This window comes from Pseudomonas linyingensis (assembly GCF_900109175.1).
GTDB classification, from domain to species: Bacteria; Pseudomonadota; Gammaproteobacteria; order Pseudomonadales; family Pseudomonadaceae; genus Geopseudomonas; species Geopseudomonas linyingensis.
This window is the reverse complement of record NZ_FNZE01000007.1, coordinates 1-109166: the sequence shown is the minus strand read 5'-3', so window position 1 is coordinate 109166 and position 109166 is coordinate 1. Positions and strand designations below refer to the sequence as shown.

The following is a 109166-nucleotide window of genomic DNA, read 5'->3' as shown; positions in this document are numbered from 1 at the left end:
GCCGGCCAGCGCCAGGCTCAGCGCCAGCAGGCGTGCTGGCAGCCAGTCGAGTGCCTGGCGCAGGCGCACCGCGTGGCTGCGCAGGACAGCGTCGCCGGCATGCTCCGCCAGCAGCGCCAGCAGGCGATAGGCCAGCGCCAGCAGCGGCCCGAGCAGCGCGTACCAGAAGATCACCGCAAAGAAGCCCTGATAGGCCTGCCAGAGCAGGAAGCCCTGCACCTGCCTCAGCAGTGTGGGCGGGTCTTCGGCCTGCACGCCCAGATCGCGACGGGCGTCGAGATACGCCGCCTCGGCATCGCCGCGCTGCCAGCTCGCCCGGAACGGCGCGAGGCTGCGCTGCGGATCGCCGCGCCCGAGGCTCCACAGCAGCACCGCCACATGCAGCGGCAGCAGCAGCCAGCCATAGGCCAGCGGCGCCAGGATCCACAGCAGCAGACCGACCAGCAGCAACGGCGCCCCCAGCACCAGCAGCTGGCGCAGCGGTCGCCCGGCCAGGCGCGGGTCGCTCTCGATCCGGCCCAGGGCACGCAGGAACAGATCGTCGCGCTGCAGGCGTGCGCGCCAGCCGCTGGTCTTTTCCAGCAGCAGGATCAACAGCAAGACCAGAAAGTTCATGCCTGCACCTCGGCGGCCAGCGAGCCCAGGTAGCGCGCCCAGTCGAACGCCGGGCCCGGATCGGTCTTGCGTCCCGGCGCGATATCGCTGTGCCCGCAGATCCGTTCGGGGCTGAGGTCAGGGTAGACCCGCAACAGCTCGCGGGTCAGGTCGCGCAGGGTGGCGTACTGGGCGTCGCTGTAGGGCAGCTCGTCGGTGCCCTCCAGCTCGATGCCCAGGGAGAAGTCGTTGCACTGCTCTCGCCCGGCAAAGCACGACACCCCGGCGTGCCAGGCGCGGTCGTTGCAAGACACGAACTGGATCAGCGCGCCGTCGCGCTCGATCAGGAAGTGCGCCGACACCTGCAGGTGGGCGATGCCGGCGAAATACGGATGCGCCTGCGGGTCCAGCGCGTTGCCAAACAGCGCCTTTACCTGCCCCGTGCCGAACTGCCCCGGCGGCAGGCTGATGTTGTGGATGACCAGCAGCGATACCTCGCCGGCTGGTCGTGCATTGAAGTTGGGCGAAGGGCAGTGCTGTGCGCTGCTGCACCAGCCGGTCCCGGGGTCGATCTGCATTGGCGGCTCCTTGGTTGCCGCCACTCTAGAGCAGCCCGTCGTCCAGGCCAAGCGACGGCACGGCCAACCCGCCGCTACTTGCCGCGCTGCTCGCGCAGGTTGCCGATGATCGCCTCCAGCGCCCGGTCGAAGGGCTGGGCATTGTCCCTCAGGCGCGCTGCACCACTGGCAAAGACCAGGGCAAGGGCTTCGCGATCGAAGCTGGCCACCTTCGCGCCGGCGCGGTTGACGAAGATGAACTGCCCGCTGACCCGGATGAAGGCGGCCAGCTTACAGCGCTGCTTCGCACCGTCCTCGGCGTACAGCTCCACCCAGCTGCCGACACCCAGGTTGTCGACCAGCGCCAGGTGCTCCTCACAGACAATCGGTGCGCCCTGTGCCTCGGCACTCGCCAGCACTTCGGTTGCGGCGACGCTCTCCACGCCAGCGTCCTCCACCACGACCGCTGCCGGCACCTCGACCGCCACCGCGACGGCGCTCTCCCAGCCGGAGAACTGCGACGGCTCGACGACCGACGGCTGCGCAGCGGTCTGGTGGTCTGCGGACAGCGGCTCGCCAACAACCAGCACCGGGATATCGGGCATGACGTCAACCGGCCCAGGATCGACAGTCTGCGCAGGCTGCTCGGCCTCGACCGCCAGCGGATCGACATCTACCTCGGCGGCCACCTGCGGCGCCGACACCGTCTCGACCGCCTGCGGCGCCTCCGGCGCAGGCGCAACTGCCACACCCGCACGAAAATCGCTGAGCAGCTTGCGCTGCCATTGGCTCAGCTCCTCGAAGAAACGCTGCTGCTCGAACGGATCGTAGGCCACCTGCTCCAGGCCGCGACGCAATTCGCTCAGCAGCTCCTGGCGATGCGAACCCAGCAGCAGGCGCGCCTCCTCGGCGCTGCGCAGCGGGGCCACCCGCAGGAGCAACTCATCGAGGGTAGCCAGCGCCTGGTTCCAGGCAGCCGACTCGTCGCCCTCGCGCAGCAGAATCAGCTGCAGCAGCCGGCCCCAGCCTCGTTCCAGGCCCTGAACGATGGCCGTCGGCAGGGTCAGTCCCTGCAGCCGCTCACTCAACAGGCTTTCGATCTGCTGGCGGGCATGCTCACGCAACGCCCGCGCCTCCTCCGCCTCGAGCAGACGCTGCTCGAGCAACGCTGCGCGCTTGTGTTCGCTGGCATTGAAGCGGCTGAAATCCTCGAGCAGGCTGGCAAATACCTGGGGATCGTCGGTGAACTCGTCGCGCAGGCGCTGCGACACCTGTTCGATCTTGCTGCGCAGCCGTTCGCGCTGCATGTCCGCCAGGTCCTCGCTGTCCCGGGCGGCCACCGTCACCTCGTTCAGCAACTGGCGCGCCGGGTGGGCCTGCTCGCCGAACAGGCGCTGGTCGAGGATCGCCGCCTTGAGCAGCGGCACCTGCATGTTGCCGATGGGGCCGCGCAGCGGTTCGGGCAGGGCGTCGTCGCCGAGCACCTGCTCGAACAACATCGTGACCAGGGTGATCACATCTTCGTCGAGCCTGCCGATCACTCGCGGGCGCGGGCTGTTGGCGCTGGCGCGTGCCAGCAGGGTGTCCAGCTGCCGGCGCAGGTCCGGCGTCCCCGCTGCGGCCACCGGCTGGCGCTGCAGGAACGACAGCAGGCGGGTCAGATCGTTCTGGGTGACCGGCACGGCATCCGCGGGCGCCACTGCCGCCGAAGCACTGCCCCGGGCATTGCCCAGCAGCTCGCGCAACTGACCGAGGACCGCCTGCGGCTCCAGCGTCGGCGTCTTCGCCGCACCGGAATCGACCGCCGCCGGCGCGGCAACCTGCGCACGCGCGGCAGCGCGCGCAGGCCGAGGGGTGTGCAGCTGCAGGTTCGGCAGCACCCCGGCCGCGATCAGGCTGTCATTGGCCGCGGCATACAGCTCGCCGACGCCCTTGAGCAAGTGTTTCTCGAACAGCTTGAGCAACAGCAGGCGCACATGGATCTTCAGTTCCAGCGGCCGCAGGGCACCGACCATCAAGTTGCACAGCGTGCGCGCCGACAGCGGGTTGTTGTCCTCGATCACCGGCGAGCCGACCAGGGCCTGCAGGCGCTGCTGCAGCGGGTTTAGCTCGGCGCCGTTCTCGCTCAGCGAACGCATCACCATGGTCTTGATGGCGACCGTCTCTTCCAGCTCGTCGTGGCTCACCAGGGTCAGCAAGCCGGTCGGCAGGACATCCATCGCGGCATGTCGCTGGGCGGCCCCCATCTCGCCAAACGCCTTGTCCAGTCCAGCCAGGACCGCCTTCTCGATCCCCTCGCGCTTGAGACGCAGCGCGCGCATGGCCTCGAACAGCTCCTGCTGAGCGGCACCACTGGCAGCGCGCTCGCCCAACTCGAACAGGCTGTCGTCCAGCGCATCGAACACGCTCTGCAGGCCCTGCTTGAGGAACTCTCGTGACTGCTCGCGCAGCGGCTGCAGACCGGTAGGCATAGAACGCTCCTTGGTCGGCGAGCGCACAGCAGACCCGGCAGGCAGCGGAACGACTTTCGCTCCAGTGGTCATCACACTTCCCTCGGGCGGCGGCCCGATGTTCGGGTCGGCGCGACGCACTCCATTGTTGGGGCCTGCGCAACGATCCTCGTTGTCACAGGCGACGGCGGATTATAGGGAGGCGCGCGCGCCAGCAGAGCGACTGGTTTGCCGGACCCTGCGGCAGATCACACAAGCGCCATGATCGCCGTTGCTTTTCGCGTAACCACCCACCCCTGGCGAAAAGCCTATAATCCGCCGAAAACGTACAGGGAGCCCGTCATGCCCAATCTTCGCCTTGCCGACCTCGGCGCCGAAATCACCGCCAACGTGCGCGCCGCGCTTGCCGAAGACATCGGCAGCGGCGACATCACCGCCCAGCTGATCCCCGCCGACCGCCTGGCCCGGGCGAAGATCATCACCCGCGAAGCCGCCACCATCTGCGGCACCGCCTGGGTCGACGAGGTGTTCCGCCAGCTCGACCCGCGCGTGCAGGTGACCTGGAACGTCGCCGACGGCGAGCGCGCCATGCAGGACCAGACCCTGTTCAGCCTCGAAGGCCCGGCCCGCGCCCTGCTCAGCGGCGAGCGCAGCGCGCTGAACTTCCTGCAGCTGCTCTCCGGCGTCGCCAGCCGCTGCCGCGAATACGCCGACCTGGTCGAAGGCACCGCCGTACAGCTGCTCGACACCCGCAAGACCCTGCCCGGCCTGCGCCTGGCGCAGAAGTACGCGGTCACCTGCGGCGGCTGCCACAACCACCGCATCGGCCTGTACGACGCCTTCCTGATCAAGGAAAACCACATCGCCGCCTGTGGCGGCATCGCCCAGGCCGTCGCCAGCGCCCGGCAGATCGCCCCCGGCCGTCCGGTGGAAGTGGAAGTGGAAAACCTCGAGGAACTGCAACAGGCGCTGGACGCCGGCGCCGACATCATCATGCTCGACGAACTCGACGATGACGACATGCGCACCGCCGTCAGCCTCAACGCCGGCCGCGCCAAGCTGGAAGCCTCCGGCGGGGTGAACCAGACCACCCTGCGCGGCATCGCCGAAACCGGCGTCGACTACATCTCCATCGGCACCCTGACCAAGGACGTCAAGGCCATCGACCTGTCGATGCGCCTGAGCTTGTAAGCGGGCCATTTCGGCAACGCAAAGCAAAACAGCCCGTTGCGCATCACTGCACAACGGGCTGTTTTGTCTGAAGCAATGGTGCCGGTGAGAGGAATCGAACCCCCGACCTTCGCGTTACGAGTTAGATGCTCTATAGTTTTCCCCGCATTCACCAACATTAACAAACCTATACAGAATGCGGCCCCCAGCCTATCCTTGCCTTCACGGGCTATCACGAAAAGCGACCAAATTTGATAGCCCATGCTAGCCCGGCGATAGCCCGGCGCTAGCCCGACAACGCCACAGAGCAGTCGAGGGATGGGCATGGCGAAACTGAAATTCACGAAAACGGCGCTGCTGGCGCTGGCCCCACCGGAGGCCGGCAAGCGCCTGGCCGTCTACGACACCGAAGTGCCGAAGCTGGCCATGCGGATCACCGCAGCCGGAAGCCGAACCTTCTACGTCGTGAAGCGTGCCGGCGCATCGATGGCCTGGGTGAAGCTCGGCGCATTCCCCGAGATGACCGTCGAGCAGGCCCGTACCGAAGCGCAGAAGATCCTCGGCGAGTTCGCCACCGGAGCAAACCCGGCCGCCGCACGTCGAGCGATTCGTGGGGAGCCGACCTTTGCCGAGGTGTTCGAGCAATATCTCGACGAGAAGAAAAAGCGCGACGGCACCCCATTAAGCGAGCGAACCAAGCGCGACTACCGCGACGTGCTGCGCATGTACCTGGGGCCGATCAAGGCCAGCAAGCTGTCAAAGATCACCCGAGCCGAGGTGAAGGCCATTCACACGCAGACGACAAAGAAAAGCGCCGCCCAAGCAGACCGCTCGGTTATCGTCATCTCCTCAGTCTTCAATTTCGCCGCCGACCTGGAGTTGTTCGAGGGCACCAACCCTGCCGGCCGCATACAGAAGAACCCGGCACCGTCGCGCGACCGTTTCGCCCAGTCCACCGAACTGCCTCACCTATTCGCCGCCATCGCCGAATCGAGCTTGTGCGACTTCTTCCTGCTGTCGCTGCTGACTGGCGCGCGCCGCTCGAACGTACAGGAAATGGCTTGGCGCGACCTCGACCTCGACGCGGGCATCTGGCGAATCGGCATGACCAAGAACGGCACACCGCAGAACGTCACCTTGTCACCCGAGGCTGTCGCAGCCCTGCGAGTCCGCAAGCGCACGACCGGCACCTCGGCTTTCGTGTTTCCCGGCACCGGCCAGACCGGCCACATCGTCGAGCCGAAAAAGGCATGGGCTACCATCCTGCGCCGGGCCAGCGTGCGCCGCCTGCTCGACCACCTGGAAAGCCTCGGCAAGCTGACTGCCGAGGAGCGCAAGCGTGCCGACAAGCAACTGCTCGAAGCGCCAGCAGCCGCCGAGAAGCGTTATCGCACCATCGCCGACGCGCTGGAAATCGACCCAGCGCTCTATGACATGACCGACTTACGCATTCACGACCTGCGCCGCACCCTCGGCAGTTGGCAGGCCAAGACCGGCGCATCACTGGCAATCATCGGGAAGTCGCTCAACCACAAGACCCACCAAGCCACGGCGATCTATGCGCGCCTCGACCTCGACCCAGTGCGCCAGTCCGTCGAGACGGCTACGCAGGCCATGCTCGAAGCCGCAGGCGTCAAGCAGCCGGCTGACGTGGTGAGGCTGCCGACACGCAGCTCGAAGCAGAACTAGAGCGTCCATCCAACCGAGAATAAGCCAGCCTAGACGCGACTGAGTAAATGCGGACATTGGAGAAGGAAGATTGAGTAAATTCCTAAAGTTCAAACAAGTTCTAAGCTACGCAGAGGCCATCGAACTTCTTGAAAGGCTCACAGGAACGCCCCCAACCGAAGATGACTTCACTGGACTGATAGCACATGGATATTTAACCCCCATACAGGGATTCGGGCGCCCGCTAGTCGGATTCTCGCTTGAGCAGCTTAAAACATTGGTGATTGGCGACGCGACCAAACCGCTCGCCTCTAGCCATATTGGAATCACATCCATAGGACACACGTCAACAAATGGAATTTCCGCAGCCCAAGTAAAAACAACAGAAAACACCTCCCTTTACTTTTTTGCTGTAAAGCCCCGAGGCGGAGCAGTTTTCACCAAAATTGAATACTCAACGGATGACTTAGAGCCTCTTCATTACTCCTTTTCCCACGAACATAATCACTACCTCGCCGAAGAGATATTCGCTGTCGCCACGCAAGCAAATAACGACGAACTTCCCTCCTTAGCAGGACCTATCGGAAAGAAATGCATCCACATAAACTGGGAAAGTGGTGATCGCCACCTATTTCCGCCTTCCGTTACTGCGCTTTACGGGTTTAATGGAGCTTCTGGAAGCAAAAGCTACAAGCCTTCTGAGGCCCCACCCCCTCCTCAAGAAAACCGCGAGCTTACAGACAGGCCTGCCCATCGCTTGGCTGTCGCAGCATTGCTGGACTTGCTGAATGAACCTAGTCGCAATGCGCGCAACCAATCCGCAGTCATAGCCGAAATCCAAGAGCGGCACCCCAACAGACGGGGCCTCAGCAAGCGCAATCTTGAAGAAATTTTCGCAGCAGCCAACAAGGCCAAAAAAGAGATCGAATAAAACCAATCGCTGTAGCCCTACCGCAATTGCGATTATCTTTTCCGCAGTTGCGGTGATTGCCAGCCCCCTTTTCCAGACCATAGCCCCGTCACATCAATCCACACGGGACTATTCACATGACTACCACCGACGCCGCCGACATTGTCGCGCTCAAGTCTGAAATCGCCGCTCAACTCGGCTTCGATCCGAAAAACCCGCCCGCCACGGTAGCCGACAAGCTGGCAGCCGAAGCGCTGGGCGTTAAGGCGACCACCCTCGCCGTCTGGCGCTCGACCGGCCGCTACAACCTGCCGTTTCTCAAGGTCGGCCGCTTGGTGAAGTACCGAATCAGCGACCTGGCCGAGTTCCTGGCTCGCCGTACCGCCAACCATACCGGCGAGGTACGCGCATGAAAAAGGCCGCCCCCCAATACCAGCAGAGCAGCCCGTCGCAAGGCCAGTCTATCAGCTTCCTGTCGCTGTTTTCCGCCGAGGAGTTCGTCGGCGTCCTGATCCCGCTGGCGCTGGTCGGCCTGTTCTGGCTCTGCGAGGTGACAGCATGACCAAGATTGCCACCATCCTACGTCTGCTGCTCGACGGCCACAGCATCAACCGCTTCGAAGTCGAGCACGTCGGCGACCACTGCCTTCACTCGACCATCAGCACCCTGGCAAACGACTACGGGCTGACCTTCGCCCGTGTCTGGGAGCAGGTTCCGAACCGCTTCGGCGGCAAGACCCGCGTCATCCGCTACAGCCTGCCCACCTTCGAGCGTTTCCGCGCCGCCCAAGTTTTCAAGCTGCTGATGAAGCGAGGCCGCTAATGACCCACACCGCCCACGGCGATCCGCTCGACCTGCTGCTCGACCGTCTGCAAGGCGTCAAAAAGCACGGCGAGCGTTACGCCGCCCGCTGTCCTGCGCACCAAGACAAATCCCCTTCCCTGAGCCTGTCGCGCGGCGAGGATGGTCGCGCCCTGGTTCACTGCTACACCGGCTGCGAAACGCGCGACGTGCTGGCCGCTGTCGGCCTGGAGATGCGCGACCTGTTCCTCGACAACCTGAGCCAAGATCAGCGCCAGCAGTACCGCCGCAACAAGCTGGAAGCCGAGCGCCGTTTCGAGCGACTGATCTTCGAGGCCGCAAAAGCGGAAGCCAAAGCTGGCCCCCTGAGCGCCGAAAGCACCGTCCGGCTTGCCTTGGCTCAAGAACGCCTCGACCAGCTCGACCGCCAGCTCGCCGAGATCGAAGCGGCAGCAGCCGAGCCGGACGGAGATCAGCTAGACGACGATAAGCAGAGCCAAGCGTCGCAACTGGTCGCCTATGTCGAGGCCCGCGTCGAGCTGTTCCACGACGAAAACAAAGACGTGTTTGCGAGGGATCGCTCGACCGGCGAGGTACGTCGCATCGATGGCCGCCAGTTCCGTGACTGGCTGGTGGCAAGCTTCTACCGCGATGCCGGCAAGTCGGCGCGTGACCAGTCCGTGCGTGAAGCCTTGTCCACCCTCGCCGGGCTGGGTCGCTTCAACGGCGAGTGCCTGCCGGTTCACATCCGGGTCGCCGGATCTGCCGGCCGCTACTTTCTCGACCTCGCCGAACCCGGCCAGAGCCGCGCCATCTGTATCGAGGCTGGTCGCTGGCATATCGTCGAGTCACCCGAGGCGATGTTCACCCGCCCTGAGGCGCTGCAACCGCTGCCGACGCCGATCACCGGAGGGTCGATTGAACCCCTGTGGCAAATCGCCAACATCCCCGGGGAGCAACGTCTGCTGGTGCTGGCCTGGCTGGTCGAGTGCCTGCGCCCCGATACCCCGTTCCCCTTGATCGAGCTTATGGGCGAGCAAGGCACGGCAAAGAGCACCACCCATACCGCCCTGCGCCGCCTCCTCGACCCTAACGCCTGCGACCTGCGATCAGCGCCCAAGAGTGCCGAGGATGTTTTCGTCGGCGCGGGAGCGTCGTGGATCGTCTGCTATGAAAACGTGAGCCACCTGTCGGCGCAGATTCAGGACGCCCTTTGCACCGTCGCCACCGGAGGCGGCTATGCCAAGCGCAAGCTGTTCACCGATGCCGACGAAAGCATCATCAACGTGAAGCGCCCGGTCGGGATCAATGGCATTTCCGCTGCCGTCACGGCTCAGGATCTTATCGACCGCACCATCTCTATCGAGATGCCTGTCGTTCGGGAGCGGGTCGAGGTAACGGGCCTGTGGCAAGCGTATGAAGCCGAGCGCGGCCTGCTGGTCGGCGCATTGCTCGACATTGCGGCAAAGGCGCTGGCGCGGCTGCCGTCCGTGCGCCTGCCTGCCGGCGACAAACCTCGCCTGGTCGAGTTCGCGCTGCTCGGCATGGCGGTAGCAGAAGCGGTCGGCCAGTCCGGCGCGGCATTCATCGCGCAGTTCACCGCCAGCCGCCAAGAGAGCATTGCGCGCACCATCGATGCGAGTCCGGTCGCTGGCGCTGTTCTGGAATGGTTCGAGCGCAACCCGCGCGGGAGGCGAGCGTCGGCGAAGTCGCTGATGAGTGAAATGGAGCAGTACCGGCCACCCTACTGCGATGCCTGGCCGAAGTCGGCCAAGGGCTTTGCCGATGCCATGCGACGCGCCGCGCCAGCCCTGCGCCAGCTAGGAGTCGAGTGTCGCTGTCTCGGCAAGATCGGCGGATCGGTTCAATGGGAGATCACCCAAAAAGAACAAGGGTCGAATCAATGTCCTGAAAGTCCTGATGTCCTGGTGAATGACCACCCCGAGCAGGACATTAGGACATTCAGGACTTCGAAACAGCCCTTGTTCTGCGAGGAGTCGCCCAAAGCGCCTGCCGAACCCGAATTTGTGGACTTCTGAGCATGGCCGCCCTGGACTACCTGCGCCGGGTCGGCCTGTCGGTCGAGGCTGTCGGCGACAAGCTGCGAGTCACCCCGGCGAACCTTGTCACCGATGCCATCGGCCAGTTCGTGCGCGACCACAAAGCCGAGATCCTGGTCGAGCTGGCCGGCACTGATGCGAGTCAGGTCGCCGACACGATCCGCAGTAGCCCCGCATGGATCGACCGTCCGCAGCGAATCGAGCAGCCGGTCGAGATCCGCGTCGAGGAGGAGGAAGGCAAGCCGCAGCGCATCATCCACACCGCTGCAACGGCGTCACCAGCGTGGCTAGAAGCCGATGCGGCATACACCAACCACCTGATGACCTGTCGCGCCTGCCATGCCGCCACGGGCCGCTATTGCGCTTCTGGGGCTGATCTGCGCCAGCGGTATATCGCCACACAAATGGAGGCCAGCGAATGAGCGATGCCTTGGAAGTGAAGTTAGCCAAGGATGAAACCGAGGGGCAGGCATTGGCCCGCGCCTGTCTGGTTCCGGAGAACCTGAGCGCCGCAGTGATTACCAGCAGCAACATGCTCGGCAAGGCTCCGATTACCGAGGTCGCCCGTGAACTCAAGCGGCAGACGGCTGCAATCAACAGCGGCGACATGACCCGAGCGGAAAACATGCTAGTAGCACAGGCGCACACCCTGGACGTTCTTTTCGGCCAGCTCGCCAGTCGCGGCATGGCAGCCAAGCACCTAGACACGATGGATGGCCTACTGCGGCTGGCGCTCAAGGCGCAGAACCAGAGTCGTGCGACCTTGCAGACCCTGGTCGAGCTGAAGACACCGAAGCAGGTCGCTTTCGTGAAGCAGGCGAACATCGGCAATCAGGTACAGGTCAACAACGGCAACGCACCCGCGCGCACGCGGAAAACGGAAAAGCCGCAGAACGAACTATTGGAGGCGGAGCATGGCGAACGGCTGGACACCCGAGAGGCGGGCACGGCAGGCGGAGCTGATCCGGCGATGGCGACCGTGGGAGGAAAGCACCGGGCCGCGAAGCGTCGAGGGTAAGGCCGTCGCATCGCGCAATGCCTGGAAGGGAGGGCTTCGGCCATTGCTGCGCCAAGTGGCTTTGCTGATGCGAGAGCAGGATAAGGCCCGTCGAGAACTAACGGACTGATTCCCACCGCCAAGGATGGCGCATCACATCCACGTCGAGGCCGGCGTCGAGCTGGCCGTCGAGATCATCACCGGGAGCCGGTCGAGCTGATCGTTGCCCCGTAGCGGATCCTCCCAAAACCGATGCGGACCCAATGGCAATTCAGCCAGTTCGGCCCGACGTGTTCGAGGCGCTGAGGATCATGGAGTCGCCGCGCTGGAAGTGATGCGCGAGCGCTCTAAGTAATCGGGCGATCTGGTACAGTCCCAGTACATCATCTGGGAGGGATGCCCATGTTTGCTGTCCGACTTATCGTTTTGTTGCTGCTGACTGCGTACAGCTACGGCATGGGCACAGAGCCAGGCGAGCTGAACGCATTTGGCAAGACCGTGGCCGGCAGCTTCTTTTTGCTGGCCCCGGCTCTCTATTTCCTGCCTTCATATGAGGCGTGGCGCCAAGATCATGTGAACCTGACACCAATCGTTCTGATCAACACTTTCCTCGGCTGGACGCTGATTGGCTGGGTTGTCTCGCTGGTGTGGTCGCAGAAGAGGAGCGAGCCGGTAGAGGTGGCAGTTGTGACGCCACAAAGGCAGACCAAAACTTGCCCATACTGCGCCGAGGAGATTCTGCTCGCCGCGAAGAAGTGCAAGCATTGCGGCAGTGAAGTAGCCGCCGCATAGCGCACGAAAACGAATATCGAGCCCGGCCAAGTGCCGGGCTTTTTCATGCCCGGAGAAAAGCATGGTGGACATTGCCAGCCTGGCCACAAGGTCGACACCAGTGATGCGGCGCGCAATCTCGAAAGCAGCCTGACCGAGGCCGCCAAGGCCGCCGGCGTATACGTCGACGAGACCGGCAAGATGCGCGAGCGGGCGAAGTAGGGCGTCGCATGGTACATTCCAAAGAATTCATCTGGGAGGGATGCCCGTGACCCTGTTCTTGTTCTGGGTGGCTGTCGCCATCGTTACCGGCCTGGCGGCGCAAAGTCGCGGTCGCAGCTTCATGGCGTGGTTCGCGCTCGGCTTCCTGTTCTCGTTCCTGGCGCTGATCGCCGTGCTGGTGATGAACCGGGTGGAGACGGCCGACGATGTTGACCGGACCAGCCAGGCGATCGCCAGCAAGCACGGAATCTCCAAGTTCTACCGCAAATGCCCGGCCTGCGCGGAGGTTGTCCGTCGCGAAGCCAAGAAGTGCAAGCACTGCCAGTCGGAGCTAGAGCCCGTTACCGACTGACCAGCGCAGCAATCCACAAGCCCGCCAAGTGCGGGCTTTTTTATGCCCGGAGAGGCCGCAGGAAGCGCGCCGACTGATCCGCTGGCGATGGCATGGCCTGATCCCGTTCGCGCTGCTGCTGGCCAGCCTGGGGGCGCTTGGGGGAGGGGTAAGGCGAAAGTCTGGAAGTGTTGCCCGCAGGAAACCGCGTCCAACCGCACGCGCAGAATTTGCCCGGTTAACGGGAGACGTTAACCCTTAACGGGAGGGGGTAGCCGGAAACTCCAGCTCTGGCGGCCTCCCAACGGGAGGGTGAGCCATTTTCCCGCTTCCCCAAAATTCGCATTCCGGGTTCGCTGCCGGCGACTACCTGGGCGGACGTTGAAAAACAATCACCGAATATCAAGCCGACTGGCTGGCACACTACGCCGACCAGACCACCAGCGAGGGCACGCCATGCGCGGCAACACCTACGGGCGCGAGTACGAGAAGCAGCCGGAATTTCCAAAGGAGCTGGCCCTGCTGATCGCAAGGAAGGCGCACAGGATGGCCGAACGCTTCGAGGATCAATGCTTGGACACGATGATCCGAGACGCCAAGCGAGCACTGAGGCGCGGCACCGATCCGTTGGTTATCGCAACGCAGATGGAACTGTGACCACCGTTCGCGGCCTGGTCGGACTACTACGAAATTTTCGTAATAACAGACTGATGCTGATCCACCACCAATGGTGGATGACCCCGGCTCAGGTACGCAGGCCGCTGGTACGCAAGCCGGTACGCACGGAAAGCGCACTGCCGGCGAGATCGACGTCGAGGAGCTGCCCACTTCCCCGGTGAGGGATGAAGGCGTGTCGAGCCGGCTTTCGTGCTGGCGCTGGGAGCGTCGAGGAAGTGCCGTTTCCGTTCTGGTGATAGCCCGGTGATAGCCCGCCCCGAAAATGAAAAAGGCCCGCATCGCTGCGAGCCTTGATTTTACTGGTGCCGGTGAGAGGAATCGAACCCCCGACCTTCGCGTTACGAGTGCGCTGCTCTACCGACTGAGCTACACCGGCTTGAAACGTGGCGCGAAGGCTATCACTGAGCCCGGCGCAGACGCAAGGCGGGCGCGTAGGGCGCAGGATCGACAATCGGTGCCTGGCCCAGCAGCAGGTTGGTGAGCAGCTGGCAGGACGCCGGCGCCAGCACCAGACCGTTGCGGAAGTGCCCGCAGTTCAGCCACAGCCCGTCATGCTCCGGCACCGGGCCAATGAACGGGATACCGTCCGGCGAGCCGGGACGCAGGCCGGCCCAGTGCTTGACCACCTCGGCATCGGCCAACGCCGGCAGCAGCTCGATGGCCGAGGCACGCAGGCTCTCCAGCGCCGCTTCGGTCGGCGTCTTGTCGAAGCCTTCGTACTCCAGTGTGCTGCCGACCAGGATATGGCCGTCGCGGCGTGGGATCGCGTAGCGACCGTTGGCCATCACCATGCTCGGCAGGAAGTCCGCCGCACACTTGAACAGGATCATCTGCCCCTTCACCGGCTCCACCGGCAGCTCGAGGCCGAGGCTCTTGAGCAGCTCGCCACTCCAGGCCCCCGCCGCGACCACTACGGCATCGGCGCGCAGTTCGCCCTGCGCGGTCTGCACGCCGACCACCCGACCGTCCTCGCGCAGGAAGCCCTCGACCGCGCATTGCTCGCGGATCTCGACATTCGGCAACTGCTCCAGCGCCGCGCGCAGCGACTTGAGCAGTCGCGGGTTGCGCACGTTGGCCACCCCGGCCATGTGGATCGCATGGTGGTAGCCGTGACGCAGCACCGGCACCGCCGCCTCCACCTCGTCCATTGCCACCTGCCGCAGCGGCCGGCCCTCGCGCGCCGCCCAGGCTAGCGCCTCGGCCTCGTCCTCCAGATCCAGCCAGTACAGCCCGGTGACGTGCACCTCGGGATCGACCCCGCCCTCCTCGATCAGCCGTTGGCCGAGGCGCGGATAGAAATCCTGCGACCAGTGCGCCAGCGCCGTCACCGCCGGGCTGTAGCGCCACGGATACAGCGGCGAAACGATCCCGCCGCCGGCCCAGGAAGCTTCGCTACCGACCGCGGATTGATCGAGCAGGGTGACGGAGCAGCCGGCCTGCGCCAGCAAGCGCGCCGACTGCAGGCCGATGGCCCCGGCGCCGATGATGAGGATGTTCATAGGTAACCTTTCAATACCTGCATACGCGCACATGCGCGCCTCGACGGAGAACGAAGTCTACGCGCCTGCAGTTGGCACACGTCAAGCGCAGAAACAACATAGCCAGCCGGGATGGGCTGGCCATGTTTCATTTCATCGCAGATATAGCATTAGCGATCTATATCGCTGCTCCAGTAGACCCGCTTGCGAGAGTCGTTGATGGTCGGCACGATCGGCGTGGGCTTCAGGCCCTTGCAACCAATGCAGATCGTTTCAGTCACGGTTTCACAAGCCGTGCCCTGGCAGTCAGGGTCGACCTTAATGTTGACCGTACTGATCGTCGGCGCAATCGGCATGCCGCCGCCGGCAATTTCCTCAGAGCGCTGCCTGCCACAGGCCGAACCGTTGAACAGGCTCATCTGGTATGCGGTCGCGACACCGAGCGGGCGACTGCACATACCCACTTGGGTACCGCCCGGGCGATAGGAGTTGAACAGCACGTCACCACCAGCAATAGCTCCAGGGTTGACGATCTGTTCGCCACGGCCCGGCATGCTCATGAACCAGCCCTTCTTGGCGCCTCCCGGATAGATACCAGTGGCATCGCAGGCCGGTTCGGTGGTCGCATCGATCATGAAACCATCGCTCCCCTCTGTATCGTCCAGATCAACCGCGGCAGCCGCCGCCCCCGGCTGGTCACGCAGCACATAGAAGCGATCGTCCACACCATTTGGAGCATTGGTCGTATAGGGATAGTTGCTTTCCAGCGGACGCTCGCGGTTACCAGAGCCCAGTGCCAAGTAGACGTAATCGTTACCACTATCCGTCAGGGCGAGAAGAGTCGGCGTATTCATGAACCTTCGGCCATCCCCACTGGTAAAGGCGATCTTGGCGATGCTCCAGTCATCCACATTGTCTTCCGGAGTACCACTTTCAGGCACCACGGGCGCAGGGAAGCTCACTCGCCAGATATTCCCCCCCGTATCCGCCGCATAGGCATAGTCGATCTTGCCATCGAAGTCGACGTCCACCGTATTCACATCGGAAACCACGGCGTTGTCGGTTGCAAAACTCTCGATCAAGGCACCGGTACGGGCATTCAGCACATAGATGCCACGGCCCTTGTAGGCGTCGCCCTTAGCACTGCAGGTGGTGTTGACGTGATCCGTATCCTCACAGGTGTCGTAGCCACCACCGAAGATGATCACCGGGTCGCCTGCATAGCCTGCGAGCTTCCCAGTACGCGGGGTCGACCAGATCTGTCCGATGCCCGCAAAACCGGCATCACAGTCAGTATCGTTATCCAGGCTTGGACAACCCTTGCGCCACAACAGGGATGGCGAGTCCGGAGTGGTCACATTCAGAGCATAAAGCATACGTCCACCGCGACGCATGGTCGGGTAGATGTAGGCCAGATCGACCTGATTGCTGGTGTTGTTGTAAGTCACGTACTGCCCCACCGGACCATCGAAGAAATAGTCCTTGGGTAATGGCTCGGCATCATCCTCTGCATATTCCTTGCCTGGGAAGGACACCTTGGGCGAGTTGTCATGCAAACGTTTTATCGTGTCGTACTCGACGCCCTCCTCGTCGCTTTGGCTGAGATGCTCGGGCGCCAGCAGGGCCCACAACTCCTCGCCATTGCTCGACTTAACGGCGCGGAACAGCCCGTCGTTAGCCCCGTAGTAGACAACGGTGCCGATCGTGCCGCCATAGTTGACCGGCAATGGCCGGGAATGGATTACATCGCCGTGGATGCTGGGGCGCTTGCCATCACTGCCCAGCACCTCTGTTGTGCCGGTATCAGTCAGGCCACCTTGGGAACCAATAAAGTAGTTGTAATAAGTGTCGCCACCAATAGCAGCACTGGTCAGGTTGACCAAGCTAGTGCCGCTGACTGTCTTGATGAGACGATCAGAGGTACGCCTGCGAATCTCCTGAGCAACGCCGCCCTTCTCCACGAATGGACCGTCGGGAAGATCCGACCAGACACTGTTGAGCGAGGAAAGGCACTGACTACGCGGTGCTGGCGTAATCCCCAACCCTTCCCAGTAGGCGTCCGAATGGACCGTCCAGAAGCTCTCCGCACACTCGGCGGCAAAACCGGTCTGCGGGTTGACAGCCTGGTTTCCATTGGCATCAGCGAGCTCGATAAGATTGTTCGCGAACATGCCCACCTGATAGCGCTTGAGGTTACCGAACCACCGCGGCCTGGCCTTCTGGTCAGGCCGGAACATGCCGATAAACACCTGGTTCTCGTTCTGCGCACGGTTGGTGGCACTCAGGGGCAGTGTCACTGCCGCGTAAGTGGTGCTGATCGAGAGAATATCGGACAGTACCGACTCGATGGCCGCCTTGATCTCGTCAGCGCTGGTCGCGGCGAAATAACGACCACCACCGACCTCTTGGGAGGCGCTGTAGAGCAGCGCCGTGTGGTCGGCATTGGGCTGCTTGTTGTAGACGTCGATGGCGTAGGTGATCACCGAGTGGCGGGTGCTGTCGGTGACTGAGCGCTCAGTCTCGACCATTTCCCCATCCACTACCTCTGTGTCTACGACGGTATAGGTCAGTGTAACGGGCACACCATGATTGAAGAGAAATTTCGACCAGTCATCCAGGTTCCAATCCCCGCCGGAAACGGTATCTTGCTGGCCTGTCGGCTCATTTATCGTAGTGATCTTCGCCTGACGAACCTCGAAGTTCACCGTTTGTCCATTACAGCCTGCACTGGAGGTATTATCTGCATTGCAGGCGCAATTGGAGAGCAACTCATTTCCCGCTGCATCCCAACACATACCCCCCACAGCGGAAACATCAGCATTGCAATCACTCAAACCAGTGCTATTTTTCCCAACACTGTAACACTGACCCCCAGTCTTTTCCGTAAACCCCAAACTAGCCACATCATCAGTGACTTCATATGAGTTAATCTCCGGCAGCGGCAGCGGCACACCAGAGCCATCACCAGCCAGTCGATCCGGAGTAGAATTTACTGCAGCATAGAGTTCACGCAAGGCCGTACTGTTTGCCGAGCTATCGGTGCTTGGTCCATTAGAGTTCGGGTTGCCGATAAAAATCAGATAGGTTGGACTACAGAGATTATCCTGACTCAGCGGAGAGCTAAATTTTGACGGCATTATCTCATAAGCGCCAGAATCTGCCAGAGTAGTTGCCGTACCGACCCCATCATGCGTTACCGCCAACCCTCCAAGATAATTATAGACATCACGCATCAGGTTTCCGTATGGAGTACCCGAGTTCCGTTTTTCAGTCGGCCCATTGATGTCGGCATAGATTGCATCGAGGCGCGAATTCAACGTGGCTTGGCTGGTTGTCGTCAACTTCTGCAGATCGAAACGAACGTAGCCACCATCCTGATTGGCAGTCCCCTGAGTCGTGAACTCCACAATCCCGACATTGACCTTTTCGGTCAGCCCACTCAATGCATCACGAATGGCCCGCACCTCGGCCTGTCCCTGCTGAATACCCCCAGGCCACTGCTGACTCTGCCGCGCCCAGTTAGAGGTGTTGTCCAGCACGAAGATGACATTCGGCAAGGAGGAATCCGTCTGCCCGCCGACAAAGATATCGATATCCTCTGCCTGGCCCACTCCGGGCAGGGCCAGGAGTAGCAGAAAGCCCATGCAGGATCTCAGCCGTCGTCCAATACTCGCCATCATTCTTTCTCCTTTCCTGCCTTAGTCAGTTAGGGCAGGCTGTATCAACATCATTGAGAAGCACCATCAGCGCCACACCCTGGCGGACTTCAGCCCTAGCGCCAGTAAGGTTGTCCACCGCCGTAGCACGCAATTCCCAGACAGACTCTGCACACATCGAATATTCGCTATCCTGAATCACGCAGGACACCTGCTCCGGCAGATCCAGCTCACTGGTACGCAGCGGCTTGACCGTCTGACAGATGGGCGGGGCAAAGCTGACTTCGATATCATTGACGCCATCGCCATTGATGTCATAGCAGCGCCGATTGGCTGCACCGCAGGGCGAAAGCACCATACTGCCCGGATTGGTGACGAACAGCGTCGAACTCAACAGCTCCTCTAGCCCGTCCGTTGCTGCCGAAATCACCTGATCCCGGTGTTCCATATTGCCGATCACCATCTGGTTTCCCTGGCTGATCTTGTAGCCACTGACAGCCATCAGGGTCACCAGCAACAGCATGATCAACGCCACGACAAGAACCGCGCCATTTTGCTGACGGGCATAATTAAATCCAGTCATTCTCAAGTCACTCCCGCCGACCAGATACACTATTCACCCTAACAACTGCCGAATAAAGCTGCCGCTTGAAACCATCATTTGGTGTATATGTGACGCCTCCCGGAAACGTGTAGGTATTTTCATCTACATACCCCGGCGTCACTTCGAGAGCACGAGCCAGCAAACTAATACGCACAACAACTACGTCACTCCAACTTTCCCACTCAGGGTCAGTCGCCGCAACACTGCCTACATACTCATCCGCGACACCATCACCAGTGTTATCCAACCCATACTCAAAGTGGAGACGCTCGATCCCTTCAACCATAGGCGTTTTCTGATATCGTGGACTTACCGCTGGATCTTGCAACTCCGAACGAACTAGAACATCATCATTACGAACATAATAAACACGACTCAGATAGCGATAGATTGGCGCCTTTATTGAGGCGCAGGTTCTGGACAGCGCAGTCATGTCCGTCGAGGCTCTGGCAAGCACGATATCACCTACCGCATGGGATGTTATGCTTCCCGTAGCATCCCGGCATGCGGCAACCTGCATATGAAAGTGATTGCTGCGAAAATCATCGCAACCTGGCGTACCTACAGCGCAGGTAGATGACCGCCGGATAGCAATATAGTCATTCCTTCCTTTGTAGCTTGGTAGGCAAACGGGGGCAGCCGTGGCAGCAATATTGTCTCCACCAACAATCGGGAGGGCTATTGAGCCAAGCACATCCGACTCGGCACGCAAGCATACCGCTGGCGCGGCGGCCGGCAACGACGGCACACCACTCTCGCCAAAGAAGCCCGCATTGGCAATTTCATCTGACAGCAACTGCAGAGCAAAACGTCCATTCTCGACCTGCCGACTGACTCGCTCAATCTCCGAGCGCGCCTGGCTGTTGTTCACGAAGATCTCGGATACCGCCAGCATGATGACCAGACCGAGGGCCATGGCCACCATAAACTCCACCAGGGTAAAGCCTCGCTGTCTATTGCGATAACTCACATATGGCGACTTGGATTTTTCAGCTGAATACATTCCTCAACCTCCCAGATACGCCAGACTCACCAGCATCGACACTGTCCGACGCAAGCTGTCATCTGTGCCGTACAGACCTTGACCGCAGGCCAGCGAGGGCACCGCGAGAGGCGCCATCCCCTGCCAGGCGACCGTGACTCGCAGCACGACTGCTGTGGTAGCCGTACCAGTCAGTCTCTCGATACACCCACGCGCGCCCATGACTCCGCCGATAGCAACATCATCGCTGGACTGGACTGCTGCTCCCTGTAAGGCCAGATTCCAGTTGCAGAGGTCCTGGGTATGTCGCTGCGCAGTAGTACTGCACCCAGAAGCTCCCAGGGTATTGCCCACTCCATACACTGCGTCGCCGCTGTAGTTGGAAGCCCGACCTGCTGCCGGATTGGCCTTGATGCGGTTAGCCATGTTTTGTGCCAGCAGCATGGCCTGGGCACGCTGGTAAGTTTCGAATTCGGTAACCAGAATCCGACTCTGCAGTCCAGCCAGGCCGAGCAACCCTACGGACAGGATGAAAAGCGTGACCAGCACTTCAATCAGGCTGAAGCCACACTGCCTGCTTCTATTCGTCATAATCAGCATCCCCCCACCTTGGTGTTTGCCCGCCCATCCAGGCTGACCGTCACACAGCGCTTCCTGCTGCTGTCGGTCGCAGCGGTCAGCTCGAAGCTCGCACTGCCGGAAATCCGCCCGGAAGGTCGGAAAACGAGGGAGGCTGTCGAGCCGGCAGAGACGGTGGCTCCAGCAGCAAGACGCTCGCGATGCACTGCTGCGCTGTCCGCAGGCGCTGCAGCAGTGACAATCAGCCAGCCGTTGCTCCAGGTTTCTCCCGTAGCCGGCCGCAAGGTCACATTGGTATTGCGCTTCACCGCCTCGGCTCGCGCCTGAACGATGCTGGAGTGCAGAGTTTCCGCAGCAGCTCGCACACTCTGGTTCGCCACCATGTCGCGGAATGACGGCACTGCAATGCCGATCATGATGCTGACCACCGCGATAGTGATCAGCAGCTCCAGGAGTGTGAAACCAGCCATGGAGGTACGCCCCACGTACGGCATGCCTTTTCCGCTCGGATAGCTATCCATCGAGTTCACTACCAAGCATTCCCTTTCCAGAGTTTGTTTTCCGCCTGATCGATGGAAAGGTTTCCATCACTGGTCTGGGAGGTTCCGCTCTTGGGGGTTGCCGTGGCAGTAAAGGTCGGCGGCGGGCCGCCCGCACTGGTTACCGTCACATCGTAGGAGCGCGCAACATTAGCCGGAACGCTAAGCTGCAAGGCGCTCAGGGCATCATCCCCCCCCGCGTAGCTGCGAGTCACCATCAGACGCTGCTGCTGCTTTTGCGCCACAGTCATGAGAAACGCTTGGGCGTCCGTGCGGTTGGTCTTGACGATATGCTGCTGATAACTCGGATAGGCGATGGCGGCCAAGATGCCGATGATCGCCACGGTGATCATCAGTTCGATGAGGGTGAATCCACGTTGTCTTTTCCGTTCCACTTCGCCACCTGTTGCGATCCGGGTATTCATTGGGGTGAGTCTGCCATCTGTTGCGTTTGCGGAGCTTGATCGAACCGGCATTATCGTCGACTGCTTGCCAAGCTCTCGTTGATCAGTGACATCCGCACCGATCGAGCTTCTGCGGCGGATGATTGCACTCAATCGAAATTAACGAGAGCCCGCAGTCGACGGTCGGTTGATTTGCCCTCTTGGCTGGCAAGTCACTGTGAAGCAGTGCAAATTTTCGCCACGGCTGGCTCGGGGTTACGAGCGCTGACAGGCCCGCTTGGCTAACATGCCACGCACCTCCCGCAGGACGCAGGAGTCTCCTCCCAGCCAGGCAAGGATGCCAGGTCATGCTCAAGCAAGGTCGCGGCTTCACACTTATCGAAGCCATGGTGGTGCTGGCGTTGTTGGCCATTCTGGCCAGCATCGCCACTCCCGGTTTCACCCAGATGATCCACGCCCAGCAGCTGCGCAGCGCCAGCATCGACCTGGCGCTGGCCTTCACCACCGCGCGCCATGAGGCGATCACCCGGCAGCGGCCGGTGCTGATCGACAACGGAGATGGCGAGTGGGCCAGCGGCTGGCGGATCTTCGTCGACCAGAACGCCAATGGCGCCCTCGACGAAGGGGAGCTGGTGTTGCGCACGGGGGATGCCAGCACGGCAGGCGTGCGCATCAGCGGCAATACGCCGGTGAGCCGCTACGTGCGCTATACGCCCAGCGGGCTGGCGAAGATGCAGAACGGCGCCTTCCAAGCCGGCACCATCACCTTGTGTCACGCGGACGGGGAGCAGCCCATCCGTAAGCTGGTGCTCAGTGCGACCGGACGCCTGCGTACGGTCAAAGAAGCGGCGGGCAGTTGCTGAATGCCGCACTAACCTTGCGCGCATCTTCGGATCGATGGCGGTTGCAAGGGAAAGGCAAAGGGCTTAGCGTAATGACGTTCGCCATTACAAATGGAGCGCCGAGATGGCTTCAATCAATATCCGCATCGACGACGAACTCAAGGCCCGTTCGTTTGCACAACTGGAGAAGCTCGGGGTCACGCCATCCGAGCTGCTCAGGCAAACGCTGCAGTATGTGGCCGAGAGAGGCAAACTGCCCTTCAAGCCGGTGCTGTTGACCGACGAAGACGAAGCACTCATCAACTTGGCCAAAGAGCGTCTGGCCTCTCCACAGCGGGTGAAGGTCTCTCTGGATGACCTATAGCCTCGAATTTGATCGTCGCGCCCTGAAGGAGTGGCAAAAGCTGGGCGACACTATCCGACAGCAGTTCAAGAAAAAGCTGGCAGATATCCTCGAAAACCCACGCATAGAGGCCAACAGGCTGCGAGACCTGCCGGACTGCTACAAGCTCAAACTGCGCAGCTCAGGTTATCGCCTGGTCTATCAGGTGCTGGACCATGAGGTGGTGGTGTTTGTCGTGGCTGTCGGCAAGCGTGAGCGGGAAGAGGCGTACCTGAAAGCGCATGACCGTCTTTGACGGCCTGCGCCCCTCCCCGTCGAATCAATCCTCCTGCACCACCCGCAATTCCTTGGGCATCGAGAAGGTGACGTTCTCCGAGCGCCCATCCAGCTCGACCACCGCACCCGCGCCCCACTCGCGCAAGCGTTCGATCACGTCCTGGACCAGCACTTCCGGGGCGGAGGCGCCGGCGGTGATGCCGATCTTCTGCTTGCCGGCGAACCAGTCGCGCTGGAGGTCCTCGGCGCCGTCGATCAGATAGGCCGGGGTGCCCATGCGCTCGGCCAGTTCGCGCAGGCGGTTGGAGTTGGAGCTGTTGGGGCTGCCGACCACCAGCAGCAGGTCGCAGCCTGCGGACAGTTGCTTGACCGCGTCCTGGCGGTTCTGGGTGGCGTAGCAGATGTCGTTCTTGCGCGGGCCCTGGATGGCGGGGAACTTGGCGCGCAGGGCGTCGATCACCTTGGCGGTGTCGTCCATCGACAGGGTGGTCTGGGTGACGTAGGCCAGCGCTGCGGGATTGCGCACCTCGAGTTTGGCCACATCCGCCTCGTCCTCGACCAGGTAGATGGCGCCGCCGTTGCGGGTGTCGTACTGGCCCATGGTGCCCTCCACTTCCGGGTGACCGGCGTGGCCGATGAGGATGCACTCCTCGCCGTCGCGACTGTAGCGGGCCACTTCCAGGTGCACCTTGGTGACCAGCGGGCAGGTGGCGTCGAACACCTTGAGGCCACGGCGCGCGGCCTCGTCGCGCACCGCCTGGGAGACACCGTGGGCGCTGAAGATGACGATCACGTCGTCCGGAACCTGGTCCAGCTCCTCGACGAAGATGGCGCCACGGGCGCGCAGATCCTCGACCACGAACTTGTTGTGGACCACTTCATGGCGCACGTAGATCGGCGGGCCGAACACTTCCAGGGCGCGGTTGACGATCTCGATCGCGCGGTCGACGCCGGCGCAGAAGCCGCGGGGGTTGGCGAGGGTGATTTGCATGGGAAGTCTCGGCACGCGGGGATTCGGAGGGGGCCACCGCCAGCAGGAGCAGATTCATCTGCGACCAGCACAGGTCGCGAATGAATTCGCTCCTACAGGAAGCACATCAGGCGGGCTGCACGTCGACGATTTCCACGTCGAAGGTCAGGCGCTTGCCGGCCAGCGGGTGGTTGAAGTCGATGGTGACCTGCTCGGCATCAAACTGCTTGACCACGCCCGGCAGCTCGGCCTTGGCGGCGTCGTTGAAGATCACCATCAGGCCTTCGGACAGCTCCATGCCCTCGAACTGGCTGCGCGGCATGACCTGCACGTTCTGCGGGTTGGGCTGGCCGAAGCCGTGTTCCGGCTCGATGGCGATGCTGCGCTTGTCGCCGGCCTTGAGGCCGTAGAGCGCCTGCTCGAAGCCGGGCAGCAGGTTGCCGTCGCCGACCTTGAAGGTCGCCGGACGCTTGTCGAAGGTGCTGTCGACCACGTCGCCCGACTCGAGCTTGATGGCGAAGTGCAGGGTTACCTGGCGCTCGGGGCCGATACGCTGTTCAGTCATTGCGGTCTCCGCTTTTGTCGGATTTGAACATGTCCAGGGCCAGCAGCACGGCACCGACGCTGATGGCGCAGTCGGCGACATTGAAGGCCGGGAAGTACCAGCGCTGCTGCCAGTGGACCAGAATGAAGTCGATCACGTGGCCGTAGGCCACGCGGTCGAACAGGTTGCCCAGCGCACCGCCCAGCACCAGCGCCAGGCCCATGGCCAGCCAGCCCTGGCCTTCGCGCGGCAGGCGCTTGAGCCAGACCACCAGCACGGCGCTGACGCCTACGGCGATCAGCGCGAACAGCCAGCGCTGCCAGCCGCCGTGGTCGGCGAGGAAGCTGAAGGCGGCGCCAGTGTTGTAGGCCAGGGTCCAGCTGAAGTAGTCGGGAATGATCACGATCTGCTGGTACATCTGCAGGCTGGCGTCGAAGTACAGCTTGCTGGCCTGGTCGAGCACGAAGACGATCGCGCTCAACCACAGCCAGGGCAAGGCACTGGAGCGCCCCGCATCAGGCATGCTCGCGCACCTCGCCGGCACCGTGCACGTTGTCGATGCAACGGCCGCAGATCTCCGGATGCTCGGCGTGCTGGCCGACATCCGCGCGGAAGTGCCAGCAGCGCACGCACTTGCCGTGCGCCGACTTGACCACGCGCAGCTTGAGACCCGGCAGTTCGCTGTCCACCGCATCGACCGGAGCGTCGGCGAGCGGCGCCAGGCTGGCGTAGGAGGTGATCAGCACGAAGCGCAGTTCGTCGCCGAGCTTGGCCAGCTGGGCGGCCAGCGCGTCCTCGGCGTACAGGGTCACTTCGGCCTGCAGGCCGCCACCGATGGTCTTGGCGTTGCGCTGGTTTTCCAGCTCCTTGTTGACCGCGACCTTGACCGCCATCGCCTCGGCCCAGAACTCGCGGCCCAGCTCGGCGTCGGCGTCCAGCTCGAACAGGCCGTCGTACCAGGTGGTGAGGAATACCGACTCGCTGCGCTCGCCCGGCAGGTACTGCCAGATTTCCTCGGCGGTGAAGGCGAGGATCGGCGCGATCCAGCGCACCAGCGCCTCGGCGATGTGGAACAGCGCGGTCTGGCAGGAGCGGCGCGCCTGGCTGTCGGCCGCGGTGGTGTACTGGCGGTCCTTGATGATGTCGAGGTAGAAGCCGCCCAGCTCCTGCACGCAGAAGTTGTGCACCTTCTGGTAGACGTTCCAGAAGCGGTACTGGTCGTAGGCCTCGGTCAGCTCGGCCTGCAGGCGCGCGGCGGCGTCCACCGCCCAGCGGTCCAGTGCCAGCATCTGCTGCGGTTCGAGCAGGTCGGTGGCCGGATTGAAGCCGCTCAGGTTGGAGAGCAGGAAGCGCATGGTGTTGCGGATGCGTCGGTAGGCGTCGGCGCTGCGCTGCAGGATCTGCTTGGAGACAGCCATCTCGCCGGAGTAGTCGGTGGCCGAGACCCACAGGCGCAGGATGTCGGCGCCCATGCTGTCGGTGACTTCCTGCGGGGCGATGACGTTGCCCAGCGACTTGGACATCTTGCGGCCGTTCTCGTCGACCACGAAGCCGTGGGTCAGCAGGCCGCGGTATGGCGCGTGGCCGTCGATGGCGGCGCCGGTCAGCAAGGAGGAGTGGAACCAGCCGCGGTGCTGGTCGGAGCCTTCCAGGTACAGGTCGGCGCGCGGGCCCTGGTCGTGGCCCATCGGGTGCGAGCCGCGCATCACGTGCCAGTGGGTGGTGCCGGAGTCGAACCAGACGTCGAGGGTGTCGCTGATCTTGTCGTACTGGGCGGCCTCGTCACCGAGCAGCTCGGCGGCGTCGAGCTTGAACCAGGCCTCGATGCCTTGCTGCTCGACGCGCAGGGCGACCTGCTCCATCAGCTCGACGGTGCGCGGGTGCAGCTCGCCGCTTTCCTTGTGCAGGAAGAACGGGATCGGCACACCCCAGTTGCGCTGGCGCGAGATGCACCAGTCGGGACGGTTGGCGATCATCGCGTGCAGGCGCGGCTTGCCCCAGCCGGGGTAGAACTCGGTCTGCTCGATGGCGCTCAGCGCGCGCTCGCGCAGGGTGGCGCCTTCGGCCGGCTCGCGGTCCATGCCGACGAACCACTGCGCGGTGGCGCGGTAGATCAGCGGGGTCTTGTGCCGCCAGCAGTGCATGTAGCTGTGGCTGATGCCTTCGTGCTTGAGCAGCGCGCCGACTTCCTGCAGCTTGGCGACGATCTGCGGGTTGGCCTTCCAGATGAACTGGCCGCCGAAGAACGGCAGGTCCTTGACGTAGACGCCGTTGCTCTGCACCGGGTTGAGGATGTCGTCGTTGCTCATGCCGTACTGCTTGCAGGAGCGGAAGTCGTCCTCGCCGTAGGCCGGCGCCGAGTGGACGATGCCGGTACCGGCGCCCAGCTCGACGTACTCGGCCAAGTAGACGGGGGAGAAACGCTCGTAGAACGGATGACGGAAACGGATGTTTTCCAGCGCCGCGCCCTGAGTGCTGGCGATCGCCTCGCCCTCCAGGCCGTAGCGGGCCAGGCAGGATTCGACCAGTTCGGCGGCCAGCAGCAGCAGCTTGTCGCCGACGTCGACCAGCGCGTACTCGAATTCGGGATGGACGTTGAGCGCCTGGTTGGCCGGGATGGTCCACGGCGTGGTGGTCCAGATCACCGCGTAGGCGGTCTTCTCCAGGCTGGACAGGCCGAAGGCCTCGGCCAGCTGGGCGGCGTCCTCGATGGCGAAAGCCACGTCGATGGCGTCAGACTTCTTGTCCTGGTACTCGACCTCGGCCTCGGCCAGCGCCGAGCCGCAGTCGAAGCACCAGTTGACCGGTTTGAGGCCCTTGAACACGAAGCCGCCCTTGACCATCTCGGCCAGGGCGCGGATCTCGCCGGCCTCGTTGGCGAAGTTCATGGTCTTGTACGGGTTGCCCCAGTCGCCGAGCACGCCGAGGCGGATGAAGTCGGCCTTCTGGCCCTCGATCTGCTCGGCGGCATAGCTGCGGCACAGCTCGCGAGTCTTGTCCGCCGGCAGGTTCTTGCCGTGGGTGACCTCGACCTTGTGCTCGATCGGCAGGCCGTGGCAGTCCCAGCCCGGCACGTAGGGGGCGTCGTAGCCGGCGAGGGTCTTGGAGCGGACGATGATGTCCTTGAGAACCTTGTTGACCGCGTGGCCGATGTGGATGTTGCCGTTGGCGTAGGGCGGGCCGTCGTGGAGGACGAACTTCGGCCGCGTGGCGCCCAGCGCGCGCAGCTTGCCGTACAGATCGATGCTGTCCCAGTGCTTGAGCATTTCCGGCTCGCGCTGCGGCAGCCCGGCCTTCATCGGGAATGCCGTGTCCGGCAGGTTCAGGGTCGCTTTGTAGTCGGTCATTTCAGGTTCTCTAACGGTTGACCCTGCCAGTGGGCACGGGCGGCGGCGATGTCCGCGTCGATCGCCGACTTCAGTGCCTCCAGGGAGGCGAAACGCTGCTCGTCGCGCAGCTTTTGGTGGAACTGCACCACCAGGCGGCGACCGTAGAGGTCACCGGCAAAATCCAGCAAATGCACCTCGAGATGGGCGCGGCCGTCGCCCGCCACGCTCGGCCGCGTGCCGATGTTGGCCACGCCGGGCCAGCGCTGGCCATCCACCACGGTGCTGACCAGGTAGACGCCATTGAGCGCGGCGCGCAGCCGGTTGAGGCGTAGATTGGCGGTCGGCGCACCCAGCTGGCGACCGAGCTTCTGGCCATGCAGCACCCGGCCACTGATGCAGTAGGGGCGGCCGAGCAGGCGTTCGGCCATGGCGAAATCGCCGGCAGCCAGCACCTCGCGCACCCGCGTGCTGCTGATCCGCTCGCCGTCCAGCTCGATGGTGCTGGCCGACTCGACGGTGAAGCCTTCGCGCGCACCCGCCTCGACCAGCAGGTCGAAGTCGCCGGCACGGTCGCAGCCGAAGCGGAAGTCGTCGCCGACTTCCAGATGCTGGACGCCGAGGCCCTCGACCAGGATCTGGTGGACGAACTGATTGGCGGACAGCTCGCGCAGACGTCGATTGAAGGTCAGGCACAGCACCTGGTCGACACCGGCCTCGCGCAGCAGCTCGAGCTTCTCGCGCAGGCTGCTGATGCGCGGCGGCGCTTTGTCCGGCGCGAAGAATTCGCGCGGCTGCGGCTCGAAGATCACCACGCAGCTGGGCAAACCGGCCTCTGCTGCGCGCTCGCGCAGGCGCGCCAGGACGCCCTGGTGGCCAAGGTGCACGCCGTCGAAGTTGCCGATGGTGGCAACGCAGCGCCGCTGGCAGCAGCGCAGATTATGGAGACCTCGGACCAGTTGCATAGGGCGCATCTTGTTCACAAAGTGGTCGATTATACCCATGCGCGGACGTCAGGCGTAGGCCCTGTTTCCCCGCTCAATGACGCAGGTGACGCAGGCGCAGGCCCAGCGACACCATCGCCGCGACGTAGACGGCGATGCCGCCGCCGACCAGCAGGCTCAGCTCCCCGGCGCGGCGCTGCCAGCCCCAGGCAAACCACTCCGCGGCCGGGGCATTCAGCCACCAGACCAGCGCCACCATGGCCGCACAGCCGGCCAGCAGGCGCAGGCCGAACAGCCACCAGCCCGGCGCCGGGCGATAGACGCCGATCTTGTACAGCCCCCAGAGCAGCAGGCCGGTGTTGAGCATCGACGACAGCGAGGTGGCCAGCGCCAGACCGACATGTTGCAGCGGCCAGATCAGGATCAGGTTGAAGGCCATGTTGGCCACCATGCACTGCACGGCGATGCGCACCGGGGTCTTCAGGTCCTGGCGGGCGAAGAACGCCGGCGCCAGCACCTTGATCAGCATGAAGGTCAGCACGCCCAGCGAATAGGCTTCCAGCGCATTGGCCGCCTGCACCACGTCGTTCTCGGTCATCTTGCCGTAGTGGAACAGGCTGGCGATCAGCGGTTCGGAGAGGATCGCCAGGGCCAGCGCCGCCGGCACGCCGACCAGCAGCACCATGCGCAGCGCCCAGTCGATGGTCGCCGAGAAGGCCTTGGGATCGCCACTGGCATGCAGGCGCGACAGGCTGGGCAGGATCACCGTGCCGATGGCGATGCCGAAGGCTCCCAACGGCAGCTCCGACAGGCGGTCGGCGTAGTACAGCCAGGACACGCTGCCGGTCTGCAGGAAGGAGGCCAGCACGGTATCCAGCAGCAGGTTGATCTGGCTGACCGACACGCCGAACAGCGCCGGCAGCATCAGGGTCATGATCCGCTTCACGCCCTCGTCCTTGCGGTTCGGGCGCGGAATCGGCAGCAGCTGTATGCGCACGAGGAACGGCAGCTGGAACAGCAACTGGGCCAGGCCTGCGATGAACACGCCCCAAGCCAGCGCCATGATCGGCTGGTCGAAGTACGGGGTGAGCAGCACCGCCGAGCCGATCATGCAGATATTCAGCAGCACCGGGGTGAAGGCCGGCACGGCGAAGCGCCCGTAGCTGTTGAGGATGCCGCCGCAGAAGGCGGTCAGCGAGATCAGCAGCAGGTAGGGGAACGTGATGCGCAGCAGGTCGCCGGCCAGGGCGAGCTTTTCCGGGTCGCCGCGAAAACCCGGCGCGAACAGCATGATCAGGTAGGGCGAGGCGACCACGCCCAGCGCGGTGATCGCGGTGAGGGTCAGCCCCAGGGTGCCGGCGACCCGGTCGACCAGTTGCTTGACCTCGGCCAGGCTGCGCTGCGCCCGGTACTCGGAGAGCACCGGCACGAAGGCCTGGGCGAAGGCGCCCTCGGCGAACAGGCGGCGCATGAAGTTGGGAATCTTGAAGGCGATGAAGAATGCATCGGCCGCCGGACTGGAACCGAAATAGGCCGCCACCACCATGTCGCGGACCATGCCGAGCACCCGCGAGAGCAGGGTCATCACACTGACAACGGCACTGGAACGCAACAGACCGCTTTTGGCCGACTCACCGGACATGCTTTAATCCCCACCCTGCAAAGGTCGGCGAGTTTAAGCTAGGGCTAGCCCGTCCGACCAGCAATCGACGGCCGCCTTTGGCGCTTGACAATGGAGTCAGGCATCGGCATGATTCGCGGCCTTATTATTTGGTATCCCCCAGTATTCGAGGAGCTCGACGGTGGCAAACTCCCCCTCCGCCAAAAAACGCGCCAGACAGGCTGAGAAGCGCCGCAGCCACAACGCCAGCCTGCGCTCGATGGTGCGTACCTACATCAAGAACGTGGTCAAGGCTATCGACGCCAAAGACCTGGCCAAGGCTCAAGTCGCCTACACCGCTGCTGTACCGGTGATCGACCGCCTGGCTGACAAAGGCATCATCCACAAGAACAAAGCTGCTCGTCACAAGAGCCGCCTGAACGGCCACATCAAGGCCCTCGCTCAGGCTTAAGCTTCTGTTCCGACAAGAAACCGGCTGCGGCCGGTTTTTTGTTGCCTGCAGGAAAGTGCTTGCCGACCCCAGACAAGCGGTCGGCGCACCCGGCATCCGGGATGCGCCCGCTACTCTCGGCTACACCGCCCCCTCCTCCACCACCCCGGGATTGGCGATATCCGGCCGGTACTGCGCCGTGCGCCAGGCCACCAGCAGCGCACCACTGGCACACACCAGCATCACCAGCGCCATCGGCCGCGCCGTGCCATCGTGCAGCACACCGACCAGCGACGCGGCCAGCGCGGCAATGGCGAACTGCAGGCTGCCGAGCAGCGCCGAGGCACTGCCGGCGTGCGCACCCTGCCCGGCCATCGCGCAGGCCGAGGCATTCGGCAGCACCATGCCGAGGGTGGCGATGCAGCAGAACAGCGGCACCAGCAGCGACCACAGCGCCGCCGGCTGCCACAGCGCCACGCCGAACAGCGCCAGCGCACAGAGCAGGTAGAACGCCACCCCTCGCGGCACCCAGAACCCCGGCCCGCGCCGCCGCAGCAGGCGCGAATTGAACTGGGCAACCAGAACGAAACCGGCGGCATTGCTGCCGAACAGCCAGCCGTACTGCTGAGCCGGCACCCTGTAGAGGTCGATGAACACGAACGGCGAGCCGGCGATATAGGCGAACATCGCCGCCATCGCCAGACCGCCGGTCAGCGCATGGCCGATGAACGCCCGATCGGCCAGCAGCCGCCGATACTGACCGAGCGCCCCAGCCAACGGGGCCGGAGGCGCATCCTGCGGTCGCGTCTCCGGCAGCCAGAGCACCACCAGCAGCAGACAGAGCGCCGCGAACAACCCCAGACAGACGAAGATCGCCTGCCAGCCGGACAGCGCCAGCAGCGCCCCGCCCGCGGCCGGCGCAAGAATCGGCGCCAATCCCATCACCAGCATCAGTTGGGAGAACACCTTCGCCGAGCTGACCGGATTGCACAGGTCGCGTACCACCGCACGCGCCACCACCATGCCGGCACAGCCTCCCAGGGCCTGGACGAAACGCGCAGCGATCAACCAGTCGAGGCTCGGCGCCAGCGCGCAGACGAACGAAGCCAGGGTGAACAGCGCCACGCCGAACAGCAGCGGCGGGCGCCGGCCGAAGCGGTCGGCCAGCGGCCCGTAGAGCAACTGACCAATGGCCAGCCCGATGAAATAGGCCGCCAGACTGTACTGCACGTGCTCGACGTCGGTGGCGAAGGCCTGCGCCAGCGCCGGAAAACTCGGCAGGTAGAAATCGATCGCCAGCGGCGCAAACGCCGTCAGGGCGCCAAGGATCAACAAGAGACGTAACGGCATCAGAACTCCAGGACGGGGATAGCGCAACGCCGATGCACTGACGCAGCAAGACCGTCCGTTTTATATACATTCGAGCATGTTTGTAAATAGCCGCGCGATGGCAATGCCTCGCCCACTCAATCAGCGCGCGCCTCGCTGCCGAACGACACCCCCGCAGATGATCGACGCCCAGCTGCACGACTGGCCGGCGCCCTCCCCCACACCCAGGCAACAACAGAAGATCTGAAAGACATTGCCGCACGCACCCACCGACAAACGGCACACTTATTGCTCGCACGTTCGCACGACTGTAACTCGCACACGGTAAATAGCTGCCATGGATTCACGGAGCAGTGTCATGTCCACCCTCACCGAACTGGCCACCCAGATTGCCGAGCTGTATCCGCTCAAGGACAAAACCGCCGGCAAGCGCTATCGCATCGTCAACCAGCTCGCCGGGCTGACCGAGCTGGAAGAGGTCAGTGGCGAGCCGCGCTACATTCCTACCCATACCCTCAAGGACGACCGCCTCTGGGACCTGGCCGGCTGAGCCGGCGTCTTCAGCGACGGGCCTTCCCCACCGCGGAGAGATCGAGCGTGCCCGCATCGCTGAAGCGACGGCCGCCCAACAGGCCGCCGCCGAGCTTGCCGCGCAGCACGTAGGGCAGGCTGTCCAGCCGGGCGTTCTCGGCCAGCCCCAGCGCCTGACGCACGGCGGCAAACGCCGAGATGCTCACCGGCACCACCAGCACCGTCTCGCCAAAGCGCGGCACGCTGCCGCTCTGGGCACTCACCCCGCGAGCCAGCGACCGCTCGTTGACCTTCAGTTCCAGCGCAATGCCGTCGTAGTCGATCGGCGTCGTATTGGGATTCTGCACCCGCAGCTTCACCGCGAAGCGCATTTCCAGGCCCTCGCCCGGCAAGGGCTCGACGCCGACCACCTGTATGTTGAGAGGGTCACGGACACCGAGTGCCGCACAGGCACTCAGGGTCAGCACCAACAGAGCGCCCAGCAGGAAGCGGACGGCGCGGGCAACAGGCGGAGCAACGAGACTGGACATGGGGCGACTCTCGCAAAGGGATGGCAGGGAGCAACCCTGACAAGTATCCGTCGCCCAGCCCGATCCTGCCTGTGCGCCGGCACTCATCGCCGCCACTCGCAGCCCTCCAGTCAGCGCCGCCAGGCCTGGTAGCGCAACACAACGATCGCACCAAAAAAGCGCACACCTACCTCTAGCCTACCCACCACCCGGCAATCGCCAGCGCAACACCCGCCCGAATCCGCGCAGTAATGGCATGGTAAAACCACAGAAACAATGTGGCATTAGACTTGCTTTGCAATGGATACCGGACCCACTCCGTAACACTCAAGTACTCAGCGAGGAAGAGCCATGGCAATTGCGATCAGCTGGACTGCCGACTTTGAAACCGGCATCGACATCATCGATGAGCAGCACAAGCGCATATTCGAGTACCTGAAGGAGATCGATCAGGCCATCTCCCGCAAATCCGTCGAGCAGATCGAGCACGTCATCAAGTCACTGATCGACTATGCGATCGCCCACAACACCTTCGAAGAAAGCCTGATGGAAAAGGCCGGCTACCCGATGCTGGATGCACATCACGAGGTGCACGAGCGCTTCAAGGAACGCGCCGACTCCTATCGCGTGCGCTTCGGCAGCGGCGAGGATCCGATCCGTCTTGCCCGCGAAGTGCGCAGCGACATCGGCCTGTGGCTGACCAACCACATCAAGCGCGACGACAAGCACTACGTCAATTACGTCAAGAGAAGCCTCGAAGGCGGCTTCGTGGCGCGGATGCTGGGCAAGTTCTTTGGCTGAGAGGTCACACAGGGAAGAGCGCTGCCAAAGCAGCCACGCCCACTCAAGGAACGCGATGGTTCAGCAACCCGCCAGGGCAGCAGGAAAGCGCCGCGGCGGTTGAACATCAGGAAGATGCGGCAGGCTGCATGCCGAGCAACGGCGGACCTCATGCGGAGGCGATCTACCAGCAGCGCGCCGGCCGAAAACGACAGACCCAGACAGCGCAAAGCCCCGGAGTTCGGGGCTTTGCGTCAGGTTTTGGTGGAGCCGGGGGGATGGTCAACCGTAAGCTTTTCTCCCCCTGCAAGCCGCTAAATCGTGTGCTTGAGGCCCCGCACCACCATCGCGATGTCACACCCAGGTGGAGCTGGTTGATGGTTCAGTAAGAATCTACGTGGCCGTCAGTTGGGTGGCAAGCCCCCCAGGTGTGGATTTGAACCTGCATCCTGATGCGCCGCTTTTTTGGTTTCTTTGGATGCGTTTTGCGATCATTCGGTCTCGGGGTACGGGAGAAAACTTAGGGATTAATGATGCTAGCTCGACTGTATTTGAGGGCGGTTCTTGGCGCAGTTCTGGTCAGAGGCTGAGGGATTGGTGCCGGCTAGGTTGTGGAATGAGGCCGTTACTTACAGCAAAACCAAATCGAGTAAGGCGCGCACCGCGCCGATTGATCCCGCCCTGGAGTAGCTGACTCGCAATCACTGGAAGCGTCACCATCGTCAGCGTCAACGCTTTTCGCCGAGCCCTGGATCGCTCCGGCATCGAACCACCCCAGGGCAAAGCCACCCACGCACTCCGCCACACCTTCGCCAGCCACTTCATGCAGAAGGAGGGGAACATCCTCACTCTGCAGAAGATCCTGGGCCACTCCAGTTTGGCCATGACTATGCGCTATGCGCATTTGGCTCCAGAGCATCTTACGGAGGCGGTGAGGTTGAGTCCGCTCGCGGGACAGGCATTCGGAGCGACTTCTTCCGCTCCTAGTCTGGGAGCAGAGCTTCTGAGAAGATAGAGCCTTATTGCTATCGATGGTCGGAGGGACTCAATGGACGTCGAGCAGATTCAGCAGCAACTGCGTGATTTTGCACGAGAGAGAGATTGGGAGCAGTTCCATACCCCGAAGAATCTTGCTTCTGCATTGGCTGTGGAGGCGTCTGAGCTGCTCGAGATTTTTCAGTGGCTGACTGATTCTCAGGCGGCGGCGATCAAGGGTGACGCCGAGAGCATGCGCAAGGTTGAGGAGGAAGTGGCTGACGTCACCTTGTATCTACTGCGCTTCGCCGACGTGCTTTCCCTGGATTTGCAAGCAGTGGTGGATCGGAAGCTACGTATTAACGCCGAAAAGTACCCAGTCGAGAAAGCTCGTGGGAATGCCAAGAAGCACAATGAGTTATAACTAATATGGACATTACCACTCAAATCATTGAGACCATAAAAAGCGGCCAAGCTATCAAGGTATGCGGCAATATTGAGCATTGGCTAACGACGTTGGCCACAGGCTTCTGGGGATTTGATACCGACAAACAGGACTTTTGGGGAAAGCTAAAGCCGGGAGATGTATTTATTTTTCAGGCTTCGCGCCCAAATTTGACGTTTGTTACTAAAAGCAAGCCCTCACCTGACGCTTCAGGCTTCATCGGGGCAGGCATCGTCGGCAGCACCTCGAGGAAGACTGAGCCGCGATGGCTTTCTGAGGTGATCGAGAGCAACTTCAACGAATCCCCCAGAATATGGCCGAATCTTGTGCATTTTTCGGACGTTCTATGGTTCGGCGATGTTGATCAGATACCGGCTCAGGCAGTTCAGGAGGCAATTGAGCGCTGCAAAGAGCGCCAGCTTGATTTGAACGTTCATATCCATCACTTGGCTAGGAATCGCCTGACCCTAAAAGAGATGGCAAACAAGGGGTTTACCTACGCACCTGCGAGCAATGGTCAGCGGCTACTGAACAAGACCGACAAGCTGGCAGATATATTCAAATCCCATGCTACTTCTGCAACTCGGCGCAGCTACTACCTACCGGAGCCGCTAGAACTGCCGATAACGCCCCCACCTTTAGATGCGTCTGACTATGTCTGTATAGGTAATTCATCTCCTACTAGAAGAATGGCTCGCCCATCGACTAAGTCTGCCAGCCGGAAGGGTGCTACTCGAAGCAAGGACTACCTACAAGAAGCTGCGGCAAACCAAGCTCTCGGAAGGCTGGGAGAGAAAATCGTCCTGAAGCGAGAGATTGAGCGCGTCTCAGTCGAGCTTGGTGAGGAAAACAAGTTCCGGGTTGTCGATGTGCCTCATGTAGAGGGTGATGGGGCCGGTTATGACATCCGTTCGGTTAGGCTCACCCAAGATGGGATATCTATATATTTCATTGAGGTTAAGACCACTACTGGTGATGCGAATACCCCTTTCTTCCTTACAGAGAACGAACGGAATTTCGCCGCCCTCAATGCTGAGCAGTTAGAGGTTGTTCGTATTCACTCCTTGGACCAGTCCAAGGGGGAGTATCAGGAGTATCGCCTGACAGGCAGTCAGCTTCTCAATATGGTCATGACCCCAATCACCTACCGGGTAGAGGTCGGTATAGAGCCTGCTGCTCAAGGCGATCTGAATTCTGAGTAAGGTATGACACTTTCGGAACAGTCGAAGGGTGTCGAAAGCATAAGCCCCTGATCTTCGCTCGGAAAATCAATGGCTTATGCTGCTCTGACATAATGGGGCCGGGGGAGGTACGACTTTCGCCACTACCCAACCATAACTGCCTGATTCATAAGGGGTAGTCGTCCGCTATCACTCGCACAGTGCCACACCCTCATAGAGGGCGGTGGATGGTGCAGGCGAAAATAGCGCCTACCAGCCTGGCAATCAATCAGGATTTTAACCCGCGAACCATTGCCACTAGAGCGCCGCAACCCCACCCACTACCACCCCATGCAGCTTTCGTTGATCGTTACTGCTGGGCGGCATTCAGGAGCTACCTGGACCTATTCCGTCACGCACCCTCGATCAACAGGCATTCGCTGGCGCTGCCGAGGATGATGTAAGCCGTTCCGGCCTGAAATACCTGCGCCAGCCCGAGCGCCGCCACTTCGGTTGCGTTGTGGCGCTCGATGAGTTCACAGGCTTGTTCGTAGGTGATGTGCTGATACTGCATGGTGGATTACTTCTGGCTGTTGTGGTGGCACACATTAGCCGGGAGCCTTGAGAATGTGCAGACTGGTTTATTTCGACGAAGTTCGATACAATATCCATCGTCAATTGCTGAACTTAAATAGGTAGTTAGTTACTAACTGCCTATTTTTTTTGCCCTGAATAAAGTCAGCAGGTAGTGGTAAGCCATCGCCGCATGCCATCGTACAGCTCGCGGGCTGCCCTCTTGGCACTCTGGCTGGCATAGCATGGGCTGCGCCCTTTCAGCCGGTGGGTGGTCACGTCGATATCCTTGGTGATATACACGCCCCACGCTCCCGCCGTCCTGAGCGGCTGCACGTCGACTGCCCTGTTCTTGTACCGTTGCCGGTAGTCCAGCGCCAGCGCCTTCCGGAGCTTGCTTGGCTTTGGCTTTCCATCAGCGCCAATCGGCTCCCTGGTCAGCTCTTCCAACAGGTCAGCCGAGATGATGGCTGAGCAGTGAAGATGCCACGGGCTATTCTCGCTGCTTTCTCTGTCGCTGCGCTCCAGCACGAAAGCCAGCTCGGTCACGCCAAGCCTTCGGAGAATTGCCGAGAGGTAATCGGCCTGGCCTTTGGCGGCGGTAAGCGCCGCGCCGGCCACACCAGAATCTAGCCGGATGGTGATTGCGTAGGCGTCACGATGAGAGGCGAAGCCGATCAGAGTGAAAGCCCGTTTCAGTTCTCCAGGTACGCGCCTCCACTCGTGAAGTTCGGTGCCGGAGGCAACGGACTGAGCGAGTCTCTGCGCGTATCTGTTATTGGCTTCCAGCTTGGTGATCCTGGTCTGTACCTGCTCCCTCCCTTCCTGGTCGGTAGCTAGTCTAAGTTCTCTGTATAGATTTCCTAATACTGCTACGTTGTCCTGGTGGCCGAGGTAGAGAATCGCCAGAAGCCGCGCCGCGCTTGGCCTGAGTGGCTTTTTCGTGGCGCTGGCTCTCGTGATGTTTTTTGGAAAAGTTCCGCTTCCGGAAAACGAAAACTCGACCGACTTCAATTCATCAGCCAATTCATCAGGCGACAGCATGGCCAGCTCGGCGTCTACGTCCACCCACAGCGATGCCTGCTCGGAAAGCGAAAACTCGGTGTTAATCATGTCAATTGCCTTGCAATGCTTCTCGACTCTCTTGCCACTGTCGTCCCGATTTTCAAAATCCGGTTACGCTCGTTGACGGCATAGGAGTCGATGTAAGTCGTTAGTTCTAAGGGTTTGACACTTGGGGGCTGTTCGCCTGGTGTTCAACCTCTGGTCAGTCATCGGTCAGCTCGATCACGTCGTCATCATTGCAGTGCTGCTCTTCCTGATCGTTCTCTCCAGGCATTGCGAGCAACCCACACCTGCCGCCATTGATCCGCTCTGCTGCTTCCTGGCGCTGCTGCTCCCGGAGTTCGCGCACGTCATCCGGCCCCATGATGTGAATGGTCAGCTCTGGCAGCTCTTCAACCGAGGCAGCCCGCTCCAACTTGTCGAGGGGAAGGGCTCGGCGTTGCACGTCCTGAGTCACCTTGAGGGCGGTTGCAACTGCGGCAAGTGCCCTGGCGGACTGCATAGCGTTATCTGCCGTCACTTCGATGGCATCGAGGACTGCAGCGGCTTTCTGACGTGTGCGCTGGGCTAGGTCGAGGTCGTCATGCACTAGGCTGGCTGCGATCTTCTGCACTGACTCCAGGCCGTAGGCGGCGGCGATCATCTCGTCACGCGCCCTAGCGATCATCTCGTCAGTAGCAGCGCCAGCAACCGCGCCACGTTTCTTGATGATCCGCTGAACTGAGCTGATGCCGATATCGAGGCGGGTAGCTATGGAGGCGAGCGAATAGCCCGCCTCTCTGAGTGCCACCACCTGCGCCTGTACGTCCGGTGCTATGGCTGCTCCCGGCATGGTTACAGCCCCGCCAGCTCGTTAAGTTCGGCTTCCAGGTCGTGCCAGTTGTTGCGGACTGTGCAGAGGGGAACGCCGGACAGCCGGGTAACGTCCTTGAGATTGACCGGAGCAATATCGGCAATGGTCTTGCCGCTGACGCTGAGAGCTTCTAGGAGGGCCGTGGTGATGCGCTGGCGCGTATTAGCACGGAGGGTATCGGCTGCCGCCGGCTGCGCCTTACAGCGGAGATTAGAGCGAATACCGTTGATGCGGCATAGATGGTATGCGCGATCTCTTGTCCAACTGCCGTCTGTTTCCGAGCGAAAGATATTCAGATGGCCGGCCAGCTTGGAATAGCTGCCGTTGTCGTCCCGCATGAACTCGCGAGCGAGAGATACTGCTTCTTCCGAATAGTACATTCCAATATTCCTAGAATTTATTCATACGATGTGTGCTCCTCTTTTTTTGCCTACGGGTCATGGGTTGTCCTGGTACAGCGGTTAGTTATTGGGAGTCGATTTATTCGACCCCTATATTCTATATCGTCTTACGTCTCATTATCAATTAGATAAATCGCAAGCGAAATTACGGAAAGGTAATGCCAAGCCGGTCGGCCAGTCGCTTGACGGCGGTCGGCGTGAACTCTGCGCCACGGCGAGTCTTGATCTGGTGGCGATTCAGATAGTCAGCGCAACCGCTCAGGGTAGTTATGCCGTCAAAGCGAGCGGCCTTGATGTGATTCGCCATGCTGGTAGCGTAGGCATTGGCGGCAGCTTGCAGACTGGCAACAGCGCCAGCATTGCCGACTTCGTGGGCTTTCTTGCGACCAGCATCGCGGCGGGCGACTTTCCCCAGGGCGTCGGCGTCACCTTGTTCCGCGCGACTTTTGAGAGCCCCGAGGGCATCACGGGTACGGGCGGCGATGAAGTCGCGCTCTTGCTGGGCAAGGGCCGCGTAAATATGGAGCTGGAAGGCGTCAGCGGTCGGCATGGTCGCCACCTTAAACGGCACCCGCTTCACCATCGCGGCGATGTGTTCAACGTCGCGGCTCAGTCGGTCGAGTTTGGCGACAACCAGCAGCGCACCCAGCCCCTTGGCCGCATTGATTGCCTTGATGCACTCCGGGCGCTCGGTCGGGGCAATGGTTCCCGATGCCATGTCGATGAACTCGCCCACCACCTCCCAACCTTCGGCCTTCGCTGCCTGGGCGATGTACTCGCGTTGCGCCTCGATGCCCAAGCCGCTGTCACCCTGCTTCTTGGTCGATACGCGAAGGTAGGCGATGACTTTGGTGGTCATGGTTGGCGCTCCTTGTAGTCCCGTGTAGTGTCTTGCGCACCAATTTATCATATTGCTGACGGTCGTCAATGATTTGATAATAGCAGCTATCAGGTGAAAGCGCCCTTCCCTACCTCACTAAGCGGGCGCTTAATGCGACGGCGAGGGTTTGGCTCTGGCAGCCATTTTGACACGCCTCTTCGCTACACTGGATGTGATATGAATTGCCGATTCCGGGGGATATGATTCGCCCTAGTTCACATGGCTGGGCTCAGAGTACCGATCGAATGGCGATGCTCGACTGCCCACTACTATCTCCAGGTGTTGACCTGCCACTAAGCTAAAAAATGGAGTTCCTAATGAGTAGTATTGCACTGGAAGATGAAATTGCTGCGGCTGTTGGCGAGGTTCGAACAGACTCCTTTGACATGACCTTTGGCGAGATCGCCAATTTACATGCCAACAAAGAGCTAGTTATTCAGCCAGAGTATCAGCGCTTATTTCGCTGGTCCGTCCAGCAAAAATCCCATCTGATCGAGTCAATACTTCTAGAGCTTCCAGTCCCGCAGATCTTTGTTATTGAAAACCCGGATGGCGTTCTTGAACTTATTGACGGACTGCAAAGGGTTAGCACAATACTTCAGTTTATTGAACCCAGCAGCATCGGCCTAGATCAACTTGTGCTGGATGGCTGCTCGCTTATTCGCGGACTAAACAACCTAGCATTCCCAGACTTGCCGCTTTCGCTAAGACTTCGCCTTAAGCGCTCCCCCATAAGAGTTGTTGTTATCAAGAAGCAGAGCAAAGGATTCTTGCGCTACGAAATGTTCAAGCGATTGAACACTGGCGGATCCAATCTGGAACCACAAGAGATTCGCAACTGCTCCGCCAGAATGGTGGGCGAGGCGGGCATCAATTTCTACAACTTCCTGGTTCGCTTGTCTGGAAGTGTTGATTTTGCTGCGTGCGCTGAGTTTCTTTCCCAGCCCGACAAAGAAAAGAAAGCTGCCGAGGAGCTTGTCCTGCGCTTCTTTGCCGTCAAAAATTACATTGGAGAGTTCAAAGGCAGCGTAAGGGATTGGCTCGACAACTACATGGAAGGGATATTGCTTGAGGACCTTCCATTTGATTATGCGAAGGAAGAAGCAGACTTTATTCAGACTTTAGCTCTAATCCGCAACAAGCTGGGTGATGCTGCATTCTTACGCCACCGGGGAGATACTCCCGTGGGGTCTCTGCCGCCGGCGTATTTTGAAGCCATCGCAATGGCCTTTTACTCCGAGTTTGATAAAGTTAAAAACAAGACCCCCAGTGCATTGCGAAAGGCTGTTTCCGAACTTATTCAAGGAGAAGAATTTAGATCGGTTACCGGCCCAGGCGCCAACTCCAGGGATAAGATGAGAGCCCGAATCAACTTGACGACTCAAGCAATTTTGGATGCCTGATGAGTTTCGATCAATCTATCGAGAACGACCTCAAGTGGAGAGAGGCTGAGTTAGTCTCTCTTAAGCGCCTGGCGATTACCGCCCCTGAGGGGAGCATCTCAAGGAGAAGCATCTTGCGGGCCATGTGGGCCATTCTTTACGCCCACTATGAGGGATTTACTAAATTTTGCTGGGATACTGTATTCGACCATATACAGTCGGAGGGGATCCCAAAGAGGGAGCTGTCTGAAAACTTCTCATTGATTTCTATGGAGCGCGCCTTCAAAGACCTAAGAGGCAGGATGGATAGCGCATCCCTGCTACGCTTCTTCGGCGGCGAACTTTCTGCGATCATGGCGGAAAAGGCAGAGTTTCCCGAGGACTTTCGACTCAAAACCGAAAGCAATCTTTGGCCGAATGTTTTTGAGCGCGAGTCATCCAGGATTGGCCTGGTCTGCGCCGAGCTGGACAATCATCGCGCCCGAATTAAAACCCTAGTTGGCCGCCGAAATGAAATCGCACACGGAAACGGGGTTTTCATAAACACTCTAAATGAGTATAGCGAGTATGAAAATGCGACTATCTGTCTAATGCATGACTTAGCATTGAGAACCATCGAACTCCTAGAAGAAAGATCGTATCTAGCAGAGCGACAATCACCTAACAACTAGAAAGCAAAGAGCCCGCCTACTGACGGGCTCTTTTTTACTCAAACTTCTCTGGGACGTCTACGCCGGTGACTCTTGATGCTCTTAGCAACTATGTCTCCAAAGCGATCCACGAAGTCAACTCGGTAACTGGTTAGCCCCCGAACGGCCTCAGGCATGGGCAACATCAGCAAAGCACTCAGTTTGTGCTGCACTGTAGCACCGCGATCGTAGTGCCTCCCCCCCATATCCTGGGCAGCGCGCCCAGCGATTGCGTTCGCAATAGTTTTGTCCACCCCGCCATTCACCTGAGCTTCAGGAGCATGCCCTGTAATAGCATCAATAACAACTTGAGGTGCATTTTTTCCTTCGCGACGAGCATCTCGCAAATTTGTCTCAAGGGTGTGCCGGAAGGAATATAGACTTTTCCCGTCATAAGCTTCGTGAACCCCTATCTCAACCAAATAGCCCTTCGGGGTCTCATTAAAAAATTTACTAGCGCTCTTAGCCCAGCCCTCCTTGTTATGATCAAGGTCTTCCTCCCTCGGCGGGAGGTATGCAAGCCCGTCACCAAAGAGCTTCTTCTGCCTATCTGCACGCTGGTCTTCCACATAGTCGAGAAAGCCAAGCTCTATCAGCCGAGGATGAATCGGAACCTGCCTGGCCTCTTCTGTTTTAACTCGCTTCGCCTCAAAGGCTTTCGGGTCATCAGGGCAGAAATCAAAGCAGGGAATCCCCTCAACCTCTCGAATATCCGAAGTATCGAGTTGTGCAATTTCATTAGTCCGAGCGCCAGTAAAATAGGCAACCAACGGAAGCCAGAACCAGAATGGATATGCCTTGGTTCTGTTGGCGGGTAGTACGCCTTGGTATATATAGCCAGAGAAAATGGCCTCCACCTCTTCCATCGTGAACGCTTTTTCACCCGTTCGTGTACGAGGCGTCTCCCGCTTCTGCACTGGCTTGACGAGCAGATCGTCTGGCCGAATGGTGGTGAGGTCGAGAAAGCGCGCGTGTTCTTGGATTTGCCTCATCGATCCGATGAGAGAGCCCACGCGCTCATGCCCCACCATTTGGTCGGGATCATCCGTCAGGAACTCATCAAGAGGCGTAGGCGGATCAATTGAAGCCTTGGCACCTGCCTTCATCACACGGGCCGCATCATAGGCGGCCTGCCAGTCATTCTTGGTCATTTGGCATACCGGCTTGTGCTGCGCCAGAACGGTCATCGCTCGGGCACGGCGCTCGCGCTCTGCCAACGTACCGCCGTGCTTCGCCTGCCCTCCCCTTGAAGTCGGGTCAGCTTTGTCGCGTGCTAACTGGTGCTGCCAGACCTGATACAGAGTCCAGTCCGCCATCTCCGGGTCATAGCTGGGCTTCGCGGCTGGCGCTGGCTCTGCTGCGGATAAAGCGCCAGCAGGGGCAAGGCTGGCCTTCACCAGTTCATCCCGCAGCCTGGGCAACACCTGCCGCAACTCGGTCGGCTGGTAGGAGCGCGAAAGCGCCAACAGCCTCTGTGCGAGCGGGTCACTGTCAGCCGGTATTGGCCGGTCGCCTCTGCCAGTCAGCAGCTCGGCAATGCTGTACTGGCGCAGGCGCTCTTCCAGCTCGGCATCGGTAAGCGTCGGCTCTGGCTCTGCTTTCGACTCTGGCGGGCGGCCATAGCCCCCCGAGGTCTGTAGCTCCAGCAGCTCCAGAAACTCCAGATCAGAAACGGACAGCTCTTCATCGTTTCGCGCAGTCACAGCCAATACCCTGTCAAAGACCGATTCAAACCGCACAGCATGCTGCCGGGCACGCTTGAGCGCTAGCCTTTCGCTATCAGTCTTGAGGGAGCGCCGGACCTCCCGCTTGCCGTTGACCAACGGGCGCAACGGGGCAGGGATCACCATGCGGAAGTAGAAGGTTCCGTGGCGGTTCCGGGTCAGGTAGGAAGGGGCAGGCTTCATGCTGGGCACCTGTCGATGCCCCACGTCGATGTGACCTGTCAGTGGCACACCTGCCGAAAACGGCAGGCCCAGATAGCACAAAGCCCCGGAATCCGGGGCTCTGCGCTTGTGTTGGTGGAGCCGGGGGGATTTGAACCCCCGTCCGCCAGCTCTCCGCTATCGGTTCTACATGCGTAGCCATCTCTATTGAGTTAACTCCTCGCGACCCGAGTGGCAGGGTGCTTGGAGCGAGCTGCATAAGTTTTAGCCGTTACGTCTGCAGCGAACTTGGCGGCGATCCTGTTCTATATGACTGACCAAATCTTCGGGTTTACAGGCATCCCCTAGGGTCAGCTAGCGGCCCTTAGGCGGCTAGAGCGTAGTTGTCGTCGTTGGCAACTATAAGTTTGTAACAGCGGATTTACGAGATCTGTTACCAACTCGGCATGCCCCTCAAGTTTTGTTACCGGCGTCGAATCCTGATCGGCCCCTGGGTACTTCTGCTTGCAAGGTTCGAGTGGAGTGTACGGCAAAGGTTCCCAACGGCCAAGTCTGATGTAGAGTAGCCAGGCGCTTCCGCCCGGCTAATGGACGGATGGCGGCGAAGCAGGCCATAGGCAAAAGCAATCCAATCGATTCGACCAATCAATTATGCCTAACCACCTACGCCAAGTAGGATTCTCTTCGTCAACCAGCTTTCAACCCTGAAGGAGTCAGCGAATGTCCCTCATCAACACCCAGGTTCAACCGTTCAAGGTCAACGCTTTCCACAACGGCAAGTTCATCGAAGTCACCGAAGCCGACCTGAAGGGCAAGTGGTCCGTGCTGATCTTCATGCCGGCTGCCTTCACCTTCAACTGCCCGACCGAAATCGAAGACGCCGCCGAAAACTACGCCGCGTTCCAGAAGGCCGGTGCCGAGGTGTACATCGTCACCACCGACACCCACTTCTCCCACAAGGTCTGGCACGAAACCTCCCCGGCGGTCGGCAAGGCCAAGTTCCCGCTGATCGGCGACCCGACCCACGTGCTGACCAACGCCTTCGGCGTGCACATTCCGGAAGAAGGCCTGGCCCTGCGTGGCACCTTCATCATCAACCCGGAAGGCGTGATCAAGACTCTGGAAATCCACTCCAACGAGATCGCCCGTGACGTCAGCGAGACCCTGCGCAAGCTGCAGGCCGCCCAGTACACCGCCGCTCACCCGGGTCAGGTTTGCCCGGCCAAGTGGAAGGAAGGCGCCGAAACCCTGACCCCGTCCCTGGACCTGGTCGGCAAGATCTAAGCAACCTCTCCAGGTTGTCGCCTCGCGGGAGCTGTCACCCAGCTCTCGCGAAGCCCCGATGCCCGGGTGCGATCCGCCCGGGCATTTTCATATGCGAATTTAGCGAAAGGGATACCGTCAGCATGTTGGACGCCAATCTGAAAACCCAGTTGAAGGCCTACCTCGAGAAGGTCACCCAGCCGTTCGAGATCGCCGCGTCCCTCGATGACGGCGCCAAATCCCAGGAAATGCTCGCCCTGCTGCAGGATATCGTCAGCCTCAGCGACAAGATCACCCTCAAGACCGACGGCAACGACAGCCGCACGCCGTCGTTCAGCCTCAACCGCACGAACGGCAACATCGGCCTGCGCTTCGCCGGCATCCCGATGGGCCACGAGTTCACCTCTCTGGTGCTGGCCCTGCTGCAGGTCGGCGGCCATCCGTCGAAGCTGGCGACTGAAGTGATCGAGCAGATCAAGGGCATCGAGGGCGAGTTCAGCTTCGAGACCTACTTCTCGCTGTCCTGCCACAACTGCCCGGACGTGGTACAGGCGCTCAACCTGATGGCGGTGCTCAACCCCAACATCAAGCACGTAGCCATCGACGGCGCACTGTTCCAGGACGAGGTGAACCAGCGCCAGATCATGGCGGTGCCGAGCATCTACCTCAACGGCGAGCCGTTCGGTAACGGGCGCATGGACGTCGAGGAGATCCTCGCCAAACTGGATACCAACAGCGGCGCCCGCGACGCCGAGAAGCTCAACGCCAGGCCCGCCTTCGACGTGCTGGTGGTCGGTGGCGGCCCGGCCGGCGCAGCGGCGGCCATCTACGCTGCACGCAAGGGCATCCGCACCGGCGTCGCCGCCGAGCGCTTCGGCGGCCAGGTGCTGGACACCATGGCGATCGAGAACTTCATTTCCGTGAAGGAAACCGAAGGCCCGAAACTGGCCCGCTCCCTGGAAGAGCACGTGCGCCAGTACGAGGTCGACATCATCAACCTGCAGCGCGCCAGCAAGCTGATCCCGGCCGCGACCGAGGACGGCCTGCACACCGTGCAGTTCGACAACGGCGGCGAGCTGCAGGCCAAGACCGTGATTCTCGCCACCGGCGCCCGCTGGCGCGAGATGAACGTGCCCGGCGAGCAGGAATACCGCGGCCGCGGCGTGGCCTACTGCCCGCACTGCGACGGCCCGCTGTTCAAGGGCAAGCGCGTGGCGGTGATCGGCGGCGGCAACTCCGGTGTCGAGGCGGCCATCGACCTGGCCGGCATCGTCGCCCACGTCACCCTGCTGGAGTTCGGCGAGCAGCTGCGTGCCGACGCGGTGCTGCAGAACAAGCTGCGCAGCCTGCCCAACGTGACCATCATCACCATGGCGCAGACCACCGAGGTGCTGGGCGACGGCCAGAAGGTCAGCGGCCTCGTATACAAGGATCGCCACCACGACGAAGTGCACACCGTCGAGCTGGAAGGCATCTTCGTACAGATCGGTCTGCTGCCCAACAGCGACTGGCTGAAGGGCAGCGTCGAACTGTCGCGCGTCGGCGAGATCATCGTCGACGCCAAGGGCCAGACCAGCATCCCCGGCGTGTTCGGCGCTGGCGACGTGACCACCGTGCCGTACAAGCAGATCGTCATCGCCGTCGGCGAAGGGGCCAAGGCCTCGCTGTCCGCCTTCGACTACCTGATCCGCCAGGGCTGACCGCCCTGCCCGGCCATACGCCGCGCCGCTCTGCCGAGCAGCGCGGCGTTTTCGTTGGCGCCGGACGATTCTCGCGCCATCCGCCGCAGCCCGCAAAAACCCTCATGCCCCGCGGGGCGCTTAGTGGCGAGCGCGCAGCGCCGCATTGAGGTTGTCGACCACCTCGGCCCAGTCGGCATCCTCGAGGATTTCCTCGCGCAGGAAAGTCGCCTGCGCCGGCGACCAGAAGGGCGCATCGGCCAGCTGGATATCGTCGGCCAGCGGCGCATGGCGTTCGATGAACTGGCGGATCGAGTCGTTGTCGTTGGGCAGACCAAGCTGCCCGAACAGATGATGAAAGGCGTGGACCGGCTGTTCCATGGAATCCTCCCGCAGTGGCTGCGGCACGGTTGAGAACAGCACAGAGTATTGCCCAGCACGGACGAACCTGCCGGCGCGCGGCGGACAATTGCCGCCCAATGGCGCGGCAAGCAACAAAAGATCCCGAGCCCTGAGCAGAGTTCAGGACAGACCCAGAGTCACCGCCGTCAGCGCCGCATAGCGCGCACCCTTGGCCAGGGTGACGCAGAGCAGCACGATCCAGAACGACTCGCGCATCACCCCGGCGACCACAGTCAGCGGATCGCCGACCACCGGCAGCCAGCTCAGCAGCAGCGACCAGCGGCCATGGCGCTGGTACCAGTGCTGGGCGCGCTGCAGATGGTGCTCGCGCACCGGGAACCAGCGCTTTTCGCGGAAGCGCTCGAGATACAGGCCCAGCAGCCAGTTGAGCAGCGAACCGAGTACATTGCCGACGGTGGCTACCGTCAGCAGGGTCAGTACCGGATGGCTCTCGGCCAGCAGCAGGCCGACCAGCAGCGCCTCGGATTGCAACGGCAGCAGGCTGGCCGCGCCAAAGGCGGCGAAGAACAGGCCTATATAGGTACCAAGATCAAGCATGGACTGGGGCTGCCTGCCAGAAGGTGCGGCGAAAGGGGCGTCTTACTGGGCGTCGTCTTCGCGGATCAGCGCGTAGTCGAAACCATAGACATCGCTGAACCACACCGGGTTTCCCTCGGCCAGGCCACCATAGGTGATGCGCAGGGCCAGCAGGCTGGCACCGTAGCCCAGGTCCTGCAGCCGCTGGGCAAACAGGTCGCGGTAGAAACTGCTGGCGTCTTCATACGCCTCGCTGGCGCGCGCCTCGTCGTCGGGAAAACGGGCATCCAGCTCAGCATCGAAGCGGGCGAAGCGCTCGGCGAAATCGTCGGAGGCGTAGACGAACTCGTCCTCTTCGCCGCCGAAGACGAAGGCCAGATGTTCGCAGGGGGTTTCCAGATACTCGTCGTCCTGCTCGACGAACTGCTGCTGGCCGCAGATCGGGCAGTGCACCTTGGGCGGCTGCAAGCCGAACGGTTGCTCGATGGCGACATAACCGACCTGACCGGCGGCTGCCGGGGAAGCATTGTCCTGCATGAAATCCTCACTGAATCGACCCGGAACGAAACGGGGCGACCCGATGGCCGCCCCGCGGGTGATGCGAAGTTTAAGGGTTCATGCATGGATGTGGGCGGAAAATCGTCGCCGCGTATCCGCCGGATCAGAGTTTCCAGGCGTAGGCGATGCCGACACTGTCCTGCTGCATCTGCAGATCCACCTCGCCGCCGCCAAAGGCCTGCGGAATCGAGTTGCTGCCCTTGAGCTCCTCGCTGAAGGCATGGGCGTAGAACACGCTGATCTCGTGGCCGGCCTCCGGCACCCAGGTAGCGCCGAGGGTCAGGTGCTCACGCACCACGCCGGGGGCCAGGGTGTTGAAGAAGGTTTCGCCCTTGTCCAGCGCCTGGTCGGCCCAGCTGTAGCCGCCGCGCAGGGTCAGCTGCGCAGTGACCGCGTAGCTGGCGCCGAGCTTGTAGACGCGGATGTCCTCCCAGCCGAAGTTGGGACCGTCCTCGGAGCCGAGTAGATGACCGCTGAACAGCACGTCCACCGAGTTGGAGATCGCCTTCACGTCGCTGTAGTCGATCTGCTGCACGTCCGCCGCCAGGGTCAGCCGCTCGGTGGCGCGCCAGGCCAGGCCGATGCCGTAGTTTTCCGGAATGTCGAAGCTGCCGTGGTCGGCGAACAGACCTTCGTAGCGCTCGAACTTGCCGGTCTTGATCTTCGACGACCAGGCCACGCCAACGCTCAGGCTGTCGGTGAGCTGGCCGTTCCAGCCCAGGCGCAGGCCCCAGCCGTCGGAGTGATCGTGGCCATCGTCGCTGACATGCTCCGGCGACTCGGACATGCGGGCAAAGCCATCGATACCACGCGCCTCGAAGCGCTGGTAGGCGTAGTTGAGGCCGATGCCGAAGCTGTGGCGCTCGTTGACGCGCCAGGCCAGCGACGGGGTAACGAACACCTGAGTCAGGTCGACGCCAGCGTCGCCAGTGCTGCCGTAGGCGCTGAAGGGATTGCGCTGATAGTCGGTGTTCATGCCGCCGTTGCCGTACACAGCCAGACCGAAGGCGAGGCGTTCATTGAGCTGGCGGGTGTAACCGAACTCGGGGATCAGGAAGGACTCGGTATCGTTGCCGTCGTAACGGCCATTGGCACCCGGAACGGGGGAACCGCTAATTTCCACGCTGCGCTCGGGCTTGAACCAAGTGACGCCCAGATCGAGGCGGTCGCCCACCAGCGCGATGCCAGCTGGATTGCTGGCGGCGGCCAGGGCATCCTGCGGCAGGGCGTAGCCGACGCCGGCCATGCCGAGGGACTTGATCCCGTAGCCGTGGGCGAAGTAACCGTTGGTGGCGAAGGCCAGCGGGCTGACGGCGGCACTGCCGGCGAGCAGCGCGGCAAACAGCGGCTTGTTGAACGACATGCGGATTCCCCCAAAAACTGTCGGCTGCCAGCGGCAAACCGGAATGGAGGCAATCTTAAACAAAATACATAATGTGCAATTATAATATTAGCTTATGTTTTGATTCACTTTTGTTCTATGCGGCCGAGCTACAGCCCCGTCAGGCCTGCGGACAGTAGAGCTGGTAGAGGGTACCGAGCAGCACCAGCAGCTTCGGCTCGGCGATCGAGTAGAACATGCGCTTGCCGTCGCGCCGCGTCTGCACCAACCCCTCGTTGCGCAGCACCGCCAGCTGCTGCGACAGGCTCGGCTGGCGCAGGCCGAGCATTTCCTCCAGTTCGCCCACCGAACGCTCGCCCTGGCTGAGCTGGCAGAGCAGCAGGAGACGATCCGGATTGCCCAGCGTGCGCAACACCCCCGCCGCGTGGGCAGCGGCAGCACGCATCAGCTGCATATCGAGTTCGGCTTGGGCTTCGGCCATGGTGCGGAGGTTCCTTGTTTCACGGATCATCGGGGACGCTGCGCGACAGTATCGCCCGAACATCCCGCCACGACCATGCCCGCCATCCGCGGCGGATCACTATCCAGATGCCCTGCACCGGCCTATAATGCGCGCAATTACTGTATAAAAAACCAGCCAATCAAACATCATGCAGGCAGATGGGGTGGCACATGGCCGTCGAAGTGGTTTATCGCAGCAGCCGGGATGTGGAGCGTTTGTTCATGGATAAGGCCGAAGCCGATCGTCACGACCGCATGCTGGAACTGGCCGAAAAGCTGGCCGACGTGCTGCAGCAGGCGGTGCCGGCGCTCGGCGAACGCCAGGCCGAGGAACTGGGCATCTACATGGCCAGGCACCGCGACGTGTTCGCCAGGGCGTTCAAGAACCAGGCGGATGCGCTGGACGAACTGCGCAGTCCGCCGGCCGCCGAGTAACGCTGCGCTCGACACGAAACACCCGCCAGCGCGGCGCTCAGCCGCCGGTGGCATTCATGAAGCGCAACACCTGCACCTCGCCGGACACCGCGAACTCGTGGCGCAGCGGCTTGTGCTGCAGCGCCGCGCCGATGGCCTCGAGCAGCGGGCGATCCTCGGTCGGATGGCGGCGTACCAGACCGCGCAGATCCAGCGAATTCTCGTGACCGAGACACAGCAGCAGGCGCCCTTCGGCGGTCAGGCGCAGACGGTTGCAGCTGCTGCAGAAGTTGTGCGAATGGGGGGAAATGAAGCCGACGCGGGTATCCGGATGGCCCTCCAGGCGCACGTAGCGCGCCGGGCCGCCGCTCTGCTCGGGGCTGTCGAACAGGTTGTAGCGCTGAGCGACCAGTGCGCGCACCTCGTCGCTGGAGCAGAATGCCTCGCCGCGGTCGCGGCCGACCTGACCGAGCGGCATCTCCTCGATGAAGCTGATGTCCAGACCGCGGGCCACGGCGAAGTCGACCAACGCGGCCACCTCGTCGTCGTTGCGTCCCTTCATGATCACGCTGTTGAGCTTGATCCGCGCGAAGCCGGCGGCGCGCGCCACCTCGATGCCGGCCAGTACCTGCTCGAGATCGCCGCTGCGGGTGATGGCGTGAAATTTCGCCGCATCCAGGCTGTCGAGGCTGATGTTGAGGCGCTTGACCCCCGCCTCGGCCAGCGGCACGGCCAGCTTGCCCAGTTGCGAGCCGTTGCTGGTCATCACCAGCTCGCGCAGACCGGGCAGCGCGGCTATCTGCCGGCACAGGTCGACGATGCCGCGGCGCACCAGCGGCTCGCCGCCGGTCAGGCGAATCTTCTTCACCCCCAGGCCGACGAACAGTCGGGCGATGCGCACGATCTCCTCAAAACCGAGCACCTGCTGGCGCGGCAGGAAGGTCATGTCCTCGGCCATGCAGTAGACGCAGCGGAAGTCGCAGCGATCCGTCACCGACAGGCGCAGGTAGTCGATCTTGCGACCATGGCCGTCCAGCAGCATGGCATCGTTCATCTCGGGGTCTCTCCTCGTGGCCGCACCGCACGCTCGGCTGGCATGCCCACCCGATGCAAGGACTGCACCAGCGCTGCGATCGCCTGCGCGATGCCCATCGCCCCTTAGTTAAGCACGTCCCCCGCGGGTTGGCCGAGCCGCGCGCCGCCGCGAGAGCGCACCAGATCGAGGCGCACCGCGTTGCAGGGCGCCAGCAGCGCACCATCGCGAGGCATGAGCACGGGTCAGTCCCAGCGCCGGGCGGCGCTCTGGTCGCTGTCGCGGCCATCGACCCAGCGTGCACCTTCGGGCGTGTCCTCGCGCTTCCAGAACGGCGCGCGGGTCTTCAGGTAGTCCATGATGAAATTGCAGGCGTCGAAGGCGGCCTGGCGATGGCTGCTGGCGGTGCCGACGAAGACGATCGGCTCGCCCGGCAGCAGGTGGCCGACGCGGTGGACGATCTCCACGCCGAGCAGCGGCCAGCGCTGGCCGGCCTGCTCGACGATGCCAGCCAGCGCCTTCTCGGTCATGCCCGGATAGTGCTCGAGGGTCAGCGCCGCCACTGCGTTGCCGTCGTTGTAGTCGCGCACGTAACCAACAAAGCCGACCACCGCACCGATGCCGGCATTGGCGGCGTGCAGCGCCTCCAGTTCGACTCCCGGCTGGAACGCCGCGACCTGCACCCGTATCGCCATGTCAGCCTCCGGTCACCGGCGGGAAGAAAGCCACCTCGTCGCCATCGGCCAGCGGCTCGGCGAGACTGCACAGCTCCTGATTGCGCGCGCACATCAGGCCCTTCTCGGCCAGCACCTGCCAGGCCTCGCCACGCGCCAGCAGCTGGCGACGCAGGGCGTCGAGGCTGTCCAGCTCGGCCGACCAGGCCAGGCTCTCGCCGTCGCTATCCAGCGCCTCGCGGTAGCGGGCAAAAAAACGCACTTCGATCATGCCGGCTCCTCAGCACGGTAGTCGCCGCTCTTGCCGCCGCTCTTCTCCAGCAGGCGCACGCGCTCGATGGTCATCCCCCGATCCACCGCCTTGCACATGTCGTAGAGGGTCAGCGCGGCGACGCTGGCGGCGGTCAGCGCCTCCATCTCCACGCCGGTCTGTCCGGCCAGCTTGCAGCGCGCGACGATGCGGACGGCGTCCGTGCCCTGCGGCTCCAGCTCGACGCGGATGCCGGTGAGCAGCAGCGGATGGCACAGCGGGATCAGCTCGTGGGTCTTCTTCGCCGCCATGATCCCGGCCACCCTGGCCACGGCGAAAACGTCGCCCTTGGGATGGTCGCCAGTGACGATCAGCTTGAGGGTTTGCGGCTGCATGCGCACCAGTGCCTCGGCACTGGCTTCGCGGCTGGTGGCGGCCTTGTCGGTGACGTCGACCATGTTGGCCCGCCCCTGGGCGTCGAGATGGGTCAGCACGGCGCTTGTCTCGGATGAAACCTGAGGGACAGACTTAGCAAGAGTCATGCCCGCTGCGGCCGAACCCCGCGCGGAGGATCCTTCGTTGGGCGCGCCCGGCATCGCCCCGGGCGGAGCGGCCGCCGTCAGCGCCTCGAGCGTATTCAGATTGGCCAGCCGCGGATCGTCCTGCGCGCAGCCCAGCACCTGGGCATCGGCGCCCAGCAGGAAACGCAGCGGGCTGCGCTCGCCGGCCTGCCAGACGCGCTCCAGTTCGCCCTGCAGGCTGCGCGGAATCATGCAGAACATCGGCTCCCACTGCGCACCGCGGCGCAGCAGCAACGGACGCTGCGGCTCGCTCATCGCCTGGTGGCGCATGGCCGAAAGCAGATCTTCGTCGATCTGCGGCGCATCGCAGGGCAACACCAGCAGCCAGTCGTGGCGCATCGCGGCGAGGCCGGCGCGGATACCGGCCAGCGGACCGGGAAAATCGTCGCTTTCGTCGCTCACCAGACGGTCGGCCCAGAGCGCGTAGCTCTCGGCGTTGCGGTTGCAGGAGATGATCAGGTCGTCGGTCAGCGGCTGGACCCGCTCGCTCATCACCGAGATCAACGGGCGGCCGGCGAACTCCACCAGTCCCTTGTCCACCCCGCCCATGCGGCGCCCTCTCCCGCCGGCAAGCAGCAGTACGGAACAGGGGGGCAGGTCAGCGGCAGCAGACATGGTGATACTCCAGGCGAATGATATTGCTGCGATGTTACACCGCCACGCGCGCGCCGCCAGCCGACCGGTTCCGCAATCTATGGCCCCGACGCCCGACGGGCGCGGGCAGGCGTGCATTCATGCGCCTCCGCGCAGCATCCGCAGGGCGCGGCCCCCCTCCCCGCCCCCGCTGCGCCACTCGCCTGGCTCAGCCCTCCGGCTGCTCCAGCGCAGTGACCAGCGCCTTGAGGAAGCGCCCCGCCTCGCCGCCGGTGACCGCGCGGTGATCGAAGGTCAGCGACAGCGGCATGACCGGGTGCACCGCCACCTGGCCGTTCACCGCCACCGGCTGGTCGCGGATCACCCCGGCACCGATGATCGCCACCTGCGGCGGCACCACGATGGGGTTGGCGTAGCGCCCGAACAGGGTGCCGAAGTTGGACAGGGTCAGGGTCGCGCCCATCATCTCCTGGGGCGGAATCGAGCGCGCCTTGACCGCCTCGCGCAGGCGCCGCATGCCCTCGCGCAGGTCGTCGGCATCGCGCGCGCCGACCCTGTGCAGCACCGGCACGAACAGGCCGTCCGGGGTGTCCACGGCGATGCCCAGGTTGAGTTCCTCGTGGCGGCGCACGGCCATGGCCTTGCCGTCGAACCAGGCGTTGAGCCCCGGCTCGGCGCGACAGGCGACGGCGATGGCCTGGGCCAGGCGCACCAGCGGTTCGCGGGCGGCTGGCCAGCGGCTGAGGTCGGCGTCCTCGACCAGCATCACCGGCACCACCTCGGCGTGGGCGCGCGCCATGTTCAGCGCCATGCTGCGGCGCACGCCACGCAGGCGCTCGCCGCCGAAGCTGGTACGCGCGCTCTCGGCCGCCGCCTCGACATCGGCGCGGGTGATCAGGCCGTCGGCACCCGAGCCGCTCAGGCTGGTCAGCTCCACGCCGAGCTGACGCGCCAGCTGGCGCACCGCCGGGGTGGCGCGCGGCGCCAGGTGCTCGCGGGTCGAGGGCGCGGCGCCGACGAAGAAGCTGTCGCCCGCCCCGCCCTCGCCGGCTTCCAGCTTGCCGACCACGGTGCCGGTGTCCTCGCCCTCGCCCTCGTAGGCCAGCAGCGGCTCGCCGACGTGAAGGATGTCGCCCTCGGCGCCGTAGGTCTTCAGCACCACGCCGTCGTAGGGCGCCGGAATGTCGACGATCGCCTTGGCGGTTTCCACCGAGACCAGCAGCTGGTCGGCCTTGACGCTGTCGCCGGCCTTGACGTGCCACTCGACGATTTCCGCCTCCTGCAGGCCTTCGCCGAGGTCGGGCAGCTTGAAGTGTTTCATGCATGTTCTCCTCTGCGGTGCGCACTGCGCACCTGCAATCCGTGTGGGAGGCGCGACCTCGCGGCGATGCGGACCAGCGACCCGCCAGGCGGACAGTGCATCGCCCCGCGGTCGGGTCGCCCACCAAAGCCGCTCGGCATCGCCTTCAGGCGTAGTCCAGCACCGTTTCACAGGCGGCGAGGATGTCGCCGACATCCGGCAGGTAGTACGACTCCAGGCGGTACAGCGGCGGCGGGATGTCCGGGGCGGCGACGCGCTGGATCGGTGCGTGCAGGTCGAGCAGCGCGCGCTCGTACAGGCTGGCGGCGATCTCCGCGCCCACCCCGCCGCTCTTCGGCGCCTCGTGGACGATCACGCAGCGGCCGGTCTTGCGCACCGAGGCCTCCAGGGTGTCGAGATCCAGCGGCTTGAGGCAGGCGACGTCGATCACCTCGGCGCTGACCCCGCGCTCGGCCAGCGCGGCGGCCGCCTGCAGCGTCTCGTGCACGCTGGCGCCCCAGCTGACCAGGGTGAGGTCGCTGCCCTCGCGCAGGGTGAAGCAGCTGTCCAGCGGCAGGCGGCGGCCGTCGTCCTCCAGCGGCTGGGGGTTCATCCGGTACAGGCGGGTCGGCTCGAGGAAGATCACCGGGTCGGGATCGTCGATGGCCGCCAGCAGCAGACCGTAGGCGCGCGCCGGCGACGAGGGGATGACCACGCGCAGGCCGGGAATGTGCGCGAACAGCGCCTCGGTGGACTCGCTGTGGTGCTCGGGCGCACGGATGCCGGCGCCCATCGGCGAGCGCAGCACCAGCGGGCAGGTCAGCCGGCCGCGGGTGCGGTTGCGCAGGCGACTGGCGTGCGACACCAGTTGCTCCATGGCCGCATAGATGAAGCCGAGGAACTGGATTTCCATCACCGGCTTGAGGCCCTGGGCGGCCATGCCGATGCTCAGCCCGGCGATCATGTTCTCGGCCAGCGGCGTGTCGATCACCCGCTTGAAGCCGAACGCCTCGCGCAGGCCGAGGGTGGCGCGGAACACGCCGCCGTTGACGCCGATGTCCTCGCCGAGCACCACCACGTTGTCGTCCTCGGCCATCGCGCGGTGCAGGGCCAGGTTGACCGCCTCCAGCAGGGTGTACTTTTTCTCACTCATGGTCGGCTCCTTGCGTGCGGCGGGCGATGCGCTCGGCGAACTGCTCGCGCTGCTCGGCCAAGGCCGGCGGCCAGCTGGCGTAGACGTGACGGAACACCTCCTGCGCATCCTGCGCCGGAGCCGCCTCGTAGCGTTCGATGGCCTGCTGCAGTTCGACCTGGCATTCGGCCACCAGCGCCTGCTCCTGGGTCTCGTCCCACAGGCCGCGCGCCACCAGGAAGTTCTGCAGGCGCTTGACCGGCTCCTCGTGCCAGGCCTGGTTGACCTCCTCGGCGCTGCGGTAGCGGGTGGCGTCGTCGGCGGTGGTGTGGTCGCACAGCCGGTAGGTGATGCACTCCAGCAGCGTCGGCCCCTTGCCGTGGCGGGCCTGCTCGAGGGCGTGACGCAGGCGCTCGACCAGCGCGATCACGTCGTTGCCGTCCACCTGCTCGCCGGCGAACCCGGCGCCGAGGGCCTTCTGCGCCAGGGTCGGCGCGCCGCACTGGATGCGCCGCGGTACCGAGATCGCCCACTGGTTGTTGTTGACCACGAACACCACCGGCAGCTGCCAGGCGCCGGCGACGTTGAGGGCCTCGAGGAAATCGCCCTTGCTGGTGGCGCCATCGCCGCAGGTGGTCAGCGCCACGCGGTGCTCGCCGCGGATCTTGAAGGCGCTGGCCACCCCGCAGGCATGCAGGGCCTGGGTGGCGATCGGCACGCACAACGGGAAATCGCCACGCGCCAGCGGCGCGGCGAAGTCGCTGCCGCGCTCGTCGCCGCCCCAGTACAGCAGCATCTCGCTCATGCTCACCCCACGCAGCAGCTGGCTGGCGGTGTCGCGGTAGTAGGGCAACAGCACGTCGTCGTCGCGCAGCAGGGTGCCGATGGCGGTGCCGATGGCTTCCTGACCGAGGCTGGAGGCGTAGGTGCCGATGCGTCCGGTGCGCTGCAGGGCGATGACCTTCTGGTCGAACAGGCGTGTGCGCAGCATGGCGCGGTACAGCGCGACCAGCCGTGCGCCCTCCTCCGTCCAGTCGGGCAGCGGCCCGAGCGGACGGCCCTCGGGATCGAGGTAGCGGGTGAAGGGCAGTTCGATACGGCTATGGGGCATGGCATCCTCCCTGGCACCTTGCGGTGCGGTGGCGGCCGCGGCTCGGCGGCGCAGCGACTCAGGAACCGTAGATCAGGCGCTCGGCGAGCATGTCGGCCACCCTCGCCGGCGACCGGCGCTCGGCCTGCGCTTCGGCATAGATCTCGCTCAGCCGCGCGCCGATCCGCGAAAGGTGGGCGGTAATCTCGGCCGGACTCAGCCCCTGGTGCTGCAGGGCGACGAAGATCAGGCCGCCGGAGTTGATCACGTAGTCCGGGGCGTAGAGGATCCCGCGCGCCGCCAGTTGGTCGCCCATCTCCGGGCTGTCGAGTTGATTGTTGGCCGCGCCGGCGACGGCCGCACAGCGCAACTGGCCGACCGTCTGCGGGTTGATTGCCCCACCCAGGCCGCAGGGCGCGAGGATGTCGCAGGGCATGCCGAGCAGCACCTCGCTGGACACCGGCTGCGCGCCGAGGCGCTCGACCGCCCGCTGCAGGCGCCCCTCGTCGATATCGCTGACCAGCAGTTCGGCGCCGGCGGCGCTCAGGTGCTCGGCCAGCGCGTAGCCGACATGGCCGAGGCCCTGCACGGCGATGCGCAGGCCCTTGAGGTCGGCGCTACCCAGTCGCGCCTCGGCGGTGGCGCGGATGCCGGCGAACACGCCGAGGGCGGTGTGCGGCGACGGATCGCCGCCTTGGGTGGTGCTGGTGACGTGACGGGTGTGGCGGGCGATGCAGTCCATGTCGGCGCTGGAGGTGCCGCTGTCCACCGCGGTGATGTAGCGGCCGCCGAGCTTGTCGACGAAACGGCCGAAGGCCTCGAACAGCGCCTCGCGACTGGCCAGCTGCGGCGGGCTGATGATCACCGCCTTGCCGCCGCCGAGGGCCAGGCCGGCCAGCGCGGCCTTGTAGCTCATGCCGCGGGCCAGGCGCACGGCGTCGCGCGCCGCGCTCTGCTCGTCGGCATAGGCCAGATAGCGACAGCCGCCGAGCGCCGGGCCGAGGTTGGTGTTGTGAATGGCGATGATCGCGCGCAGCCCCGTTTGCGGGTCGCTGGCCAGATGCAGCTCCTCGACGCGCGCGGCTTCCATGGTGGCGAACATGAGACGAACTCCTGACTGGTCGATGAGTTCGGCGTCGTCAGCAGGATCGCGTATCAGGCGGTGTCTGTGCCGAGTGGAGAGCCGACCCGACACACATCCGCCCGCGTCGCGATCCGCGTGGTCCAAAGGCCAACGCGACGCTTCTTTCGTCTCAGTATAGGCAGCGCTCGCCCCGCTGCCCGGCGATCAGCGCAGGTTGGCCACCAGGCGCGCCAGCCACGGCTCGGCGTCCTCGGCCGGGGTTACCGTCTCGCTGGCATCCAGCTGCAGCTGCGACTGCACATCGCGCATGCCCAGCTTGAGCAGCAGCGCATGGGCCTGCAGGGCGGCGGCACAGAAGTTCTCGCCGTAGTTGGAGTCGCCCAGGCCGATCACCGCCACCGGCCGGCCACGCCAGTCGGGCTGCCAGCCGTCGATCTCGTCGAGCAGCGCCTGCAGGTCGTCAGGCACCTCGCCCATGCCGGTGGTCGAGGTCACCACCAGCAGCGCCTGCGGGTCCAGCGCCAGCAGCGCGTCGAGGCCGATGTCCGGCAGATGGCGCGCGTCCAGGCCGGCAGCGCGCAGCTGCGCTTCGGCATGGCGGGCCACCTCTTCGGCGGCGCCGAAGGCAGAACCTGAAAGAATGGCGACTTCGAGCATGGAGGCTCCCGGGCAAAAATGGAAAGCCACCATTATGCGCCAATGCACCGCCGCTGCGACGGCATGGCAAGCCGATGGGGATGGATTAGAATGCCGTCATCACCTACAGGACAGTTCCGATGATCAACGCCAAGCTGCTGCAACTGGTAATCGACGCCTCCAACGACGGCATCGTGGTGGCCGAACAGGAAGGCGACGACAACATTCTCATCTACGCCAACCGGGCCTTCGAGCGCCTGACCGGCTATGCGGTCGACGACATCCTCTATCAGGACTGCCGCTTCCTGCAGGCCGGCGACCGTGCCCAACCCGGCCTGGACGCCATCCGCCAGGCGGTCCATGAGCATCGCCCGTGCCGCCAGGTGATTCGCAACTACCGCAAGGATGGCACGCCGTTCTGGAACGAACTGTCGATCACCCCGGTGCTCAACGAGGCCGACCAGCTGACCTACTACATCGGCATCCAGAAGGACGTCACCGAACAGGTCGAGGCCCAGCAACGCGTGCGCGAGCTGGAAGCCGAGCTGACCGCGGTCAAGGCCGAACTGGAAGCCCTGCGCGCCGGCAAGGCCTGACGGCGCGTACCGCCCGGTCCTGCGCCAGCGATCGGCCCGCCAGGCGCCGGTCTGAGGCGCACAAACAGACAGCCATCCAGCACCGCAGATCACGGCAGGCCGACGAGACGGAAAATAAAAAACTCCGGCAGCCAAAAGGTTCGCGACGGCTGCCGGAGTGCGCAGGCAGAGTGCGGCGTACAGGCTTTCAGGGGGGTGGACTGTACGGCGCGCATTTCTGTATAGCTTTTGTATAGGAAATTGCCGTACACAGCAAGCATTCCTGTACAGCGCGCACAGTATTTTTTCGCCGACAGCCCAACACGCCACCCGGGCATGCCCGGGCGACGGCATTCGAAGCAATCGAATCAGGGGAAGCGGCCCGGGCAGCCGGGCCGGCAGAACGCGCCCGTCAGGTATCCAGATGACCGGCGAGGAACTGGCGCAGACGCCGCGGCATCAACCGCCCCTCGCTGCCCAGACAGGCGATCGGCGTTCCCTGCAGGGACTCCTCGGCCAGCTCGGCCACCTCGCCGGCCAGCGCCAGCGGGCAGTCCAGCGCCAGCACCAGACGACCGAGCTGGCGCGGCAGCTCGGTTTCCGGCGGACGATTGGAGAACAGCACCAGCGCCTGCGGCTGGATCTTCTCGCACACCAGCGGCAACTCGTCGAACGGCTGACCAATGCCGAGCAGGCTTACCGCCAGGTCGCTGCCGGCCAGCAGCAGGCCGGTGACCAGCAGCTCCAGCTCGTGACCATGGCCGGGCAGCGCGGCGAGCAGCACGCGCTCCTCGCCCTGCGCGCGGCTCAGTTGCAGGCGCTGCAGGGCGCGGCCGCGCAGGAAGGTGTCGAAAAACAGCCATTCGCTGGTCTGGCCAAAACCGTCCTGGCGCAGCAGCAGCTCCTGCCAAACCGGCAGCAGCACGTCCTGAAACACCACCGCCAGCGGGTAGCTGGAGAAAACCTGACCGTAGAGACGCTCCAGGCGCCCCTCGTCGAAGTCCGCCACGGCGCGGCGCAGCTGCGCCTGCCACTCGTCCCACTCGCCGGCGGCCACGCCGTCGTAGGCCGGCGCGCTGGGCGCCTTGGCCGTATTGCTGCGGGCGAGAATCTTGCCGACCTTGCTGACCGCCACGCCGCGCTCGATCCAGGCCAGGATGCTGCGCACCGCATCGATGTCGGCCAGCGAATACAGGCGATGGCCACTCTCGGTGCGGGTCGGCTGGATCAGCCCGTAGCGCCGCTCCCAGGCCCGCAGGGTAACCGGGTTGACGCCAGTCAGGCGCGACACCTCTCGGATCGGATACAGCTCTTCCTCGCGAGGCACGGCGGGGACGCTGACGGAGGTGGCGGAGAATTCGGGCATGGCATGGGCACCGCACGGCGGATGTGAGTGGCGATTGTAACCCAGGCCATTGCCGGCTTAAATTGTACAAGACATGTACATATCAAGGACGTTCGCCATGCGCCACCCTACTGCCTGGCCACTGACGCTCTACTACGACGGCAGCTGTCCACTGTGCGCACGCGAGATTCGCGCCCTGCGCCGGCGCGCCTCTCCACAGCGCCTGCAGCTGGTCGATATCGACGCCCCTGACTTCGATCCCGCCCCGCTGGGCTTCAGTCGCAGCCAGCTGCAGGATCGCCTGCATGCGCGCTTCGCCGATGGCCAATGGGTCAGCGGCCTCGACGCCACCTTCTGGAGCTGGTGCGCCGCCGGCCTCGGTCGCTGGGCCGCGCCGTTGCGCTGGCCGCTGTTGCGGCCGCTGCTGGAGCTCGGCTATCGACTGTTCTGCCGCCTGCGCCCCTACCTGCACTGGCTGCCCCACCCGGACGGGGCGGCGCGCTGCCGCGCAGGAGTCTGCGAGCTGCCGGACACAAGCGGCGACAAGGACCGGAATTGAGACCCCAGGCGCTGCAATGACCGAAAAGCTGCCAAAAACATGTACAAAAAATAAAATTTAGTACAACTAAAGATCGCTTCAGAAAGCCCGTACAGCCGCGGAAAACGGCGTTTTATACGTACTTACCGACCAGGCAGCCGACAAAAAACGCCTACCCACACGCCTCGCATGGTTGTACAAGATCGAATACTGATATAACTTTGCCCCTGGTTCAGTCGGTGCCCCGTCCCGCACTTGTCAGGTACCCGGCGGCCGTGCCGCTGAACCATCCTTTTGCCACGAGGCCACCATGAGTCAGTCACCCGCTCCCATCCTGATCACCGGCGCCAGCCAGCGGGTCGGGCTGCACTGCGCACGGCGACTGCTCGACGCGGGGCAGCCGCTGATCGTCAGCTACCGCAGCGAGCGCCCGGCGCTCGACGAACTGCGCCAGCGCGGCGCGCTGACCCTGGCGGCCGACTTCTCCAGCGAAGCCGGCATCCTCGCCTTCATCGACCAGCTCAAGCAGCACACCGAGCGCCTGCGCGCCATCGTGCACAACGCTTCCGACTGGCTGCGCGAGGAGCCCGGGCACGAGGCCGAAGCCTTCACCCGCATGGTCAACGTGCACATGCTGGCGCCCTACCTGATCAACCTGCACTGCCGCGAACTGCTGGAACGCTCCAGCCCGGCCGACATCGTCCACATCACCGATGACGTCGCCCGCCGCGGCAGCGCCAACCGCGTCGCCTATTGCGCGAGCAAGGCCGGCCTGGAAAACCTGACCCTGTCGTTCGCCGCGCAATTCGCCCCGCGGATCAAGGTCAACGCCATCGCCCCGGCGCTGGTGATGTTCCAGGCCGACGACGATGCGATGTACCGCGAGAAAACCCTGGCCAAGTCGGCCCTCGGCATCGAGCCGGGACCGGAGGTCATCTACCAGAGCCTGCGCTATCTTCTGGACAACCCCTACGTCACCGGCACCAGCCTGTGCGTCAACGGCGGCCGCCACCTGAAGTGAGCCCGCTAAAGTGAGCCCGCTGACAATGAGCCCAAACCAGGCCGCCACGAGGAATCGAACATGAGCGATCAACTGTCGCAAATCACCCACCATTACCACGAAATTCTCAAAGGCCTCGGCGAAGACCCCGAGCGCGAAGGCCTGCTGGACACCCCCAAGCGGGCCGCCAAGGCCATGCAGTACCTGTGCCGCGGCTATGAGCAGTCGCTGGACGAGATCGTCAACGGCGCGCTGTTCGCCTCCGACAACGACGAGATGGTGATCGTCCGCGACATCGAGCTGTACTCGCTGTGCGAACACCACCTGCTGCCGTTCATCGGCAAGGCCCACGTCGCCTACATCCCCACTGGCAAGGTGCTCGGCCTGTCCAAGGTGGCGCGCATCGTCGACATGTTCGCCCGTCGCCTGCAGATCCAGGAAAACCTCACCCGCCAGATCGCCGAGGCGGTCCAGCAGGTAACCAGCGCCGCCGGCGTGGCCGTGGTGATCGAGGCGAAGCACATGTGCATGATGATGCGCGGGGTGGAAAAGCAGAATTCGGTGATGACCTCCTCGGTGATGCTCGGCGCCTTCCGCCAGTCGACCAACACCCGCCAGGAGTTCCTGCAACTGATCGGACGGAGCAAGTAAATGCCTCGACTGGAGCCCGGCATGGCGCGCATCCGCGTCAAGGACCTGCGCCTGCGTACCTACATCGGCATCAAGGAGGAGGAAATCCTCAACAAGCAGGATGTGCTGATCAACCTGACCATCCTCTACCCGGCGCAGGACGCGGTGCAGGGCAACGACATTGACCAGGCGCTGAACTACCGCACCATCACCAAGGCGGTGATTCTCCATGTCGAGGAAAACCGCTTCGCCCTGCTCGAGCGGCTGACCCAGGAAATCCTCGACCTGGTGATGGCCAACCCGGACGTACGCTATGCCGAGGTGGAGGTCGACAAGCTGCACGCCCTGCGCTTTGCCGAGTCGGTGTCGATCACCCTCGCCGGGCATCGCTGAGCGCCCTCCGCTCCCGCACATTCGCGGCCGCCCCGGCATTGTCCCGCGCGGCCGCGGCTTCTATCATCGGCCGTCTTTTCACCGACCGCCGCGAGAGCAGCCATGAGCGAACAACCCGCCATCACCGACCAGCAGCGCCTCGAACTCGAAGCCGCCGCCTTTCGCCGCCTGCTGCAGCACCTCGGTGAACGCAGCGACGTGCAGAACATCGAGCTGATGAACCTCGCCGGCTTCTGCCGCAACTGCCTGGGCAAGTGGTACAAGGCCGCTGCCGACGAACGCGGCATCGAACTGTCCGCCGACCAGGCGCGCGACACCATCTACGGCATGCCCTACGCCGAGTGGAAAGCCCAACACCAAAAAGAGGCCACGCCCGAGCAGCTGGCCGCCTTCGACCAAGCGAGCAAGAAATGACTGCACTGACCGACTTCCGCGCCGCCCTGCGCCGCGACGCGCATCCCTTCGCCGACACCCTGGCGTTCATCGCCGCCCACTACGACTACCAGCCGCAGCCCTTCGTCAACGGCGACGTGGAGAGCGCCGCCGGCCAGAACGAAGGCTCCTGCAAGCTGCTCGGCCTGGCCCTGCTCGAAGGTCTCTCCGTCGAGGAAACCCTGCTGGCCTTCGGCGAGCACTACCGCAGCGTGCAGGCCACTCCCGAGGGCAACGACCACGCCAACATCCGCGCCCTGCAGGCCAGCGGCCTGGCCGGGGTGCGCTTCGCCGCGCTGCCGCTGACGCGCAAGGGCTGAGCTGCCCCGCTCCGCCGCCACATCGCCAGGCCCCGCACTCGCGGGGCCTGGCGTTTCCGGGCCCCGGAACCCGCATGCTAAGGTTGCCGCGTGTTCCCCTTGGAGTCGCCCATGCCCCTGCAATCCCTCTCCGGCCCCGGCTATCTGGCTGCCGGCCTGAAACTGATCCTGCGTCCCGGCCTGCGCCTGTTCGTCCTGCTGCCGCTGACCATCAACCTGCTGCTGTTCATCGCTCTGATCGTCCTCGCCGTGGGCGAGTTCGAGGGCTGGGTCGCCAGCCTGATGCCCGGCCTGCCGCAATGGCTGAGCTTTCTCGAATACCTGCTGTGGCCGCTGTTCGTGGTGCTGGTGTTGCTGATCCTGTTCTTCAGCTTCACCCTGCTGGCCAACCTGATCGCCGCGCCGTTCAACGGCTTCCTCGCCGAGAAGGTCGAGGCAGTGGTGCGCGGCCAGGACACCTCGCCGCCGTTCAGCTGGGGGGAACTGCTGGCGATGATCCCACGCACCCTGGGCCGCGAGCTGCGCAAGCTCGCCTACTTCCTGCCGCGCGCGCTGGGGCTGCTGGTGCTGTCGCTGATTCCGGGAGTCAACCTGGTCGCCGCGCCGCTGTGGCTGCTGTTCGGCGTGTGGATGATGGCGGTGCAGTACATCGACTACCCGGCCGACAACCACAAGCTGGGCTGGGACGAGATGCTCGCCTGGCTGCGCGCCAAGCGCTGGCAGAGCATGGGCTTCGGTGCCGTCACCTACGCCGCGCTGCTGGTGCCGGGACTGAACATCCTGCTGATGCCCGCAGCGGTGGCCGGGGCGACGGTGTTCTGGGTACGCGAGGACGGCGCCGCGCTGCTCACGCAGGCGGCGCGTTGAGAGCGAAGCAGGGCGCGCCGGCTCAGGCCAGCGCGTCCAGAGCCTTTTCGATGGCCTGGATCAGCTGCGGATCCTCGGGAGTGATGCGCGGCGAGAAACGCTCGAGCACGCGGCCATCGGGGCCGACCAGGAACTTCTCGAAGTTCCAGGTGATGTCGCCGGGGAATTCAGCCCCCTCGCCGGCCAGCAGCAGGTACAGCGGATGGCGGTCGGGACCGTTGACCTCGAGCTTGGCGCTGAGCGGGAAGCTGACCCCGTAGTTGAGGCTGCAGAACTCGCGGATGTCCGCCTCGCTGCCCGGCTCCTGCCCGGCGAACTGGTTGCACGGCAACCCCAGCACGCTGAAGCCGCGCTCGCGGTACTGCTGGTAGAGGTGCTCCAGTCCGGCGTACTGCGGGGTCAGGCCGCACTTCGAGGCGACATTGACCACCAGCACCACCTTGCCCTTGAGCGGGGCCAGCGGCAGCTCCTCACCATCCAGGGCCTTGAGGGTCAGATCGTGAAAGACGCTCATCACATAGCTCCATGCCGATCTCGTTTGCATTAAAAAGGCGCTATCGCAGTCTGCAACAGCGCCTTCCTCATTTACAGCTTAGCAGCAGAGCGGCTCCGCATCTGCTCGCCAGCTTCAGTGGTGATGACCACCTTCGCCATGCACGTGACCGTGGGCGATTTCCTCGGCAGCCGCGTCACGCACGTCGACGACCTTGACCTTGAAGTTCAGGCGCTGGCCGGCCAGCGGGTGGTTGCCGTCGACGGTGACGTCGTCGCCTTCCAGATCGCGGATGGTGACGATCTGCATGCCGCCGTCCGGAGCGGAGGCATGGAACTGCATGCCGACTTCCAGCTCGTCGACGCCTTCGAACATGGCACGGTTGAGCACGGCCACCAGCTCGACGCTGTAGTCGCCGTAGGCTTCCTGGGGCTCGACGGTCACTTCCAGCTCGTCACCCGGCTGCTTGCCTTCGAGGGCCTTTTCCAGACCGACGATGATGTTGCCAGCACCATGCAGGTAGACCAGCGGCGCGCCGCCGGCGGAGCTGTCGATGACCTCACCGTTTTCGTTGGTCAGGGTGTAGTCAATGGAAACCGCCTTGTTGGCCGCGATCTGCATGCTGGAAAACCTTTGCGAATTGAGTATGGAAGGTGATTTTACGTCGCTCTCGAGCCGAAAGCGACCCGGCGCGGGACGGATGGACTGGCGAGCGGACGCCGCGCAATGATTGTCGGGCAAGATCCGCCAACGGCGGCGATCGGACGGAGCTGTCGCGACTGGGCTATCATCGGCGGCGCGCCCTCGCAGCCGCGGACGGCAATATTTCCCCGGGATTTAACGATGCTCCGACACCTGCCCGCACCGCTGCGCGGCCTTCTTGCCGGCCTGTTGCTGGTGCTCAACACCCTGTTCTGGTGCTGGCCGCTGTTCGCCCTGGCCCTGCTCAAGCTGCTGCTGCCGTTTGCCGCCTGCCAGACGCTGTGCCGGCGCCTGATGGGCCACATCGCCGAGGCCTGGGCCAGCGGCAACAACGCCTGGATCCGTCTGGTGCAGGATATCCACTGGCATGTCGAGGGCCTGGAACAACTGCACCCGCGCCGCTCCTGCCTGGTGATCAGCAACCACCAGAGCTGGGTGGACATCTTCGTCCTACAATACCACCTCAACCGCCGCCTGCCGCTGCTGCGTTTCTTCCTGAAGAAGGAGCTGATCTGGATTCCGCTGTTCGGCCTGTGCTGCTGGGCGCTGGACTTCCCGTTCATGCAGCGCCACTCCAAGGCCTACCTGGCCCGCCATCCGGAAAAGCGCGACGCCGACCGCCAGGCCACCCGCCGCGCCTGCGCGCGCCTATCCGGCATTCCGCTGGCACTGTTCAACTTTCTCGAAGGCACGCGCTTCACCGAGGCCAAGCACGCGGCGCAGCAGTCGCCTTACCGTCACCTGCTCAAGCCGCGCGCCGGCGGTATCGCCATGGCCATCGATGCCATGGGCGAGCAATTGCTGACGCTGGTCAACGTGACCATCCACTACCCCGACGGCCGCCCACGCTTTCGCGACCTGCTCTGCGGCAGGCTGCGCCAGGTGGCGGTGTGTTTCGAGGAGCAGGCGATCCCGCAGGAGTTCATCGGCCGCAGCTACGACCAGGATCAGGCCCACCGCCAGCGGTTCCAGCAGTGGGTCAACCGCCTGTGGGAAGACAAGGACGCCCTGCTCGGGCGCCTGCACCGGCAGTTCCCGCCGCGCGCAGACTGAGGTGCGCGGCGGGGTGCAGTGGAGCTTACTGCTTGACCTGCGCCCAGGAGGCATCCACCGCATTCTTCTGCTTGGCGCTCAGCGCCTCGAGGTAGTAGAAGCTGCGGCGCTGGTCGCCGGTCACCACCAGCTCCAGGCGCTCGGTGGCCAGCTTGGTCATCGCCGGCGAATCGGCGCGGGTGACCGGATAGAACAGGGTGTCGAGGGCGTTGCGGGTGTTCACCTCGGCGCTGGCCAGGTAGTCGATGAAGCGGTACGCCGCGGCGACGTTGGTGGCGTTACGCGGGATGGCCATGGTGTCGATGAACATCAGCGCGCCCTCGCGCGGCATGACGAAGCGCAGCGGCGCACCGGCGTCGGCCGCCTTCAGCACGTGGCCGCTCCAGGCCATGGTCATGCACAGCTTGCCGCTGGCCAGCTGCTCGATGTAGGAGCTGTTGCCGAAGCTGGCGGCCTTGCCGCGCAGCGCCGCCAGCTCGGCGCCGGCCTGCTGGATCTGCCGTGGACCGCTGCGACCGAGCGCGCGGCCCTTATAGTTGAGCAGCAGCGACAGGGTTTCCTCGCGCGCATCGAGCATGCCGATACCGCACTGCGCCAGGCGCTCGCTGTTCTTCGGGTCGAACAGCAGACCCCAGCTGTCCTCGGGCATCTCGCCCAGGGTATCGACCACCTTGGAGACGTTCAGCGCCAGGCCGACGGTGCCCCACAGATAGGGCACGGCATGACGGCTCTTGCCGTCGAAGCCGACGAGCATGGCTAGCAGGTCGGGGTCGACCTCTTTCAGGCTGGGCAGCTTGGCCGGATCCAGCGTCTGCAGACGCTGGGCATCGATCAGTGCCGGCAGGTGGAAATGCGCGGGGAACACCACGTCGTAGCTGGTGCCGAAACCGACCTCATTGAGCACTCCCTCGGCCGAGGAGTAGGTGGAATACTCCACGCGGATTCCGCTCTGCTTCTCGAAAGCCGCGATCACGCTGGGCGCCAGCCGACCTTCCCAACCGTAGACCCGCAGCACTTCCTCGGCCTGCGCCAGACCGGCCCCCAAGCCCAGCCCCAGCGCCAATAGCATCCGCTTCAACATTGCCCATACCCCTTGTAATTATGTGCGGGCCGCGCCCCCATGACAGCGACCTCGCGCGAGGGGTTTTAAGCGATCTATCCGACCTTTGTCGCGGAGGCTTGGCGCAAAGGTGATACAGGTCTCATTTCACGAAACAAACTGGCTGAGTACGGCGCGCAGCTTGCCCGGCTTGACCGGTTTGTTGAGCAGCGGAATGCCCTGCTCGTGCAGCTGGCGGCGACACTGCTCGCTGCGCTCGGCGGTGATCATCACCGCTGGCAGCGGCCCGGCCGACTCGCGTCGCAGGGTCTGGATCAGATCGCAGCCGTTGGCGCCCTGATCGAGGTGATAGTCCACCAGCAGCAGCTCCACCGGCCAGCCGGCGAGCTGCTGCCGCGCTTCCGCCAAGCCAGCGGCCACGCGCACCTCACAGCCCCACTGGGCGAGCAGCGCCTGCATGCTCTGCTGGATGTCTGGCTCGTTGTCGACCACCAGCACCCGCCGCCCGGGCAGCGGATTGCCCAGCGTTTCGCGCGGGCGCGCGACCGCCTCCGGCGCCACGTAGTCGGCCAGCGGCACCTCGATGCTGAACACCGAGCCGCGTCCCGGCTGCGAGCGCACGCTGATCCGGTAGTCGAGCATGCGCGCGATGCGCTCGACGATGGCCAGGCCCAGGCCGACGCCCTTGCGCTCGGCGGCACGGCCGGCGTCGAGCTGGTTGAACTCGAGGAAGATCTCCTCCAGCTTGTCCGCCGCAATGCCGCGCCCGGTATCCCACACCTCGATCAGCACGCGTCCGCCGCGCCGCCGGCAGCCGAGCAGCACGCGGCCCTGGCCGGTATAGCGGCAGGCGTTGCTGAGGAAGTTGCGCAGGATGCGGGTCAGCAGACGGAAGTCGGTGTTCACCGCCAGGCGCGGAATGCGCACGCGCAGCTGCAGGCCGACCGCCTCGGCCACCGGCTGGAATTCCGAGGCCAGCGGCGCCAGCAGCTCGTCGATGCGGTAGACCGCGAGATCCGGGCGGATCGCCCGGCTGTCCAGACGGGCGATGTCGAGCAGGTCGGCGAGCAGGTCCTCGGCGCCTTCCAGGGCCTGATGGGTACGCTCCACCAGGTTCGCCTCGCTGGCCGGCAGAGGACGCTCGCGCAGGGTGGAGATCAGCAGGCGTGCGGCATTCAGCGGCTGCAGCAGGTCGTGGCTGGCCGCGGCCAGGTACTTGTCCTTGCTCTGGTTGGCCGCCTCCGCGGCGTCGCGCGCCTCGCGCAGCTCGCACTGGATGCGCTCGCGCTGGCGGATCTCCTGCTGCAGGTGGCGGTTGGTCTCGAGCAGCTCGGCGGTGCGCGCGGCGACGCGCTGCTCCAGCTCGATGTTGAGCTGCTGCTGGCGCAGCTGGGCCTGCTTGCGCTCGGTGATGTCGGCGACGAAGCCCTCGACCAGCCCTTCCTCGTCGGGCTTGAGCAGCAGGTTCATCAGCACGTCGATGCAGCTGCCGTCGCGGCGGCGCAGGCGCGTCTCGTAGCCGTACAGGCCGTGGCCCTGGCGCAGCACCGCGTTGATCCGCGCCAGCTCGGCGGCACCGCCGACGAACAACTGCTCGGCCAGATCGGTCTGCGACCACAGCACCTGCTGCGGCTCCTCGTAGCCGAGCATGTGCGCCAGCGCCGGGTTGGCGGCGAGGATGCCGTGGTTCAGGCGACCCTGGAAGATGCCGTGTACCGCGTGCTCGAACAACCACTTGTAGCGGTTGCGCTCGCGCTCCAGTTCATCGAGGCGCGCCGACAGCTCCGGGTAGTAGCTCTTGCGCGCCGAGTGACTGCCGAGGCCAAGCAGGTCGGCAACGTCGGGGCGGCCGTCAGAGAGCTTCGCCATACACCACCTCGACGTCGCGCTGGGTCGACTGTCGCGGATTGGTCAGGATGCACGGGTCCTGCATCGCGTGCTGCGACAGGAAGGGAATGTCCGAGCTGCCCACGCCGTGCAGCTTGAGTGTCTCCTCGAAGCCGACCGCGCGCTTGAAGGCGATCAGGTGCTCGACCAGTCGGCCGCGCACCTGCGCCGGCGGCAGACCACGGCAATCGATGCCGAAGGTCTCGGCGACGATGCGAAAGCGCTCCGGTGCGGCGTCGAAATTGAACGCCACCACATGCTCGACCAGCGCCGCGTTGCACAGGCCGTGGGGCAGGTCGAGGTAGCCGCCGAGGCTGTGCGACATGGCGTGCACCGCGCCGAGAATCGCGTTGGAGAAGGCCAGCCCCGCCTGCATGCTGCCGAGCATGATCTTCTCGCGCAGGACGATGTCCGCCGGGTTGGCGATCATCTGTACCAGGTTGCCGTTGATCAGGCGCATCGCCTCCAGCGCGTGGGGGTCGGTAAGCGGCCCGCTGCCGGTTGAGACGAAGGCCTCGATGGCGTGCACCAGAGCGTCGATGCCGGTGCAGGCGGAGAGGAACGGATCCATGCTCACCGTGGTTTCCGGGTCGATCAGCGACACGTCCGGCACCACCGCCTTGCTGACGATGGAGAACTTCATCCGCTCGGCCTGGTTGGAGATGATCACGAACTGCGACACGTCGGCCGAGGTGCCGGCGGTGGTGGGGATCAGGATCAGCGGCGGGCTGGGCACGCGGATGGTGTCGACGCCCTCGAACTCGAGGATGCTGCGCCCATGGGCGGCGACGATGCCGATGCCCTTGGCGCAGTCCATCGGGCTGCCGCCGCCCACCGCGACGATCACGTCGCAGCCGCTGGCGCGGTACAGCTCGGCGCCGGCCATCACCTCCTCCACCCGCGGGTTGGGCGACACGCTGGTGTACAGCACGTGGGCGATGCCCTGGCGATCCAGGCTGGCCAGCACATCGCCGACCCAGCCAGCCGCCTGCACGCCGGGATCGGAGACCACCAGCACCCGGCGCGCACCGAAGGTCGCGGCGTAGTTGCCGACCGAGTGGCGGGAGCCGGCGCCGAAGATGATTTCCGGGCTGACGAACTTGCGAAGCGGACTGATGGCAGACATGCGGGAACCTGACGGCATCTTTGTTGTTATGGAGTGATATTAGGCGACAGCCTACTGGATTAGTCGGTCTTTGCAATCCACCCAAGGTGATCCAGCCGCTCTGCGGTAGCACTCGGGGGCACCCGGGGGCGCGTCTTCCAGCCTGCCGGGACCGGAGCGCTAATCGAGCCAGCGCCGGTAGAACTGCCACTCGCGCTCGAGGGCATCGGCCAGGTGGGCGGCCTGGCGAAAGCCGTGGCGCTCGTCGGCATAGTGGCGGTACTCGACCGGCACCCCGCGCGCGCTCAGGGCGGCGACCATCGCCTCGGTCTGCTGCGGCACCACCACTGCATCCAGCCCGCCCTGGAAGAAGATCAGCGGCGCGTCGAAACCCTCGGCGTGGAGCAGCGGCGTGCGCGCCCGGTAGCGTGCGGCGTCACGCTCGGGATCGCCGATCAGCCAGTCCAGATAGTCGCCCTCGAACTTGTGGGTGGCGCGGCGCAGGGCCAGCGGATCGCTGACCCCGTACAGGCTGGCGCCGCCGCGGAAGACGCCGTGGAAGGCCAGCGCGCACAGCGCCGTGTAGCCGCCGGCGCTGGCGCCGCGGATAAAGGCGCGCTTGGCATCGACCCAACCCAGCTCGCCGAGATGACCGACCAAGGCGACGGCATCCGCCACCTCGATGCGCCCCCACTCTCCCTTCAGGCGCAGGCGGAAGGCGCGGCCGAAACCGCTGGAGCCGCGGTAGTTGAGGTCGGCCACGGCGAAGCCGCGCTGGGTCCAGAACTGGATGCGCGGATCGAACACCGGATAGCAGGCCGAGGTCGGCCCGCCATGCAGGAACACCACCAGCGGCGGCTGTTCGCCGGCCGGCACCACACAGGCGGCGTTGCGCGGCGGGTAGAAGAAGGCGTGGGCCTGCTCGCCCTCGCCGCTGGCAAAGCGCAGCGGCTCGGGACAGGACAGTTCGGCTGTGGCCAGCGGCTGCTCGCCGCCGGCGAGAAGGCGCACCGCCCCCGAATCGCGGGCGATGGCCAGCACCGCGGGCAGGCGGTCAGGGGAGCCGGCGATGCAGTAAAAGTATTGCTCGTTCGCCGCCAGCTGGCGGAAGCGGCTGAACTCGATGGCCAGACGCCGCTCGCGGCCGCTGTCGTCGCGCTCGATCAGCAGGCCCCAGCCCTCCTCCAGCCGGCTCAGCAGCAACCCGTCCGCCGCCAGCGGAAGGTAGCTGACGGTGCCCAGTTGCCAGGGTGCGGGGGCGTGGTCGGCGCAGGCCATGGGCAGCGGCTCGCTCCAGCCGCCGCCGACGCCATTGTCCACCCGGCACACCGGCTGGGCAGTTCTGGTAGGAGGCCCGCCCCCGGGGCGATGCTCTTGAGCCCTTGACGGGCCGGCGGTCCGTGTCGCCGCGAGGGCGGGACGACTACTACAGGCATCAGTCGGCATTGCCAATCGGCCGCCCTGCTCCGCCCACGGCTGCCACCAGCCAGCGCGGTCGCTCAGGCACCACAGCCGCCCCTCGGCGTCGAAGCACGGTTGTTGCAGGGATTGGTCGCCGTCGGTTCCGGCGAGCACCTCGGCCGGGCCGAGCGAGCCGTCACCCAGAACCGCGGCCCGGCACAGGCGGGTGGACGTCCACGGCAGTTCGGGGCGGTCCCATTCGACCCACGCCAGGGCGCGACCGTCGTCGCTCAGGCGCGGCGCGGCGTAGAAGTCGGCGCCCTCGGCCAGTACCCGGCGGCGGCCGTCGGCCAGGCTCAGGCTGACCAGCCGGTGCAGCACCGTCTCGGCCTCGCGGCTTTCCTCCACCGCCAGCACGGCCTGCCAGGCCGGGACGAAGTGCAGGTCGCCGTAGCGGCAGTGGGGATTGGCGGTCAGGGCATGCAGCTCGCCGGGGCGCCCATCGGCGTCGACCGCCAGGCGGTAGACCTGCTGGTCCGCCTCGTCGACCAGCGCCACGCCGGCGTCGGTCACGCAGAAGGCACCGCCGCCGTATTCGTAGACCCGGCTGCGCACCGAGCGGCCCGGCGGGGTCAGGCGCTGCGCCACCCCGGCGCGCCACAGCCACAGGCTGCATCCCGCCTCGGCCGGATCGAAGGCCAGCCACAGCAGCCCGCCGAGGCCGACGCGCAGTTCGGCGAAGTCACGGCTGGCCGCGGCGGCATCCGCCGCCGCCCAGGCGCTGGGCCAGTCACCGCAGGGGCATTCAGGCATGCGGCCCTCAGCCCTTGCAGATGATTTTCGACGCCCGCTCGTTGCGCGCGGTCAGCTGCTCCAGGCTCCACGGCGCTTCTTCCGCCTCGCGGCGGGCGTCGAGGATCAGGCCGTGGTGCGCCGACTTGCTGCACACCGGGTCGGCGTTGTCGGCATTGCCGGTGAGCATGAACGCCTGGCAGCGGCAGCCGCCGAAGTCGCGGTCCTTCTCGTCGCAGGAGCGGCACGGCTCGGGCATCCAGTCGTCGCCGCGGTAGCGGTTGAAGCCGAAGGACTCGAACCAGATGTGCTTGAGACTGTGCTCGCGCACGTTGGGGAACTGCACCGGCAGCTGGCGCGCGCTGTGGCACGGCAGCGCGGTACCGTCCGGGGTGATGTCGAGGAACAGGTTGCCCCAGCCGTTCATGCACGCCTTGGGCCGCTCCTCGTAGTAGTCCGGGGTGACGAAAATCAGCTTGCACGGATGCTTCTGCGCGGCGAGCTTGTCGCGCCACTCGTTGGTGATGCGCTCGGCGCGCTCCAGCTGCGCCTTGGTCGGCAAAAGCCCGGCGCGGTTCAGCTCGGCCCAGCCGTAGAACTGGCAGGTGGCCAGCTCGACGAAGTCGGCCTCCAGCTCGAGGCACAGTTCGATGATCCGCTCGATGTTGTCGATGTTGTGCCGGTGGGTGACGAAGTTGAGCACCATCGGGTAGCCCTGTGCCTTCACCGCGCGGGCCATCGCCAGCTTCTGGGCGAAGGCCTTGGGCGAACCGGCCAGCAGGTTGTTCACCTCCTCGTCGGCGGCCTGGAAGCTGATCTGGATATGGTCGAGGCCGGCCTCGCGGAAGCTGGCGATCTTCGCCTCGGTCAGGCCGATGCCGGAGGTGATCAGGTTGGTGTAGTAGCCCAGTTCGCGGGCGGCGGCGATCAGCTCGACCAGGTCCTGGCGCACCAGCGGCTCGCCGCCGGAGAAGCCGAGCTGCGCGGCGCCCAGCTCGCGGGCCTGGCGGAACACCTCGATCCACTGCGCGGTGCTCAGCTCCTCGCCCTGCTTGGCGAAGTCCAGCGGGTTGGAGCAGTACGGGCACTGCAGCGGGCAGCGGTAGGTCAGCTCGGCGAGCAGCCACAGCGGCGGGCCGGGCGTGTGCCCCGGCTTAGCGAAACTCGATCCAGAACCGCTCATGGGCCACCTCCAGGAAAGCCAGAATGTCCTCGGCGATGCCCTCGGCATCCGGAAAACGCGCCTGCAGGTCGGCGACGATCGCGCCCACGCTGCGCGCGCCATCCACTTCGGCGAGAACCGCGCCGGCGCTGTCGTTGAGCTTGATCATGCCCTCCGGATAGAGCAGCACATGGCAGTTCTGCGCCGGCTCCCACTGGAAGCGGTAGCCGCGGCGCAGCGCCGGCACCTGCTCGAGATTCAGCTCGCTCACAGCGCGATCCCCTTGTGCCAGACCCGCTCGGCGGTGACCGTGTGGTACGGCGGGCGTTCCAGCTCGTAGGCCATGCTCATGGCGTCGAGCATGCTCCACAGCACGTCGAGCTTGAACTGCAGGATCTCCAGCATGCGCTGCTGGGCCTCGAAGGTGGTGTAGTGCGCCAGGGTGATGCGCAGGCCGTGCTCGACGTCGCGGCGGGCTTCCTTGAGGCGCTTGCGGAAGTAGTCGTAGCCGGTCGGGTCGATCCACGGGTAGTGCGCCGGCCAGGCGTCGAGACGCGACTGGTGGATGTGCGGGGCGAACAGTTCGGTCAGCGAGCTGCTCGCCGCTTCCTGCCAGCTGGCGCGGCGGGCGAAGTTGACGTAGGCGTCCACCGCGAAGCGCACGCCGGGCAGCACCAGCTCCTGGGACAGCAGCTGCGCGCGATCCAGACCGACCGACTCGCCCAGACGCAGCCAGGCCTCGATGCCGCCCTCCTCGCCCGGTGCGCCGTCGTGGTCGATGATGCGCTGGATCCACTCGCGGCGGGTGTCGCGGTCCGGGCAGTTGGCCATGATCGCCGCGTCCTTCACCGGGATGCACACCTGGTAGTAGAAGCGGTTGGCCACCCAGCCCTGGATCTGCTCGCGGCTCGCGCGGCCTTCGTACATGGCCACGTGGAACGGATGGTGGATGTGGTAGTAGGCGCCCTTGGCGCGCAGCGCCTGCTCGAATTCGGCGGGGCTCATGGCAGTCTGGCTCATCCTGGCTCCTCGGTGGCCGCAGTCGATGCGGCGCGTTGTTGTTGTGTTGCGGTGCTCGGGCGCACCGCCGGCCCGCTGGGCCGCTCGCCGGGTCACCGCCTGCGGCCTGACCCGCCTTCTATCGGGTTTACAGCTCGATGCTCATGCCGTCCCAGGACACCTCGATGCCGCGCGCGTCCAGTTCGGCGCGTTCGGCCGAATCCTCGTCGAGGATCGGGTTGGTGTTGTTGATGTGGATGAGCACCTTGCGCTGCTTGGGCAGGCGCTCGAGCACCTCGAGCATGCCACCGGCGCCGCTCTGCGGCAGGTGGCCCATGGCGCTGCCGAGCTTGTCGCCGACGCCTGCGTGGATCATCTCGTCGTCGCGCCACAGGGTGCCGTCGACCAGCAGACAGTCGGCCTGGCCCATCCACTCCAGCAGCGCGCCGTCGACCTGGCCGAGGCCGGGGGCGTAGAACAGCTTGCCGCCAGTGCGGACGTCCTCGACCAGCAGGCCGAGGTTGTCGCCCGGGTGCGGGTCGTTGCGGTGCGGCGAGTACGGCGGCGCCGCGCTGCGCAGCGGGATCGGCGTGAAGCGCAGCGCCGGGCAGGCGGCGACGGTGAAGCTCTGGTCGAGGGCGATCGGATTCCAGCGCAGGCCGCCGTGCCAGTGGCTGAGCATGTTGAACAGCGGGAAGCCGCTGGTCAGGTCCTGGTGGACCATCTCGCTGCACCACACCTCGTGCGGGCAGCCTTCGCGCAGGGTGAGCAGGCCGGTGGTGTGGTCGATCTGGCTGTCCAGCAGGATCAGCGCGCGGATCGCCGTGTCGCGCAGCGCGCGGGCCGGCTGCAGGGCCGGGAAGGCCTCGATCTGTGCGCGGATGTCCGGCGAGGCGTTGCAGACGATCCAGTTGACCCCGTCGTCAGACAGGGCGATGGAGGATTGGGTACGCGCCTTGGCACGCAGGGTGCCTTCGCGCAGGCCGCGGCAGTTGCGGCAGTTGCAGTTCCACTGCGGGAAACCGCCACCGGCGGCGGAACCGAGGATACGGATATGCATGGGCAGTTCCCGAGCGGGAAGCCCCGGACGGGCCGGGGCTATGTGGATCAACGGTTGGCGAAATACATCGTCACTTCGAAGCCAATACGCAGATCAGTGAAGGCGGGCTTGGTCCACATGGCGCAGTCCTCTTGTTGTCGAAACCGGTGAATTCCGGCAAGACAGTTATGCACCCGCCGGCGCGCGGGCCAAATGGTACTTTGGAAGGAGTTTAGGCTGACCTTGGTAGCCCTGACCGGGCGCCAGGCCGCGCGGCGCATGGTGCGGGGCAATCTGCGGACGAAAAAAAACGCGGCCGAGGCCGCGTTCGATAGAGACTGCCGGAGGCCATGGGAAACCGATGGCAGCCACGCTCCGCAGAGCGCATCGACAAGGACAGGACCGGCGCGCCGGGAACGCGCGCCGGGGGTGGAGAGACTTAGAAGAAGCCCAGCGGATTGATGTCGTAGCTGATCAGCAGGTTCTTGGTCTGCTGGTAGTGGTCGAGCATCATCTTGTGGGTTTCGCGACCGACGCCGGACTTCTTGTAGCCACCGAAGGCGGCGTGCGCCGGGTACAGGTGGTAGCAGTTGGTCCACACGCGGCCGGCCTTGATGCCACGGCCCATGCGATAGGCACGGTTGATGTCGCGGGTCCACACGCCGGCGCCCAGGCCGAACTCGGTGTCGTTGGCGATGGCCAGGGCTTCGGCTTCGTCCTTGAAGGTGGTCACGCTGACCACCGGGCCGAAGATCTCTTCCTGGAACACGCGCATCTTGTTGTGACCCTTGAGCAGGGTCGGCTGGATGTAGTAGCCGGTGGACAGGCTGCCTTCGAGCTTCTCGGCGGCGCCGCCGGTGAGGATCTCGGCGCCTTCGGCACGGGCCACGTCGAAGTAGGAGAGGATCTTCTCGAACTGCTGGTCGGAAGCCTGCGCGCCCACCATGGTGGTGGTGTCCAGCGGGTTGCCACGCTTGATCTGGCCGATCTTCTTCATCACTGCAGCCATGAAGTCGTCGTAGATCGACTCCTGGACCAGCGCGCGCGACGGGCAGGTGCACACCTCGCCCTGGTTGAAGAAGGCCAGCACCAGGCCCTCGGCGGCCTTCTCGATGAACTCCGGCTCGGCCTGCATGATGTCTTCAAAGAAGATGTTCGGCGACTTGCCGCCCAGTTCGACGGTGCTCGGGATGATGTTCTCGGCGGCGCACTTGAGGATGTGCGCACCCACCGGGGTGGAGCCGGTGAAGGCGATCTTGGCGATGCGCTTGCTGGTGGCCAGCGCCTCGCCGGCCTCGCGACCGAAGCCCTGCACCACGTTGAGCACGCCCTTGGGCAGCAGGTCGCCGATGACTTCCATCAGCACGGTGATCGACAGCGGAGTCTGCTCGGCCGGCTTGAGCACGATGCAGTTGCCGGCGGCCAGGGCCGGGGCCAGTTTCCACGCGGCCATCAGCAGCGGGAAGTTCCACGGGATGATCTGGCCGACCACGCCCAGCGGCTCGTGGAAGTGGTAGGCGGCGGTGTGTTCGTTGATCTCGGCGGCGCTGCCTTCCTGGGCACGGATGCAGCCGGCGTAGTAGCGGAAGTGGTCGACGGCCAGCGGCACGTCGGCGTTCAGCGTCTCGCGCACGGCCTTGCCGTTGTCCCAGGTCTCGGCGACGGCGAGCAGTTCGAGGTTCTGCTCGATGCGGTCGGCGATCTTCAGCAGCAGGTTGGAGCGGTCCTGCACCGAGGTGCGGCCCCAGGCGTCGGCGGCGGCATGGGCGGCGTCCAGCGCCAGCTCGATGTCGGCGGCAGTGGAGCGCGGGAATTCGCCGATGGCTTCGCCGGTGACCGGCGTGGTGTTGGTGAAGTACTGGCCGTTGACCGGCGCGACGAACTCACCATTGATGAAGTTGCCGTAGCGCGGCTTGAGGGAAAGGATGGCGCCAGCGGTACCCGGTTGTGCGTAGATCATGCTCATGGCCTCTCTTTTATTGTTGCGGTCCGGACTGGTTCTGGTTCTGCGCGGACTGTGGGTTGATGGTGTCAGCCAGCGCACGGCGCCGGTATGCGCCGTTGGAATGCAGAAGCTCGTTATTTGGTAGTAACGACCGCTGAAAGTTGGCACGCACCCGGCCAAAGCGCAAGACGCCGGCACGGGCCGGCATCCTGCGTGCGGCTCAGGCCACGGTCAGGCCGCGACCGGAGCGGATTGTCGCGTGGCCGCCGACACCACGGTTTCCGGCTGGTAGCCCAGGCGCAGGCCACCCCAGTGCCGACCCTGGATAAAGATCGGCACCGACAGGTCGTGCATCAGCTCGCCGGTATCGCGGGTATAGGTCTGCATCAGCAGCGGCTGCCGGTGGCTGCCACAGCGGATCCCGGTACGGTCGGTGAACAGCCGCTTGCTGCGGCTGTGGTGCATGTCCACCTGCAGATCGCCGGTGAGCGCCTGGCTGAACGCCCGGTTGTGGGTCGGCACATAGCCGTCCGGCGTGCAGGCGATGGCGAACACCACGCCCTCGTGACGAGTCAGCAGCGGCTCCTGAATGGCCGGCAGGACCTCGTCGGTGAAGCGGTCGAAGCGGCTGCTGAACTTCTGCGGCTGGGTACCGGGAATCGGCTGGTAGTGGCGATCGAACAGGTCGCCCAGGCTGATCCGGCCGCTCTTGATCGCCGCCTCGAACTGCCGGGCGATCTCCCGGGCGCCCTCGCGAGCCAGGTCGTAGACGCGCTGGTGATAGTCGTCCAGGGCCACCGCGGCCAGCTGCTCGCTGATCGTCTCGGTCAACTCCTCCAGCTTCACCGCCTCGCCTTCCAGGCGACGGGTCTGCTCGTCGCTGGCCGCCAGGTCGCTGCGCATCTGGCCCACCGCTTCGAACAGGCTGCCGAGCTGGCAGCGATTGTTGTCCGAGCCGGCGGCGATTTCGCTGATCTGCTGTTCCACGCCGACCGACAGGGCGGCGATGCTGTCCAGATGCTGACCGGCACGCTCGACCTCGGCCACGCCGGTAACCAGCTCGGCGGACAGACTGCGGATCTGCTCGACCACCTCGCCGGTCTGGCGCTGAATCTCGCCGATCATCTCGCCGACCTCGGCGGTCGCCGCCGCGGTGCGTCCGGCCAGGCTGCGCACCTCGCCGGCCACCACGGCGAAACCGCGGCCGTGCTCGCCGGCGCGGGCGGCCTCGATCGCCGCGTTGAGCGCCAGCAGGTTGGTCTGGCTGGCGATCGCCTGGATCACCCCGGTGACCCGCTGGATCTCCGCGCTGCGCCGGTTCAGCTCCTCGATCAGCGCACGGCTGGCGCCGGCCTGCTGACGCAGCTGCTGCATGCGGCCGATGGTGTCGACCAGTACGCGCCGGCCAGCATCGCTGCTCTGCCGCGCCTCGATGGCGGCTTCCACCGCCTGGCGACTGAGCGCCGAAGTCTGTGCCTCGGTGGCGATCATCACCTCGGCATTGCCGACGATGCGAGCGGCGGCATCGACCTGCGACTCTACCCGCGCGGCCAGGTGCTGCACCGAATAGGCCACACCGGCGGCCGACAGGGCGTTGTGACTGACCGAAAAGGACAGCTCGCGGGCCAACTGGTCGACATCGACCGCGACCTCCCCGCCCCGACGGCCAGCGCGCACACGCTGCCAGGCCGGTGCCAGCCAGGGCAACACCAGCAGCAGAGCGAAGCACAGCCAGAGCGGCCACCCGCCCTGCGACTGCGCCAGGAGCAGCAACGCCGCACCGCCACCCAGGATCAGGCGCTCGGCAACGGCACGGGGAAAGTTGAATGACATGGAAAGTCCTCGATGGGGGCTGACCACCTCAGGCGCCACGGAGCTGAACTGACTCCACGGCGGTCACCGGGTGTGCCGACATTGTTCTTGTTCGAAACGCAGCAGCGCCGACCGTCAGCAGACGGCTGCAACCAGCATGCACGGGGCCATCGCTGATACATCGGCCCTTTCCCGACAAACTTTAGGATGGCGCGCCATCCCACACGCGGAGCGCACAAACGACGAGGCCGGCAAGAAGCCGGCCCCGTGTTTCACCCTGTGCGGATCAGCGCTTGGCGACCGCCGCCACTTCCTTCGGCAGCTTGAAGGTCCACACCATGCCGCCCTGGTTGAAGTCCTTGATGCGCTTGGCCACCTCGCCGCCCCACAGCGGTACGGCGCCGCCCCAGCCGGACAGCACGGAGACGTACTGCTCGCCGTCCATCTCCCAGGTGATCGGCGAGCCGATCACGCCCGAGCCGGTCTGGAACTCGTAGAGCTTCTTGCCGGTCTTGGCGTCGAAGGCCATCAGGTAGCCTTCCGGGTTGCCGGTGAACACCAGGTTGCCCTTGGTGGCCAGCACGCCGCCCCACAGCGGCGCGTAGTTCTTGTAGCGCCAGACTTCCTTGCCGGTCTTCGGATCGATGGCGCGCAGCACGCCGATGTAATCCTCGTTGAGCGGATGGATGGTGAAGCCGGCACCCAGGTAGGCCGCGCCCTTCTTGTAGGCGGTGCCTTCGTTCCAGATGTCCATGCTCCACTCGTTGGACGGCACGTAGAACAGCCCGGTGTCCTGGCTGTAGGCCATCGGCATCCAGTTCTTGCCGCCGAGGAACGACGGCGCCACGGTGACGGTCTTGCCCTGCGCGCCGGCGTCGTTCGGCGAGCCCGGACGGTTGGCGTCGTCGTAGATCGGCCGGCCGTTCTTGTCCAGGCCCTTGGCCCAGGTGATCTTGTCGACGAACGGGAAGCCGCGGATGAACTTGCCGTTGGTGCGGTCGAGCACGTAGAAGAAGCCGTTGCGGTCGGCGGTACCGGCCGCCTTCACGGTCTTGCCGCCGTCCTGGTAGTTGAACGACACCAGTTCGTTGACGCCGTCGTAGTCCCAGCCGTCGTGCGGCGTGGTCTGGAAGTGCCACTTGATGGTGCCGTCGTCCGGGTTCAGCGCCAGGCGCGAGGACGAGTAGAGGTTGTCGCCGGGGCGCAGGTGCGAGTTCCACGGCGCCGGGTTGCCGGTACCGAACAGCAGCTGGTTGGTTTCCGGGTCGTAGTAGCCGCCCAGCCACGGCGCCGCGCCGCCGGTCTTCCACAGGTCGCCCGGCCAGGACTTGCCGGCTTCGCCACCGGTGATGCCGTGCTCGACCTTCTTGCCGTCCTTGTAGACGTAGCCCATGTGGCCTTCCACGGTCGGACGGGTCCACAGCAGCTCGCCGTTGGTCGGGTTGTAGGCTTCGATCTTGCCGACCACGCCGAACTCGCCACCGGACACGCCGGTGATCAGCTTGCCGTTGACCACCAGCGGCGCGGCGGTGATCGAGTAGCCGGCCTTGTAGTCGGCCACGGTCTTCTTCCACACCACCTTGCCGGTGTCCTTGTTGAGGGCAACCAGCTTGGCATCCAAGGTGCCGAAGATCACCAGGTCGCCGTACAGGGCGACGCCACGGTTGATCACGTCACAGCACGGCATGATACCGTCGGGCAGGCGCGCGTCGTACTGCCACAGCTCCTTGCCGGTACGCGCATCCACCGCGAACACCCGCGAGTAGGAGGCGGTCAGGAACATCACGCCATCCTTGACCAGCGGCTGGGCCTGCTGGCCGCGCTGCTTCTCGCCACCGAAGGAGAAGCCCCACACCGGACGCAGCTCCTTGACGTTGTTGCTGTTGAGGGCTTCGAGGGTGCTGTAGCGCTGGCCCTGCAGGCCCATGCCGTTGGTGACGATCTGGTCGGGGGTCTGGGCGTCCTTGAGGATGTCGTCGTCGGTGACGGCCCAGGCCGACATGCCGGACAGCACCAGCGCAAGGCTCAGGGCGGTCCGGGCAAAAGAATGGGTGAGACCGGAGTGATTCATTGCGGCTACCTCTGCGGGTTCATTGTTATCGCCGGGAATTTTTCCCGGTCTGCAGGGAATTCTTCGCCGCAGGGGGTAACGCAACAATTGATCGCAGGGGGCAAAGACATGCTTCCTTGGTAGCAATACCCCGCCCAAAGGCCCGCACGGCGGTGCTTTACAACGGCCAGACCCACAACAGCATCGGCACCCCCACCGCCACCACGATCACCTCCACCGCCAGGCCCAGGCGCCAGAAATCGCCGAAACGCAGGCCGCCGGGGCCGAGAATCAGGGTGTTGTTCTGGTGGCCGATGGGGGTGAGGAAGGCGCAGGAGGAGCCCACTGCGATGGCCATCAGGAAGGCATCGGCATCCACCGCCAGCTGCGCCGCGCTGCTCAGGGCGATCGGGCACATCACCGCGGCGGTGGCGGCGTTGTTCATCAGGTCGGAGAGAGTCATGGTCACCACCAGCAACAGCACCAGCGCCAGCACCGCGTCGCCACGGGCCAGGTACTCGAGCAGCAGGCGCGCGATGCTGCCGGCCGCGCCGGTGCTCAGCATGGCATCGGCCACCGGCAGCATGGCGCCGAGCAACACGATCACCGGCCAGTCGATCGCCGTGTACAGGGATCGCAGCGGAACAATGCCGAGCACCGCGAAGGCCAGTGCGCCGCCGGCGAAGGCCACGACCACCGGCAGCAGGCCGCTGGCGGCGGCGGCCACGCTCAGCGCCATTACCAGGCCGGCGAGCAGCGCCTGGCCCTGCCTCGGCACGCGGATGTCGCGGGCCGCCAGCGGCAGGCAGCCGAACAGCCCGGCAAAGCCGGCCAGCGCCTCGCTGCCGCCCTGCATCAGCAGCACATCGCCGGCGCGCAGCGGCGTCGCGCGCAGGCGGTGGATCATGCGCAGGCCCTGACGCGAGATGGCCAGCAGATTGATGCCGTAGCGGCTGCGCAGTTCCAGATCGGTGGCCGAGCGGCGGATCAGCGACGAACCAGGCGTCACCACCAGCTCCTGGATCACCACCTCTTCCGCGCCGCTTCTGGCGGTCTCCCTGGACGATTCCACCGCAGCAGCCTGCCCCGCTTCCGCGGCGGGCTGGCCGTCGTCCGGCGGCTGGCGGCCGGCGGGTTCCGCCTCGGCGCTCTCGACAGTTTCGACAGCCTCGGCAGTCGCCGCGATCTCCGGCGGTGGCGCCGGCACATCCCCCACCAGATGGAGTCCCAGGCTGGACAAGACCTTGGCCAACGACGCCGGCTCGACCTGGACAATCAGGATGTCGCCTTCGTGCAGCCGCCGCCATGGGCCGGGGGCGACGACCCGCACGTCACGGCGCACCAACCCGACAATCTGCGCGTCGGCCTCATCGAGCATCTGCTCGACCTCGTGCAGGGTCTTGTTGGCGGCCTTGCTGCCCTCCTCGATGATCACCTCGCTGAGATAGGCTTCGCTCTCGAAACCGGCACTCACGGCCGGTCCGTGGCTGGGCACCCAGCGCCAACCGAGCAGACCGATGAACAGCAGGCCGAACAGCGCCACGGCCACGCCCACCGGGGCGAAGTCGAACATGGCGAAGCCGACTAGGCCATTGGACTCGCGGTAGGCGGAGACGATCAGGTTGGGTGGCGTACCGATCAGCGTAGTCATGCCGCCGAGGATCGAGGCGAAGGACAGCGGCATCAGCACCCTGCCCGGCGCCAGCCGGTGTTTCGCCGCCATCTGCAGGGCGATCGGCATCAACAGCGCCAGGGCGCCGACATTGTTCATGAAGCTCGACAGCACCGCGGCCAGCACCAGCAGCGCCAGCAGGCTGGCCCTCGGCCCCACGCCGCCGGGCAGCAGGCGCTGCGCCAGGATGTCCACCGCGCCGCTGGTCTGCAGGCCATGACCGAGCACCAGCACGCAGGCGACGGTGATCACCGCCGGGTGACCGAAGCCGGCGAAGGCCCCCTCCGCAGGCACCAGGCCGAGCAGCACGCAGGCCAGCAGGGCCGCCATGGCCACCAGGTCATGCCGCCAGCGCCCCCAGAGAAACAGGGTCAGGGTGGCCAGCAACACCGCGACAATCGCAACCTGAGGACCCGCCATAACGCCGCCTCGCACCGAGTGGCAACTTGTGCCGACTGCCATGAACCCTAGTCAGCGGCGGACGGGGCGACAAGGCCGCGCTACCGGCACGTTGGTCGGGATCCACCGGGAGGGAAAAATGGCCTGCTACGCTGAATCTGCATCCATGGAGAGGGGATTCCAATGAAGCAGGCGGTGGCAGAAGTCGCCAAAACCTGGTGGCAAAGGCTGAACGGGCATGCGCAAGCGGCTCCGACAGGGCGCGAAAAGACGCTGCGGGAACTGATGGCCGAGCGGGGGTTGGACGAGAACGGGCGAACGCTTGCGGCTGCAGCACGAGAGCCAAAGCCAGTGCCGCCCCAGCCGGTGGTGTCCAAGGCGATCTTCGTCGCCGAATTCACCTACGATGCCGCGCACCTGCTGACGGTCAGCGTGGTTGACCTGAGCGGCCAGGAGTTGCGTGGCCGCTGCCATCAGAGCGGCAAGCTGGAGCTGTTCTCGTTGAACAAGGTGCGGGGGCTGATCAAGATCGTCGACAGCGGCGAGATGCTGACCCCGTCCGAGCTGGTCGATCGCTACCTCTGAAACAAAAAGCCCCGCACGCTGGCGGGGCAAAAGCTCTCAGTCCATGCAGCCTAATGGCTGAAACGTGAAGGTTTCGTGAGGAAGATCGCGGAGCCACGAAAAGCCCCGCGCAGGGCCAGGCTGGCGACATTCGGTTGGCCTTGGCGCCGGCGCCCCGGCCCCCGAATCAGCCCGAGTTTATTCGCCGCTTCTGGTGGGATCGAACGGCAGCGGCCAGTTAAGCAACTGACTCGCCTGGGCCAGCTGGCTGGCCGCCGTCGGCAGCACATCGACGGCGTGCTCACCGCGGATGATCTCCTGGATCAGATGATGGGCCTGGTCCACCAGCTCGGCGATGGCGATGCGCTCCTGGGCGCGCCACTCCAGTTCCAGCTCATGCACGCTGCGACTGGAAGCATGGCGCTGCTCGTTCTCACACTGGCCACTGCACTCGTGCAGGCCGTCAAGGTTTCCACTGGTCTTGCAGTTCATCAAAATCCCTCTCTGTCGGCGCTCGCTGTCGAGCTAACTCGCCCCCACAGTTTCCCTTGTCGCCGTTTCAGGTCGCGGATCTGTTTAACATTTGTGAAAGCCGGCCCGGCGCCGAACGTTGATCCAGAGCAGTCCCAGGCGTTTCAGCGCGTAGGGACGGGTGGAGCGCAGCGACACCCAGCGACAAGGTCAGGCCCTCCCTACTCCCCCGCATCCACCCGCTGGAACACCTGCGCCTCGTACTTCGGGTACAGGTGGCTGACCGTGCGGATCAGCTCGAAGCGGGTCAGGCTGATGGCGGCGAAGCGCTCGGGGATCGGCGCGCGCATCGCCTCGTTCATGTCCTGCCCCTCGGCCACCGCCGCGCGCAGCAGGCCGTCGAGCCAGCCGAGGTAGTCGCGCATCTGCGCAAAGGGTTCGCGCCCGGTGGCTACCGGACCATGGCCGGGCACCAGCAGGGTGTAGGGCAGCTTTTCCAGAGCCTCCAGATCGCTCAGCCAGACGTCCAGTCCCGGCGTCTGCGGGGTGGTCAGCGCGCGCTGGTAGAACACCAGGTCGGCGGCGAACAGCACGCCGGTGGTCTGGTCGAAGATCGCCAGGTCGGCGCCGGTGTGGCCACTGAAGGCCAGCAGCTGCAGGCGATGGCCGCCGATCTCGCGCACCCCGGGTTCGAGGGTTTCGCCGGGCAGCAATACCTCGGTGCCGCGCATCCAGTCGCCGAGCAGGCGGTACATGTTGTCGGCGAAGGCGCCGCCCTGCTCGGCGAGCAGCTCGCGGGTACGCGCCAGCGAGGCGATCGGCACGTCGCTGAACGCCTGATTACCGAACACGTGGTCGGGGTGGTGGTGGGTGTTGATCACCAGGACGATCGGCCGCTCGGTGACCCGGCCGATGGCGGCGCGCAGGGCCTCGCCGTAGCGTTTGGAGATGCCGGTGTCGATCAGCACCACGCCGGCCTCGGTGACGATGAACGCCACGTTGACGATGTTGCCGCCGTTGCTCGCCGCGAAGTTCTCCGTGCTGCCTTCCAGCAGCCAGGTGTCCGCGGCGATCTGCCGGGGCTGCAGGTCGTAGGCCAGCTCGGCCGCGGCCAGTGGCAGGCTCAGGAAGATCGCCACAAGCAGGCTCAACAGACGCATGGTGCCTCCTTTCAGGGTCGCAGGCTCAGAACGCCGCCTCGAACTCGTTGCCGTTGTTGTCGCGCAGCCACAGGCGCTGGCCGGCGTCCGCCTCGCCCAGCTGCAGGGTCAGGGTCGGGTTCTCGCTGACCGAGGGGTGCAGCTCCAGGCTGGCCAGGCGCTGGCCAGCCGCGCCACGCAGCTCGGCGCGCTCGATGAAGAACTCGGGGATGCCGCCGGACAGGCCGTTGTCCATCGGGTGCGACACCCGCAGGCGCAGGCGGCTGCCCTCCCCGGCCGGGAAGCGCGCGCCGAAGATTTCGCCGAGATGCTCCTCCCAGCCGGCCTCGGCGCGCACGGCACTGGGCGCGGTGCAACCGCCGCCGGCGGCGTCGACGCGGGTCGAGCCGACGTGCCAGACGCCGTCGCGGGTCAGCACCGCGGCGCGCAGCGGGGTGGCCTGCTCGACCCGGATGTTGAGGGCGATGCGCGGTGCCACCGGACCTTCGGGGAAGAAGCTGAATATGTGCGCGATGGGATTGAGTTCGGCCCAGGCGACGATGCGCACCACCTCCTGGCCCAGCGCGGAGGCGTCGATGCTGATCGGCACCTGGCGCGAGTCCTCGGCGAACGGCGGCGCCGTTAGCACCACCCGCTCGTCGAATTCGTAGGGCGCCGTGCCGAGGAAGCGCGTCTGGTGGAAGCCCCACATCGGCGACTGCAGCGGATCGGAATCGCCGGCCCAGACCGGGCTGCTCAGCAGCAGCCAGCCCAGCGCCAGACCCATGCTACGTACGGTCATTCCCTGCCTCCCGTCCTCTGCCTGGATGATGCCCACGGGACGCGAGCGTCCCCGGAGACGCTGCCACTCAGGAGCGTGGCAGCGATCGCCGATCAGCTCTCACTCGCCGTGGGTCTGCGCCTGCACCTCGCCCTCGTACAGCTCCGGCACCTCGTAGCGCAGGCCGTAGCGGGCGTAGATCTTCGCCAATTCGCCGGAGCCGATCAGCTCCACCAGTCCGCCTTCCAGGGCGTAGGCCAGCTGACGATTGCTCTCGTGCACCGCCATGCCGATGTCCCACTGCTGGCGACCCATTTCCGGATAGGCGTTTTCCGCCGCCTTGAGCTGCGGGTCGGCGGCCTCGTGGAGCAGCCAGTCGATCTCGCCGCGCATGGCCATCACCGCGTCCACCTTGCCCTCGCGCATCGCCGCGAAGGCCAGCGGCGGGCTCGGGTAGTGGCGGGTGTTGCGGCTCATGCGCCCGCCGAAGGCGGAGCTGAGGTAGAACGACGGCACACTGTCCACCTCGACACCGATCGGGTGATAGGCGAACACCGCGACGCTGGGCACTTCCTTCAGGCGCCGGGCGTCGTGGGCCACCTGCCAGCGCTCGCGCTGGTAGGGAGCGAACATCACCACCAGCTCGTTGACCATCTCGCCCAGCTCGTTGCGCTTGTAGGAGAACTCGCGGTCGTAGGGCACCCGCAGCATCACGTCGGCGAGTTCCTCGGGACGCAGGTAGTGGCCCTTCCAGACGAAGTTGCGCAGGTCGTCGTCGAGCTTCTCGCCCGGCGTCATCCACATCAGCTCGAGCTTGAGGTCCTGGCTGGCGGCCAGCTGCTGCGCCAGCTCGACATCGACGCCGCGGGCCTGGCCGTCCTCCTGGAAACTGTAGGGCGGGAAGTTCTCGTATACGGCGACCTTGAGCACGCCCGAGGCGACGATGTCATCGAACGGGCGAACCTGCGCCTGCGCGACCTGGGCAAGCGTCAGCAGACTGCACAACACCAGGACCAGTAGGCGCATGGCGGCTTACTCCTCGACGGCGACGCTTTCCAGGTAGCTGCGGATGGCCCACAGGGCTTCCTGGCTCAGGTAGTCGGCCATCTTCGGCATATACACGCGACCGTCGCGCACCGCGCCGTTGATCACCCGCTCCTTGAACCACTCGTCGCCCTCGATGCCGGCATCGAGCATGCGCAGGTCCGGGGCGATGCCGCCGGAGATGGCATCCAGGCCGTGGCAGCGCGCGCAGTTCTGGGTGTAGGCAGATTTGCCGATTTCCACCGCATGAGCATTCTTCTCATAGGGCGCGCGGTAGGGGTTCTCGTCACGCCATTCGGTACCCAACTGCTCCAGCCCCTCGGTATTCACCGCCTGCGGGGTGACGTCACCGTGAGCCATGACCTGGGAAGCGACACCGAGTGCCAGGGTAGCCAGCAGGGCGGGCAGGAATTTCTTGTTGTTCATGACGGAACCTCGTTTCGATGCGGTGCAAGGCGGTGCATTCCAGGACGCGGAATGCGTTGATCGCATCTTAGGGAGGCAGTGACCAGCGTCAGTATTCTGCTTTGGTGCCCGCAACCTACTCCCTTGGTAGGAGATGCACTGGGAGGCCTCTGCACCGTCCTTGGAACATGAAAGCAAGCCATTGTTTCGAAAGGGATTTTTTCCCGGATTCAGCGGGAAGCCTTCCCTATCGTGGCACGCCGGAAGCGGACCACCATCGGGGTGAGCGGCTGCCCCGTGCAGCCTTCCACCACCGATCAGGGACACCGCCCCCATGACAACAAGAGACATCCTGCCCTCCGCTCCGCGCCCGCTGGGTCGCGCCATCCACTGCCTGATCCTCGCCGCGGGCCTGGGCATCGGCCTGCCGGCACTCGCCAAGCCGGTGAGCTGGGAAGACATCGCCAACGACCATCTCAGCACCGCCAACGTGCTGCAGTACGGCATGGGCACCCACGCCCAGCGCTACAGCCCGCTGGCCCAGGTCAACGCCGACAACGTGTTCAAGCTGACCCCGGCCTGGTCCTATTCGTTCGGCGACGAGAAGCAACGCGGCCAGGAGTCCCAGGCAATCGTCCACGACGGAGTGATCTACGTCACCGGCTCCTATTCGCGAGTATTCGCCCTCGACGCCAAGACCGGCAAGCGCCTGTGGACCTACAGCCACCGCCTTCCCGACGACATCCGTCCGTGCTGCGACGTGGTCAACCGCGGCGCCGCCATCTACGGCGACAAGATCTACTTCGGCACCCTCGACGCCTCCGTGGTCGCGCTGAACAAGGACACCGGCAAGGTGGTATGGAAGAAGAAGTTCGGCGACCACGGCGCCGGCTACACCATGACCGGCGCGCCGACCATCGTGAAGGACGGCAAGAGCGGCAAGGTGCTGCTGATCCACGGCAGCTCCGGCGACGAGTTCGGCGTGGTCGGCCAGCTGTTCGCCCGCGACCCGGACACCGGCGAGGAAGTGTGGATGCGCCCGTTCGTCGAGGGCCACATGGGTCGCCTCAACGGCAAGGACAGCACCCCGACCGGCGACGTCAAGGCGCCGTCCTGGCCCAACGACCCCAACCACCCGAGCGGCAAGAAGGAGGCCTGGAGCCACGGCGGCGGCGCGCCCTGGCAGAGCGCCAGCTTCGACCCGCAGAGCAACACCATCATCGTCGGCGCCGGCAACCCGGCGCCGTGGAACGGCTGGGCGCGTACCGCCGAGGGCGGCGAGCCGAAGGACTTCGACAGCCTGTACACCTCCGGCCAGGTCGGCGTCGACCCGAGCACCGGCGAGGTGAAGTGGTTCTACCAGCACACCCCCAACGACGCCTGGGACTTCTCCGGCAACAACGAGCTGGTGCTGTTCGACTACCAGGACAAGGCCGGCAAGACCGTCAAGGCCACCGCCCACGCCGACCGCAACGGCTTCTTCTACGTGGTCGACCGCGCCAACGGCAAGCTGCAGAACGCCTTCCCGTTCGTCGACGGCATCACCTGGGCCAGCCACATCGACCTCAAGACCGGCCGTCCGGTGGAGAACCCGGGCCAGCGTCCGGCCCAGCCTGCGCCGGGCGAGAAGCACGGCAAGTCGATCGAGGTGTCGCCGCCGTTCCTCGGCGGCAAGAACTGGAACCCGATGGCCTACAGCCAGGACACCGGGCTGTTCTACGTGCCGGCCAACCACTGGAAGGAGGACTACTGGACCGAGGAGGTCGCCTACAAGAAGGGCGCCGCCTACCTGGGCCAGGGTTTCCGCATCAAGCGCATGTACGACGACCACGTCGGCATCCTGCGCGCGATGAATCCGACCACCGGCAAGGTGGCCTGGGAACACAAGGAGAAGCTGCCGCTGTGGGCCGGCGTGCTGGCCACCAAGGGCAACCTGGTGTTCACCGGCACCGGCGACGGCTACTTCAAGGCCTTCGACGCCAGGAACGGCAAGGAGCTGTGGCAGTTCAACGTCGGCACCGGAATCATCTCGCCGCCGATCACCTGGGAACAGGACGGCGAGCAGTACATCGGCGTGACCGCCGGCTACGGCGGCGCAGTGCCGCTGTGGGGCGGCGACATGGCCGAGCTGACCAAGCCGGTGGCCCAGGGCGGCTCGTTCTGGGTGTTCAAGCTGCCGAGCTGGGACAGCAAGACCGCCAAGCGCTAAGAGCCTATTCACGATCTCGCGAGCTAGAGCCAGGCAAGGCGAAATCGGCTGAGGAAGCGGAGTTTACGAGTTGTAAATGAGCATTCCGAAGCCGATTTCAACGCAGCATGGCCGACGCGCAGCAGATCGTGAACAGCCCCGCTCACGCCCTGCGCATTGTCGGCCCTGGTGCCGGGCAATCGTGAGCGGTCTTCACCGTCGGGCTCCCCTCCGCAGCCCGGCTCCCTTTGCGGAGGCGCCAGCGTGCGCCTCCGCCCTTTTTGCCCGCTCACAGGACATCATCCGCCATGAAGCCATTGCTCCCGCTCCTGCCCCTCGCCCTGCTGCTGGCCGGCGCCGTCGTCCAGGCCGACGACGATGGCGTCACCGTCATCAACGGCTGCCGCCTGGAGGCGGACAGCCAGTGCCCCGCTGCCGACCTGCGCGGGGCCGACCTGCGCCATCTCGACCTGCGTCGCATCAACCTGGCCGGCGCCGATCTCTCCGGCGCCGACCTGCGCCACGCCACGCTCGACCTGGCCAATCTGGAGAAGGCCAGACTGCACAAGGCCGACCTGACCCGCGCCAGCCTGCAGCAGGCTAACCTGCGCCTGGCCGACTTTTCCGGCGCGCGGCTGGTGGCGATCAACGGCTGGGCCCTGCACGCCCAGGCTGCGCGCTTCACCGGCGCCGACCTGACCGCCGCCAACCTGGAATTCGCCCGCCTGTCCGCCGCGCGCCTGCACGACGCGGATCTCACCGCCGCCAATCTGGAGATGGCCTGGCTGAGCAAGGCCGACTTCAAGGGCGCCACCCTGCGCGACGCCAACCTGCAGGAAGCCAAAGTCAACGACGCCAACCTGGAAGCCGTCGACCTTGCCGGCGCGCGCCGCCACTACGCGACCTTCCAGGGCACCAACATGGAAGGCTGCAGGGAGTGTCCGCTGGATTGGGAACGCTGAGGGAGAGCCAGATCTGTAGGGGCGAATTCATTCGCCAGATACCCCGCAAAGGCGAATGAATTCGCCCCTACAGGCTCGACACTCAGGCGCAGCACATGCCTACGCCATGCCCACCCGCAGCAGCCCGGTATCGATGGCCAGGTGGACCAGCTCGCCCTGGCTGGCGACCTGCAGCTTGTTCTTCAGCAGGGTCTGGTAGTTGGACACCGTCTTGGCGCTGATGCACAGCTTCTCGGCGATCTGGCGCAGGCCGACGCCGCGGGCGAGCATGACGAAGATCTCCAGCTCGCGTTGGGTCATGCCGCGCAGGCGCGGGTCCTGGCCGTCGTTGCCGGCGCAGGCCAGCGCGGTGGCCAGGCCATGCTCGATGTAGGTCTGCCCGGCCAGCACCTTGCGCACCGCCTCCAGCAGCACCTGCGGCGGCGCGCTCTTGGTCAGGTAGCCGCTGGCGCCGGCTTCCAGCGCCTTGCGCACCACCGGCAGCTCGTCGTGCATGCTGAAGAACAGCACGCGCAGCTGCGGCTGGCGCGCCAGCAGACGCCGCGCGGTTTCCAGGCCGCTGATGCCGGGCAGGCCGACATCGAGGATCAGCAGGTCCGGGCAGTCGCGGGCGACCCGCTGCAGGGCCTCCTCGCCGCTGGCCGCCTCGCTCACGGTGACGTCATCGAGCAGGGTCGCCAGCAGGCTGGCATAGCCCTGGCGCACCACCGCATGGTCGTCGACTATCAGGATGTTCATGTCGCCCACTCTCGCCAGGGGATATCCACGCACAGGCGCAGGCCGCGGGGCGCGGCGTCGTGCAGTTGCAGGGCGGCGCCGAGGCAGCGCGCCCGTTCGCGCATCGAGCGCAGACCGACGCCCTCGCGCAGCGGACTCGGCAGGCCGCAGCCATCGTCGCTGACCTCCAGACGCAGCGCCGCACCGCGGCAGGTCAGGCCGACCGTCACCCGCCGCGCGCCGGCATGCCGGGCGACGTTGGTCAACGCCTCCTGCAGCAGGCGGAACACGTGGGCGCGCGCCTCCTCGCCCAGCACCGGCAGCGCCTCGTCCAGCTCCAGCATGCAGGGCACGCCCTGCTGCGCCTGCCACTGCTCGACGTGCTGGCGCACCGCCCCGCCGAGGCCGAGGCGTTCGAGCACCACCGGATAGAGATCGCGCACCAGACTGCGGAAGCTCTGCTGCATCTGTTCGCTGGTGTCCAGCAGGCGCTGGCTGATCGCCTCGACCTGCTGCGGGTTGCCTGAGCAGGCGCCGAGCAGGTACAGCTGGGCGCGCATGCCGGCGAGGATCTGGCCGAGGTCGTCGTGCAGCGCCTGGGCCAGGTGGGTGCGCTCGCGCTCCTGGGTGGCCAGCAGCGCCGCGGTCAGCGCCTGATTGTCGGTGCCGGCCTGCTGCAGGGCCTGGGCCATGGCGTTGACCTGGCCGGCCAGACGGCGCGCCTCGGGCTGGGCGTAGGCCGGCAGGCGGGTGTCCAGCGCGCCGCCGGCGATCGCCTGCAGGGCACGCAAGATGTCGGTGAGCAGGTCGAGGCCACGGCGCACCAACCAGACGCTGGCGCCCAGGCACAGCAGCCAGGCCACCACGAACAGCGCGAGCAGCTGCAGCAGCGACTCCCACACCTCCTCCAGTTCGTCGGCGGGGCTGACGCGGATGCTCAGTTGGCGGCCGTCGGCCAGCGCAACCCGGTACACGGGCAGATCTGTGAAGCGCCCGGCCAGCCAGGCGGCCAGCGGGGTGCCGCCCAGCGGATTGCCGCCCAGCGGGTTGTCCGCCGCGTCATCGGCGGCGTCCGGCTCGCCCCAGTCCAGTTCCAGATGGCGCAGGTTGGCGGTCAGCTCGGCGTCGAGCAACGCCGGATCGTCCGCCGCACGCAGGGCGAGAAAACGCGCCACGCTGTCGGCTGCCTGCAGCTCGCGACGGATGTCCAGCTCGGCCTGACGCAGCAGCAGCGCCAGGCAAACCAGCAGCACGGTAACGAACAGGCCGCTGACCAGCAGGCTGGCGCGACCCAGGGCGGAAAGCGGCGCGGCCATCGGATCTAGCCTCGAAAGTTGGAAGACTCAGCGCACCACGAACACGCCCTGCATACCCTTGCCTTCCAGACCCTTGGCATAGAAGCGGTACTTGCCCGGCTTGATCGGCACGAAGAAGATCTCCGCCTCGCCGGCGTCCTCGAACTCCAGCTCGGTGAGGGTCACCGCCTTGATCTCCACGCCGCCGGCCTCGACCTTGCGCAGGTAGATGGAGGTGGCCAGCTCCGGAGCCTGGAAGGCGTACTCCTTGCGCCCGGTGGAAATGATCTTCAGCTGGTAGGCCTTGCCGGTTTCCAGCTGGTACTCGCTGTGCGACAGGCTGTAGTCGCTGGCCTCCGAGCCGAGCACCAGGTCGGGCAGCGCCTCGGTGCGGCGGGTCAGGTCGCCGCCGGCGCTGGCGCTATCGAAACCGACCATGCCGAGGATCAGCACGGCGGGCAGGGACAGGGTTCTGAGCAGGGACATGGCGAAGGCTCCGGAGCTTTAATTGTTGTGGCTCCATCCTAAAAGCTGCCTCCCGGCGCCGAATCAGTACCTTGGTACCAGTGCGGCGCTACTTTCTGCATATTTGCCCGCCCCCCTCGACCTTCCTAAGCTGGCAGCACCCCCATCGGAGGCTGCCATGCGCACACTGCTGCCCTGCCTGTTCACCGCCCTCGGCCTGCTGGCCAGCGCCGGCGCCAGCGCCAACCTCGACATCCGCATCGGCTACCTGGGCTACACCCCCGAGCGCGGTCCGGTGCTGTCCAACGTCATCCCCGAGCCGGTCGACGCCGGCCTGCGCGGCGCCGAGCTGGCCATCGAGGACAGCAACAGTACCGGGCGTTTCCTCAAACACAGCTACCGTCTGGAAAGCGCCGAGGCCGCCAGCGGCGAGGCGCTGCTGGCGCAGGCCCGCGCCCTGCACGAGGGCGGCCTGCGCCTGTTCGTGGTCAACGCCCCGGCCGACACCCTGCGCCAGCTCGCCGAGGCGATGCCGGACAGCCTGCTGCTCAACGCCGGTAGCGCCGACGACGGCCTGCGCCTTGAGCAGTGCGCGGCCAACGTGCTGCACACCCTGCCCAGCCGCGCCATGCTCGCCGACGCCCTCGGCCAGTTCCTCGCCGCGCGCAAGTGGCAGCGCGCCCTGCTGATTCCCGGCCCCACCGCCGACGACCAGGCCTACGCCGACGCCCTGCGCCGCGCCGCCAAGCGCTTCGGGGTGAAGATCGTCGCCGAGAAGCCGTGGACCTTCGACAACGACCAGCGGCGCAGCGCCCAGGCGGAGATGCCGCTGTTCACCCAGACTGCCGAGTACGACGTGGTGCTGGTGGCCGACGAGCGCGGCGACTTCGGCGAGTACGTGCCCTACCACACCTGGTACCCGCGCCCGGTGGCCGGCACCCAGGGCCTGACCCCGACCGGCTGGCACAAGACCGTGGAGACCTACGGCGCCGCCCAGCTGCAGAAGCGCTTCGAGGAACACGCCCAGCGCTGGATGAACGACCGCGACTTCGCCGCCTGGATCGCCGTGCGCAGCATCGCCGCCGCCGTCGGCAAGTTGAAAAGCGCGGAGCCGGCGGCGATCCGCCAGCTGGCGCTATCCGGCGAGCTGCCGCTGGACGGTTTCAAGGGCCGCAAGCTCAGCTACCGTGACTGGAACGGCCAGCTGCGCCAGCCGATCCCGCTGGTGCACCCGCGCGCGCTGGTCACCACCTCGCCGCAGGACGGCTTCCTGCACCCGCTCACCGACCTCGACAGCCTCGGCTACGACCGCCCGGAAAGCCGCTGCCGGCTGAACGGCGAGTCCTGAACGGCCCGCCCTCGATAACAACAACGATTAGGAATACTGCCATGCGCCACCTGCTCCTTGCCGCCACCGCCGCCGGCTTCCTGCTCGCCGGCCACGGCGCCCTCGCCGCCACCGCCTACGTGTCCAACGAGAAGGACAACAGCGTCAGCGTGATCGACCTCGACAAGCTGGAAACGGTGGAGACTCTCGAGGTTGGCATGCGCCCGCGCGGCCTGACCCTGTCCAGCGACAACAAGCTGCTGTACATCTGCGCCAGCGACTCCGACCGCGTGCAGGTGATGGACCTGGCCACGCGCAAGATCATCAAGGAGCTGCCCTCCGGCGCCGACCCCGAGCAGTTCGCCCTGCACCCCAACAACCAATGGCTGTACATCTCCAACGAGGACGACGCGCTGGTCACCGTGGTCGACGTCGACAGCGAGCAGGTGCTGGCGCAGATCGACGTCGGTGTAGAGCCCGAAGGCATGGCGGTCAGCCCCGACGGCAAGTGGGCGGTGAACACCAGCGAAACCACCAGCATGCTGCACTGGATCGACACCACGACCCACGAGCTGGTCGACAACACCCAGGTCGACCAGCGCCCGCGCCACGTCGAGTTCAGCCAGGACGGCAAATGGTTGTGGGCCTCGGCGGAGATCGGCGGCACGGTGACGGTGATCGACGTCGCCACCCGCCAGCCGGTGAAGACCCTGACCTTCCAGATCAAGGGCGTGCACCCGGACAAGGTGCAGCCGGTGGGGGTCAAGCTGACGGCAGACGGCAAGTACGCCTTCGTCGCCCTCGGCCCGGCCAACCACGTGGCGGTGGTCGACGCCAAGACCTACGAGGTGCTCGACTACCTGCTGGTCGGCCGCCGCGTCTGGCACATGGCCTTTACCCCCGGCGAGAAGCAGCTGCTGACCACCAACGGCGTCAGCGGCGACGTGTCGGTGATCGACGTGGCCAGCCGCAAGGTGACCAAGTCGATCAAGGTCGGCCGCTACCCGTGGGGCGTGGTGGTGACACCATGATCGGCCTGGAAGTGTCCGGCGTCAGCTTCGCCTACGGCGCGCGCCAGGCGCTGGTCGAGCTCGACTTCGCCCTGGTGCCCGGACGCTTCAACGCCCTGCTCGGCCCCAACGGCGCTGGCAAGTCGACCCTGATCGCCCTGCTCACACGCCTCTACGACCTGCAGGAAGGCGACATCCGCATCGGTGACCGCTCGATCCGCGCGCAGCCGCGCCGTGCGCTGGCGCAGATCGGCGTGGTGTTCCAGCAGAGCACCCTGGACCTGGACCTGACCGTCGAGCAGAACCTGCGCTACCACGCCGCCCTGCACGGCCTGCCGCGCGCGCTGGCCAAGGAGCGCATCGAGCTAGAGCTGGAGCGCCAGCAGCTCACCGAGCGTCGCCGCGAACCGGTGCGCGCGCTCAACGGCGGCCACCGCCGCCGGGTGGAGATCGCCCGCGCGCTGCTGCACAAGCCGCAACTCTTGCTGCTCGACGAGGCCAGCGCCGGCCTCGACCCGGCCAGCCGCCAGGCGCTGAATGCCCACGTGCGCAAGCTGTGTGCCGACGACGGCCTGACCGTGCTGTGGACCACCCACCTGTTCGACGAGGTGCAGGCCGACGACCCGCTGCTGATCCTGCATCGCGGCCGCCTGGTCGCCCGCGGCACCGCGGCCAGCCTGGCCGAGGGCGGCGAGGATCTCACCGCCGCCTTCGCCCGCCTGACCGAGGTCGCAGCATGACCGCCTATCTGGAATGCCTGCGCGGCATCGTCCTGCGCGAATGGCTGCGCTTCGTCCAGCAGCGCTCGCGCTTTCTCAGCGCGCTGGTGCGCCCGCTGCTGTGGCTGCTGGTGTTCGCCGCCGGCTTTCGCGCCGCACTGGGCATCGCCATCATCGAGCCCTACGACACCTACATCACCTACGAAACCTACATAGTCCCGGGGCTGGCCTGCATGATCCTGCTGTTCAACGGCATGCAGGGCTCGCTATCGATGGTCTACGACCGCGAGATGGGCAGCATGCGCGTGCTGCTGATGAGCCCGCTGCCGCGGCCGTTCCTGCTCGCCGCCAAGCTCCTGGCCACCAGCCTGCTGTCGCTGCTGCAGGTCTACGCCTTCCTCGCCATCGCCTGGCTGTACGGCGTGCAGCCGCCCATCTGGGGCCTGCTCTACGCCCTGCCGGCGCTGCTGCTCGCCGCGCTGATGCTGGCGGCGCTCGGCCTGCTGTTGTCCAACGGCATCCGCCAGCTGGAGAACTTCGCCGGGGTGATGAACTTCGTGATCTTCCCACTGTTCTTCCTGTCCTCGGCGCTCTACCCGCTGTGGAAGATGCGCGAGGCCAGCGAGTGGCTGTACTGGCTGTGTGCGCTCAACCCGTTCAGCCACGCGGTGGAACTGGTGCGCTTCGCCCTGTACGAGCGCTTCAGCCTCACCGCCCTGCTGGTCTGTCTGGGCGTCACCCTGCTGTGTTCGGCGCTGGCCGTGCTCACCTTCAACCCGCAGCATGCGGCGCTGCGGCGCAACGCCTGAGCCTTGCTGCCGGACGCGGTCCAGCCCGCGATCCGACAGCAAAGCCGCAAAATTACTACTTTGGTACCGCCTTTCGCCCTCTATCGCAGGATTTCCAAAGCACTGCGACTAACCGATAAATAGTCGCAAACAACAATAGGAACTTCCGGCCATGTCGCGACTGCTCGCCGCCGTGTTCTGCCTGCCGCTGCTCCTCGGCCTGCTCCCCGCCCAGGCCGGCGAAGAAGCGCTGTTCTCCGCCGACGGCTATCGCCAGGATCGCTACCGCAGCCCGACGCCGGCCACGGTCGAAGGCGCGCAGACCGTCGACACCGCGACCCTGCAACGCATGCTAGAGAGCGCCGACCAGCCGGTACTGATCGACGTGTTCCGCCGCCCCTGGCTGCACGGCCAGTTCGTCAGCGACGAGGCGCACCAGAACATCCCCGGCAGCCTGTGGCTGGCCAACGTCGGCGAAGGCACGGCAGAGGCCCCCTGGCTCGACTACTTCAGCCATTACCTGAAACAGGCCAGCGGCGGCGACCAAGCCCGCGCGCTGGTGCTCTACTGCAAGTCCGACTGCTGGCTGTCATGGAATGCCAGCAAGCGCGCCGCCGCGCTGGGCTATACCCGGCTGTACTGGTACCGTGACGGCATCGATGCCTGGCAGCAAGCCGGTCTGCCGGTGCAGACCGCCACCCCCGAGCCGCTGCCCTGAGCGCAGTCCCATCGACAATTACAAGAATCCAGGTGAAGGCCATGTACAAGATCCTTATCGCCGATGACCACCCGCTGTTCCGCGAGGCCATCCACAACGTCATCAGCGACGGCTTCCCGGATAGCGAGGTGATGGAAACCTCCGACCTCGACAGCGCCCTGGCCCTGACCCAGGAGCACGACGACCTCGACCTGATCCTCCTCGACCTCAACATGCCCGGCATGCACGGCCTCAACGGTCTGATGACCCTGCGCAACGAGGCGCCGACCATCCCGGTGGTGATCGTCTCCGCCGAGGAGGACAAGCAGATCGTCCTGCAGGCGATCACCTACGGCGCGGTCGGCTTCATCACCAAGTCCTCGCCGCGCGCGCAGATGACCGAGGCCATCGAGCAGATCCTCAACGGCAACGTCTACCTGCCCTCCGACATCATCCGCTCCAGCAAGCCGGCACCGCGCCGCGCCAGCCATGAGTCGTCGGGCATCCCGCCGGAACTGCTGCAGGCACTGACCCGCAAGCAGCTGCTGGTGCTCGAGCGCATGACCAAGGGCGAGTCCAACAAGCAGATCGCCTACAACCTCGACATCGCCGAAACCACGGTCAAGGCCCACGTTTCCGCCATCCTGCGCAAGCTTGGCGTGCACAACCGCGTGCAGGCCATCCTCAGCGCCGGCGACATCGACTTCAGCGCCTACCTGCGCCGCTGAACCGTCCGCTTCCTCCCTGCCCACATGGATGTGGGGCCCCTTCTCCGCCCCGTCGAACCCTCCATCCGCGCCTACCGCCTGCTTGCCGCTCCGCTGCCCTCGCGTCCCGGGATGACGCCGCCCGCCATGAGCTAGGCTGAACCTTGTAGCGCCGGCGGATGACGCATCAGTCTGCACTCAGGATCGGGGAGGCCCGCGGGGAAAGACCATGAGCGACGAAGACGGGCACGACGAGCCCCTGCTGGACAGGTACCACCATCACCTGACGGACCTGTACCGCAATCCCTTCCTCACCACCCCGGCACGCAGGCCGAACGCGAGCCCCGGCACCCTGGGAATCATTGTTCTCGGGCTGCTCGTCTGGGGAGCCGTCAAGTATTGGCAGTACGTCCTGCTGGTCTTGCTGGCGCTGCCCGTGCTGTGCGCCAGCGTCGTCCTGATCGCCTGGCTGCGCCGGTCAGCCCGGCCCCGGCAAGTCCGCGACCGGAAACGGATAGCCTTCGAGACGGCCAAAACCCCAACGCAAATCCGCATCACGATCAACGGCTCGCCCGAATTCGAGCGCTACTTCTGGTCCGCCGACGATATCAAGCTGGTCGAACAATGGCGGCGCTACCACGCAGAGGGCGTCAAGCCGATCCGGCGCAACAAGCAGGAGAGGAAACGGGCAGGAACCTGGGGCAAGGTGAACGGTGGTTGAGCCATGCGCGTGATCGTCAACCTCGACGTCCCGGAACTCGCCCCGGCGATCGACTTCTACACGGCCGCCCTCGGCCTGCAGCTGAGCCGCCTCCTCGACGACGATGTCGCCGAACTCAGCGGCGCCTCCGCCACTCTCTATCTGCTGCGCCACTCCGCCGGCTCGCACCCGGTGCGCTCGCTGCCGCTGCAGCGCGATTACTCCCGGCACTGGACGCCGGTGCACCTGGACTTCGTGGTGGACGATCTCGCCGCAGCCACGCAACGGGCCTTGAACGCCGGGGCGCGTCAGGAAAGCGGCTGCGTCGACTGGCGGGGCTCGAAGTGCATCAGCTTCGCCGATCCTTTCGGTCACGGCTTCTGCCTGATCGAGTTCGCCGGGGCGACCTACAGCGGCAGTTGAGCAGCCATGGCCAAGCGCGGAGACAGCCGCCATCGACCTGACGGGGAGTTGCGCTGGTCGCAGCGGGTCACCGCGACCAGCAACGCCCTCGACCTCGAACCGGGGGTGTTCACCTGGGACGATCCGCGCGCCATCGCCCGCTCGCTCGCCGCCTCCGCCGAATGCAGCGAGCGGCGCAAGGCCAGCCCATTCGCCTCCGCGATGGCGATGCTCAACTTCTACCTCAACCGTGCCGGCCGCCAGCTCCCCGCCGAACAGCGCTCGGTGCTCGAGGCCGCCAAGGACGAGCTGCGCGAGCTGTACGGCCGGCCGCGGCGCACCCCGCGCCCCGCATGAGGCCGGGGATCAGTCCGCCGCGAAGCAGTAGAACAATCCCGCCCCGCCTGAGGAGGCCAGTGCCTCGTTGCTGCAGCCGCCGCGCGTGGGGTGCGAGGTGTTCCACGAGCGCGCCGGGGCGCTGTCGTCCAGGCCCACGCGGTCGTGATGGCCGACCATGGCCGCGCCGGTGGTGCTGCTGGTCCAGTTGGCGCAGGTGAGGTCTTCATCGCCGACGAAGGCGGTGCCGTCGGCCTTCGAGCCGGTGAGGATGTCGTGCATGTTCGGCTGGTCGCCACGGCCCTTGACCGGCATACCGTGCTCGTCCAGCGCGGTGTCCTTGTTCAGGTTGTTGTCACCGTGCAGCTGGACCACATCGCTGGCGACGACCACCCCCTTGGCGTTGCGCCACGGGCCCTTGCCGATGCGCTCGCGAGCATGCACCGCCGGCTGGCCGTCGGCGGCGCTGGCACTGAGATAGGCGCGCCAGGTATGCCCGCCAGCGCCGACTGCCTCGGCCAGCTGCTGGCAGTGGGCATCGGCACCGGCCAGGCCGCCAAGATCGGCGCCCTTGCCCATGCCGGTGCTGGTAACGAAGAAGGTCATTTCGGCCTGGGCGGCGACACTGCAGCTGAATGCCAGCACAGCCAGCGCCACACGGCGGTTGAAATGGAAAGAGGACATGGGCAGCTTCTCCTGTGAACAAGTGCACCCTCCCTGGACGATGGAGGGATGACGCTGTTCAGCCTAGTCGAGGCTTGCGCTGCACTAAGCCTCCGTCCGTCGTAGCTGCGCTGCAGGACGACTTCGCCCAGGCGCAGGCTGTCTCTGTGCCAGCATCAGCAAAACCGCCCCTCCGACGTGGACAGTGGCGCGCGCCCTGAGATAGCGTTATGCCATGCCCGCTTGCGCCATGCAGCGAACGGCAAGGGCTTGCCACTCCTGGCCCAGCATCCCTCGCGACCGGCAGCGAACGGCCGCCAGAGGTACCGAGGCACGCACCAGGAGCGACAAGTAAATGTCATGCCGCCGAGGGGTCTATTGCCCATGCCCTCTGCTGCCGAATCAAGAGCAGTTCTTCTACCATGCACGTGACCGAGCTCCGCTTCATCGAACTCGCCAAGCGCCATGCCCTGGTCGGCATGCAGGCAGCCAAGGCCCTCAACGACAGACAGGAGCAACTGCAGCTCGAACGGGTGCTGTCGCAGGAGCGCCTGGCCAGCCCAGAGGGCACGGTGCAATCCAGGGCGGCACTCGAGCAACTCAGCGAGTTCATGCACACGCACAAGAGCGCATTCGAGCAACTGGCCCTGGCCTGCTCCACCGAACTGGCTGCGGCGCTGGACGAGTTGCCGGAGCACCGGCAGGCGGAATACCGCGCGGGGGTGATCGCCTCGATCAACGCGCAACTCGAAGCCCAGAGCCTGCTCTACCGCAACCGCGAACGCTGGATCACTGCGGCCATGGAGATCTGCCAGCTCATCGACGCCTGCCGAGATACCGTGGTCTTCGCCGACGACGGCATGGGCTTCGCCAATGAGGACGACCTGCAGCGCTTCCAGTCGCTCTTCGCCATCATCGAGGAAGTCCACCAGTTCGAAGTGGCGCAGCTCAACGAACGCAGCCAGCGCCTCGCCCAGTCGCTGGCCATACTGGAGCAGGTCGCTACCGTCTGATTTCGCGCCGCCGGCCCATCCGGCCGGTGGCAGGCCGCGGCCCTGTCCCGGTCGCCGAGGGAGATCGACATGAATCGCTTCGGCTTCGCGGCACTGCCACTGTGCAGCATGCTGCTGACCTTCGCTGTGCACACCCAGCCTCAAGGCCCCTCGTATGACTGCAACAAGGTCGAGAACTCCAGCATCCCGGCGCTGGTCTGCGCGGACGCCGAACTGTCCGACCTCGACCGCCAACTGGCCGAGGTCTACACCGCGGCCAGCACCAGGGCGGCCAACGAGCACCCGCCGCAGCTCAAGGCCGAGCAGCGCGGCTGGATCAAGGGCCGCGACGACTGCTGGAAAAGCACCGACCAGCGCGCCTGCATAGAGGACAGCTACCGACTGCGCATCGCCGAGCTGCAGGCCCGCTATCGCCTGGTGCCGCACACCGGCCCCTTCACCTTCGTCTGCGACGACGCCCCCGGCAGCGAGCTGATCGTCACCTTCTTCGCCACCGAACCGCCGACCCTGATCGCCGAGCGCGGCGACAGCGTGTCGCTTATGTACCGCCAGCCCAGCGCCAGCGGCACCCGCTACCAGGGGCGCAACGAGAGCATCTGGGAGCATCAGAGCGTGGCGGCAGTGATATGGGGATATGGGGCGGCGGAGATGCGTTGCCGGAAGTCACCCTGAAGCATTGCCTCGGGCGGGCCGTGATATGGACAGCCGATCGACCGTTCGGGTAGCGTCGCCACTATCCGCTCGCACAACGTGGTGAACGGCAAGGGCTTGCCAATCTTGGTGGATACCATCCCGCAGGCTTCCAGCAAGTAGCTGAACGCTGCAATGCAGTGTGGAGCACGCCAGGTTTGACGAGGGAATGTTTGCACCAGATGGCGCACTGGCTCGCACCATCTGGTGTCGAGTAGTGGGCCATCAACAAAACAAACACTCAACTCGGCAATCCCCCCCAAACATGCAATCGCTCCCCAACCACCTATGCCCGCTTTGCGGCGGTGCAAACCAATGCTCTCCAGCCCAAGCCGGCCGCCTCGACGTGGAATGCTGGTGCACCATGGCCCCCGTCAGCAAGGAAGCGCTCGCGCGAGTGCCCGTGCATCTGCTCAACAAGGCTTGCCTGTGTCCACGCTGCGCGGCCGGTCTGCCGCCGTCGAAATCCGCCAGCGAAGACTGAAGCTCGGCAGCCTGACTGGCCGGCCAAGTGGATGCCCTACCCCACGCTGCACGCGTAAGGCATCACAGACCAGATTGGCCGTCATCTGTTCGCTCATCGCCCAGCCGATACCTATCCGTGATGCCGTGAGCCGCACTCGCCCATATGGTCAGTCGAGTAACAACCAGCGAGTGATCAACACCAGTTCCTTCAATAGTTTCACTGCTTTTTTCAAGAGCGCAGGCTACCTGCGTTGTTACGGTCTCATTGTGCCTTCACAGTTGCCTGCCGGCCTAAAAAGTAAAGGCAATAAACAAGTCAACATAAACATAACAAAATGAGGCTTCACAATGAGTACTCAATTGGAAACCAGCCCCGTGTCATCCGATACCGGTAAAGTGACGTTTCTGGATGCAATGGTGATTGGCTCAGGCGTAGCCGGCTTGTATCAGTTGCATCGCCTTCGCGAGATGGGATTGAAAGTCCGCGCCTACGACACGGCCTCCGGTGTCGGCGGCACCTGGTATTGGAACCGCTACCCCGGCGCCCGTTTCGACTCCCAGGCCGAGATCTATCAGTACTGGTTCTCCGAGGAACTCTATAAGTCTTGGCAGCCGACCGAACGCTTCCCCGCCCAACCGGAAACCGAAGAGTGGCTGAACTACGTGGCAGACCGTCTGGATCTGCGCAAGGATATCCAGCTCAGTACCCGTATCGTTTCCGCGCACTATTGCGAGGAGAAAGGCCGCTGGAATGTGACGACCGAGGCCGGTGAAACGATCAATACCCAGTACCTGATTGCCTGTTGCGGCATGCTTTCCGCCCCGCTGACCGACCGCTTCCCGGGGCAATCCTCCTTCCGCGGCGAGATCCACCATACCGGCCTGTGGCCCAAGGAAGGCGTCAACCTGAAGGGCAAGCGCGTCGCCGTGATCGGCACCGGCGCCACCGGTATTCAGGTGATCCAGACCATCGCGCCCCAGGTGGGATCGATGAAGGTTTTCGTGCGCACTCCGCAGTATATTATTCCGATGCGCAACCCCAAATACAGCAAGGAAGACTGGGAAAAATGGGGTTCGCGGTTCCACGAACTCAAGAAGCGCGTGCGCGAAACCTTTGCCGGCTTCGACTACGACTTCGACGCCGGCCCCTGGGCCGAGAAGACCCCCGAAGAACGTCGTGCCGTGCTGGAAAAACTGTGGGAAGACGGCTCTCTGGCCCTGTGGCTGGCCTCCTTCCCCGAGATGTTCGTCGACGAGCAGGTCAGCGAAGCGGTTTCCGCATTCGTGCGCGAAAAGATGCGCGAGCGCCTGCAGTCCAAGCCGGAACTCTGCGACCTGCTCATCCCCTCTTCCGCCGACTACGGTTTCGGCACTCACCGCGTACCGCTGGAAAACAAGTATCTCGAGGTTTACCTGCAAGATAACGTCGAAGCGGTCGACTGCAAGAAAGCACCTATCGAGAAGATCGTTCCCGAAGGTATCCAGACCGCGGACGGCAAGGTGCATGAGGTCGATATCATCATTATGGCTGTCGGTTTCGACGCCGGCTCCGGCGCGCTCAGCCGCATCGATATTCGCGGCCGCAATCACCGCTCGCTGAAGGAGCAGTGGCAGCAGGAAATCCGCACCGCGATGGGGCTGCAGATTCACGGCTACCCCAACCTGTTCACCACCGGTGCGCCGCTGGCGCCGTCCGCGGCGCTCTGCAACATGACCACCTGCCTGCAACAGCAGGTCGACTGGATCACCGGCTGTATCGACTTTTCGCGCCAGCACGGCAAACACACCGTCGAAGCGACCAAGGACTTCGAAGACAGCTGGGTACAGCACCACGATGAGGTCGCCGCCAAGACCCTGGTGGTAAAAACCGACTCCTGGTACATGGGCTCGAATGTGGATGGGAAGCCGCGCCGACTCATTTCCTATATCGGCGGCGCCGGTAACTACCACCGCCGCTGCGACGAAATAGCTGCCGAGGGTTATCCGGGCTTCGCAATGGCCTGAAAGTAACTCCCAGCCAATCGAATGAAGCTGTCACGGCTACTTCCGCTTTTGCCGTGGCAGCTCCATGTCCAGGAGACCCGAGATGACCAACTACTACTCGCAAGAAAATCATGGGCCTTTCGAGCTGATCGATATCGGCTCCCTCGAACTCGAGGAAGGCGCCAGCATCCCTGATTGCAAATTGGCCGTGGCCATATACGGCACACTCAACGCCGATAAGAGCAACGCGATTCTGGTACCGACCTGGTACTCCGGCACCAGCAAGATCATGGAGCAGGCCTATATCGGCGAGGGCCGCGCCCTGGACCCGGCGAAATACTGCATCATCGTCGTCAATCAGATCGGCAACGGCCTCTCCACATCGCCGAGCAACAGCACGGGCTCGCTGGCTGGCCCCGGCTTCCCGCAGGTCAGGATCAGCGACGATGTACGCGCCCAGCACCGCTTGCTGACCGAGCATTTCGGCCTCGAGAGCCTGGCGCTGGTGGTCGGCGGCTCGATGGGCGCGCAGCAGACCTATGAGTGGGCGGTGCGCTACCCGGACTTCGTCAAGCGCGCCGCACCGATGGCGGGAACCGCGCGCAACAGCGCGCATGACTTCCTGTACGCCGAAGCACTCATCGAAGCCATCACCACCGACCCGGCCTACCAGTCTGGCCTGTACGGTTCCTCGCATCAGGTGGCCGCCGGACTCAAACGTCATGCAAAACTGTGGACGGTGATGGGCTGGAGCACCGAGTTCTTCCGCACCAGTCGGCACAAGGCCCTGGGCTTCGATTCGATGCCGGCCTTCGTCGACAACTTCATGACCGGTTACTTCGCGGAGATGGATCCCAACAACCTGCTGAGCATGGCCTGGAAATGGCAGCGGGGCGATGTCAGCCGGAATACCGGCGGCGATCTCGCGGCAGCCCTGGGGCGTATCAAGGCAAAGACCTACGTGATGCCGATTTCCCATGACATGTTTTTTACCTGCGACGATTGCCTGGCCGAGCAAGAGCTGATCCCCAACAGCGAGTTCAGGCCGCTGCACTCGATAGATGGCCATCTCGGACTTTTCGGCACCGACGCCGAAATGCTGAAGCAGGTGGATGCTCATCTGCTGGAGCTGTTGTCGACTCCTGCCCCGTGAGGTCACTCCCAAGACCAGATTCAAAATAAGCACAGCCCCCTGTGCTTATCCCAACATGAATTTATAAAAATATGGGAAAGACATGAAAACAACAACAAAAGCCTGCCCTCTGACCTTGCCCAAAGTTTCCAAGCCGGCCCTCGAGTTTACCCTCACCAGCAAGACCAGCCAGCAGACCAACTCGATACTCCGCTCACTGCTGCTGGCTTCCTGCCTGCAATTCCCGATTCTGTGCCATGCCCTGGATGTCGATCCAGGCGACTATACCCCGATGCCAGCAGGCACGAAGCTGGGACTTCTCTACCTGCAGCATGCGGAGCGGGACGATTTCTATCTCGACGGGAACAAGCTCAGCGGCAAATACAAGCTCGATTCCGATGTTGCCATTCTCCGGGGGGTTCGCTATCAGGATATCGCTGGCCACCTGACGAACATCCAGCTGCTCCTGCCCTTCGGCCACCTCTCCGCCGGCGAGGACCTTGACGCCCTCGGCAGTGAAAGTGGTATGGGCGACCCCATTCTGGCCAGCGCCATCTGGATCGACCAAGAGCCATCGCTGAGCCGAGCGCTGGGCATCACCCAGTACCTTTTTCTACCCCTGGGTGAATACGACAAGGACAACCTCCTGAACCTCGGGGAGAACCGCTGGAAATATGTCTTCCAGGGCGGCTACATGCATGGCCTTGCCAACAACATCGTTGTCGACCTGGTCGCGGACGTGACGTTCTTCGGCGACAACGACGACTACAGCGCTGCCGACCTGACGCTCGAACAGGACCCGCAGTATCAGCTGCAAGGTTTCATCCGGTACAAGGTTGGCGAAAAAGCTGCCCTCCACGTTGGCTATTCCCGCCTGTGGGGCGGAGAAACCGAAGTGGATGGCGTCAGGCTGGGCGACGAAAGCAATCAGGAAAAAATCCTGGCCGGAGGATCCTACTTCGTCAGCCCACGCACACAGCTGCTGGCGACATTTGCGCGAGACACCTCGGTTGAAAGCGGTTTCAAAGAGGAGTCACGTCTCAACCTCCGGCTGCTGCATGTTTTCTGAACCGCATTGATTGCCGGCTCGAGGCCGACCTGAATAAGACTTCCCAGCCAGGTGCAATGGGTCTTCCACCCATCCGCCTGGAGCCCTCGACGAAGCACGCGTCTTTCGCTCGCCGAGTGCTCCGGGAAGTGCCCGCCGACCTGCCGATCGAAATCGATCGGCAGGTCGCGGCAAGGCCTGACTGGGGTTACTCCGCCACGCCTTGCTTGCTTGGGCAACACGCCCCCCCTGCAACAACGATCTTAGGAAGATTTGCCCGTGCACATCGGTATCCCTCTCGAAACCCACGCCGGGGAAACCCGCGTGGCCGCCACGCCGGAAACGGTGAAGAAACTGGTCGCCCAGGGCCACCAGGTCGTCGTGCAGCCCGGTGCCGGCCTGGCTGCCTGCATCCCGGATGACGCCTACGTCGCTGCCGGCGCCCATCTCGGCGATGCCGCCGCCGCGCTGGGCGCCGCCCTGGTGCTCAAGGTCGCCGCCCCCGACGC

The 109166-nt window shown here is 64.6% G+C and carries 117 protein-coding genes, 1 tRNA gene, 1 other RNA gene and 2 pseudogenes (1 of these 121 running past the window's edge); 55 read left to right on the top strand and 66 right to left on the bottom strand.

Going from position 1 to position 109166, the window contains the following annotated elements:
* From ampE to BMZ19_RS10505, 3 genes are all read right to left on the bottom strand, one after another.
* On the bottom strand, positions 1 to 615 hold the 5' portion of the coding sequence (ampE, locus tag BMZ19_RS10515; protein WP_090310612.1) for a regulatory signaling modulator protein AmpE. Its footprint begins 210 nt before the window's first position; 615 of the gene's 825 nt are visible here — the first part of the coding sequence; the start codon lies at positions 613 to 615; its stop codon lies off the left edge, out of view.
* Positions 612 to 1172, bottom strand: a complete 561-nt coding sequence (ampD, locus tag BMZ19_RS10510; protein WP_090310610.1) for a 1,6-anhydro-N-acetylmuramyl-L-alanine amidase AmpD — start codon at positions 1170 to 1172, stop codon at positions 612 to 614. The genes ampE and ampD overlap by 4 nt, the downstream gene beginning before the upstream one ends.
* Before the next feature lie 74 nt (positions 1173 to 1246).
* Complete coding sequence (locus BMZ19_RS10505) at positions 1247 to 3622, bottom strand: DUF1631 domain-containing protein (RefSeq protein WP_170847742.1); 2376 nt, start codon at positions 3620 to 3622, stop codon at positions 1247 to 1249.
* 321 nt (positions 3623 to 3943) lie between these two features.
* Between BMZ19_RS10505 and nadC the strand changes: the two genes are divergently transcribed.
* The 13 genes from nadC (at position 3944) to BMZ19_RS10455 (ending at position 13188) form a co-directional block, all read left to right on the top strand.
* A complete protein-coding gene (gene nadC, locus BMZ19_RS10500) occupies positions 3944 to 4792 on the top strand; it encodes a carboxylating nicotinate-nucleotide diphosphorylase (protein WP_090310606.1) in 849 nt (282 codons plus the stop codon).
* 303 nt (positions 4793 to 5095) lie between these two features.
* Positions 5096 to 6460, top strand: coding sequence for a tyrosine-type recombinase/integrase (locus BMZ19_RS10495; RefSeq protein WP_244517165.1), 1365 nt, complete (start codon positions 5096 to 5098; stop codon positions 6458 to 6460).
* 70 nt (positions 6461 to 6530) lie between these two features.
* Positions 6531 to 7370, top strand: coding sequence for a hypothetical protein (locus BMZ19_RS22125; protein ID WP_139214657.1), 840 nt, complete (start codon positions 6531 to 6533; stop codon positions 7368 to 7370).
* Between the two features lie 116 nt (positions 7371 to 7486).
* Positions 7487 to 7762, top strand: coding sequence for a helix-turn-helix domain-containing protein (locus BMZ19_RS10490; protein WP_090310602.1), 276 nt, complete (start codon positions 7487 to 7489; stop codon positions 7760 to 7762).
* The gene (locus tag BMZ19_RS22380) at positions 7759 to 7911 is read left to right on the top strand and encodes a hypothetical protein (RefSeq protein WP_170847741.1); all 153 of its coding nucleotides are present in this window, start codon (positions 7759 to 7761) and stop codon (positions 7909 to 7911) included. The genes BMZ19_RS10490 and BMZ19_RS22380 overlap by 4 nt, the downstream gene beginning before the upstream one ends.
* A complete protein-coding gene (locus tag BMZ19_RS10485; protein WP_212633214.1) occupies positions 7908 to 8171 on the top strand; it encodes a hypothetical protein in 264 nt (87 codons plus the stop codon). The genes BMZ19_RS22380 and BMZ19_RS10485 overlap by 4 nt, the downstream gene beginning before the upstream one ends.
* Entirely contained in the window at positions 8171 to 10189 is a 2019-nt protein-coding gene (locus tag BMZ19_RS10480; protein WP_090310599.1) for a hypothetical protein, read from the top strand. The genes BMZ19_RS10485 and BMZ19_RS10480 overlap by 1 nt, the downstream gene beginning before the upstream one ends.
* Positions 10190 to 10191: 2 nt before the next feature.
* The gene (locus BMZ19_RS22640) at positions 10192 to 10632 is read left to right on the top strand and encodes a hypothetical protein (RefSeq protein WP_244517164.1); all 441 of its coding nucleotides are present in this window, start codon (positions 10192 to 10194) and stop codon (positions 10630 to 10632) included.
* On the top strand, positions 10629 to 11228 hold the full coding sequence (locus BMZ19_RS22635; RefSeq protein WP_244517163.1) for a hypothetical protein: 600 nt from the start codon (positions 10629 to 10631) through the stop codon (positions 11226 to 11228). The genes BMZ19_RS22640 and BMZ19_RS22635 overlap by 4 nt, the downstream gene beginning before the upstream one ends.
* Positions 11229 to 11609: 381 nt before the next feature.
* Positions 11610 to 11999 (top strand): superinfection immunity protein, encoded by a 390-nt coding sequence (locus BMZ19_RS10465; protein WP_244517162.1) that lies wholly within the window; start codon positions 11610 to 11612, stop codon positions 11997 to 11999.
* Positions 12000 to 12044: 45 nt separating this feature from the next.
* On the top strand, positions 12045 to 12200 hold the full coding sequence (locus BMZ19_RS22375; RefSeq protein WP_170847740.1) for a hypothetical protein: 156 nt from the start codon (positions 12045 to 12047) through the stop codon (positions 12198 to 12200).
* Between the two features lie 46 nt (positions 12201 to 12246).
* Positions 12247 to 12552, top strand: a complete 306-nt coding sequence (locus BMZ19_RS10460; protein ID WP_090310814.1) for a zinc ribbon domain-containing protein — start codon at positions 12247 to 12249, stop codon at positions 12550 to 12552.
* A gap of 435 nt (positions 12553 to 12987) precedes the next feature.
* Positions 12988 to 13188 (top strand): hypothetical protein, encoded by a 201-nt coding sequence (locus BMZ19_RS10455; protein WP_090310597.1) that lies wholly within the window; start codon positions 12988 to 12990, stop codon positions 13186 to 13188.
* 321 nt (positions 13189 to 13509) lie between these two features.
* Here BMZ19_RS10455 and BMZ19_RS10450 read toward each other — a convergent pair.
* The 8 genes from BMZ19_RS10450 to BMZ19_RS22795 form a co-directional block, all read right to left on the bottom strand.
* Positions 13510 to 13585, bottom strand: a tRNA-Thr gene (locus BMZ19_RS10450).
* A gap of 22 nt (positions 13586 to 13607) precedes the next feature.
* A complete protein-coding gene (thiO, locus tag BMZ19_RS10445; RefSeq protein WP_244517161.1) occupies positions 13608 to 14708 on the bottom strand; it encodes a glycine oxidase ThiO in 1101 nt (366 codons plus the stop codon).
* 149 nt (positions 14709 to 14857) lie between these two features.
* Positions 14858 to 18331, bottom strand: coding sequence for a pilus assembly protein (locus BMZ19_RS10440; RefSeq protein WP_170847739.1), 3474 nt, complete (start codon positions 18329 to 18331; stop codon positions 14858 to 14860).
* A 58-nt stretch (positions 18332 to 18389) separates the two neighbouring features.
* Positions 18390 to 18926, bottom strand: coding sequence for a pilus assembly PilX family protein (locus tag BMZ19_RS10435; protein ID WP_090310591.1), 537 nt, complete (start codon positions 18924 to 18926; stop codon positions 18390 to 18392).
* Positions 18927 to 18933: 7 nt separating this feature from the next.
* On the bottom strand, positions 18934 to 19950 hold the full coding sequence (locus BMZ19_RS10430) for a PilW family protein (RefSeq protein WP_090310589.1): 1017 nt from the start codon (positions 19948 to 19950) through the stop codon (positions 18934 to 18936).
* Between the two features lie 3 nt (positions 19951 to 19953).
* Positions 19954 to 20529, bottom strand: a complete 576-nt coding sequence (gene pilV, locus BMZ19_RS10425) for a type IV pilus modification protein PilV (RefSeq protein WP_090310587.1) — start codon at positions 20527 to 20529, stop codon at positions 19954 to 19956.
* Positions 20523 to 21029 (bottom strand): GspH/FimT family pseudopilin, encoded by a 507-nt coding sequence (locus BMZ19_RS10420; RefSeq protein ID WP_139214656.1) that lies wholly within the window; start codon positions 21027 to 21029, stop codon positions 20523 to 20525. Before BMZ19_RS10420 ends, pilV begins: the two co-directional genes overlap by 7 nt.
* An 8-nt stretch (positions 21030 to 21037) precedes the next feature.
* Positions 21038 to 21604 (bottom strand): type IV pilin protein, encoded by a 567-nt coding sequence (locus BMZ19_RS22795; protein WP_280142153.1) that lies wholly within the window; start codon positions 21602 to 21604, stop codon positions 21038 to 21040.
* 194 nt (positions 21605 to 21798) lie between these two features.
* Here BMZ19_RS22795 and BMZ19_RS10410 point away from each other — a divergent pair, with 194 nt between their 5' ends.
* From BMZ19_RS10410 to BMZ19_RS10400, 3 genes are all read left to right on the top strand, one after another.
* Positions 21799 to 22314, top strand: coding sequence for a GspH/FimT family pseudopilin (locus BMZ19_RS10410; RefSeq protein WP_090310581.1), 516 nt, complete (start codon positions 21799 to 21801; stop codon positions 22312 to 22314).
* 103 nt (positions 22315 to 22417) lie between these two features.
* Positions 22418 to 22657, top strand: coding sequence for a type II toxin-antitoxin system RelB/DinJ family antitoxin (locus BMZ19_RS10405; protein ID WP_090310579.1), 240 nt, complete (start codon positions 22418 to 22420; stop codon positions 22655 to 22657).
* Positions 22647 to 22931, top strand: coding sequence for a type II toxin-antitoxin system RelE family toxin (locus BMZ19_RS10400; RefSeq protein WP_090310577.1), 285 nt, complete (start codon positions 22647 to 22649; stop codon positions 22929 to 22931). The genes BMZ19_RS10405 and BMZ19_RS10400 overlap by 11 nt, the downstream gene beginning before the upstream one ends.
* A gap of 24 nt (positions 22932 to 22955) precedes the next feature.
* Here the strand turns inward: BMZ19_RS10400 and ispH are convergent, their stop codons facing one another.
* From ispH to murJ, 6 genes are all read right to left on the bottom strand, one after another.
* Complete coding sequence (gene ispH, locus BMZ19_RS10395; RefSeq protein WP_090310575.1) at positions 22956 to 23903, bottom strand: 4-hydroxy-3-methylbut-2-enyl diphosphate reductase; 948 nt, start codon at positions 23901 to 23903, stop codon at positions 22956 to 22958.
* Between the two features lie 106 nt (positions 23904 to 24009).
* Positions 24010 to 24447 carry an FKBP-type peptidyl-prolyl cis-trans isomerase gene (fkpB, locus tag BMZ19_RS10390; RefSeq protein ID WP_090310574.1) on the bottom strand — a complete coding sequence of 146 codons (438 nt, stop codon included), beginning with the start codon at positions 24445 to 24447 and terminating at the stop codon, positions 24010 to 24012.
* Entirely contained in the window at positions 24440 to 24949 is a 510-nt protein-coding gene (lspA, locus tag BMZ19_RS10385; RefSeq protein ID WP_090310572.1) for a signal peptidase II, read from the bottom strand. The genes fkpB and lspA overlap by 8 nt, the downstream gene beginning before the upstream one ends.
* Positions 24942 to 27773 carry an isoleucine--tRNA ligase gene (gene ileS / locus BMZ19_RS10380; protein ID WP_090310571.1) on the bottom strand — a complete coding sequence of 944 codons (2832 nt, stop codon included), beginning with the start codon at positions 27771 to 27773 and terminating at the stop codon, positions 24942 to 24944. The genes lspA and ileS overlap by 8 nt, the downstream gene beginning before the upstream one ends.
* The gene (gene ribF / locus BMZ19_RS10375) at positions 27770 to 28717 is read right to left on the bottom strand and encodes a bifunctional riboflavin kinase/FAD synthetase (RefSeq protein ID WP_090310570.1); all 948 of its coding nucleotides are present in this window, start codon (positions 28715 to 28717) and stop codon (positions 27770 to 27772) included. Before ribF ends, ileS begins: the two co-directional genes overlap by 4 nt.
* A 73-nt stretch (positions 28718 to 28790) precedes the next feature.
* Positions 28791 to 30338, bottom strand: coding sequence for a murein biosynthesis integral membrane protein MurJ (gene murJ / locus BMZ19_RS10370; RefSeq protein WP_090310568.1), 1548 nt, complete (start codon positions 30336 to 30338; stop codon positions 28791 to 28793).
* Positions 30339 to 30498: 160 nt separating this feature from the next.
* Between murJ and rpsT the strand changes: the two genes are divergently transcribed.
* On the top strand, positions 30499 to 30768 hold the full coding sequence (rpsT, locus tag BMZ19_RS10365) for a 30S ribosomal protein S20 (RefSeq protein WP_090310567.1): 270 nt from the start codon (positions 30499 to 30501) through the stop codon (positions 30766 to 30768).
* Positions 30769 to 30888: 120 nt separating this feature from the next.
* Here rpsT and BMZ19_RS10360 read toward each other — a convergent pair whose 3' ends face one another.
* Positions 30889 to 32097 (bottom strand): multidrug effflux MFS transporter, encoded by a 1209-nt coding sequence (locus tag BMZ19_RS10360; protein ID WP_090310565.1) that lies wholly within the window; start codon positions 32095 to 32097, stop codon positions 30889 to 30891.
* Between the two features lie 337 nt (positions 32098 to 32434).
* Here BMZ19_RS10360 and BMZ19_RS10355 point away from each other — a divergent pair, with 337 nt between their 5' ends.
* Positions 32435 to 32626 (top strand): hypothetical protein, encoded by a 192-nt coding sequence (locus tag BMZ19_RS10355; RefSeq protein ID WP_090310564.1) that lies wholly within the window; start codon positions 32435 to 32437, stop codon positions 32624 to 32626.
* Between the two features lie 10 nt (positions 32627 to 32636).
* Here BMZ19_RS10355 and BMZ19_RS10350 read toward each other — a convergent pair whose 3' ends face one another.
* Entirely contained in the window at positions 32637 to 33137 is a 501-nt protein-coding gene (locus BMZ19_RS10350; RefSeq protein WP_090310562.1) for an LEA/WHy family protein, read from the bottom strand.
* Between the two features lie 330 nt (positions 33138 to 33467).
* Between BMZ19_RS10350 and BMZ19_RS10345 the strand changes: the two genes are divergently transcribed.
* From BMZ19_RS10345 to BMZ19_RS10330, 4 genes are all read left to right on the top strand, one after another.
* The gene (locus BMZ19_RS10345; RefSeq protein ID WP_090310561.1) at positions 33468 to 33917 is read left to right on the top strand and encodes a bacteriohemerythrin; all 450 of its coding nucleotides are present in this window, start codon (positions 33468 to 33470) and stop codon (positions 33915 to 33917) included.
* 679 nt (positions 33918 to 34596) lie between these two features.
* Positions 34597 to 34911 carry a tyrosine-type recombinase/integrase gene (locus BMZ19_RS22620; RefSeq protein WP_342028240.1) on the top strand — a complete coding sequence of 105 codons (315 nt, stop codon included), beginning with the start codon at positions 34597 to 34599 and terminating at the stop codon, positions 34909 to 34911.
* Positions 34912 to 34944: 33 nt separating this feature from the next.
* On the top strand, positions 34945 to 35295 hold the full coding sequence (locus BMZ19_RS10335) for a nucleotide pyrophosphohydrolase (RefSeq protein ID WP_090310559.1): 351 nt from the start codon (positions 34945 to 34947) through the stop codon (positions 35293 to 35295).
* A 5-nt stretch (positions 35296 to 35300) separates the two neighbouring features.
* Positions 35301 to 36518: a protein NO VEIN domain-containing protein gene (locus BMZ19_RS10330; RefSeq protein ID WP_090310557.1), complete on the top strand. Its 1218-nt coding sequence runs from the start codon at positions 35301 to 35303 to the stop codon at positions 36516 to 36518.
* Positions 36519 to 36888: 370 nt separating this feature from the next.
* On the opposite strand, the gene BMZ19_RS22370 is transcribed toward BMZ19_RS10330, so the two are convergent.
* The 5 genes from BMZ19_RS22370 to BMZ19_RS10310 form a co-directional block, all read right to left on the bottom strand.
* The gene (locus BMZ19_RS22370) at positions 36889 to 37050 is read right to left on the bottom strand and encodes a hypothetical protein (RefSeq protein ID WP_170847738.1); all 162 of its coding nucleotides are present in this window, start codon (positions 37048 to 37050) and stop codon (positions 36889 to 36891) included.
* 164 nt (positions 37051 to 37214) lie between these two features.
* The gene (locus tag BMZ19_RS22615) at positions 37215 to 38162 is read right to left on the bottom strand and encodes a hypothetical protein (RefSeq protein WP_244517159.1); all 948 of its coding nucleotides are present in this window, start codon (positions 38160 to 38162) and stop codon (positions 37215 to 37217) included.
* 154 nt (positions 38163 to 38316) lie between these two features.
* Positions 38317 to 38946, bottom strand: a complete 630-nt coding sequence (locus BMZ19_RS10320; RefSeq protein WP_212633213.1) for a hypothetical protein — start codon at positions 38944 to 38946, stop codon at positions 38317 to 38319.
* Positions 38947 to 38948: 2 nt separating this feature from the next.
* A complete protein-coding gene (locus BMZ19_RS10315; RefSeq protein ID WP_090310555.1) occupies positions 38949 to 39347 on the bottom strand; it encodes a hypothetical protein in 399 nt (132 codons plus the stop codon).
* Between the two features lie 166 nt (positions 39348 to 39513).
* A complete protein-coding gene (locus tag BMZ19_RS10310) occupies positions 39514 to 40227 on the bottom strand; it encodes a recombinase family protein (protein WP_090310554.1) in 714 nt (237 codons plus the stop codon).
* A 338-nt stretch (positions 40228 to 40565) separates the two neighbouring features.
* On the opposite strand from BMZ19_RS10310, the gene BMZ19_RS10305 reads away from it, so the two are divergent.
* Together BMZ19_RS10305 and BMZ19_RS10300 are read left to right on the top strand one after the other, a co-directional pair.
* Complete coding sequence (locus tag BMZ19_RS10305; RefSeq protein WP_090310552.1) at positions 40566 to 41651, top strand: DUF262 domain-containing protein; 1086 nt, start codon at positions 40566 to 40568, stop codon at positions 41649 to 41651.
* On the top strand, positions 41651 to 42301 hold the full coding sequence (locus BMZ19_RS10300; protein WP_090310550.1) for an MAE_28990/MAE_18760 family HEPN-like nuclease: 651 nt from the start codon (positions 41651 to 41653) through the stop codon (positions 42299 to 42301). Before BMZ19_RS10305 ends, BMZ19_RS10300 begins: the two co-directional genes overlap by 1 nt.
* 38 nt (positions 42302 to 42339) lie before the next feature.
* On the opposite strand, the gene BMZ19_RS10295 is transcribed toward BMZ19_RS10300, so the two are convergent.
* Positions 42340 to 44226, bottom strand: coding sequence for a site-specific integrase (locus tag BMZ19_RS10295; protein WP_090310548.1), 1887 nt, complete (start codon positions 44224 to 44226; stop codon positions 42340 to 42342).
* Between the two features lie 112 nt (positions 44227 to 44338).
* Positions 44339 to 44696, bottom strand: a transfer-messenger RNA (tmRNA) gene (gene ssrA / locus BMZ19_RS10290).
* Positions 44697 to 44925: 229 nt separating this feature from the next.
* Between ssrA and ahpC the strand changes: the two genes are divergently transcribed.
* Positions 44926 to 45489, top strand: a complete 564-nt coding sequence (ahpC, locus tag BMZ19_RS10285; RefSeq protein WP_090310546.1) for an alkyl hydroperoxide reductase subunit C — start codon at positions 44926 to 44928, stop codon at positions 45487 to 45489.
* 122 nt (positions 45490 to 45611) lie between these two features.
* Complete coding sequence (gene ahpF, locus BMZ19_RS10280; RefSeq protein WP_090310544.1) at positions 45612 to 47168, top strand: alkyl hydroperoxide reductase subunit F; 1557 nt, start codon at positions 45612 to 45614, stop codon at positions 47166 to 47168.
* 120 nt (positions 47169 to 47288) lie between these two features.
* Here ahpF and BMZ19_RS10275 read toward each other — a convergent pair whose 3' ends face one another.
* The 5 genes from BMZ19_RS10275 to BMZ19_RS10255 form a co-directional block, all read right to left on the bottom strand.
* Entirely contained in the window at positions 47289 to 47528 is a 240-nt protein-coding gene (locus tag BMZ19_RS10275) for a DUF2789 domain-containing protein (RefSeq protein WP_090310542.1), read from the bottom strand.
* 141 nt (positions 47529 to 47669) lie between these two features.
* Entirely contained in the window at positions 47670 to 48107 is a 438-nt protein-coding gene (locus tag BMZ19_RS10270) for a YqaA family protein (protein WP_090310540.1), read from the bottom strand.
* A gap of 42 nt (positions 48108 to 48149) precedes the next feature.
* The gene (locus BMZ19_RS10265; RefSeq protein ID WP_090310538.1) at positions 48150 to 48623 is read right to left on the bottom strand and encodes a hypothetical protein; all 474 of its coding nucleotides are present in this window, start codon (positions 48621 to 48623) and stop codon (positions 48150 to 48152) included.
* Between the two features lie 124 nt (positions 48624 to 48747).
* Positions 48748 to 50007, bottom strand: coding sequence for an OmpP1/FadL family transporter (locus BMZ19_RS10260; protein WP_090310536.1), 1260 nt, complete (start codon positions 50005 to 50007; stop codon positions 48748 to 48750).
* 139 nt (positions 50008 to 50146) lie between these two features.
* Positions 50147 to 50467 carry an ArsR/SmtB family transcription factor gene (locus tag BMZ19_RS10255; protein ID WP_170847737.1) on the bottom strand — a complete coding sequence of 107 codons (321 nt, stop codon included), beginning with the start codon at positions 50465 to 50467 and terminating at the stop codon, positions 50147 to 50149.
* Between the two features lie 191 nt (positions 50468 to 50658).
* Between BMZ19_RS10255 and BMZ19_RS10250 the strand changes: the two genes are divergently transcribed.
* Positions 50659 to 50922 (top strand): YebG family protein, encoded by a 264-nt coding sequence (locus BMZ19_RS10250; RefSeq protein ID WP_090310534.1) that lies wholly within the window; start codon positions 50659 to 50661, stop codon positions 50920 to 50922.
* Positions 50923 to 50959: 37 nt separating this feature from the next.
* On the opposite strand, the gene moaA is transcribed toward BMZ19_RS10250, so the two are convergent.
* From moaA to BMZ19_RS10200, 10 genes and pseudogenes are all read right to left on the bottom strand, one after another.
* The gene (moaA, locus tag BMZ19_RS10245; RefSeq protein ID WP_090310810.1) at positions 50960 to 51943 is read right to left on the bottom strand and encodes a GTP 3',8-cyclase MoaA; all 984 of its coding nucleotides are present in this window, start codon (positions 51941 to 51943) and stop codon (positions 50960 to 50962) included.
* A gap of 236 nt (positions 51944 to 52179) precedes the next feature.
* Positions 52180 to 52629 (bottom strand): molybdopterin synthase catalytic subunit MoaE, encoded by a 450-nt coding sequence (gene moaE, locus BMZ19_RS10240; RefSeq protein WP_090310532.1) that lies wholly within the window; start codon positions 52627 to 52629, stop codon positions 52180 to 52182.
* Between the two features lies 1 nt (position 52630).
* On the bottom strand, positions 52631 to 52879 hold the full coding sequence (locus tag BMZ19_RS10235) for a MoaD/ThiS family protein (RefSeq protein WP_090310531.1): 249 nt from the start codon (positions 52877 to 52879) through the stop codon (positions 52631 to 52633).
* Positions 52876 to 53352: a cyclic pyranopterin monophosphate synthase MoaC gene (gene moaC, locus BMZ19_RS10230; protein ID WP_090310808.1), complete on the bottom strand. Its 477-nt coding sequence runs from the start codon at positions 53350 to 53352 to the stop codon at positions 52876 to 52878. Before moaC ends, BMZ19_RS10235 begins: the two co-directional genes overlap by 4 nt.
* Positions 53353 to 53478: 126 nt before the next feature.
* A pseudogene (mobA, locus tag BMZ19_RS10225) lies at positions 53479 to 54054 on the bottom strand (molybdenum cofactor guanylyltransferase MobA); the annotation flags it as partial.
* A 187-nt stretch (positions 54055 to 54241) separates the two neighbouring features.
* The gene (locus BMZ19_RS10220) at positions 54242 to 55354 is read right to left on the bottom strand and encodes a dihydrolipoamide acetyltransferase family protein (protein ID WP_090310529.1); all 1113 of its coding nucleotides are present in this window, start codon (positions 55352 to 55354) and stop codon (positions 54242 to 54244) included.
* A 145-nt stretch (positions 55355 to 55499) separates the two neighbouring features.
* Positions 55500 to 56486: an alpha-ketoacid dehydrogenase subunit beta gene (locus BMZ19_RS10215; RefSeq protein ID WP_090310527.1), complete on the bottom strand. Its 987-nt coding sequence runs from the start codon at positions 56484 to 56486 to the stop codon at positions 55500 to 55502.
* A complete protein-coding gene (gene pdhA, locus BMZ19_RS10210; RefSeq protein WP_090310526.1) occupies positions 56479 to 57576 on the bottom strand; it encodes a pyruvate dehydrogenase (acetyl-transferring) E1 component subunit alpha in 1098 nt (365 codons plus the stop codon). Before pdhA ends, BMZ19_RS10215 begins: the two co-directional genes overlap by 8 nt.
* Before the next feature lie 58 nt (positions 57577 to 57634).
* Positions 57635 to 58657, bottom strand: coding sequence for a Glu/Leu/Phe/Val dehydrogenase family protein (locus BMZ19_RS10205; RefSeq protein WP_090310524.1), 1023 nt, complete (start codon positions 58655 to 58657; stop codon positions 57635 to 57637).
* Between the two features lie 186 nt (positions 58658 to 58843).
* Positions 58844 to 59296: a flavodoxin domain-containing protein gene (locus tag BMZ19_RS10200; RefSeq protein ID WP_090310522.1), complete on the bottom strand. Its 453-nt coding sequence runs from the start codon at positions 59294 to 59296 to the stop codon at positions 58844 to 58846.
* A 119-nt stretch (positions 59297 to 59415) separates the two neighbouring features.
* On the opposite strand from BMZ19_RS10200, the gene BMZ19_RS10195 reads away from it, so the two are divergent.
* Positions 59416 to 59871, top strand: coding sequence for a PAS domain-containing protein (locus BMZ19_RS10195; protein WP_090310520.1), 456 nt, complete (start codon positions 59416 to 59418; stop codon positions 59869 to 59871).
* A gap of 391 nt (positions 59872 to 60262) precedes the next feature.
* Here the strand turns inward: BMZ19_RS10195 and BMZ19_RS10190 are convergent, their stop codons facing one another.
* A complete protein-coding gene (locus BMZ19_RS10190) occupies positions 60263 to 61216 on the bottom strand; it encodes a MerR family transcriptional regulator (protein WP_090310518.1) in 954 nt (317 codons plus the stop codon).
* Between the two features lie 97 nt (positions 61217 to 61313).
* On the opposite strand from BMZ19_RS10190, the gene BMZ19_RS10185 reads away from it, so the two are divergent.
* From BMZ19_RS10185 to cysZ, 7 genes are all read left to right on the top strand, one after another.
* Positions 61314 to 61754 (top strand): thiol-disulfide oxidoreductase DCC family protein, encoded by a 441-nt coding sequence (locus tag BMZ19_RS10185; protein WP_090310516.1) that lies wholly within the window; start codon positions 61314 to 61316, stop codon positions 61752 to 61754.
* Between the two features lie 289 nt (positions 61755 to 62043).
* Positions 62044 to 62754 (top strand): dihydromonapterin reductase, encoded by a 711-nt coding sequence (folM, locus tag BMZ19_RS10180; protein WP_090310514.1) that lies wholly within the window; start codon positions 62044 to 62046, stop codon positions 62752 to 62754.
* Positions 62755 to 62814: 60 nt separating this feature from the next.
* Complete coding sequence (gene folE, locus BMZ19_RS10175) at positions 62815 to 63384, top strand: GTP cyclohydrolase I FolE (RefSeq protein WP_090310513.1); 570 nt, start codon at positions 62815 to 62817, stop codon at positions 63382 to 63384.
* The gene (folX, locus tag BMZ19_RS10170; protein WP_090310511.1) at positions 63385 to 63756 is read left to right on the top strand and encodes a dihydroneopterin triphosphate 2'-epimerase; all 372 of its coding nucleotides are present in this window, start codon (positions 63385 to 63387) and stop codon (positions 63754 to 63756) included.
* 102 nt (positions 63757 to 63858) lie between these two features.
* On the top strand, positions 63859 to 64170 hold the full coding sequence (locus tag BMZ19_RS10165) for a DUF1244 domain-containing protein (protein ID WP_090310510.1): 312 nt from the start codon (positions 63859 to 63861) through the stop codon (positions 64168 to 64170).
* Positions 64167 to 64508 carry a HopJ type III effector protein gene (locus tag BMZ19_RS10160; protein ID WP_090310508.1) on the top strand — a complete coding sequence of 114 codons (342 nt, stop codon included), beginning with the start codon at positions 64167 to 64169 and terminating at the stop codon, positions 64506 to 64508. Before BMZ19_RS10165 ends, BMZ19_RS10160 begins: the two co-directional genes overlap by 4 nt.
* Positions 64509 to 64619: 111 nt before the next feature.
* Entirely contained in the window at positions 64620 to 65375 is a 756-nt protein-coding gene (gene cysZ / locus BMZ19_RS10155) for a sulfate transporter CysZ (protein WP_090310507.1), read from the top strand.
* A gap of 22 nt (positions 65376 to 65397) precedes the next feature.
* Here cysZ and BMZ19_RS10150 read toward each other — a convergent pair whose 3' ends face one another.
* Together BMZ19_RS10150 and BMZ19_RS10145 are read right to left on the bottom strand one after the other, a co-directional pair.
* The gene (locus tag BMZ19_RS10150; RefSeq protein ID WP_090310505.1) at positions 65398 to 65889 is read right to left on the bottom strand and encodes a glutathione peroxidase; all 492 of its coding nucleotides are present in this window, start codon (positions 65887 to 65889) and stop codon (positions 65398 to 65400) included.
* Positions 65890 to 66003: 114 nt separating this feature from the next.
* Positions 66004 to 66489 (bottom strand): FKBP-type peptidyl-prolyl cis-trans isomerase, encoded by a 486-nt coding sequence (locus tag BMZ19_RS10145; RefSeq protein WP_090310503.1) that lies wholly within the window; start codon positions 66487 to 66489, stop codon positions 66004 to 66006.
* Positions 66490 to 66711: 222 nt separating this feature from the next.
* Between BMZ19_RS10145 and BMZ19_RS10140 the strand changes: the two genes are divergently transcribed.
* Entirely contained in the window at positions 66712 to 67623 is a 912-nt protein-coding gene (locus tag BMZ19_RS10140; protein ID WP_090310502.1) for an acyltransferase, read from the top strand.
* Positions 67624 to 67648: 25 nt separating this feature from the next.
* On the opposite strand, the gene BMZ19_RS10135 is transcribed toward BMZ19_RS10140, so the two are convergent.
* From BMZ19_RS10135 to BMZ19_RS10075, 13 genes are all read right to left on the bottom strand, one after another.
* Complete coding sequence (locus BMZ19_RS10135; RefSeq protein ID WP_244517156.1) at positions 67649 to 68704, bottom strand: extracellular solute-binding protein; 1056 nt, start codon at positions 68702 to 68704, stop codon at positions 67649 to 67651.
* Positions 68705 to 68830: 126 nt separating this feature from the next.
* On the bottom strand, positions 68831 to 70552 hold the full coding sequence (locus BMZ19_RS10130) for a PAS domain-containing hybrid sensor histidine kinase/response regulator (protein WP_090310499.1): 1722 nt from the start codon (positions 70550 to 70552) through the stop codon (positions 68831 to 68833).
* Positions 70536 to 71696 (bottom strand): alcohol dehydrogenase-like regulatory protein ErcA, encoded by a 1161-nt coding sequence (ercA, locus tag BMZ19_RS10125; RefSeq protein ID WP_090310497.1) that lies wholly within the window; start codon positions 71694 to 71696, stop codon positions 70536 to 70538. Before ercA ends, BMZ19_RS10130 begins: the two co-directional genes overlap by 17 nt.
* A gap of 159 nt (positions 71697 to 71855) precedes the next feature.
* On the bottom strand, positions 71856 to 73889 hold the full coding sequence (locus tag BMZ19_RS10120; protein WP_090310496.1) for a S9 family peptidase: 2034 nt from the start codon (positions 73887 to 73889) through the stop codon (positions 71856 to 71858).
* Positions 73890 to 73896: 7 nt separating this feature from the next.
* On the bottom strand, positions 73897 to 75051 hold the full coding sequence (pqqE, locus tag BMZ19_RS10115) for a pyrroloquinoline quinone biosynthesis protein PqqE (RefSeq protein ID WP_090310495.1): 1155 nt from the start codon (positions 75049 to 75051) through the stop codon (positions 73897 to 73899).
* A complete protein-coding gene (gene pqqD / locus BMZ19_RS10110) occupies positions 75023 to 75301 on the bottom strand; it encodes a pyrroloquinoline quinone biosynthesis peptide chaperone PqqD (RefSeq protein WP_090310493.1) in 279 nt (92 codons plus the stop codon). Before pqqD ends, pqqE begins: the two co-directional genes overlap by 29 nt.
* Entirely contained in the window at positions 75298 to 76050 is a 753-nt protein-coding gene (gene pqqC, locus BMZ19_RS10105) for a pyrroloquinoline-quinone synthase PqqC (protein WP_090310492.1), read from the bottom strand. Before pqqC ends, pqqD begins: the two co-directional genes overlap by 4 nt.
* A gap of 127 nt (positions 76051 to 76177) precedes the next feature.
* On the bottom strand, positions 76178 to 77089 hold the full coding sequence (pqqB, locus tag BMZ19_RS10100) for a pyrroloquinoline quinone biosynthesis protein PqqB (RefSeq protein ID WP_090310490.1): 912 nt from the start codon (positions 77087 to 77089) through the stop codon (positions 76178 to 76180).
* A gap of 47 nt (positions 77090 to 77136) precedes the next feature.
* Positions 77137 to 77208, bottom strand: coding sequence for a pyrroloquinoline quinone precursor peptide PqqA (gene pqqA / locus BMZ19_RS10095; protein ID WP_003253598.1), 72 nt, complete (start codon positions 77206 to 77208; stop codon positions 77137 to 77139).
* 299 nt (positions 77209 to 77507) lie between these two features.
* Positions 77508 to 79028, bottom strand: a complete 1521-nt coding sequence (gene exaC / locus BMZ19_RS10090; protein WP_090310806.1) for an acetaldehyde dehydrogenase ExaC — start codon at positions 79026 to 79028, stop codon at positions 77508 to 77510.
* A gap of 216 nt (positions 79029 to 79244) precedes the next feature.
* Entirely contained in the window at positions 79245 to 80504 is a 1260-nt protein-coding gene (locus tag BMZ19_RS10085; RefSeq protein WP_425287167.1) for a methyl-accepting chemotaxis protein, read from the bottom strand.
* A 607-nt stretch (positions 80505 to 81111) separates the two neighbouring features.
* Positions 81112 to 82896 (bottom strand): PQQ-dependent methanol/ethanol family dehydrogenase, encoded by a 1785-nt coding sequence (locus BMZ19_RS10080; protein WP_090310487.1) that lies wholly within the window; start codon positions 82894 to 82896, stop codon positions 81112 to 81114.
* A gap of 157 nt (positions 82897 to 83053) precedes the next feature.
* Positions 83054 to 84967: an SLC13 family permease gene (locus BMZ19_RS10075; protein WP_090310485.1), complete on the bottom strand. Its 1914-nt coding sequence runs from the start codon at positions 84965 to 84967 to the stop codon at positions 83054 to 83056.
* A 162-nt stretch (positions 84968 to 85129) separates the two neighbouring features.
* Here BMZ19_RS10075 and BMZ19_RS22120 point away from each other — a divergent pair, with 162 nt between their 5' ends.
* A complete protein-coding gene (locus tag BMZ19_RS22120; protein ID WP_139214655.1) occupies positions 85130 to 85531 on the top strand; it encodes a hypothetical protein in 402 nt (133 codons plus the stop codon).
* Between the two features lie 177 nt (positions 85532 to 85708).
* On the opposite strand, the gene BMZ19_RS10065 is transcribed toward BMZ19_RS22120, so the two are convergent.
* From BMZ19_RS10065 to pedF, 5 genes are all read right to left on the bottom strand, one after another.
* Positions 85709 to 86002: a hypothetical protein gene (locus BMZ19_RS10065; protein ID WP_090310482.1), complete on the bottom strand. Its 294-nt coding sequence runs from the start codon at positions 86000 to 86002 to the stop codon at positions 85709 to 85711.
* A 200-nt stretch (positions 86003 to 86202) separates the two neighbouring features.
* Positions 86203 to 87141, bottom strand: a complete 939-nt coding sequence (locus tag BMZ19_RS10060) for a quinoprotein relay system zinc metallohydrolase 1 (protein ID WP_090310480.1) — start codon at positions 87139 to 87141, stop codon at positions 86203 to 86205.
* 25 nt (positions 87142 to 87166) lie between these two features.
* Positions 87167 to 87907 (bottom strand): quinoprotein dehydrogenase-associated SoxYZ-like carrier, encoded by a 741-nt coding sequence (locus tag BMZ19_RS10055; RefSeq protein ID WP_425287166.1) that lies wholly within the window; start codon positions 87905 to 87907, stop codon positions 87167 to 87169.
* 114 nt (positions 87908 to 88021) lie between these two features.
* Positions 88022 to 88927: a substrate-binding periplasmic protein gene (locus BMZ19_RS10050; RefSeq protein WP_090310477.1), complete on the bottom strand. Its 906-nt coding sequence runs from the start codon at positions 88925 to 88927 to the stop codon at positions 88022 to 88024.
* Positions 88928 to 88933: 6 nt separating this feature from the next.
* Entirely contained in the window at positions 88934 to 89371 is a 438-nt protein-coding gene (gene pedF / locus BMZ19_RS10045; protein ID WP_090310475.1) for a cytochrome c-550 PedF, read from the bottom strand.
* 313 nt (positions 89372 to 89684) lie between these two features.
* On the opposite strand from pedF, the gene exaA reads away from it, so the two are divergent.
* Both exaA and BMZ19_RS10035 read left to right on the top strand, forming a co-directional pair.
* Positions 89685 to 91559 carry a quinoprotein ethanol dehydrogenase gene (exaA, locus tag BMZ19_RS10040; RefSeq protein WP_090310473.1) on the top strand — a complete coding sequence of 625 codons (1875 nt, stop codon included), beginning with the start codon at positions 89685 to 89687 and terminating at the stop codon, positions 91557 to 91559.
* 287 nt (positions 91560 to 91846) lie between these two features.
* The gene (locus BMZ19_RS10035; RefSeq protein ID WP_090310471.1) at positions 91847 to 92500 is read left to right on the top strand and encodes a pentapeptide repeat-containing protein; all 654 of its coding nucleotides are present in this window, start codon (positions 91847 to 91849) and stop codon (positions 92498 to 92500) included.
* A 99-nt stretch (positions 92501 to 92599) separates the two neighbouring features.
* Here BMZ19_RS10035 and BMZ19_RS10030 read toward each other — a convergent pair whose 3' ends face one another.
* From BMZ19_RS10030 to BMZ19_RS10020, 3 genes are read right to left on the bottom strand one after another with little or no spacing between them, the layout of a single operon-like run.
* A complete protein-coding gene (locus BMZ19_RS10030; RefSeq protein WP_090310470.1) occupies positions 92600 to 93238 on the bottom strand; it encodes a response regulator in 639 nt (212 codons plus the stop codon).
* The gene (locus BMZ19_RS10025) at positions 93235 to 94533 is read right to left on the bottom strand and encodes a sensor histidine kinase (RefSeq protein WP_090310468.1); all 1299 of its coding nucleotides are present in this window, start codon (positions 94531 to 94533) and stop codon (positions 93235 to 93237) included. The genes BMZ19_RS10030 and BMZ19_RS10025 overlap by 4 nt, the downstream gene beginning before the upstream one ends.
* Positions 94534 to 94560: 27 nt before the next feature.
* Entirely contained in the window at positions 94561 to 94998 is a 438-nt protein-coding gene (locus BMZ19_RS10020) for a cupredoxin domain-containing protein (protein ID WP_090310466.1), read from the bottom strand.
* A 157-nt stretch (positions 94999 to 95155) separates the two neighbouring features.
* On the opposite strand from BMZ19_RS10020, the gene BMZ19_RS10015 reads away from it, so the two are divergent.
* The 9 genes from BMZ19_RS10015 (at position 95156) to BMZ19_RS09975 (ending at position 101684) form a co-directional block, all read left to right on the top strand.
* On the top strand, positions 95156 to 96325 hold the full coding sequence (locus tag BMZ19_RS10015) for an ABC transporter substrate-binding protein (protein ID WP_090310465.1): 1170 nt from the start codon (positions 95156 to 95158) through the stop codon (positions 96323 to 96325).
* A 41-nt stretch (positions 96326 to 96366) separates the two neighbouring features.
* On the top strand, positions 96367 to 97335 hold the full coding sequence (locus tag BMZ19_RS10010) for a YVTN family beta-propeller repeat protein (RefSeq protein ID WP_090310463.1): 969 nt from the start codon (positions 96367 to 96369) through the stop codon (positions 97333 to 97335).
* Positions 97332 to 98054 (top strand): ABC transporter ATP-binding protein, encoded by a 723-nt coding sequence (locus tag BMZ19_RS10005; RefSeq protein ID WP_090310461.1) that lies wholly within the window; start codon positions 97332 to 97334, stop codon positions 98052 to 98054. Before BMZ19_RS10010 ends, BMZ19_RS10005 begins: the two co-directional genes overlap by 4 nt.
* Positions 98051 to 98842 carry an ABC transporter permease gene (locus BMZ19_RS10000; RefSeq protein WP_090310459.1) on the top strand — a complete coding sequence of 264 codons (792 nt, stop codon included), beginning with the start codon at positions 98051 to 98053 and terminating at the stop codon, positions 98840 to 98842. Before BMZ19_RS10005 ends, BMZ19_RS10000 begins: the two co-directional genes overlap by 4 nt.
* A 151-nt stretch (positions 98843 to 98993) precedes the next feature.
* Entirely contained in the window at positions 98994 to 99539 is a 546-nt protein-coding gene (locus tag BMZ19_RS09995; RefSeq protein WP_090310457.1) for a PQQ-dependent catabolism-associated CXXCW motif protein, read from the top strand.
* A gap of 41 nt (positions 99540 to 99580) precedes the next feature.
* Positions 99581 to 100246, top strand: a complete 666-nt coding sequence (locus tag BMZ19_RS09990; protein WP_090310455.1) for a response regulator transcription factor — start codon at positions 99581 to 99583, stop codon at positions 100244 to 100246.
* Positions 100247 to 100454: 208 nt separating this feature from the next.
* Positions 100455 to 100946, top strand: coding sequence for a hypothetical protein (locus BMZ19_RS09985; RefSeq protein WP_090310454.1), 492 nt, complete (start codon positions 100455 to 100457; stop codon positions 100944 to 100946).
* A gap of 3 nt (positions 100947 to 100949) precedes the next feature.
* Positions 100950 to 101348, top strand: a complete 399-nt coding sequence (locus BMZ19_RS09980; RefSeq protein ID WP_090310452.1) for a VOC family protein — start codon at positions 100950 to 100952, stop codon at positions 101346 to 101348.
* Between the two features lie 6 nt (positions 101349 to 101354).
* Positions 101355 to 101684 carry a DUF3175 domain-containing protein gene (locus BMZ19_RS09975; protein WP_090310451.1) on the top strand — a complete coding sequence of 110 codons (330 nt, stop codon included), beginning with the start codon at positions 101355 to 101357 and terminating at the stop codon, positions 101682 to 101684.
* 9 nt (positions 101685 to 101693) lie between these two features.
* Here BMZ19_RS09975 and BMZ19_RS09970 read toward each other — a convergent pair whose 3' ends face one another.
* Positions 101694 to 102347, bottom strand: coding sequence for a hypothetical protein (locus BMZ19_RS09970; protein ID WP_090310449.1), 654 nt, complete (start codon positions 102345 to 102347; stop codon positions 101694 to 101696).
* 401 nt (positions 102348 to 102748) lie between these two features.
* Here BMZ19_RS09970 and BMZ19_RS09965 point away from each other — a divergent pair, with 401 nt between their 5' ends.
* The 7 genes and pseudogenes from BMZ19_RS09965 to BMZ19_RS09935 all read left to right on the top strand — a co-directional run.
* Complete coding sequence (locus BMZ19_RS09965) at positions 102749 to 103339, top strand: hypothetical protein (protein ID WP_090310448.1); 591 nt, start codon at positions 102749 to 102751, stop codon at positions 103337 to 103339.
* A 69-nt stretch (positions 103340 to 103408) separates the two neighbouring features.
* The gene (locus tag BMZ19_RS09960; RefSeq protein ID WP_090310446.1) at positions 103409 to 104011 is read left to right on the top strand and encodes an MliC family protein; all 603 of its coding nucleotides are present in this window, start codon (positions 103409 to 103411) and stop codon (positions 104009 to 104011) included.
* 187 nt (positions 104012 to 104198) lie between these two features.
* Positions 104199 to 104513 (top strand): cysteine-rich CWC family protein, encoded by a 315-nt coding sequence (locus tag BMZ19_RS09955; RefSeq protein ID WP_342028237.1) that lies wholly within the window; start codon positions 104199 to 104201, stop codon positions 104511 to 104513.
* A gap of 329 nt (positions 104514 to 104842) precedes the next feature.
* Positions 104843 to 106498 carry a flavin-containing monooxygenase gene (locus tag BMZ19_RS09950; protein WP_090310443.1) on the top strand — a complete coding sequence of 552 codons (1656 nt, stop codon included), beginning with the start codon at positions 104843 to 104845 and terminating at the stop codon, positions 106496 to 106498.
* Positions 106499 to 106580: 82 nt separating this feature from the next.
* Complete coding sequence (locus tag BMZ19_RS09945; RefSeq protein ID WP_090310442.1) at positions 106581 to 107630, top strand: alpha/beta fold hydrolase; 1050 nt, start codon at positions 106581 to 106583, stop codon at positions 107628 to 107630.
* An 82-nt stretch (positions 107631 to 107712) separates the two neighbouring features.
* Positions 107713 to 108678 carry a transporter gene (locus BMZ19_RS09940; protein ID WP_090310440.1) on the top strand — a complete coding sequence of 322 codons (966 nt, stop codon included), beginning with the start codon at positions 107713 to 107715 and terminating at the stop codon, positions 108676 to 108678.
* 258 nt (positions 108679 to 108936) lie between these two features.
* Positions 108937 to 109166: pseudogene (locus tag BMZ19_RS09935) on the top strand (NAD(P)(+) transhydrogenase (Re/Si-specific) subunit alpha); the annotation flags it as partial.

Excerpts from the sequence above, each read along its gene's own strand:
- ampD (WP_090310610.1), bottom strand. The coding sequence starts at position 1,172 with ATGCAGATCGACCCCGGGACCGGCTGGTGCAGCAGCGCACAGCACTGC.
- BMZ19_RS10505 (WP_170847742.1), bottom strand. The coding sequence starts at position 3,622 with ATGCCTACCGGTCTGCAGCCGCTGCGCGAGCAGTCACGAGAGTTCCTC.
- nadC (WP_090310606.1), top strand. The coding sequence starts at position 3,944 with ATGCCCAATCTTCGCCTTGCCGACCTCGGCGCCGAAATCACCGCCAAC.
- BMZ19_RS10495 (WP_244517165.1), top strand. The coding sequence starts at position 5,096 with ATGGCGAAACTGAAATTCACGAAAACGGCGCTGCTGGCGCTGGCCCCA.
- BMZ19_RS10490 (WP_090310602.1), top strand. The coding sequence starts at position 7,487 with ATGACTACCACCGACGCCGCCGACATTGTCGCGCTCAAGTCTGAAATC.
- BMZ19_RS22380 (WP_170847741.1), top strand. The coding sequence starts at position 7,759 with ATGAAAAAGGCCGCCCCCCAATACCAGCAGAGCAGCCCGTCGCAAGGC.
- BMZ19_RS10485 (WP_212633214.1), top strand. The coding sequence starts at position 7,908 with ATGACCAAGATTGCCACCATCCTACGTCTGCTGCTCGACGGCCACAGC.
- BMZ19_RS10480 (WP_090310599.1), top strand. The coding sequence starts at position 8,171 with ATGACCCACACCGCCCACGGCGATCCGCTCGACCTGCTGCTCGACCGT.
- BMZ19_RS22640 (WP_244517164.1), top strand. The coding sequence starts at position 10,192 with ATGGCCGCCCTGGACTACCTGCGCCGGGTCGGCCTGTCGGTCGAGGCT.
- BMZ19_RS22635 (WP_244517163.1), top strand. The coding sequence starts at position 10,629 with ATGAGCGATGCCTTGGAAGTGAAGTTAGCCAAGGATGAAACCGAGGGG.
- BMZ19_RS10465 (WP_244517162.1), top strand. The coding sequence starts at position 11,610 with ATGTTTGCTGTCCGACTTATCGTTTTGTTGCTGCTGACTGCGTACAGC.
- BMZ19_RS22375 (WP_170847740.1), top strand. The coding sequence starts at position 12,045 with ATGCCCGGAGAAAAGCATGGTGGACATTGCCAGCCTGGCCACAAGGTC.
- BMZ19_RS10455 (WP_090310597.1), top strand. The coding sequence starts at position 12,988 with ATGCGCGGCAACACCTACGGGCGCGAGTACGAGAAGCAGCCGGAATTT.
- thiO (WP_244517161.1), bottom strand. The coding sequence starts at position 14,708 with ATGAACATCCTCATCATCGGCGCCGGGGCCATCGGCCTGCAGTCGGCG.
- BMZ19_RS10440 (WP_170847739.1), bottom strand. The coding sequence starts at position 18,331 with ATGGGCTTTCTGCTACTCCTGGCCCTGCCCGGAGTGGGCCAGGCAGAG.
- BMZ19_RS10435 (WP_090310591.1), bottom strand. The coding sequence starts at position 18,926 with ATGACTGGATTTAATTATGCCCGTCAGCAAAATGGCGCGGTTCTTGTC.
- BMZ19_RS10430 (WP_090310589.1), bottom strand. The coding sequence starts at position 19,950 with ATGTATTCAGCTGAAAAATCCAAGTCGCCATATGTGAGTTATCGCAAT.
- pilV (WP_090310587.1), bottom strand. The coding sequence starts at position 20,529 with ATGCTGATTATGACGAATAGAAGCAGGCAGTGTGGCTTCAGCCTGATT.
- BMZ19_RS10420 (WP_139214656.1), bottom strand. The coding sequence starts at position 21,029 with ATGGATAGCTATCCGAGCGGAAAAGGCATGCCGTACGTGGGGCGTACC.
- BMZ19_RS10410 (WP_090310581.1), top strand. The coding sequence starts at position 21,799 with ATGCTCAAGCAAGGTCGCGGCTTCACACTTATCGAAGCCATGGTGGTG.
- BMZ19_RS10405 (WP_090310579.1), top strand. The coding sequence starts at position 22,418 with ATGGCTTCAATCAATATCCGCATCGACGACGAACTCAAGGCCCGTTCG.
- BMZ19_RS10400 (WP_090310577.1), top strand. The coding sequence starts at position 22,647 with ATGACCTATAGCCTCGAATTTGATCGTCGCGCCCTGAAGGAGTGGCAA.
- ispH (WP_090310575.1), bottom strand. The coding sequence starts at position 23,903 with ATGCAAATCACCCTCGCCAACCCCCGCGGCTTCTGCGCCGGCGTCGAC.
- fkpB (WP_090310574.1), bottom strand. The coding sequence starts at position 24,447 with ATGACTGAACAGCGTATCGGCCCCGAGCGCCAGGTAACCCTGCACTTC.
- lspA (WP_090310572.1), bottom strand. The coding sequence starts at position 24,949 with ATGCCTGATGCGGGGCGCTCCAGTGCCTTGCCCTGGCTGTGGTTGAGC.
- ileS (WP_090310571.1), bottom strand. The coding sequence starts at position 27,773 with ATGACCGACTACAAAGCGACCCTGAACCTGCCGGACACGGCATTCCCG.
- ribF (WP_090310570.1), bottom strand. The coding sequence starts at position 28,717 with ATGCAACTGGTCCGAGGTCTCCATAATCTGCGCTGCTGCCAGCGGCGC.
- murJ (WP_090310568.1), bottom strand. The coding sequence starts at position 30,338 with ATGTCCGGTGAGTCGGCCAAAAGCGGTCTGTTGCGTTCCAGTGCCGTT.
- BMZ19_RS10360 (WP_090310565.1), bottom strand. The coding sequence starts at position 32,097 with ATGCCGTTACGTCTCTTGTTGATCCTTGGCGCCCTGACGGCGTTTGCG.
- BMZ19_RS10355 (WP_090310564.1), top strand. The coding sequence starts at position 32,435 with ATGTCCACCCTCACCGAACTGGCCACCCAGATTGCCGAGCTGTATCCG.
- BMZ19_RS10350 (WP_090310562.1), bottom strand. The coding sequence starts at position 33,137 with ATGTCCAGTCTCGTTGCTCCGCCTGTTGCCCGCGCCGTCCGCTTCCTG.
- BMZ19_RS10345 (WP_090310561.1), top strand. The coding sequence starts at position 33,468 with ATGGCAATTGCGATCAGCTGGACTGCCGACTTTGAAACCGGCATCGAC.
- BMZ19_RS10335 (WP_090310559.1), top strand. The coding sequence starts at position 34,945 with ATGGACGTCGAGCAGATTCAGCAGCAACTGCGTGATTTTGCACGAGAG.
- BMZ19_RS10330 (WP_090310557.1), top strand. The coding sequence starts at position 35,301 with ATGGACATTACCACTCAAATCATTGAGACCATAAAAAGCGGCCAAGCT.
- BMZ19_RS22370 (WP_170847738.1), bottom strand. The coding sequence starts at position 37,050 with ATGCAGTATCAGCACATCACCTACGAACAAGCCTGTGAACTCATCGAG.
- BMZ19_RS22615 (WP_244517159.1), bottom strand. The coding sequence starts at position 38,162 with ATGATTAACACCGAGTTTTCGCTTTCCGAGCAGGCATCGCTGTGGGTG.
- BMZ19_RS10320 (WP_212633213.1), bottom strand. The coding sequence starts at position 38,946 with ATGCCGGGAGCAGCCATAGCACCGGACGTACAGGCGCAGGTGGTGGCA.
- BMZ19_RS10315 (WP_090310555.1), bottom strand. The coding sequence starts at position 39,347 with ATGTACTATTCGGAAGAAGCAGTATCTCTCGCTCGCGAGTTCATGCGG.
- BMZ19_RS10310 (WP_090310554.1), bottom strand. The coding sequence starts at position 40,227 with ATGACCACCAAAGTCATCGCCTACCTTCGCGTATCGACCAAGAAGCAG.
- BMZ19_RS10305 (WP_090310552.1), top strand. The coding sequence starts at position 40,566 with ATGAGTAGTATTGCACTGGAAGATGAAATTGCTGCGGCTGTTGGCGAG.
- BMZ19_RS10300 (WP_090310550.1), top strand. The coding sequence starts at position 41,651 with ATGAGTTTCGATCAATCTATCGAGAACGACCTCAAGTGGAGAGAGGCT.
- BMZ19_RS10295 (WP_090310548.1), bottom strand. The coding sequence starts at position 44,226 with ATGAAGCCTGCCCCTTCCTACCTGACCCGGAACCGCCACGGAACCTTC.
- ahpC (WP_090310546.1), top strand. The coding sequence starts at position 44,926 with ATGTCCCTCATCAACACCCAGGTTCAACCGTTCAAGGTCAACGCTTTC.
- ahpF (WP_090310544.1), top strand. The coding sequence starts at position 45,612 with ATGTTGGACGCCAATCTGAAAACCCAGTTGAAGGCCTACCTCGAGAAG.
- BMZ19_RS10275 (WP_090310542.1), bottom strand. The coding sequence starts at position 47,528 with ATGGAACAGCCGGTCCACGCCTTTCATCATCTGTTCGGGCAGCTTGGT.
- BMZ19_RS10270 (WP_090310540.1), bottom strand. The coding sequence starts at position 48,107 with ATGCTTGATCTTGGTACCTATATAGGCCTGTTCTTCGCCGCCTTTGGC.
- BMZ19_RS10265 (WP_090310538.1), bottom strand. The coding sequence starts at position 48,623 with ATGCAGGACAATGCTTCCCCGGCAGCCGCCGGTCAGGTCGGTTATGTC.
- BMZ19_RS10260 (WP_090310536.1), bottom strand. The coding sequence starts at position 50,007 with ATGTCGTTCAACAAGCCGCTGTTTGCCGCGCTGCTCGCCGGCAGTGCC.
- BMZ19_RS10255 (WP_170847737.1), bottom strand. The coding sequence starts at position 50,467 with ATGGCCGAAGCCCAAGCCGAACTCGATATGCAGCTGATGCGTGCTGCC.
- BMZ19_RS10250 (WP_090310534.1), top strand. The coding sequence starts at position 50,659 with ATGGCCGTCGAAGTGGTTTATCGCAGCAGCCGGGATGTGGAGCGTTTG.
- moaA (WP_090310810.1), bottom strand. The coding sequence starts at position 51,943 with ATGCTGCTGGACGGCCATGGTCGCAAGATCGACTACCTGCGCCTGTCG.
- moaE (WP_090310532.1), bottom strand. The coding sequence starts at position 52,629 with ATGGCGATACGGGTGCAGGTCGCGGCGTTCCAGCCGGGAGTCGAACTG.
- BMZ19_RS10235 (WP_090310531.1), bottom strand. The coding sequence starts at position 52,879 with ATGATCGAAGTGCGTTTTTTTGCCCGCTACCGCGAGGCGCTGGATAGC.
- BMZ19_RS10220 (WP_090310529.1), bottom strand. The coding sequence starts at position 55,354 with ATGAAACACTTCAAGCTGCCCGACCTCGGCGAAGGCCTGCAGGAGGCG.
- BMZ19_RS10215 (WP_090310527.1), bottom strand. The coding sequence starts at position 56,486 with ATGAGTGAGAAAAAGTACACCCTGCTGGAGGCGGTCAACCTGGCCCTG.
- pdhA (WP_090310526.1), bottom strand. The coding sequence starts at position 57,576 with ATGCCCCATAGCCGTATCGAACTGCCCTTCACCCGCTACCTCGATCCC.
- BMZ19_RS10205 (WP_090310524.1), bottom strand. The coding sequence starts at position 58,657 with ATGTTCGCCACCATGGAAGCCGCGCGCGTCGAGGAGCTGCATCTGGCC.
- BMZ19_RS10200 (WP_090310522.1), bottom strand. The coding sequence starts at position 59,296 with ATGCTCGAAGTCGCCATTCTTTCAGGTTCTGCCTTCGGCGCCGCCGAA.
- BMZ19_RS10195 (WP_090310520.1), top strand. The coding sequence starts at position 59,416 with ATGATCAACGCCAAGCTGCTGCAACTGGTAATCGACGCCTCCAACGAC.
- BMZ19_RS10190 (WP_090310518.1), bottom strand. The coding sequence starts at position 61,216 with ATGCCCGAATTCTCCGCCACCTCCGTCAGCGTCCCCGCCGTGCCTCGC.
- BMZ19_RS10185 (WP_090310516.1), top strand. The coding sequence starts at position 61,314 with ATGCGCCACCCTACTGCCTGGCCACTGACGCTCTACTACGACGGCAGC.
- folM (WP_090310514.1), top strand. The coding sequence starts at position 62,044 with ATGAGTCAGTCACCCGCTCCCATCCTGATCACCGGCGCCAGCCAGCGG.
- folE (WP_090310513.1), top strand. The coding sequence starts at position 62,815 with ATGAGCGATCAACTGTCGCAAATCACCCACCATTACCACGAAATTCTC.
- folX (WP_090310511.1), top strand. The coding sequence starts at position 63,385 with ATGCCTCGACTGGAGCCCGGCATGGCGCGCATCCGCGTCAAGGACCTG.
- BMZ19_RS10165 (WP_090310510.1), top strand. The coding sequence starts at position 63,859 with ATGAGCGAACAACCCGCCATCACCGACCAGCAGCGCCTCGAACTCGAA.
- BMZ19_RS10160 (WP_090310508.1), top strand. The coding sequence starts at position 64,167 with ATGACTGCACTGACCGACTTCCGCGCCGCCCTGCGCCGCGACGCGCAT.
- cysZ (WP_090310507.1), top strand. The coding sequence starts at position 64,620 with ATGCCCCTGCAATCCCTCTCCGGCCCCGGCTATCTGGCTGCCGGCCTG.
- BMZ19_RS10150 (WP_090310505.1), bottom strand. The coding sequence starts at position 65,889 with ATGAGCGTCTTTCACGATCTGACCCTCAAGGCCCTGGATGGTGAGGAG.
- BMZ19_RS10145 (WP_090310503.1), bottom strand. The coding sequence starts at position 66,489 with ATGCAGATCGCGGCCAACAAGGCGGTTTCCATTGACTACACCCTGACC.
- BMZ19_RS10140 (WP_090310502.1), top strand. The coding sequence starts at position 66,712 with ATGCTCCGACACCTGCCCGCACCGCTGCGCGGCCTTCTTGCCGGCCTG.
- BMZ19_RS10135 (WP_244517156.1), bottom strand. The coding sequence starts at position 68,704 with ATGTTGAAGCGGATGCTATTGGCGCTGGGGCTGGGCTTGGGGGCCGGT.
- BMZ19_RS10130 (WP_090310499.1), bottom strand. The coding sequence starts at position 70,552 with ATGGCGAAGCTCTCTGACGGCCGCCCCGACGTTGCCGACCTGCTTGGC.
- ercA (WP_090310497.1), bottom strand. The coding sequence starts at position 71,696 with ATGTCTGCCATCAGTCCGCTTCGCAAGTTCGTCAGCCCGGAAATCATC.
- BMZ19_RS10120 (WP_090310496.1), bottom strand. The coding sequence starts at position 73,889 with ATGCCTGAATGCCCCTGCGGTGACTGGCCCAGCGCCTGGGCGGCGGCG.
- pqqE (WP_090310495.1), bottom strand. The coding sequence starts at position 75,051 with ATGAGCGGTTCTGGATCGAGTTTCGCTAAGCCGGGGCACACGCCCGGC.
- pqqC (WP_090310492.1), bottom strand. The coding sequence starts at position 76,050 with ATGAGCCAGACTGCCATGAGCCCCGCCGAATTCGAGCAGGCGCTGCGC.
- pqqB (WP_090310490.1), bottom strand. The coding sequence starts at position 77,089 with ATGCATATCCGTATCCTCGGTTCCGCCGCCGGTGGCGGTTTCCCGCAG.
- exaC (WP_090310806.1), bottom strand. The coding sequence starts at position 79,028 with ATGATCTACGCACAACCGGGTACCGCTGGCGCCATCCTTTCCCTCAAG.
- BMZ19_RS10085 (WP_425287167.1), bottom strand. The coding sequence starts at position 80,504 with ATGATCGCCACCGAGGCACAGACTTCGGCGCTCAGTCGCCAGGCGGTG.
- BMZ19_RS10080 (WP_090310487.1), bottom strand. The coding sequence starts at position 82,896 with ATGAATCACTCCGGTCTCACCCATTCTTTTGCCCGGACCGCCCTGAGC.
- BMZ19_RS10075 (WP_090310485.1), bottom strand. The coding sequence starts at position 84,967 with ATGGCGGGTCCTCAGGTTGCGATTGTCGCGGTGTTGCTGGCCACCCTG.
- BMZ19_RS22120 (WP_139214655.1), top strand. The coding sequence starts at position 85,130 with ATGAAGCAGGCGGTGGCAGAAGTCGCCAAAACCTGGTGGCAAAGGCTG.
- BMZ19_RS10065 (WP_090310482.1), bottom strand. The coding sequence starts at position 86,002 with ATGAACTGCAAGACCAGTGGAAACCTTGACGGCCTGCACGAGTGCAGT.
- BMZ19_RS10060 (WP_090310480.1), bottom strand. The coding sequence starts at position 87,141 with ATGCGTCTGTTGAGCCTGCTTGTGGCGATCTTCCTGAGCCTGCCACTG.
- BMZ19_RS10055 (WP_425287166.1), bottom strand. The coding sequence starts at position 87,907 with ATGGGTCTGGCGCTGGGCTGGCTGCTGCTGAGCAGCCCGGTCTGGGCC.
- BMZ19_RS10050 (WP_090310477.1), bottom strand. The coding sequence starts at position 88,927 with ATGCGCCTACTGGTCCTGGTGTTGTGCAGTCTGCTGACGCTTGCCCAG.
- pedF (WP_090310475.1), bottom strand. The coding sequence starts at position 89,371 with ATGAACAACAAGAAATTCCTGCCCGCCCTGCTGGCTACCCTGGCACTC.
- exaA (WP_090310473.1), top strand. The coding sequence starts at position 89,685 with ATGACAACAAGAGACATCCTGCCCTCCGCTCCGCGCCCGCTGGGTCGC.
- BMZ19_RS10035 (WP_090310471.1), top strand. The coding sequence starts at position 91,847 with ATGAAGCCATTGCTCCCGCTCCTGCCCCTCGCCCTGCTGCTGGCCGGC.
- BMZ19_RS10030 (WP_090310470.1), bottom strand. The coding sequence starts at position 93,238 with ATGAACATCCTGATAGTCGACGACCATGCGGTGGTGCGCCAGGGCTAT.
- BMZ19_RS10025 (WP_090310468.1), bottom strand. The coding sequence starts at position 94,533 with ATGGCCGCGCCGCTTTCCGCCCTGGGTCGCGCCAGCCTGCTGGTCAGC.
- BMZ19_RS10020 (WP_090310466.1), bottom strand. The coding sequence starts at position 94,998 with ATGTCCCTGCTCAGAACCCTGTCCCTGCCCGCCGTGCTGATCCTCGGC.
- BMZ19_RS10015 (WP_090310465.1), top strand. The coding sequence starts at position 95,156 with ATGCGCACACTGCTGCCCTGCCTGTTCACCGCCCTCGGCCTGCTGGCC.
- BMZ19_RS10010 (WP_090310463.1), top strand. The coding sequence starts at position 96,367 with ATGCGCCACCTGCTCCTTGCCGCCACCGCCGCCGGCTTCCTGCTCGCC.
- BMZ19_RS10005 (WP_090310461.1), top strand. The coding sequence starts at position 97,332 with ATGATCGGCCTGGAAGTGTCCGGCGTCAGCTTCGCCTACGGCGCGCGC.
- BMZ19_RS10000 (WP_090310459.1), top strand. The coding sequence starts at position 98,051 with ATGACCGCCTATCTGGAATGCCTGCGCGGCATCGTCCTGCGCGAATGG.
- BMZ19_RS09995 (WP_090310457.1), top strand. The coding sequence starts at position 98,994 with ATGTCGCGACTGCTCGCCGCCGTGTTCTGCCTGCCGCTGCTCCTCGGC.
- BMZ19_RS09990 (WP_090310455.1), top strand. The coding sequence starts at position 99,581 with ATGTACAAGATCCTTATCGCCGATGACCACCCGCTGTTCCGCGAGGCC.
- BMZ19_RS09985 (WP_090310454.1), top strand. The coding sequence starts at position 100,455 with ATGAGCGACGAAGACGGGCACGACGAGCCCCTGCTGGACAGGTACCAC.
- BMZ19_RS09980 (WP_090310452.1), top strand. The coding sequence starts at position 100,950 with ATGCGCGTGATCGTCAACCTCGACGTCCCGGAACTCGCCCCGGCGATC.
- BMZ19_RS09975 (WP_090310451.1), top strand. The coding sequence starts at position 101,355 with ATGGCCAAGCGCGGAGACAGCCGCCATCGACCTGACGGGGAGTTGCGC.
- BMZ19_RS09970 (WP_090310449.1), bottom strand. The coding sequence starts at position 102,347 with ATGTCCTCTTTCCATTTCAACCGCCGTGTGGCGCTGGCTGTGCTGGCA.
- BMZ19_RS09965 (WP_090310448.1), top strand. The coding sequence starts at position 102,749 with ATGCACGTGACCGAGCTCCGCTTCATCGAACTCGCCAAGCGCCATGCC.
- BMZ19_RS09960 (WP_090310446.1), top strand. The coding sequence starts at position 103,409 with ATGAATCGCTTCGGCTTCGCGGCACTGCCACTGTGCAGCATGCTGCTG.
- BMZ19_RS09955 (WP_342028237.1), top strand. The coding sequence starts at position 104,199 with ATGTTTGCACCAGATGGCGCACTGGCTCGCACCATCTGGTGTCGAGTA.
- BMZ19_RS09950 (WP_090310443.1), top strand. The coding sequence starts at position 104,843 with ATGAGTACTCAATTGGAAACCAGCCCCGTGTCATCCGATACCGGTAAA.
- BMZ19_RS09945 (WP_090310442.1), top strand. The coding sequence starts at position 106,581 with ATGACCAACTACTACTCGCAAGAAAATCATGGGCCTTTCGAGCTGATC.
- BMZ19_RS09940 (WP_090310440.1), top strand. The coding sequence starts at position 107,713 with ATGAAAACAACAACAAAAGCCTGCCCTCTGACCTTGCCCAAAGTTTCC.